Below are 115,343 nucleotides of genomic sequence, written 5' to 3'. Positions count from 1 at the left end.
TGGGCGGATTGGTGCTGGCCGTGCTCTCGGCACTTTTCAGTCTGGGAATGATTTATGGCGGCTGGGCGCTGGTCTCAGGGTGGTTGGGCTTTGGCCAGACCGTTGCCTGAGGCTAGTTTTGGCGGAATCCTCGTCCTTTGAGGCAACAAGACTTGACCTTGCCCCGCCCATTCCGCAAAAGGCTCGACTAACGGAATTCTTGAAAATAGAGACAGGTTCAAGCCATGGGCTTTAAATGCGGTATCGTCGGTCTGCCCAATGTCGGCAAGTCCACCCTTTTCAACGCGCTGACGAAAACGGCAGCGGCACAGGCGGCGAACTACCCGTTCTGCACCATCGAGCCGAATACGGGCGAAGTGGCCGTGCCGGACCCGCGCATGAAGGTGTTGGCCGATATTGCCGGCTCCAAGGAAATCATCCCCACCCGCATTTCCTTCGTGGATATTGCCGGTCTGGTGCGGGGCGCCTCCAAGGGTGAAGGTCTGGGCAACAAGTTCCTGGCCAACATCCGCGAAGTGGACGCTGTCGTCCACGTGCTGCGCTGCTTCGAAGACGATGACATCACCCACGTCGAAGGCCGCATCAACCCGGTCGGCGATGCCGATACGATTGAAACGGAATTGATGCTGGCCGACCTCGAAAGCCTCGAGCGCCGCGTCGAGCAGACACGCAAGCGCGCCTCTTCCAAGGACAAGGATTCGCTGGCGCAGCTTCCCGTCATGGAAGCCGTGATCAAGCTTCTGAACGACGGCAAGCCTGCCCGCCTGCTGTTGAAGACACTGGCAGCCGACGAAATCGAAGTGCTGAAGGGCCTGAATCTTCTGACCTCGCACCCGGTTCTCTACGTTTGCAACGTGGCGGAAGCAGACGCCGTCGACGGCAACGAGCACACCAAGGCCGTAGCGGAAATGGCAAAGGCGCAGGGCGCGGAATGCGTCATCATTTCCGCCGCCATCGAATCCGAAGTCGCGCAGTTGCCTGAGGAAGAATCCAAGGAATTTCTGTCCGCGCTCGGCCTGGAAGAAGCGGGGCTCGACCGCCTGATCCGCGCCGGTTACCACCTGCTCGACCTCATCACCTACTTCACTGTTGGTCCCAAGGAAACGCGCGCATGGACCATCGTGCGCGGCACCAAGGCTCCGGGCGCCGCCGGCGTGATCCACACCGATTTCGAACGCGGCTTCATCCGCGCCTTTACCATTGCATTCGACGACTACGTCGCCTTCAAGGGTGAAGTCGGTGCCAAGGAAGCAGGCAAGGGACGTGACGAAGGCAAGGAATATGTCGTCAATGACGGCGACGTCATTCACTTCCGTTTCAACACCTGATACCGGCACCGGAGATACCAGAGGCCCGCTCCAGCAGCGGGCCTTTTGTTTGAGAACACGACAATTCAGGCACCAGTCGAAAAATTGACCTTTACGTAAAAGGTAGAATTACGTTAGGTTGAGGATATGCATGTCGACGAAGGAGGAGTTCGCCGGTGAAATATGCTTTTGAGGATTTCACGCCCGGCCGGCGCTTTCCGCTCGGCCCAAAAACCGTGACCGCGCAGGAAATCATCGAATTCGCAGAGGAGTTCGACCCGCAACCGATGCACCTCTCCGAAGAGGCGGGCAAGGCAAGCATTCTGGGTGGTCTGGCCGCATCCGGCTGGCACACATGCGGCATGCTGATGCGGATGACAGTGGACAGCTACATCAGTCACTCGCCATCTCAGGCCGGTCTCGGCATCGATTATGTGGAATGGAAGCGACCCGTTCTGGCGGGCGACACGCTGAGCGGCACGTCGACGGTCATGGAGCAGCGCGTTTCGAGATCACGCCCCGAAATGGGTGTTGTCAAGCTTCGTCACGAATTGCAGAACCAGCGCGGCGAAACGGTCTGTGTCGTTGAACTCAACGCCATGCTGGCCACCGCAGCGGCGGAGGCAATCGCACCATGAAGTTCATCGATCTTTACCCCGTAGATGAGAGGCTGGAACTCGGAACGGTCCATTTTTCAGCCGAATCGATCATTCGCTATGCCGAGAAGTTCGATCCACAGCCATTTCATCTCGATCCCGACGCGGCGAAAAATTCCGTCTTTGACGGGCTTTGTGCGTCTGGCTGGCAGACCAGCGCCTCGTGGATGAAGTGCTTTCTGAATTACTGGTCGAAAGAAGTGAAGCGTCTGAGCACACAGGGCATCGAGCCGCCAAAACTTGGCCCCTCCCCCGGTTTCCGGAACCTGAAATGGCTGCGCCCCGTCTATGCTGGTGATGACGTGACCTATTTTGCGACGCTCACCGCATCACGCCCGCTCGCATCCCGGCCCGGCACATTCATGAACACGACCCTCAATGAGGGGATCAATCAGAACGGTGATATGGTCGTCACCTTCGAAAGCAGCGTTCTCGAATTCGAATAGAGCCGCCGACCTGCCTTGAAAAGACTCATCGGCGGCATCGCGGCATTCAGTGACCGGAGAATTCAACGAGGGTGCGGACTTCCACGCCGAGATCCTCAAGCTTCTTGCGACCACCCAGTTCCGGCAGGTCGATCACGAAGCAGGCGGAGACGATATCCGCTCCCATCTGGCGCAGGAGTTTCACTGCGCCTTCTGCGGTTCCGCCAGTTGCGATCAGGTCATCGACGAGGATGACTTTTTCGCCGGGCTGGACGGCATCCACATGCATTTCCATTTCGTCGACGCCATATTCGAGGCTGTAGGCGATGCGTACGGTGGTGTGTGGAAGCTTGCCCTTCTTGCGGATGGGAACGAAGCCGGCAGACAGCTGGTGCGCTACGGCCCCGCCGAGAATGAAGCCGCGCGCTTCCATACCGGCGATCTTGTCAATCTTGGTGCCGGCATAGGGTTGTACCAATTCGTCGACGGCACGCCGGAAGGCGCGTGGATTGCCGAGAAGTGTCGTAATATCCCGGAAAACAATCCCAGGCTTGGGATAATCGGGAATGGAGCGGATGGCGGCAGCGAGCTCCGAGGCGATAACGGTCATGATATTTCCGATGGCATGAATGCGTTGATGTCGTCGGACCTTATCAATTCAGCCACGGCATACCAACAGAAAATGGATTTGCGTCGCCGCTGAGATCACTCCATCCCCGGCAGTTTCGCCAAGCTCTCCCGTCCAGCACACCGCATCCTTTGGAAATTTCGCCCACACAAGGCTTGTCGCGCCCAAATGGCGGCGGCACATCCCGCAGGAACAGCTATGCGGCCTATCGGGCCGACCTTGAGCCTCGAAGCGGACCGAACCGCTCAGGCATCCACCCGGTCTTCATAGGGAAACCTCCCAACAAAAAAGCCCTCGCAAACCAGTTGCGAGGGCTCGATCTTCACTCGTGCAAGCGCCGGTCAGTGTTCCTTGCGGGCGTAAACCGACTTCTTCGTCAGATAAACCAGTGTCGTAAAGATCATCAGGAAGATAATGACCATGAAACCGGTGCGCTTACGCTCTTCCAGATGCGGCTCTGCAGCCCACATCAGGAACGCCGAGACATCCTGCGAATATTGATCAAGCGTCTGCGGTGTACCGTCATCGTAGGTCACCTGATCATTGCTGATCGGTGGTGCCATCTTCAACGCAATCGCACTGCCGAAATACGGATTGTAATGCGTTCCTTCGGCGACTTCGATACCGGCTGGTGCATCCTGATAACCGGTCAGAAGGGCGTGGATATAATCTGGGCCACCTTCCTGATAACCGCCGACAATCGGGATCATATCGATGAGGAACTGCGGGAAACCACGCTCCACACCGCGAGCCTTGGCCAGCAACGACATATCCGGTGGCGCAGCGCCGCCGTTGGAGGCCGCAGCGGCTTCCTTGTTCGGATAAGGCGACGGGAAGTGGTCGGAAGGAACAGCCTTGCGGGTGAACATTTCGCCATCCGCATTCGGGCCGTCCTGCACTTCATATTCGGCAGCGAAGGCTTTGACCTGATCTTCCGAATAGCCGAGACCTTCCAGCGTGCGGAAGGAAACGAGGCTCATGGAATGACAGGCGGAACAGACTTCCTTGTAGACCTTGAGGCCGCGCTGAAGCTGGCCCTTGTTATACTTGCCGAACGGTCCGGCGAAAGACCATTTTTCCTCATGCGGCTTCAGGATCGGGAAATGCCCGCCTGCAATCGCATGTTCAGTCTGCGCCTTGAGATCGTGGCCTTCTTCTGCGGCCGAAACCGCAGAGGAAAAACCACCCATGGCGGCAATAAGCGCGATGCTCGTTACAAGCTTTCTCATTGTAATCGTCCCTCTCGCGCTCATATCTTGACGGCAGCCGCAGGAGCGGCGGCAGACTTGCCATTCTTTTCAAGAACAGCCTCGGTGATCGAATTCGGAATACGTCTTGGCGTCTCAAACAGGCCGAGAAGCGGCATGATGATGAGGAAGAAGCCGAAGTAATAAACCGTTCCGATCTGCGACATCGTCACATACAGACCTTCCGCAGGGCGCGAACCGAGCCAGCCGAGCATGATGGAGTTCACCACGAAGACCCAGAAGAACATCTTGTACCAGGGACGGTAAACGGCTGAGCGAACCTTGGACGTATCCAGCCATGGCAGGAAGAACAGGACGACGATCGCACCGAACATCACCAGAACGCCGCCGAGCTTTGAATCGATCGGGCCGACATTGAAGGTGATGGCACGCAGCATGGCGTAGAATGGCAGGAAGTACCATTCGGGCACGATATGGGCCGGCGTCTTCAGCGGGTCAGCCATGATGTAGTTGTCGGGGTGACCGAGGAAGTTGGGCATGTAGAAGACAAAATATGCGTAGACGAGCAGGAAGACGGAAATGCCGAGGGCATCCTTCAACGTTGCGTAAGGCGTAAACGGAACCGTGTCCGTCTTGGTCTTGACTTCGACGCCTGTCGGGTTGGTCTGGCCGGTGACATGCAGAGCCCAGATGTGGAGGATAACGACACCCACGATCATGAACGGTAGCAGGTAGTGCAGCGCAAAGAAGCGGTTGAGCGTCGGTTGATCGACCGCAAAGCCACCGAGCAGGAACTGCTGGATCCACTCGCCAATGCCCGGAAAGGCGGTAAAGAAGCCGGTGATAACCGTTGCACCCCAGAACGACATCTGACCCCAGGGCAGAACATAACCCATGAAGCCGGTCGCCATCATCAGAAGGAAGATGACACAGCCGAGAATCCAGAGGATTTCACGGGGCGCCTTGTACGACCCGTAATAGAGACCGCGTGCAATGTGCAGATAAACGGCGATGAAGAAGAACGACGCGCCATTGGCGTGCATGTAGCGCAGCAGCCAACCGTGGTTGACGTCACGCATGATCTTCTCGACCGAGATGAACGCAACCGACGTTTCGGCAGCATAATGCATGGCAAGAACGACGCCGGTGAGAATCTGTACCACCAGCATGACGGCGAGCATTGCGCCGAAGGTGTAGGCGTAGTTCAGATTGCGCGGCACCGGATAGGCTATGAAACTGTCATAGACCATACGTGGCAATGGCAGGCGGGAATCGACCCATCTTTCGATACCGGTCGAGGGCTGGTAACTGGAATGACCACTCATTTCAAATGTCCCCTTATCCGATCTTGATCACGGTATCGGATGTGAATGCGAAGGTCGGAATATGCAGGTTTTCCGGCGCCGGACCTTTGCGAATGCGGCCCGCCGTATCGTAGTGCGAGCCATGGCAGGGACAGAACCACCCGCCGAAATCGCCGGCCTGACCCAGCGGAACACAGCCAAGGTGGGTACAGGACCCGATCATCACGATCCAGTTTTCCTTACCTTGACCGGCAGAACGATCGATGTCGGTGGCCTGCGCTGCGGCATCCAGATTGGCGTTGCGCGCAACAGGGTCCTTCAGATCGGCCAGCGGAACAGCGTTGGCTTCCTCAAGTTCTTTTGGCGTGCGGTTGCGGATGAAGATCGGCTTGCCGCGCCATTTGACCGTCAGAGACATGCCCGGCTCGACGCTTGCCACGTTGACCTCGATGGATGCGAGCGCCAGGGTGGACGCATCTGGACGCATCTGGTCGATGAACGGCCAAACAGCCGCACCGGCACCAACGGCGCCCGCCATACCGGTCACTAGATAGAGAAAATCGCGACGGGTGGGCTCACCCGCAGCGTCATGATCATTTACGTGCTCACTCACCGCTACACCATCCTCTGCGCTGATTTCGTTGAAAGTCGCATGAGTCCTCCAGCTCTGTTTTGATCCAGGACAAACTCGATCCCCCGTGTCCCGGGTCAGTGCGCGACGATAAATCGCGCCTATTCTGCTTGATCGCAAAATATGGCGGACCTTGGCAAGAGGAAAGCACACAAAGCTGCCGTAATTCTGCCTTCCCGGTTCATTTTTCTCCGCCTTTTCCGATAGTGCTGTCCATCCTGCAACATTGTGCGGGCAAATGCCGCGTGATAATCAGAATCAGGGAGCGCCGCTAAACGAGGTTTTGATTTGAAAGCTAGGCTCACCTGTGTTGCCGCCTCTGCGCTCTCGCTCGCACTGACTGTGATAAGTATCCGATATTTCGCTGATTTCTGGCTGTTGGCCTTCGTCAACAGTTTCCAGCTTCATATTGCGGTTCTGGCCGCGATTGCTTCTCTGTTGTGCCTCATCCCTCTACGCTCGCGCATCTTCATCGTGCTGCTGGCATGGGCTTTTGCCCTGAGCGCGCACGCGCTTTTCATGCATCAGGAATTCGTCACCTCGGCCTACGCACCACAAAGTGCGAAAGCCTTCCGGCTCCTGTCCTTCAACGTGCTGATGGAAAATAGCCGCAACGCCGAATCAATTGCCGATACAATCATCGCATTGAATGCCGACGTTGCTTACGTGATGGAAGCAGCAGCATTGACGAGCGTATTGCCCCGTCTCAGCAAAACCTATCCGTACCGGATCGGCTGCGGCGAAGGCACGCAATCCTGCGACCTTCTGATGCTGTCGAAACGACCGCTCGAGAACGCGCGAATCGGAACCTTGAGCTATGTCAGCCGCGAACGCTTTGGCATGGCTATGATCGACTTCGACGGGGTGCCGCTCACGCTTGCCGCTGCCCATCTCGCGAAACCCTATTTCGATGAGTATCACCGCAACGAGCTGAGCCGCATCCAATCGACGATCTCGTCCGTCCAAGGCCCGCTCATTCTCGGCGGTGACTTCAATTCCGCCAGCATCGCCCCCGATATGCGCGATTTTCTTCTGGCAACCGACCTGAAGAAAGCGCAGTGGGAACCGGCGACATGGCCCATAGACGCCGGGCCGTTCGGCATCGCCATCGACCACATCTTTGCCCGTAAACCGGCAACCCTGATGAAGCTGGAGCGCCTGCCGGACAATCACGGCTCCAACCATTACGGGCTGGTGGCGGATTTCGCGATCGCTGCGCCTTTAAATCGAAGCAACCGTCTCGTCGGCATCGAGAAAACCGCCCGATTGCCGCGCCCAGAGTTCGGAATAAAGCCCGCCACTGTTCACCAACTGCATGTGGGTGCCCTGCTCCACGATGCGCCCCGCATCCATGATGATCAGCCGATCTAGAGCGGCAATGGTGGACAGCCGATGCGCGATGGCCAGAACGGTCTTGCCGTGCATCAACTCATCGAGATTGCTCTGGATGGCCGCTTCGACTTCGGAATCGAGAGCCGAGGTCGCTTCATCCAGCACCAGTATCGGCGCATCTTTCAGCATGACGCGGGCGATGGCGATGCGCTGGCGCTGACCGCCGGAAAGTTTGACGCCACGCTCGCCCACATGGGCTTCCAGCCCTTTACGTCCACGCTGGTCTTCGAGACGCTCGATGAAATCATCAGCCTTGGCGCGGCGTATAGCGGCAAGTAGCTGCTCTTCGCTGGCATCCAGCCGACCGAACATGATGTTATCGCGAATGGAACGGTGCAGCAGCGAGGTATCCTGCGTCACCATGCCGATATGGGCGCGCAAGGTTTCCTGACTGACCTTGGCGATATCCTGTCCGTCGATGAGGATGCGGCCTTTTTCGACATCGTAAAAACGCAGCAGCAGGTTGACCAATGTAGACTTGCCCGCCCCCGACCGCCCCACGATGCCGACCTTTTCACCCTGCGCGATTTCAAGGCTGAGATTGTCAATGACACCCTTGCTGCGCCCGTAATGGAAGCTGACATTCTCGTAGCGAATGCTTGGTTTGGCCACGACCAGATCCGGCGCGTTCGGAACATCGACAAGGCCAACGGGTTGCGAAATCAATTCGGCTGCGTTCTGCACCGTACCGAAATTGCGCATGATACCGTTGAACTGCGTCATCAGGCGGCCCAGCAGAAAGTTCAGCCGCAGGACCAACGCCAACGTAAAGGCCACCGCGCCGGAGCTGATCTTGCCCGATAACCAGAGATCGATGCAGAGCGCCGCCATTGAGGTGATCATGATGCCGGACAGCAGCGCCATGGACGCGCGCACGCCGGTAATGAAGCGCGTGAACATCATGGTTGTGTTCTGGAAAATATCGAAGCCTTGGCGCATGTAACGGTCATTGGCATCGTCGCGCCCGAACAGTCTCAGCGTCTGAATGTTGCTGTAGGCATCCACCATGCGGCCCGACAGCATCGATGCAGCCTCTGCCGTTTCGCGCGAATGTTTGCGGATGCGCGGCACGAAATAACGCGCCAGCATCGAAAATATGCCGACCCAGATCAGCACCACCATAGCCAAACGCCAGTCCAGCCCACCGATCAGAAGCAGCATCGAGACGGAATAGATCCCGACGAACCAGACGCTTTCCATCAGTGAGGTTACCAGATCGCCCGCAGCCTGCCCGCCGGACCAGACCTTGGTGACGATGCGACCGGAAAAGTCGTTCTGGAAAAAGCTCAGCGATTGCCGCGCTACATGCATGTATGATTGCCAGCGCACGAGATTGTAAAAGCCGGGCGTGATGATCTGCTGGTCCACCAGTGCCGTGACCATGGTCACGACGAAGCGCACAACGGCGATGAGGAAGAGCATGCCGATCAGCTCATAACCGTGCCCGGCAATCAGCCCCGCCCAGCCCGCGCCCGGTGTGACGGTGGACAGAATATCCACCAACCGCCCGACAAACCAGAACAGCGCTGCCTCAATCGCCGCCGTCAGTCCGCCAAGAACCAGCATAGCGAAAAAGGGCGTCTTGGCCTGCCTGAGATAGAACCAGATGAAAGCAAACGTATCTTCCGGCGGACGCAGATCGTCCTTGCGGGCGAAGGGCTTGATCCAGTTCTCGAAAAAGCGAAAAATACGGGTGATGACCATGGTTTTGGTATAGGCGGAATCGGAGCATGGGCAAAGCGGGAGTGAGATTATATTTTGGTAATGAGGTGGAGTGGAAGAACGCTCTATCCGCTACGGCTTCACACGCTCCGTCACCCCGGCCTTGAGCCGGGGTCCAGCAGCGCCGCGTCTGCGGTGCAAAAGAGTCTTTTTTCGATCAAGGACTTGATCGAACTGGACCCCGGCTCAAGGCCGGGGTGACGGAGTGGGTAAAGCAGAAACCTATTCCCCCGCCGCCTTCATACCCTGCTCCTCATCCGCAATGAACCCACCGGACTGACGCAGCCACAGATCGGCGTAGATACCGCCCTGCTCCACCAACTCCTGATGCGTGCCTGCCTCGACGATCTTGCCCATGTCGAGAATGATGAGGCGGTCCATCTCCGTGAGTGTCGAGAGACGGTGGGCGATCGCGATGACGGTTTTGCCTTCCATCAGCGCAAACAGGTTTTCCTGAATGGCCGCTTCCACTTCGGAGTCGAGCGCCGAGGTCGCCTCGTCCAGAATGAGGATGGGGGCGTCCTTCAGGAACACGCGGGCAATCGCAATACGCTGGCGCTGGCCGCCGGAGAGCTTGACGCCACGTTCACCCACCTGCGCATCTAGGCCCTGGCGGCCGTGCATGTCCACAAGCGTTTCGATGAAGTCCCAGGCATTGGCACGTTTTGCCGCCGCAATGATCTCCTCGTCGGATGCGCCGGGATGGCCATAGGCGATGTTTTCGCGAATGGTACGGTGCAACAGTGATGTGTCCTGCGTGACGACGCCGATCAGCGAGCGCAAGCTATCCTGCGAGACGTTGGAAATGTCCTGCCCGTCGATGAGAATCTTGCCGGATTCCAGATCGTAAAACCGCAGCAAGAGGTTCATCAGCGTCGTCTTGCCAGCGCCTGAGCGACCGACGAGACCCACCTTTTCGCCCGGCTTGATATCCAGCGACAGGCCTTCGATGACACCCTTGTTCTTGCCATAGTGGAAGCGAATGTCGTCGAAACGGATTTCGCCTTTGTGCGCGGAAAGTGCGGGTGCATTGGCGGCATCCACGATGTCGTGTGGTTTGGACATCATGTTCATGCCGTCATAGACCGTGCCGATGTTTTCAAACAACGACGTGACTTCCCACATGATCCACTGCGACATGCCGTTGACGCGCATGGACAGGCCGATGGCAACCGCCACGGAACCAACCGAGACCGAGCCCATCATCCAGAAATAAAGACCGAGCGACGTGGTGGAGAACATCACCAGCGCATTGTTGATATCGATGGCGATGTTGAAGGCCGAGATACGGCGCATCTGACGGTGAACGGTGTTCAGAAACACATTCATGCCTTCGCGCGCATAGACTTCCTCGCGACCCGCATGGGAAAACAGCTTGATGGTTGCGATGTTGGTGTAACTATCAACGATACGGCCCGTCATCAGCGAGCGTGCATCCGCCTGCTCGCTGGCAAGACGACCAAGCTTGGGCACGAAATAGGTCAGGATCGCGATATAGGTGCAAAGCCAGAAAACAAGCGGCAGAGCTAGCCGCCAGTCCGCCGCAGCCACCATGAACAGCATGGAGCCGACAAAGCTGATGGCATAGACGAAGACGTCGATGACCTTCAGCGCCACTTCGCGAATGGAAAGCGCCGTCTGCATGACCTTGGTGGAGACGCGGCCTGCGAATTCGTTGGCGAAAAACGTCATGGAATGGCGCAGCAGGAAGCGGTGCATGTGCCAGCGGGCAATCATGCCAAAGTTTCCAGCCAGCGTCTGGTGCATGGTCATGGTGTGGATGGAGCCCATCAATGGCAGGGCAACCAGCACGATGGAGGCCATGACGACAAGACGCCAGCCCTCGTCCTGCAGGAAGGTTTCCCGATTGGCAGACGACAGCCAGTCCACGATATTGCCAAGGAACTGATAGAGCATCACTTCTGCGACCGCGATGCCCATGGACATCAGGCCCAGCAGCAGCAACCATGGCGCCGCAGGCCTGATATAATGCCACATGAACGGCAACAGCTTGGCTGGCGGCACGACGGGCGTGGATGCGGGAAATGGATCGAGACGTTTTTCAAACCAGCCGAACATGGCCTAGCTCCGGACAGACATATCCCGTGAAAAATGGCGTGGGGCAAAAAAAGCTCCCAAAGCCAGCACGGGAAGAAAATGGAATATGGCCGCAACAGCCACATGACGAATCTAAACAAGGAAAGTGCGGACGAACCGCGAGAAACACCTAGGCCTGTAAAGGCATTACAATGGCCGGGAGGCGATATAGAACGAGCTTATTCATCTGAACCTCCGTGGCTGGTGTTGAAAGATGCGCCCTTGTAGCTCAAAAAATATGCATTGACCAGCACCAAACCACCTCAAACCTCGCCAAACAGGCCGTAACACGCGAGTGTGTCTGCGTGACAACAGCGCCGGTTGTGCAGCTTGCTTGTTTCCACATTCGCCGTCGTGATAAGTCCCGGCGCAGTGCCACGCGAAAGACCATGCCATGCCCGATATCAGGATCGCTCTCTACCAACCGGATATTCCCGGCAATACCGGCACCATTCTGCGGCTTGCCGCCTGCCTCGGCATCGGCGTCGATATCATCGAACCGGCGGGTTTCGACATTTCCGACCGCAACCTGAAACGGGCCGGAATGGATTATCTCACCACAGCCTCGCTCACCCGCCACGTCAACTGGGAGCGCTTCGAGGAATGGCGCGCCTCCACCGGACGCAGGCTGCTTCTGGCCTCTACCAAGGCCGCCCTGCCCTATGTCGATGTGGCCTATCGTGCCGATGACATCCTGCTTTTCGGGCGCGAAAGCGCTGGCGTACCTGACCACGTGCATGAAAAGGCCGATGAGCGGCTGATCATTCCCATGGTCGGAGGACAGCGCTCCATCAATGTCGCCATGTCGGCAGCAATGATTGCTGGAGAAGCTCTGCGGCAGACCGCCTGGGCGTAAAGCCAGCCATCGCCATTTCACTTCAAAATGTCGTAATCAGCCCTGTACGACGGGGTACTTCAGGACTATATTGATTAGCCAACTAAAGAGTCCTACCTCCGAAAACTTTCCACGCAGCATGTCGTCCGAAAGCTAGAACGGTTTCGGGCAAGGCAAGGCGAGCACGATAAAAACACTGACGGAAGGAGGGCGACCAAGCATGCAATCCACCATCATTATCGTCAATCTGCTGGGCGCCGTGGCGCTGCTGCTGTTCGGTCTCGCGCAGGTCAAGGATGGCGTGACCCGCGCCTTCGGCGTGAAACTAAGGACCGTGCTGGCCACTGGCACCAAGAGCGGGCCGCGCTCGCTGCTATCAGGCTTTCTCGCCACCATCGCCCTGCAAAGTTCGACTGCCACGGCATTGACCGTCGCCTCCTTCGCAGAGCGTGATCTTATCCGCCCACGCATGGCGCAGGTCGTCCTGCTCGGCGCGAATATCGGCACTGCCGTCACCGCCTGGATTTTCGCGACCGGCGTCGCATGGCTGTCTCCCATGCTGATCCTCACCGGCCTGATCGTGCGCAAGGGCACGTCCAGCGCACGGCAGGGCGGCGGCACGGCATTGGTCGGCGTTGGATTGATGCTGCTGTCACTTCATCTGCTGAGCGCAGCAACCGAACCGATGCGTGATTCTCCCGCACTCGGCGCATTTATTGGACTACTGGATGGCGCATGGCCGGTCGCACTTCTCCTGTCGGCAGCGCTCGCCTTCGTCTCCTCCTCCAGCCTTGCCGTCGTCGTGTTGATATTGTCGCTGGCATCTGCCGACATCCTCTCCACCGGTCTGATCATCGTGCTCATTCTCGGCGCAAACCTCGGTGGTGCCATTCCACCCGTCGTAGCCACGTTGACCTCTCCCGCCTCGGCGCGCCGTATCACCATCGGCAACCTCGTCGTACGCACGGCCGGCTGCCTGATCGCCCTGCCCTTGGCAGGCTATGGCGCGACACTGCTTCAGGACCTTCCCCTGTCGCAAAACATGCTGCCGGTGGATGCGCATCTGATCTTCAATCTGGCGCTGACCGTCATCGCCTGGCCATTCTCGGGGCTCCTTTCCGATATGATGGCGAAGATCGTGCCGGACGATGCCAAGGCAGAGGAAGGGGCACGCTTTCTGGACGCAAGCGCGCTGGAAACGCCGGTCGTGGCTCTTGCCAACGCAACCCGCGAGGTGCTGGTCGTTGGCGATACGATCGAGCGGATGCTGATCCGTGCCGAAAATGCCTTCAAGCATAATGCTCTGGCGCCCCTCGCCGAAATCGCCGCCATGGAGATCAAGGTCGATACGCTGCAGCAGGACGTGAAGATTTATCTTTCGCAGCTAGGCCGCAAGGGACTGGACGAGAACGACGCACGTCGCTCCATCACCATCATCGATTACGCCATCAACCTCGAACATATCGGCGATATCGTTGAAAAGGGCCTGTGTGAGCAAATCCGTAAGAAAATCCTCAACGGCTTCAAATTTTCGGATGAAGGCTATGACGAACTGAAGACCCTGTTCGACATGACCATCCAGAACCTGCGCGCCGCCCAGAGCATCTTCGTCACCGGCGATTTCGATCTTGCTCGCCACCTGATGGAAGTGAAGGACGATATAAGACGGCTGGAAAAGCGATCCTCCGGCCGACATCTGGAACGCCTGCGCGATGGCCTGACCCAGAGCTTGCAGACCAGTTCTCTGCATCTCGACATTCTGCGCGACCTCAAGCGTATCAATGCCCACATCGTGTCGGTCGCGCATCCTATCCTGGATCAGGGTGGCGTACTGGGCGAGAGCCGCCTGCGCAGCGTCGATAGCCGTCCCTGACCGTCCGAAAGCTATTGATTGGCTAGTCGGCAGACGGCAGGCGACGCATGGTGAACTCTATGCGGTCGCCTTCGAGGGGGCGCCAGCTTTCCACTTCGGTCCAGTAGGCCGCCTTGGGAAACTCGTCGAACCATTCCTTGGCTTTGGCACGCGCTTCACCACGCTCCAAGCAAAAGGTCTGGCGCACGAACATGCCCTGCTTGTTGTTTTTGCGCCCTCCAGCAGCTTCGTCCTGCCGGTGTGCGTCGAGCCTGCGTTTGAGGCCAGCCAAGGGTGGCGGTCCGGTAAATTTCGTCATGACATTCACCTCTCTTTTCAAAAGATAGTGTGCAACCCGACGCTTGGCGAGTCGAATTTGTGTCTCCGCCGCGTGGCTGATAAACCGGGCGGGACGCAACGATTCGACTTGAAGGACATCGGATATGGAACGGCCAGATTTGCCGAAAGGCTTGCCCGACGACATCGAGGACAAGAAGGCGCTGGCCAAGGCATGGTTCGAGAGCCTGCGCGACACCATCGTTGCCTCATTCGAAACCATCGAGGACGAGTTGGAAGGCCCGCTTGCCGATCAGGAGCCCGGCCGTTTCGTTCAGAAAGAATGGCAGCGCGACGGCGGCGAAGGCGGTGGCGGCAAGATGTCGATGATGGAAGGCCGCGTCTTCGAGAAGGTCGGCGTCCACACATCCACTGTACACGGCGAATTTTCACCGGAATTCCGCGGCCAGATACCCGGCGCGGAAGAAGACCCGCGCTTCTGGGCATCCGGCATTTCGCTGATTGCCCACCCGGTCAACCCCAATGTTCCCGCCGTGCATATGAACACGCGCATGGTCGTCACCTCCAGCCACTGGTTTGGCGGTGGGGCGGACCTGACTCCGGTTCTCGACCGACGCCGCACGCAGGATGACAATGACAGCCTCATCTTCCACCGCGTCTTTGAAATTACCTGCAATCGTCACGCGGTGGCGGACTATCCGCGCTACAAGCAATGGTGCGACGAGTATTTCCATCTCAAGCACCGCAACGAACCGCGCGGCATCGGCGGCATCTTTTTCGACTGGCTGCACCCGGATGAGGAAAAGGGCGACTGGAACGCCAATTTCGCCTTAGTGCAGGATGTTGGGCGTGCCTTCAATCTGGTCTATCCGAAGATCGTGCGCAGCAACTTCAATCAGCCCTGGACGGAAGAGGATCGCGACGAACAGCTCATCCGCCGCGGACGCTACGTGGAGTTCAACCTGCTCTATGACCGCGGCACGATTTTTGGTCTGAAAACCGGCGGCAATGTGGACTCGATTCTATCTTCGCTTCCACCCGTGGTGCGCTGGCCCTAAGATTTGGGCGGCCGGGCCTCGCCTCAATTTCTCGAGTTGAAGCAACGGGCGCTAAAAAATCACGGAAAGTTTGATCTTTGTTAGTCTTTTCGGAGCAGATTTTAGAAAATTAGCTCTTATGAAAAGACATCTCTGGTGATAGGCTCCATTCCGTTGATGACTGGAGGAGCTATCGTCATGATTACTTCGAACAGCATGCCCAAATCCGCGATTGGTAATGATCCATCGCGTGCCATCCCCACACCCGAATTGATCGATCGTCTGGCAGCGGAAATGCGCGCGACGGGAGATCGCGAATTGCCCCATTCCTTTTACGTCGAACAGGTCAAGCGTAAGCTTGCCAATGAAGCTGCCGCCAATGACGACCGGGTGGAGCTGACCAATGTACCAGCCGCCGCCACATCTTCCGTTTTCCATTGCTGGGCAATGCCTGAAAAGGTCTGAAACGGAACCTTCTATCTCTCCTACCCGTTTGTTGGTGAGCAGGGGCAAAGCCTTTCGATCGAAAGGTTCTGCCCCGGCATTTCACAGAGGAGGCATATGATGAGATTGTTTGAATGTGGAACCCTGGTGCCGGGTTGTGAATGGCACACACGCGCTGACGAGGACGCAGAAGTCGTGCGCCGCACGGTGGACCATCTTCGTCAGGCACACGGCGAAACCGTCATCCGCGAAAACATGGTCGAGAACATCAAGACCCGCATTCGCGATGAAAGCACCATTCAGGCCTGATTGTTGAGGGCCTTTTCCAGCCGGGCGGTCAAAGCTGCCCGGTCCATTGAGAAGTTGAACTCGATCCACTTCTCCTCAAGCTCGCTCAAAATCACACCCACTCTCGGACCAGGTACAACACCGGCTGCCAGCACGTCGGCACCGGTCAGAGGAAAGATCGGGCGCTGGAATTTCTGAGCGCGCTCCAGCAAGGTCGAGAAGCGCGCAATCTTCTGCATCGCCGCCTCTCCTGCCGAAACATCGGCCCGCGCAGCCGCAAGCGCCAGCTTAAGCCGCAAGACAACGCCTTCCACACCCTGTCGGTACAGCAGACGATCAAAGGCCGCATCGGTCATGGCAGGATCGACGACCGGCGATGACGCCCATTGCTTCAGGCGCTTGCCCTCCGCGTTCGACATGCGCAGCCGGAACGTCATCGCCTCCACCCGCTCCACATCCGTCGGCACAATGGCGGCAAGCCGCACCAGCGCATCCGGCTTCCAGCCCAGTGCCTGCTCTGCCGCGACCAGCCCATGGATGGCATCGATACCCCACTTCTCCGTTTCCGGCAGAATCTGCGTGAGAACGCCAGACTGGCGCATCCACAACAGTGCGCGCGATGGATCGTCTGCGGCCAGCAGCTTCTTCATTTCGCTCCAGACGCGCTCTGCCGAGAGCGTCGAAATCTTGTCCTTGGCGCGTGCACTCGCCCGCAGCCCATCGGCATCGGGTCGGCCTGAACCGTAATGGGCGAAGAAGCGGAAGAACCGCAGAATGCGCAGATAATCTTCGGCAACGCGCTGGTCGGCATCGCCAATGAAGCGCACATTGCGCTTCTCGATATCCGGCAGACCGCCGATCAAGTCGATCACATCGCCAGAAGCATCGGCGTAGAGAGCATTGATCGTCAGGTCACGCCGCTGCGCATCTTCGGCCCAGTCGGTGCCGAAAGCCACTTGCGCATGGCGGCCATCGGTTTCCACGTCGCGACGCAGCGTGGTGACTTCGAAACCTTCGCCATCCAGAACCAGCGTTACCGTGCCGTGTTCGATGCCCGTCGGCACAGCCTTGATGCCCGCATCCTTGGCGCGCTCAACCACATCCTGCGGCGGCAGCGTGGTTGCCATGTCGATATCGCCCACGGGCATACCCATCAGCGCGTTGCGTACGGCACCGCCCACGATGCGGCCTTCACCGCCATCGGCATTCAAAAGCGCCAAAATCCGCTGAAGACTAGGTTTTGAAAACCAGTCCTGTCCGGCAATGTTGCTCATGAATAAAACCTTTCGTAAATGCTGCGCATGATGCCCGCCGTAATGCCCCAAATGTAACGCTCGCCATAGGGCATTTCGTAGAAAAACCGCTCCTTCCCCTGAAAGATGCGGCTACCGCGCTTGTGATTTTTCGGGTTCATCAGAAATGACAGCGGCACCTCGAAGACCTCGTCCACTTCAGTCGGGTTGAGGGTAAGATCGAAGCCGGGTTTGACCACTGACAGCACCGGTTTGATACGGAAACCCGTGCCAGAAATATAATCCGGCAAGCGCCCCACCGTCTCGACATAAGAACGGGACAGGCCAATTTCTTCTTCCGTCTCGCGAAGGGCAGCATCCTCCGGCGAGCGGTCTTCCTTATCGATACCGCCGCCGGGAAAAGAAATCTGGCCGGAATGCTTACGAAGCGTCGCCGTGCGCTGGGTAAATATGACGCGCGCCTCATCGCCATAATCCACAACAGGAACCAGCACGGCGGCATCTTTCAGGCGAATGCCTTCACCCGTCAGCCGCACACCGGGGTTGAGAACATGGTCGCCATGATCAGCGTCCTCCCGCTCGGCCACGCCCTCGCCATCCGAAAGCACGCGACGCCGGAAGTCGGCGGCGGAAAAAAATGAGAGATCATCCATGGCAGGTAAAACCGCCCAAACGTCCCTCATTCCTGTGCTCGTCACAGGAATCTAGCCAGCCCAGTCGTGGGCTGAAAGACTCCTCATGCCGTGCAGACGCACGGCGGCTGGATTCCTGTGACGAGCACAGGAATGAGGAGCGTTTGAGGGCCTGCAATGCATATAGTATCATTTTGACAATTCACTTAATTCAGCTGCGGGCATGATAGGAAAGATCTCTCCGCCAGAGCGTACGGCAAACATGTCTTCTCCATCGATTTCAATCACTTCACCCAGCTCCACCAGATCATACATCACAGCGCGCGAGACAAGCGCCTCCAGCCGCCCACGCACCAGAAGATAGGGCTTCAACTCCTTGTTTTCTCCACTGATTTCGAAACGCAGCGGATGCTCCGCACCGACTTCCACCACATCACCCACATTCGTGCGGAAGGTCAGAAGCGGTGCGTCATCTTTTTCGCCCACATTCATCTCGACAGCGATGAAAGGCGCGTCCACCACGCGGATGCCGACTTTTTCCACAGGTGTTACAAGGTAGGTCTTGCCGTCCTCATCCTTGCGCAAAACGGTGGAAAACAGCCGCACAAGCGGGGCCCGGCCAATGGGTGTGCCCATGTAGAACCATGTGCCATCGGCGCGGATTTCCATATCCAGATCGCCGCAAAAGGGCGGGTTCCAGCGCTCGACGGGGGCCGGCCCACGGCTTTTGTCGCCCGTCTGCTCGGCTGCGTGGGAAATCATCGCGGCAAGCCCTGCTGCATCTTTCGCCGAATTTATCGTCTCAACCGCCATATTCGAGCCCCGCTTTGTCACCTATTGAAGTCTCTGACATGGGTAACGAGATAGTCATTCAAAGGATGCTTGTCAGCGGGCCAGATGGCAATAAGCTATAGGCAGCGCCAAATGCGTCCTGTATGCGAGTGATACCGGTGACGAGACGATGCGCGTCTTTAGTTTGAGGAGAGCGATATGGGCATGATGAATACCAGCGAAACCCTCGACGAAAAGGCGATCATTGCCGCTGCCGAAAAGGCGCTGTCGGATATCGCGGCTGTCAGGGCGGAAGTTTCCAAGGTCATCTTCGGTCAGGAAAAAGTGGTGCAGAACACGCTTCTCGCCATTCTGTCCGGCGGCCATGCGCTGCTGATCGGTGTTCCCGGCCTCGCCAAGACAAAGCTCGTGACGACGCTGGGTACAGTCCTCGGGCTCGACGCAAACCGCATTCAGTTCACACCCGACCTGATGCCCTCAGATATTCTCGGCTCCGAAGTCATGGATCAGGATGAAAGCGGTCGCCGCTCGTTCCGCTTCATCAAGGGACCGATCTTCGGCCAGCTGCTGATGGCGGATGAAATCAACCGTGCTTCCCCACGTACCCAGTCCGCCCTTTTGCAGGCCATGCAGGAATATCACATTACCGTCGCTGGCCAGCGTTTCGACCTGCCCAAGCCTTTCCATGTTCTCGCCACCCAGAACCCGCTGGAGCAGGAAGGCACCTATCCGCTGCCGGAAGCCCAGCTCGACCGTTTCCTGCTTCAGGTCGATGTCGATTACCCCGATCTTGCCGCCGAACGCCAGATCCTGCTTGACACCACAGGCACGGCATCGGGCGAGGCCCGCCGCATGATCGAAGGCGACCGTCTCGTCGAAATCCAAACGCTCATTCGCCAGATGCCGGTCAGCGACAAGGTGGTGGATGCCATTCTTGCATTGGTGCGCTCCGCCCGCCCCGGCCATGGCAACAAATTGACCGACAAGAACGTTGCATGGGGACCAGGACCGCGTGCCGGCCAGTCGCTGATGCTCACGGCCCGTGCGCGCGCGCTTTACGAAGGCCGTCTCGCACCCTCGCTGGATGATATCTACGCGCTGGCAGAGCCTGTTCTGGAACACCGCATGGCGCTGACATTTGCAGCGCGGGCGGAAGGCATGTCGGTTCGCGACGTTATTGCGGGCCTCGTGGAGCAGGCCAGGAACTGACCGTTCAAGGGTCGGATTTTAAGGAGTGCATGTGGCATCCATCGGCCAGATCGTAGAGCAAACGCCCGGCAGTGACGTGCTTGCCCGTGCGCGCCAGCGTGCCGCTCTGGTGCCAGATTGCATGGTCGAGGCAAAACGCATTGCCAACACTGTGACAGCAGGCTGGCATGGCCGCCGCAAACGCGGCATCGGCGAAAATTTCTGGCAGTTCCGGCCCTACGCGGATGGCGAAAGCCTGTCGCGCATCGACTGGCGCCGCTCCGCCCGTGACGACCATACCTATGTCCGCGACCGGGAATGGGAAGCCGCCCACACCATCTGGCTCTGGGCCGATCTTTCGCCATCGATGATGTTCAAATCCACGCTCGGTTCCGTTTCCAAGGAAAGCCGCGCGCTGGTGCTGATGCTGGCGCTGGCGGAAATTCTCGCCCGCTCCGGCGAGCGCATCGGCTGCCCCGGCATCATGGAGCCGGTGTCAGCCCGCAATGCCGCCGAACGTTTAGCAACGGCCATCATGCACGCCCCCGCCACCACCGGCCTGCCGGACACGTCGATGATCCGTGGCTCCAGCGATATCGTGCTGATTGGAGACTTTCTGGATGACGCGACGACCGTCATGGAGCGCCTGTCGCCGCTGGCCCGCCGTGGCCTGCGCGGCCATGTCGTGGAAATTGCCGACCCCGCCGAAGAGGTCTTTCCCTATAGCGGGCGCACCGAGTTTTCCGACCCGGAGACCGGCGAAAAGCTGACCTCCGGCCGCGCCGAAACCATTCGCGATGACTACACCCGCGCCTATCTCGCGCGACGGGATGCCATGTCCTCGTCCCTGCGTCGTCTGGGCTGGAACTTCGTCTTCCACCGCACCGACCATCTGGCATCCGAAGCGCTGGTTACCATGCACATGTATCTCTCCGGCGCGCCGGTGGGTGGCAAGAACGGAGGCCGGACATGAGCACCCTGCCCTTCGTGTTCACCAGCCCCTTTATTCTGTTCGGCCTTCTGGCGCTGCCCGCCATCTGGTGGCTGCTGCGGCTGACACCGCCGCGCCCGAAGGCGGAAGTCTTTCCGCCGCTGCGCATTCTCGCAACGGTATTGAAGCGCGAAGAAACGCCCTCCAAAAGCCCTTGGTGGCTGACGCTGCTGCGCATGCTGTTGGCCGCCGCCGTCATTTTCGCGCTGGCCGATCCCGTCATCAACCCGCGCAACAACACGCTGGCAGGCAGCGGCCCGCTGGTGCTGATCGTGGACAACGGTTGGGCCGCAGCACCGGATTGGGACCGCCGCATGCGCACGGCGGAAGCGCTGATCGGCGATGCCGAGCGGGCCGAACGCCCCGTCGCCATCGCCTTTACCGCCGACCGCGATCACGATGCCGAACCCGGCACAACCGCAGCAGCGCTGGAAAAGCTCGCAGCCGCCAAACCGCAGCCTCTGGTGCCGGACCGCGTGCGCACCGCAGAAGCCGTCATCGAAGCCATGAACGGCACAGCACCCGGCACGCTTGCCTATATTACCGACGGCGTTGCCACGCCGGATGACCGCGCTGCGCTGAGCAACCTCTCTACCATGCAGGCCGCCGAGTTTCGTGTCGTGGAAGGCGATGGACAGGCCATTGCCGCCATTACCGGCGCTGAAAACGGTGCCGAGACCATGACGGTCAAACTGTCACGACTGGAAACAAGCGGCCCCGCCAATCTCACCATCAATGCGCAGGACAGCCAGGGACGCGTGCTGGCCAGCGATAGCGCCACATTCGCGCCGGGTGCTGCCGAAACCACCGCCGTTTTGAGCGCGCCTTTCGAGCTTCGCAACGATTTTGCCCGCCTGTCCATCGACCGGCTGTCTACCGCAGGCTCCGTGCATCTGCTGGATGACGGCTTCCGCCGCCGTCGCGTGGCGCTGCTGGCAGGTGAAACCGGCAATGATTTCCAGCCGTTGCTTCAGCCGCTGTTCTATATCAGCCGCGCGCTTCAGCCCTATGTCGATCTGGTGCCGCAGCGTCAGGCCGATCTCGCCGTCGCCATTCCCGAACTGCTGCAATCCAACCCGTCCGTCATCGTCATGGCCGATATCGGTCGTCTGCCGCAGGAGACTTATGCGCCCATCGAGCGTTGGCTGTCGCGTGGCGGCACGCTCATCCGTTTTGCAGGCCCGCGCCTTGCCGCCGCCCCTGCCGATGATCCTCTTGTGCCTGTGACCCTGCGTCAGGGCGAGCGTGCTCTTGGCGGTGCGCTGTCTTGGGCGGAGCCTCAACCGCTGGCCGATTTCCCGAATTTCGGCCCCTTCGCCGGCATGCCGAGAGCAGATGGCATTCACATCAAGCGCCAGGTTCTGGCCGAGCCGACCCCTGATCTGGCTGAGCGCACATGGGCAAGCCTTGCCGATGGCACGCCGCTGGTCACCACCCGCAATGTGGATGCGGGCCGCATCGTTCTCTTCCATGTGAGCGCCGAGGCCAGCTGGTCGGATTTGCCGATCTCCGGCCATTTCGTGGAAATGCTGCGCCGTATCGTTCAGCTGTCTCAGGTCGGTGGCTCCTCGGCTTCCGCCAACGCGCCTGCCGCAGCGCTACCGCCCTATCGCCTGCTGACCGCAACCGGTTCGCTATCGCCGGAAATCGGCACCGCCCGCCCCCTGGAGGTCAAGCCCGGCCAGCCGCCCCGCGCCAGCTTCGATAATCCGCCCGGCCTTTATGGTACGGAATCCGGTTTCGTTGCGCTCAACCTGCTGCCGCCGGACGCGACGCTGCGCCCAATCGACACCTCGCTTGCGGGAACCGCGACCACCCGTGAAGGTCTGGTTGGCGAAGCTGCCAAATCGCTGCGCCCTGCCCTCTTCATTGTGGCTCTTTTGATGCTTTTTGCCGACACGCTCATCGTTCTCTTCATGCACGGCGTCTTCTCGCGCCTGCCCCGCGCCCGCTCATCCGCCGCCGCCATCCTGCTGACCTTTGCTGCTGGCCTTACGGTGTTCTCGCCAAACACAGCGCGCGCCGACGACCCGAAACCGGGTGATGAGGCGATTTTCGAGCGGCTGGACACGACCCATCTCGCCTATGTCCGCACCGGAGAAGATGATGTCGACCGCATTTCCGAACAGGGCTTGCAGGGGCTGACCGAGTTCATGACATGGCGCACGACGCTGGAGCCGGGCCAACCGGTGGGGCTGGATATCTCCAAGGATGAGTTGTCCTTCTACCCCATCATCTACTGGCCGATTTCCGCCACAGCCCCTATGCCGTCGACAGCCGCCATTTCCCGCATCGATGCCTATATGCGCGCGGGCGGCACGGTACTGTTCGACACGCGCGACCAGTTTTCGTCGCTGGACAGTGGCGGCAATATCAGTGCCAACGGCCAGCGCCTTCAGGAAATCCTCGCCAATGTCGATATTCCGCCGCTGGAGCCTGTGCCGAAGGACCATGTGCTGACGCGCTCCTTCTACCTGCTGAACAACTTCCCCGGTCGGTATTCCGGCAGTCCGCTGTGGGTGGAATCGCGGCAGGATGCGGCAAAGACGACATCAGGCATTTCCTCTTCCGGTGACGGCGTGTCGCCCATCATCATCACCAGCAATGATTTTGCTGGCGCTTGGGCCATTGATTCCAACGGCGCGCCCGTTTTACCCACCGTGCCGCCGGATGAAGTGCAGCGCGAACATGCCTTCCGCACCGGCGTCAACATCATGATGTATATGCTCACCGGCAACTACAAGGCCGATCAGGTGCATGTGCCCGATATCCTCCAGCGGTTGGGGCAATGACATGACACTGACCTTTGCGCCCTTCCTGCCGTGGATCGTCATCGGCATTCTCGCCGCCGCAGCCTTCGTGCTGGCCATCATCGGCCTGTGGCGCGGCGTGCGCGGTGCGTGGCTGCGTGGCTTGGCGCTGGCAGCGCTTCTTCTGGCCATTTCCAACCCGCTTCTGACCAATGAGGAGCGCGATCCGCTTTCCACTATCGTCCCTGTCATCGTGGACCGTTCGCAGAGCCAGGATGTGCAGCAGCGGCCTGAACAGACGGATCAGGCGCTGGCCACCCTTCGTGAACGCCTCGCTCGTTTCCCCCGCATCGAACCGCGCATCGTGGAAGTCCAGAACGACCCCAACAGCGATGCCCCGGCCACCAATCTGTTTTCGTCGCTCGCCGCAGCCGTATCGGATGTCTCACCGTCACGCGTTGGCGGCGCGATTTTCCTCAGTGATGGCCAGATCCATGACATCCCTAATGTTACGCCGAACATCGAACAGACGCTTGGCTTCAAGGCCCCGATCCATGGCCTGATTACTGGGCGGGCGGAAGAGTTCGACCGACGCATCGAAGTGGTACGCGCGCCGCGCTTCGGCATCGTTAACGAGCAGCAGGAGCTGACGCTGCGTGTCTTCGATGACGGTCGCGCCCAAGGTGGCCAGGCGGAAGTCACGGTCAAGATGAATGGCGAAGAGATCGCCACGCTCGAAGCCACGCCCGGCCAGCCCCTGCCCTTCAGCTTCAAGGTTCCGCGCGGCGGCAACAACGTCATGGAATTTTCCGTGGCGGAGCTTCCGGGCGAAGTCACCACCAGCAACAACCGCGCCGTTCACGTCATCGAAGGCATCCGCCAGAACCTGCGTGTGCTTCTTGTCTCAGGCGAGCCCCATGCCGGTGAGCGCGCCTGGCGCAACCTGCTGAAATCCGACACCTCCGTCGATCTCGTCCATTTCACCATTCTGCGCCCGCCGGAAAAGCAGGATGGCACGCCGATCAACGAGTTATCGCTGATTGCTTTCCCGACGCGTGAACTGTTTGTCGAGAAGATCGAGGATTTCGACCTCATCATCTTCGACCGCTACCAGCATCGCGGCGTGTTGCCGATTCTCTATTATGACTACATCGCCCAGTATGTCGAAAAGGGTGGCGCGCTTCTGATTGCCGCTGGTCCCGAACATGCAGGGCAGGATTCCATCGCCATGACGCCGCTTGCCTCCGTGCTGCCCGCGCAGCCCACCGGCGAAATGCATCAGTCGGCCTTCTACCCTCGCCTGTCGGAAGCGGGCAAGAAGCACCCGGTCACACGCGGTCTGGAAGGCTCTGCCGAAGAGCCTCCGCAATGGGGCCGCTGGTTCCGCACCGTGGGCGTCGAGCCACCACAGGGCCAGACCGTGATGCTGGGCGATGGCCAAGACCCGCTGCTGGTGCTGAACCGTCAGGGCGAAGGCCGTGTCGCCATGCTGCTGTCTGATCAGGGTTGGCTCTGGGCGCGCGGCTTTGAAGGCGGCGGCCCGCATGTGGGCCTCTACCGTCGCATCGCCCATTGGCTGATGAAGGAGCCGGAGCTTGAGGAAGAAGCGCTGACCGCCCGCGCCAATGGTCGCACGCTGGAAATCACCCGCCAGACCATCGGCGACAATCCCGGTAATGCCACGGTCAAATTCCCCACCGGCAAGACCGAGACGATGGCCTTTACGCAAACCGAGCCCGGTCTCTACAAGATCGAACGCCGCATGGACGAAACCGGCCTCTACGAAATCACCAATGGCGATTTCACCACGCTGGTCCATGTCGGTGCCGTCGATGCACCCGAGTTCAAGGCGATGATTTCAACCACGGAAACGTTGAAGCCGATTGTCGATGCTACAAAAGGCAGCATCCACCGCGTCGTCAACGACAATGGCCGCGTCGTGCTGCCGGATATCCTGCCCGTGCGTGGCGATGTGCGCGTGGCCGACAATGACCGCATGCTCATTCGCCTCACCGATGAAACCGTACTGAAGGGCGTCAACACCCTGCCGCTGTTTGCCGGCTTCGCCGGTCTTGCCGCTTTGCTGATGGCATTTTCTGCGCTCTGGTGGCGTGAAGGTAGGTAATGGAACCACGCATCACCATCAGCCAGGAAGGCGACAAGGACAGCGAAGCGGCCATTCTGTCGGCTCTCAAAGACTACAACATCAACCGCTTCGGCCCCAGCGACTGGCAGGAACTCGTCATCTCCCTGCGTGATGACGCAGGCACCGTGACCGGCGGCCTCTGCGGCCACACCGCCCGCGGCTGGCTCTACACGCGGCTACTCTTCATCCCCGAAACCCTGCGCGGCCAAGGCCTTGGCTCCAGGCTGCTAGCTATGGCGGAAGACGAAGCCCGCAAACGCGGTTGCATCGGCGCTTACATCGATACGATTAACCCGGATGCGCTGGCGATCTACCAGAAATGTGGCTATGAAATCTTCGGCCAGATCGAGAATTTCAGCGATATTGGATCTCTTACCTATTTGAAGAAATCTTTTGTATCGTCACGGAAAAATCATGTCTGACACCAGTTCTTTTACGGCTTTCACAATCACGCTGGGCGAAGCCCGGATCACTGCATTTTGCGACGGCATTCTGACTGTCCCCGTCGCCAATCTTTATCGGCTGAACTCCGATCAGCCCACCCCTGAAAAATTTCCAGGCGCCCCCGGCGAACTTTCGGTCAACGCATTTCTGATCGAGACCGATGGCCGGAAGATCATGATCGACACCGGTTCCGGTGCACTTTTCGGGCCTGACCACGGCAAACTGCCAGCAGCGCTCAAAACCCTGGGCATCTCGCCCGATGCTATCGACGATATCATCCTGACCCACATTCATGCAGATCATTCCGGCGGTTTGATTGCCGATGGCAAACCGGTCTTCAAAAACGCGAAACTTCATATTGGGAAGACAGAAGCGGCCTTCTGGCTGTCAGAAGGTGCTGATAGAGCTCCCGGTGTCACGGAGAAAGTAAAAGGCCAGATTGGTCGCGCTCATGCGACCATCGATCCCTATAAAGCGGAAAATCGCGTTACGATTTTCGAAGACAACGGCGAGATTCTGCCCGGTTTCAGCGCCAGCCTGCGCCCCGGACATACACCCGGTCATCTTTGCGTCCGCTTTGATACCGGAGAGAATAGCATCGTTTTCGTCGGTGATATTGTCCATGGCGACAGCGTCCAGTTTGCTGATCCCACCGTCACCATAGACTTCGACTACGATCAACCGAACGCAGCCATTTCCCGCGCCGCAGCCTTTGCACAGGCCGCTGATGAGGGCTATCTCATCGCCGCGGCGCACCTGCCGTTCCCCGGCATTGGACGTATCAGGCGCGACGGAGAAAATTATCGGTTCGAGGCGTACTGCCCAAAGTAAAAGGCCGCCATGGCGGCGGCCTTACTTCTACTCATGTGAGTTCAAGCCGTCAGCCCACAGCGAGAAGACGCTCTGCGACCGTTTCTTCCACAACAACAGCTTCCTCACACTTCCGCCAGCCGATCTTGCCCTTCAGCCGCTCATGCGTATCAGCCGCCAGCGGCACGACAAGCACCCGGTTCATATCGACAGGACCGGGGAAATCCAGCGCTGCATAGGCCACCTTCTCGAAACCCAGCGGCATGTAATAAGGCGGATCGCCGATGAGAATGACGGCTTCCGAGCCCTTACGTTTGGCCGCGGCGATGGCGATGCGCACCAGTTCACGGCCTATGCCCATGTTCTTATGCGATGGCCGTACAGCCAGCGGCCCGAGCATATGACCCTTCACGCCGCCAGCCAGAACCGGTGTCATGCGAACGGATGCAATCGTCTCGCCGTCGTCGGCGCAGATATAGGAAATCGAACGGTCGTGCGGGCCCTGCTCGCGGATGCGAGCAGCGGCGCGGGTGTGCCGACCCGGGCCGAAAGCTTCTGCATTGATGAGTTCGATAACGGCGTCATGAGACGCGTCTTCGGTGAGGTAGACCAGTTCGTGCTTGGACATGGAGAGACCGGAACGTTGAATACGGATAGGGCGATGTGACGGCTGCGCCGGTTAAGGCGTTCGAAGCGTCAGCGTCGTCGGAGCATCCGTGTTGCGGTCATAAAACAGAATTCCCTCAGAATTGTGATAAACGCGGATATCAGGAAAATTCCGACCCGTCCAGAACAAATCCAGAGCTTGGCCATTCAATAATGTGAGTGTGATACGAACGCACTGGTCACTGCCTTTTGGGTTCACTTCCCGCAAAGCCATGGCTTACAGTGTTTGCAACAACATGAAGGAGAACGCGCGATGGGTATGCTGGTTGAGGGTGTCTGGAAAGACGTCTGGTACGACACCAAGGAAACCAAGGGCCATTTCAAGCGCAGCGCCTCACAGTTTCGCAACTGGATTACCGCAGATGGGCAAGCCAGCCCCTCCGGAAAAGCTGGTTTCAAAGCCGAGAAAGATCGCTACCATCTCTATGTTTCATTGGCCTGTCCCTGGGCGCATCGCACGCTGATCTTCCGCAAGCTGAAGAAGTTGGAAGACCTTATTTCCGTTTCGGTTGTCGATCCGCTGATGCTAGAAAATGGCTGGGAGTTCAAACCGGCGGATGAGCGCACCCCAGGCGCCACGGAAGATCATCTCTTCGGCTCCTCGGCAATGTGGCAGGTCTATACCAAGGCAGATCCAACCTATTCCGGCCGCGTAACCGTGCCTGTGCTCTGGGACAGGCAGAAAAACACCATCGTCTCGAATGAATCGGCAGAGATCATCCGCATGTTCAACAGCGCCTTTAATGCGCTGACGGGATCGCAGGATGATTATTACCCTGAGCCGTTGCAGGCCGAGATCGATAAGCTCAATGACGTCATCTACGACACTGTCAATAACGGCGTCTACAAGGCTGGCTTTGCCACCACGCAGGAAGCCTATGCGGAAGCTGCTACCAAGGTTTTCGAGACTTTGGACCTGCTGGAAGCGCGTCTTGAAGACAAACGCTTTCTGTTGGGTGCCCAGCAGACGGAAGCGGATTGGCGGCTGTTCACCACGCTTGTCAGGTTCGACCCTGTCTATGTCGGCCATTTCAAATGCAACATTCGCCGCATTCACGACTATCAGAACCTGACCGGATATCTGCGCGATCTCTACCAGACATCAGGCATTCCAGAGACGGTCGATATACGCCACATCAAGGACCATTATTACCGCAGCCACAAGACCATCAACCCCACCGGCATCGTGCCCATCGGCCCGGAGCTTGAGCTGGACAAGGCGCATGACCGCGAAAGGCTGGGCTAAGGCCTACCAGTAGTCATCCGGCGGCGTTTCGCCCGCCAGTTCTGCGAGGCGGCGGCGGGTGGCACCCGTCGTTCCCTCGGGCAGAGCATTCAGCGGAAAGAACCCGCTTTCGCTGATTTCCCGGTCTGGTACTTTCGGAGCCGTCTGCGTCACCTCGAGCCTGTAGAACAGAATATGGTCGCGGTCGCTGGTGCGATTGTTGAAATAGACATGAAAAAGCTGCGGGCTGGAGGCAGCGACAAGATTGCCTTCCTCTCGGATTTCTTTGTGAAGCGCCTGTAAGCCCGTCTCGCCACGCTCTACACCGCCGCCAGGCATATGCCAGCCGGAGATATAGGTGTGCCGCACCAGAAACACCCGCCCCTGTGCATCGAAACAGGCGGCACGCACGCCAAGCGTCATGCCCCGGCGGACAAAGAAAAAGACATGCAGGGCACGCTTTGCGACATTCCGAAACAAATCCCGGAACCCTTGCCCGCTGACATGGTTTTCACCCAACGCTCAACTCTCCTTTATCTCATTGAAAAACAGGGGTTTTGGGTTGGACGCTCAAGATTTCATACGTTATGGCTGGATGCATGTTCAAACTCGCCCACATCTCCGATATTCATCTCGGCCCGCTGCCGAAGCTCACTTTCCGCGAACTTGCCTCCAAGCGCATTCTCGGCTTTGTGAACTGGCGTCTCAACCGCCGCAAGCATCTTTTCAGCGATACGCTGGAAAAGGTGGTGGACGACATGGAAAGCAAAGCTCCCGACCATGTTGCCATCACCGGCGATCTCGTCAATCTTGCGACAGGCATTGAAATTCGTGCCGCCGCAGACTGGCTGGAAGAAGTGGGCGATCCGCTCAAGATTTCCGTCGTTCCCGGCAATCACGACGCCTATGTTCCCGGCGCGCATGACAAGGCCATGGCCGCCTGGTATTCCTATGTGCGCGGTGACGGCGATGCGGAAGACTGGGACGAAGACCGCAAGATTTTCCCCTATATGCGCGTGCGCGGCCCGGTGGCCATGATTGGCTGCTCGACGTCTATTGCGACGCCACCCTTCTCCGCCACCGGCTATTTTGGCCGCAGACAGGCCAGAGCCACCGCGGAACTGCTACGTAAAGCGGGAGAACAGGGGCTGTTCCGGGTGGTCATGATCCACCACCCGCCCATCCGCGGCGCTGCCTCCACCCACAAACGCATGATCGGCATACGCCGCTTTGCCGCAGCCATCGGCACCGGAGGCGCGGAACTCGTGCTGCACGGTCACACCCACCTCAACACGGTCTACTGGCTGAACACCCATCGCGGCCGCGACCACACCCCCGTCGTCGGCATCGCCTCCGCCTCCCAAGGCCCTGGCAGCCATAAACCCCGCGCCGGTTACAACCTCTTCCACATAGACGGCGGCCCCGGCACCTGGAACGTAACCTGCGAACGCTATGGCCTCAACGAAAAGGCCACCGGCATCGAACTGGAAGACGTGCGGGTGTTTTACAATAATGGCCGACCGCTGGGTTTCAGCAATCCGGTAGAACAAGGGGATGATGAGTGAGGGGTTCCCCTTAACTGCATTTTACACTTCGGAGAAAGCGTAGCACAGCGAACTTTACGTCATCCTCGGCCTTGTGCCGACGATCTAACGAACCACGACATCAAAGGTGGTTAGATGCTCGGGACAAGCCCGAGCATGACGTAAAATCGACTGGAACCTTGCATGTTGTCTCAGGCCTTAGCCGACCGCTCTTCCAACACCCGGTTAGCCGCCGAAACAATGGCCTCCAGCGAAGCAGCCACGATGTTGGTGTTGATGCCTGCACCAAACAGCTTGCCACCGGGATGCTCCATCTCGACATAAGCGATGGCCGAGGCGTTGGAGCCGTGTTGCAGCGAGTGTTCGGAGTAGTCATTCACCGAGAGATCGATGCCGAGGTAGGTGGACAGCGCGTTGATGAAGCCATCGATGGGGCCGGTTCCCTTGCCCTCGATGCGCTTGATCTCGCCCTTGTCGGTGATTTCGGCTGCCACCACGCGCACACCCTTGAAATCACCCGCCGGATAGGTGTGGTGATCCACGAACTTGATGCGGGCGTCGGGCTGCGTCACGTACTGTTCGATAAAGCGCTCGTGGATGCGTTTAGCTGGCAGTTCAACGCCCTCTTCATCGGTAATGCGCTGAATCTCCTCGCGGAATTCGACTTGCAAATTGCGTGGCAGGTTGATGCCGTAATCCTGCTGGAGAATATAGGCGATGCCGCCCTTGCCGGACTGCGAGTTGATACGAATGATCGCCTCGTAGGAGCGACCGACATCCTTCGGGTCGATGGGCAGATAAGGCACTTCCCAAACGGGATGGTTGGCAACCTTGATCGCCTTCATGCCCTTGTTGATCGCATCCTGATGCGAGCCGGAGAAGGCCGTGTAGACCAGTTCACCCACGTAAGGATGACGCTCGGGGATCGTCATCTCGTTGGAATATTCATAGACGGACTTGATGCGCTCGATATCGCGGCAATCCAGTTCCGGGTCGACACCCTGCGTGTACATGTTCAGCGCCAGCGTCACGACATCGACGTTGCCGGTGCGCTCGCCATTGCCGAACAGCGTGCCTTCCACGCGGTCGGCACCTGCCATCAGGCCCAGCTCGGTCGCGGCGATGCCGGTGCCGCGGTCATTGTGCGGATGCAGGGAAATGATGACGTTTTCACGTTTGTCGATGTTGCGGCACATCCACTCGATCTGGTCGGCGTAAATGTTGGGCGTCGCCATCTCAACGGTGGAAGGCAGATTCAGAATCAGCTTGTTGTCAGCCGTGGGCTTTACCACTTCCACAACCGCGTTGCAGATTTCCAGCGCTACTTCCAGCTCCGTGCCGGTAAAGCTTTCCGGCGAATATTCGAAGCGGTAACCGCCACCGGCCTTGGCCGCCATATCGGTGATCATCTTGGCGGCATCGACGGCGATCTGCTTGATGCCGTGCACATCCTTGCCGAACACCACGCGGCGCTGCAATTCGGAGGTGGAATTGTAGAAATGGATGATCGGGTTCTTGGCGCCTTCCAGCGATTCGAAGGTCCGCGTGATCAGTTCCGGGCGGCATTGAACCAGCACCTGCAACGACACATCTTCAGGCACACCGCCCTGCTCAACACACCAGCGGGCAAAGTCGAAATCCGTCTGCGAAGCGGATGGGAAACCAATTTCGATTTCCTTGAAGCCCATTTCCAGCAACAGCTTGAACATGCGCGCCTTGCGGTCATGCCCCATGGGGTTGACCAGCGACTGGTTGCCATCACGCAAATCGACCGAACACCAGATCGGTGCCTTATCGATGGTTTTCGAAGGCCACGTGCGGTCCTTGATATCGATGACAGGGTATGGGCGATACTTCACGTTCGCGTCCGGCATGCCCTTGAAAATCTGAGAGGTCTTGGCGTCCATAATCTTGCTCCTTCCACGCATCGCGGCTGAAAAAGCCTTGGCAGATGCGCGCCCAAACGGGCCTTAAATCCAGTATAAAGTGAGATTTCGAGTTGAGGAGCATTGGCACCAGCGGGCTTTCGGCCGCCGGGCGCTCCTCACTGGACCCGGCAACCGCGTGTAAGGTCGAGGCTAAGAAGCGAGAGTGCACCGCATGGCTGGCCGTTCGCAGAAAACTGCGCGCTCATGCCTGAAATGGTTGCGGTGCGAATGGTCATGTTGATTTGTATAAACAGCGGTTTTTGATCTGGCAAGTCAGCTTCTGTGCGATCATTGATCTATTTTGTATGGCGATGTGCTTCAAGCTTTTCGGCGATCCACAGCTTCACCAACGATTGCCGCGTGACACCAAGACGTTTCGCCTCGTCATCCAAACCTTGCACGACCCAACTTGGAAAATCGATGTTCACCCGCTTGGGCTCCAGATTAAGATGGCGCGCGGTCGCAAAGTCAAGATACTCACTTATATCCTCACCGTCATCGAACATCCTGTCGAATTCTTTGGCGCTTATAGTCTTCATAATACTGCCTTTCGTTCGGGCGGGCGCGGCGCACTGAAATGATTCGGATTTGTCCCTGCCGCAAAGTGTGCACGGCCAACCATAGCTTTCCTTCCAACTGCGCAATCAGGGCAATACGCTCCTCATCGACCTGTTTGGCCATGATCGTCAGACCAAAGTCGTCAAGCCATAACTGCTTGGCCTGCACGAAATCGATTCCGTGCTTGTCTTTGTTGCTTGCGCTCTTTGCAGGGTCAAATTCAAATTTCATAGCAATATAGTATAAAATTTATACAGTTTCTATACCTGGTCACGCTTCACCACACGCTGCAAAGCCATCATCAACCCACCGCCCAGCAGGCCCCAAAACGCCCCAGAAATACCACCAAAAGATAGACCCGATGCGGTGATGAGGAAGGTTATGGCGGCGGCTTCTCGGGTTTCGGGGTCTTTGAAGGCGGCGACGGCTGAGCCGGAGAAAGCTCCGACCAGAGCAAGCCCTGCCACCGCCTGAATGAGGATGGGCGGTGCCAAGGCAACGAAGGCGGTGACCGCGCCGGCCAGAAGGCCGAAGATCACATAGCCGACGCCGCTGACGACGACTGCCCAGTAACGGCGCTTGGGGTCTGGATGGGCATCTTCGCCTGCGCACATGGCAGCGGTGATGGCGGCGAGGTTGACGGCGTGGCCGCCGAAAGGCGCGGCGAGAAGCGAGAACAGGCCGGTCGTGGCAAACAACTGCCCCGGCTGCGGATCGTAATTGTTGACCTTCAGAACGGCGATGCCGGGAATATTCTGCGAGGCCATGGTGACGATGAACAGCGGCAGCGCAATGGAAATCAGTGCTTGCAGGTTGAACACCGGCAGTACGAATTCCATCGGCGGAACAAGCGATTGCGCGACGCTATCGAGAGCGCCCGCCGGAATATCGACGCCAAAGATCATCACCAGCACGAAGGCGGCAAGGGCTGCTGGCACGGCAAACAGGCGCTTGAAAGCGCCAACGACGATCCAAGCCAGAATGATCGGCAGGCCGAGCAACGGGTTGAAGCCGATGGCCTTGATGGGTGCAAAACACAGGCCGATAATGACGCCGGACAGCATGGCATTGGCTAGCGGTGTGGGAATAGAAGCCACAGCCCGCCCGAGCGGCCTGAACAGACCTGCGATGATGATCAGCACCGCGCAGATGATGAACGCGCCCACGGCCGCGGGAAAACCACCCTTGATCACCCCTGTCGCCGCCAGAAGCGCGCCACCCGGCGTAGACCATGCAATGCTGATGGGAAGTCGCGTTATTGCGGAAAGGAAGATGGCGCAGAGCCCAACGGAAACCGACAGTGCCATCAACCCGGATGCCGCCTCGAAATCCGTCGCGCCGACACCCTTCAACCCCTGCAGCACCACGGCAAAAGAGCTGGCAAAGCCGACGAAGGCCGTCAGCAGGCCCATGAACAGGCTTTGAAGGGAGAATTCTTTTAGCATGGCGGGGCTCTGGCACGGAGAAAAGGCGGTCATCATCCCAGATCAAAAAACGCACGCGCTGGCAAGGTTGCTTTCTGCCGCGAAGGTCCTCGCGCGTGACTTGTGCACGGTCTGCGCCCTGCCCTGTTGTTCTCGCCACCCAGCCCGTGTAAACCCGCGCCATCAAACAGCGAGATATCAGATGCTTCCTTGGATAGAACTGGACCGTGCAGCCATTCCCGGTGATGGCACCGAACTGCGCCTGAAGCAGCGCGGCCAGGAATTTTCCATCATGCTGGGTTCAAACGAATTGATGAACAGCCGCTTGAGCGGCTCGGAAGAGGCCTTGGCGACGCTCTCCTGCGAACGCATTGCGGGGCGTGCGAATCCGAGCATGCTGATCGGCGGGCTTGGCATGGGTTTTACCCTGCGCGCAGCTCTCGGCGCCCTGCCTTCAGATGCCCGCGTGACCGTGGCGGAACTGGTGCCAGCGGTGGTGAAGTGGGCACGCGGGCCGATGGCCGATCTGCATAAGGGTACGCTGGACGATGCCCGCGTCGATATTCATGTCGGCGATGTCGGTGCGCTCATCCGCTCGAAGAAGGCGGCCTATGACGCCATTCTGCTGGATGTCGATAACGGCCCGGATGGCCTGTCGCGGCCTTCCAATGACAGCCTTTACGATCCAGAGGGTCTCGAAGCCGCTAGAGCAGCATTGCGCCCGAAGGGCATCCTCGCGGTCTGGTCTTCAGGGCCGGATGCCGCCTTCACCCGCCGTTTGCGGCAGGCCGGTTTTGCGACAGACGAGATCAGTGTTCGCGCAAATGGCAAACGCGGCGGGGCGCGCCATACGCTGTGGCTGGCGGCCAAGGCTTAACGCCGCGACGTAGAGCGCTCACCGAGAGCATCCAGCGCATCGGCATTATCCCTGCCCCAGGCATAAAGCATCTCCACCGGTTCGATGAATCTCTCTCCAAGCGGCGTCAGCCTGTATTCCACAGCGGGCGGTCTGGTCGCGTGCACATGCCGTGTTATCAGGCCGGTGCGCTCCATTTCCTTCAAGGTCTGCGTCAGCATCTTCTTGGAAATGCCCGGCAGGCTACGTTCCAGCACACCGGTGCGGGCGGCGCCATCATGCAGCTTATGCAGCGCATGCAGGATCATGCTCGTCCATTTGGTCGAGAACAATTCCAGCACGCGTCTGGGCGCACAGTCCTCACGCCATTCAGCCTCATTGCTTCCCGGTTTCATCGTGGTCACCCTTTGGTATCCATGTCCCCAATCCGTGCCGTCTACACGATGGTGCGCGGGATGCCTAATTATAGCGTCTACAAAAATGGAGTTTGAGCATGGTTAAAACGGCATTGGTGGTGGGCGCAAGCGGGATCGTCGGCAGCGCCACGGCAAATCTTCTGTTGGAACAGGGCTGGCAGGTCTACGGCCTATCGCGCAAACCGGCACAACAGAAAGGCATCATTCCCGTCGCCGCTGATTTGCAAAATGCAGTCGAAACAGCAAAGGCCCTGACGGATGTTCGCCCAGACGCCGTCTTCATCACCACATGGGCGCGACAGGATAGCGAAGCGGAAAACATCCGCGTCAATTCCGCCATGGTCCGCAATCTCTTGGATGGCCTCAGCCTCGGCAAATCCACCCACCATGTAGCGCTGGTCACGGGCCTCAAGCACTATCTCGGCCCCTTCGAGGCCTATGGCAAAGGCAAACTGCCGCAGACGCCGTTCCGAGAAGAGCAAGGCCGCCTCGATGTCGAGAACTTCTACTACGCGCAGGAAGACGAAGTCTTTGCCGCCGCCAAACGCGATGGCTTCTCGTGGAGCGTCCACCGTCCCCACACCGTCATCGGTCAGGCGGTCGGCAATGCCATGAACATGGGCACAACGCTGGCGGTCTACGCCACCATCTGCCGCGAGACAGGCCGCCCCTTCCGCTTCCCCGGCTCTGCCGCGCAGTGGAGCGGTCTGACAGACATGACAGACGCCAAACTCTTGGCCAATCAACTGCTCTGGGCAGCGGAAACGCCAGAGGCAAAGAACGAAGCCTTCAACGTGGTCAATGGCGATATCTTTCGCTGGAGCTGGATGTGGGGCCGCATCGCAGACTGGTTCGGCATAGAAGCAGCACCCTTCGATGGCACCGTCATTCCGCTTGAACAGCAGATGAAAGATGATTCTGATATCTGGAGCAAGATCGCGGTGCGTGAAAATCTGGCCGAGCCAGACCTTACGCGCCTCGCCTCCCCATGGCACACCGATGCCGATCTGGGCCGCCCCATCGAGGTCGTCACCGACATGAGCAAAAGCCGCCGTCTGGGTTTCAAGGAATACCAGCCGACGGATGATGCGTTCTTTGCGTTGTTCGAGACGCTGCGAAAGAACCGTCTCATTCCCTGAGCCGGAACGCCTCTCATTTCAGACAACAGAAAACCCGCATCGACCTTGCCGATGCGGGTTCATTTTTGATCAGAAGCGACGTGCTTAGATTTCGGCCTGCGATGTGATGACGCGCGAAGCAAGGCCATAAGCCACAGCTTCTTCTGCACCCAGCCAGTAATCGCGATCGATGTCCTTGGCGATCTTTTCTTCAGACTGGCCCGTGGCCACCGAGAAGATTTTGATCAGGCGCTTGTTCATCTTGATGATTTCGCGTGCCTGAATTTCGATGTCGGACGCCATACCGCGTGTACCGCCGGATGGTTGATGCAACAGGAAGCGGGTGTTTGGCAGGCAGATACGACGTTCCTTCGGCACCGATACGTAGATCAGCGCGCCAGCGGAAGCGACCCAGCCCGTGCCGATGATCCAGACCTTTGGCTTGATGAACTTGATCATGTCGTGAATGCTGTCGCCGGATTCGACGTGGCCGCCGGGCGAATTGACGTAGACGCGGATGTCTTCATCGCTGGCAGCGGCAAGTGCCACGAGCTGCGTGCAAACCTTCTGCGCCAGTTCCTGCGTGATGCCGCCATAGATGAAGATCGAACGCGACTTGAAAAGATTCGCTTCCGTTTCCTTGCCGATCGGCAGTTCCTTGCTCTTGTCGTCTTCTTCTTCGTTCATGTGGCGGTCTCCAACGTAATTCATTACCTACCGGACATAGTGTGATTTGTTTCGTAAAACAATGAGTGAAAAAGGCAAGGCGCGGAACTGCTTAATAAACAGGGCACCGGCAAATGACGCATGGACAGGCTCTTCATGACTACGATATCGTTAACTGCGCGGCCCAGCGGGCGACCCAAGCGCTCCTGAGCCGCACATGTAAAAATTTCGAGAGGGAACGATGTTCAAAAGACTTTCACTCGCCGCAGCAACGCTTGGCCTCACCGCACTACCTGCCTTTGCCCACCTGAACCCGGAAGAACACGGCTCCTTCATGGCCGGTTTCTCGCATCCGCTGTTCGGCGCAGACCACATCCTCGTCATGGTCGCCGTCGGTATCTGGGCCGCACAGATTGCAGCGTCCAAGGACAATAGAAACGCGCTGTTCATCGTTCCCGCCGCTTTCGTCGGCACCATGGCCGTTGGCTTCCTGCTGGCGCTTGGCGGCATAGAGTTGCCCTTCGTGGAACCGGCCATTCTGGCATCCGTCATCGCACTTGGCCTGCTGGTGGCCATGGCAACGCGCGTTCCCGTCAGCATCGCTGCCGCCATCGTCGGCGTCTTCGCACTGTTCCACGGCCATGCCCATGGTGGTGAACTGGGCAGCGCGGGCGCGCTTCAGTTCGGCGTCGGCTTCGTGATTGCAACGGCGCTTCTGCATGTTGCCGGTATTGCGCTGGGGCTGGGCATTGCAAAGCTCGGAACCGTGGCGGCACGCATCGTCGGCGGCCTGACGGCGCTAGCCGGTCTTTCGCTGGTTTTCGGCGGTTGATGGCAGGCTTTAACCTTACAAAAATGTAAGAAAATTCCGGCTTTCAAAAGCCGGAATTGAACCCTAACTCCTTGGTGTGCGTTTCTCGACACGCCAAGGAGGCTACCGATGTCACCAGAAGAAACCCAACTGCTCAAATCCCTGTTCGACAGGGTCAGATCCGCATCCTCCACGCCGCGCGACGCGGAAGCGGAAACGCTCATCACCCAGGCCGTGCGTGATCAGCCTGCCTCTCCCTATTATCTGGCTCAGGCCGTAATCGTGCAGGAAAAGGGGTTGGAAGCGGCAGCGGCGCATATTCGGCAGCTGGAAGAACGCATTCACCAGCTGGAAAGCGGCAACACCGCCCCGCAACAGGCACAGCAAGGCGGCTTCCTCAGTTCGATTTTCGGCGGCAGCCAGCAGCAGGCACCGGCTCCAGCGCCTGCTCCGACTTTTCGCAATGATACATCGGGCCAAACTCAGGGGCCTTGGGGGCGAAGCAATGATGCGCCTCAACCCACTGGCCCATGGAGTGGCCAACAACCATCCGCATTCGGACGAACGGGTGGCGGCGGTGGTGGCTTTTTGCAGGGAGCACTGGGAGCCGCGGCGGGCGTGGCGGGCGTGGCGGGCGGCATGTTGCTGGCCAATTCGCTGAGCGGTATTTTCTCCAACCATGTCGCGTCAACAGGCTGGGGCTCCGGCCTGGGCGGTGCTGGAAGCGGTGCAGCACCGGTGGAGGAAACGGTCATAAACAACTACTATGGCGATGACGAAAAGCCTCAGCAGGATGCCGATAATGGCGGCAATGACGTGCAGCAGGCCAGTTACGACGACAGTAACGACGACGACACGGACTTCGATTCAGGCGATGGCGACAGCTTCGTCTGAATCAAAGAGCGTTTTGCTGGAATTGCTTGGAAGGGGTCAGCCGCGACCGCGATAGGTCGCGACACCCTGTCCCGGCAACCAGACACCTTCAGGCGGCGCACCCGTCTGCCAGAAGACATCGATGGGAATGCCGCCGCGCGGATACCAGTATGCACCGATGCGCAGCCATTTTGGCTGTAGCAAATCGACCAGACGCTTGGCTATATAGACCGAGCAGTCCTCATGAAACGCACCGTGGTTGCGGAAGGCATGCAGGAAAAGCTTCAGCGACTTGGATTCCACCAGAAACTCACCGGGAATATAATCGATGACGATATGGGCGAAATCCGGCTGGCCGGTCATGGGGCACAGCGAGGTGAATTCCGGCGCGGTGAAGCGCACGACATAATCCGTACCGGCATTGCCGTTCGGCACTTTTTCCAGAACAGCCTTTTCCGGGCTTTCCGGGGCAGCGACTTGCGCGCCCAGTTGCGACAGGCCGGAAACATCCGTGACTGACATGATTCAAACTCCTGTTTCTTGAAACTCGACCCGAACGCCATGCGCCTGTTCACTTTCAGGCTCCACATGAATGGCAAGCACGGCACCGGGTATGGCCTCTCTTATGGCATCTTCGATCCGGTCGCAAATATCATGTGCTGCCCCCACCGACATGGCAGCGGGAACGACGACGTGAAAATCGATGAAGGCGACCGCACCGGCCCTACGGGTCTTCAGATCATGCACACCCAACAGACCTGCCGAGTTCTCCGCAATCGCCTTCTTGATCGCCTCATCTTCTTCCGGCTCCACGGCACGGTCCATCAGCCCGCCCAGCGAGTGCATGATGACCTTGGAGCCCTGAAACAGGATGTTGATGGCAACGACGATAGCGAGAATGGGGTCGAGGATCGCGTAACCGGTCGCAATCGCCAGCAAGAGGCCAATCAAAACGCCGCCCGATGTGACGACATCCGACATGATGTGGTGACCATCCGCCAGAAGTGCCGGCGACAGATGCTTCTTTCCGACCCGGATCAACACCGTTGCCCAGATGCCGTTGAGGATGGCCGCAAAAGCATTGATGGCAAGGCCGAGCGCTGGCGCTTCTGGCAGATGCGGCGCCATAAGGCCGCCCCACGCTTCCTTGACGATCAGCAAGGCGGCAACGACGATCAGCACGCCCTCCACAACGGCAGACAGATATTCCGCCTTGTGGTGGCCGAACTGGTGATCGTCATCGGCAGGCTTTTGCGCATAACGAATGACGAAGTAGGCAATGAAGGCCGCGACAACGTTGACGGTGGATTCCAGACCATCGGACAGCAGCGCGACCGAGCCCGTGACCCACCAAGCCAAAAGCTTCAGCCCCAGCACCGTGATGGAAAAAGGGATGCCCCAGAAAGCGAGTTTTCTGACGAGCGTGTGTCCCTGTTCATTCATAATCCGACCCCGTGCAGATGCAAATGAATTGCAAAACCAGACCCCAAAACGCACGAACCGCCCGCACGAGTGTTCGTGCAGGCGGTTCGTATTTCGCGCACTCTATGATTTAAAGTGGTGGACGGGTCAAGCGCTTTCCGTTTCGCCCTGCTCGCAGAAGCGGATGCGGTTTCCGAATGGATCGGTGACCTCCATCTGAAGTCCCCAGGGGAGCTTTTCAACACCCGGCTTCATGAAGGTGTAATTCTTAGCCGCAAGTTCGCGCTGATAGACTTCCACGTTGACGGCGTTAACGAAAACATTCGAGCCCGGCGTCGCATCGCCATGATGCCCGCTGAGATGAATGACGAAACCGGCACGTGACACCTGCATGTAGAGCGGAAAGTTCTCGCCAAACCGATGCTCCCAATCCACCGAAAAACCGAGGAACTCGACATAAAACTCCCGCGCCTTGGCCTCATCGAAAATGCGTAGGATGGGACAGACACGGGTGAAGTGGGGCTGGTTCGACATGTTGAGCTCCCATGCAGCATGTGATGAGTCAGCGTGACCAGCCTTGTAGCAGGTCAGACGACCTTTCCGGCGGTTACTCCGTAGGTTTTGTAAGCGCTCAGCATTCTCTCATCTTCGGTTCTCTCAGGAAAATGTGTGTAGCTCGGCGCCCATATTCTCGAAACTTTCTCAATCTGGATCGAGATGAGATTTCGGATCGTAAAATCTCCATCGACCATCTTCAGCAAGTCTGCGCCAACCTCTGCAAAAGCAGATGAGTTTGGGTCCAAGATCGTAGCATGGCCGACGATTTTGAAACCTCGCTGACGAAAAACATCGATGAAGCTGACACACACCTTTGGATGAGACTGAATATTTCTAACAGTATTGGTCGAAGCGATATCCGCCACAATTATCCGATCATCACCATAAGCGGAAAAGATTTCCTTAGGCGTGACATTGGGCGTTCCGTCCGCATCGACCGTGGCCAGCCAGCAAAGGACCGAATTTTCAATATCGGTCCTCATTGCCTCATTGATCTTTGGATTTTGCTTACATCCCGACACGAAAACCTCTCACTAAACCCTGCTCAACAGCAGTTTAATACCCGCAAAGCCGAAGAACATCGCAAGCGTGACTTCGATAGACCGCTTGGCCTTTTGATAGATACGAATGGCGGGTGCCGTGGAAAACAGCAGCGCATAGCCGCAGAATATGACGAGACCAAGCATGGCGCAGCCGCCGATGATGGCTGCGAGAGTGGCAGGGCCCGCACCGGGCTTGAGCCCGAGCGACATGATCGCGAGCCAACCGAGAACGGCCTTGGGATTGGTGAGGTGAAGCAGCAGACCACGGCGATACAGCTTGAGATAATCCGGCCTGCTATTGGCGACGTTGCCGGCTTGCGCCTGCGGTGCATTGGCAAAGGCCGAGCGAGCGGATTTGTAGGCCAGATAGAGCAGGTAGAGACCACCGGCGATCTTGATAATGAAAAGGGCGTTGGCAAATGTCGCAAGCACGGCAGACAAGCCCGTCGCCGCAACAGCAGCCCAGCAGAGCGAGCCTGTCATGACACCGAGCGCGAGAATGATGGCGGGCGCCCTGCCCTGGCTCATGGCGATACCCATGATGGTCATGTTGCTGGGACCAGGGCTGGCCACGGCGATAATGTAGGCGACGTAAACCAGTAACAGCTGATGGAAATCGATCATCGGAGCGAAGCCCTAAAACACCATTGTTAAACCATTCAGATACTTGCAGCCGCTTGAATGGCTTTGTCAATTCCCGGACCACGCAAGCGGATCAGGGATTTGGCATATCGTTATGCAGCCGCAACGATGTGGTCAAAAGCGGTGGCAAGGGCGTCCACCATCCTGTCCGCAAACCCGCGTGCCGCAAGGCCGCCGCCGTCCATGTGTTGCAGCCAAGCAGAGCGTTGAAATATCCAACACCTTCGAAAAACGCATCATCCCGACCATAGGACTGGCCGAGCAGTGGGACCGGTTTGCCCTGTGGCTGGGCAAAGCTGCCGAGAATGAACGCCAGCAGTTTTTGATAGTCTGTTTCCGACAGGTTGAGCGTGGTAACACCCGCATCCACAAGCGGAATCTCCCCAGCAAGCGCGACATGCATGACGGACTGGTCAAGCGTGACGCCTTTGAACAACGGAAGCGGTTTCAGATCGGCCCATGTAGGCGTTTGCGTGTAGAACGCGCGTCCGCCCCAACCGAAAACGAGATACCGGACACCGGGAAAATCGATCTCCAGATTGCCATCGCGCAGAAAAGCAAAGCGAGAAAAAAGCTCGGCATCGACAGGCAGGGCGATATCGGTGTGGATGGGGTTGCTGAGGATGAGGACTTTGTGGGGAGCGTTGTCAGCGACATCGGATTTGTCGCCGAAGATCGGTCTTGGCAGCAAGGTGCCAGCAGCAACGCAGACCAAGACCAGCACCAGCAGAATGCATAGATGTCTGAAAAACTTCACTCTGCATCACCTGCGCGGCTGAAGGGAGACGGCGGCGTTTCATAACGCCGCCGGTCGTGCTTGTCCGCTCAGGCGGCCTTGACCTTGGCCTTGCGCACCAGATGCGTGACCACGTTTTCGATCATCCGCATACCGGCATCGCCGCCCAGCGTCATGATCGATTCCGGGTGGAACTGGACGGCAGCGACGGGCTCCTTGCTGTGCTCGATGCCCATGATCGTGCCGTCTTCGCTTTCTGCTGTGATGATGAAATCGCGGTGAAGCGTTGTCGGATCGGCGAAGATGGAGTGGTAGCGACCAACGGTGACTTCCTTGCCGAGGCCGGAGAAGACGAGGCCGGGTTCCAGCACGCGAATACGCGATGGCTTTCCATGCATGGGGATGGCAAGCTGGCGAAGTTCGCCACCATAGGCTTCCGCCAGCGCCTGGAGGCCGAGGCACACGCCAAAGATTGGCAGATCGCGCGAGCGCGCCAGCTTGATCGTCGCCTTGCAGTCGAAATCGCTCGGATTGCCCGGACCGGGTGACAGCACCACAAGATCGGGCTGGAAACGGTCCAGAACGTCTGCGGCAACAGGCGAACGTACGGTGGAAACCGTCGCACCCGTCTGGCGGAAATAATTGGCCAGTGTGTGCACGAAACTGTCTTCGTGGTCCACCAGCAGGATTTTGACGCCGGTACCGACCTTGGCCGAATCCCGCTGCGTTGCTGCGGAGTTCTGGCCCTTCGCATCGCGGATGGCTGCAATCATGGCGGATGCCTTCAGTTCGGTTTCGGCTTCTTCTTCCTGCGGGTTGGAATCGTTGAGCAAGGTGGCCCCCGCCCGCACTTCGGCAATACCATCCTTGATGCGGATGGTGCGCAGTGTCATGCCCGTGTTCATGTCACCGTTGAAACCGACCATGCCGATGGCACCGCCGTACCAGACGCGCGAGCTCTTCTCATGAGCCTCGATAAAGCGCATGGCCCAGAGTTTCGGCGCGCCGGTCACGGTTACGGCCCAGGCGTGGGACAGGAAGCCGTCAAACGCATCCATATCATCACGCAAACGACCTTCGATGTGGTCCACCGTATGAATGAGGCGCGAATACATCTCGATCTGGCGACGTCCGATGACCTTGACCGAGCCCGGCTCGCAGACGCGGCTCTTGTCGTTGCGGTCCACATCCGAACACATGGTCAGTTCGGACTCGTCCTTCTTGGAATTGAGCAGCTTGAGAATCTGCTCACTATCGGCGATCGGGTCTTCGCCACGCTTGATCGTACCGGAAATCGGGCATGTCTCGATTCGACGACCGGAGACGCGCACGAACATTTCCGGCGAGGCACCCACCAGATATTCCTGATGACCGAGATTGATAAAGAAGGAATAGGGCGACGGGTTGATGGCCTTGAGACGGCGCGAAATCGCCGATGGATTGCTGTCGCAGCGTTCCATGAACTTCTGGCCCGGCACGACTTCGAACAGGTCGCCACGGCGGAAGCTTTCCTTGGCTTTCGTCACCAACTGCGCATATTCGCCGGGATGATGATCACCACGCGGCGGAATGGTATCGGTCTTCACGAATGGCTCGGGCGCGATGTCCTGCGACTTGCCATGGGTGGTGATGCCGTCTTTTTCGAAATCATAACGATCGATCCAGGCCTTTGCGGAATGGTGATCGACCACGAGGATTTCATCCGGCAGGAACAATACCATATCGCGCTGGTCTTCCGGGCGCTCCAGCGAAAGCTTGATGGCATCGAACTGGAAGGCCAGATCGTAACCGAAGGCACCAAACAGGCCGATGGCCGAATCCGCGCTGGAATAGAACAGATCGACGATAGCGCGCAGCGCCGTAAACACCGTCGGGATTTTCGAGCGCTCTTCTTCGGTGAAGACCCGGTTTGGCTCGTTGACCACGAGGTCCAGACGGCGGGCTGTGGAGGCACCTAGCGTCAGGTCCGGTGTGGCCTTCAGCTTTTCCGTGATGAAGGACAGCAGAGCCTCGCCACGACCATTATAGGCTTCAATCCACATGGTGCGACCGAAACTGGAAATACCGAGCGGCGGATCGATGATGGCGGTATCCCAACGGGTATAGCGACCAGGATATTCATAGTTGGACGAAAACACCGCACCACGGCGCTCATCGAGGCCGCTCACATAGCTGTCGATGGCCGTGGCATAGTCGGCCGCGCGACGCTGGCGCGTGACTTTGACGCCGCCTTTGGTCTCGTAGGTTTCGGAGCCGTCATCCTGAATAATCGTTACCATTTATTCCGCTTCCCGTTTCTAAAGCCCGATGACAGGCGGCATAATAACAAAAAAGCCGCCTGAAAATTCGGGCGGCTTGGACTTAGTCAAAGGACATGGGTGCTCAAGGCCGCGTAAAGCTGCCCCACCACCAGATTGCAATGTTCTTCGACTGTGTGTTCATGGCAAAAATTGTTAGCGTCAAGCGGGCGCATTGGCAAGCGGATTTGAACCGAAAGCACGTTGAAACGTTGTGGGTGAGCCGCAACGGGGGAACGACCGGTCACATGCTTCATCGTCTTATGATAGTCGCAGCCAGCACGCTGCTGATCGCTGCCGCGCAACCGCCACAGGATGTGCCGGTTCCGCAGCCAAAACCGGAACAGGATGGCGCGCCCGTAGCGACGCCGCCAGAACCGAAGTCGCAAGAGCCGTCCACCCCTCCTCCACCAGCGGAAAACACCGTGCCGAAGCCGGAGGACAAGCCCGAACCCGCGGCCAAACCCGAAGAGCCGAAGGCCGACGAGCAAAAGGGCGAAGAGCAGATATCCGAAGAACCGAAAAAGAAAGAGGAGCCGCCGCGTGAGCCGGTGAAGGCAGAAGACCCCGAGGAGCTGAAAGCCTGCCTTTCGCAATTGACGGCACTGGGTGCCCAATTCAAGGAACTGCCGCCGATCAAAGGCGAAGAGGACGGTTGCGGCATCGCCTCACCCATCGAACTGTCGACCGTCATCCCGGGCATCAAGCTGGAGCCAGAGGGAACGATGCGGTGCGAGACGGCACTTGCCCTGTCGAAATGGGCCAAGGATGTCGTGATTCCCAACGCGAAGATCGCCATGCCTGACAGAAACGTCACTGCCTTCGGCAATGCTTCGACCTATGTCTGCCGCAACCGCAACAGCGCCGAAACCGGCAAGATTTCCGAACACGCCAAAGGCAGCGCCGTCGACATTGCCACCATGACCTTCGACAAGGGCGAACCTCTGGTCATGAAACCGCGTGGCGAGGATGGCACGATGGAAGGCGCCTTCCAGCGCACCATCACCACCGCCGCCTGCCTGTTCTTCCGCACAGTCCTCTCCCCCGGCAGCGACGCCACCCACCAGGATCATCTGCATATGGATGTGCTGGAGCGCAAAGGCGGGTATCTGTATTGCCGTTGAAATGAAAAGGCGGAGCTTGAGCTCCGCCTTTTTCGATGATTCAGCGATCAGAATTTCTGGGTCAGCGAGATTTTGAAGCTGCGCCCCGGTTCGGTGTAGAAGCTGGCTGGCTGTGAGCCGCCGTTTCTCGCAGTTGCATAATCGTAGTACGTTTTGTCGAAGACGTTATAGATACCAGCGTTGATCTTGAGGCCCTTAACCTGTTCGGGTTCCCACCAAGCGGTTAGATCGAAGATGCCGTAACCGGGCGTCTTGAGATAATTGATCGTTGTTGTAGGACCGGCAGCGGTCGTGGTCGTTTGGCCTCTAGCTTCGGCGACACCGATCCAGTCCAGTCCGACGCCCCAGCTTTCGGTATCGTAAGCGACGCCAGCAACGGCCTTCAAGGGAGCGACCGACTTCAGAAACGCACCGGTGTCCAGATCCTTGCCATTGGCATAAGCGACACCTGTACGAACGCTGAATCCATTGTCGAAACGCTTGTGGGCGGAAATTTCTGCGCCATAAATGCGCGCACGGTCGAGATTGATGTTTTGTGTAATACCGCCTTGCGGGTACGATCCAAGAACATAACCGAGCGCTGCTGCTTCCGCTGTGTTCAAGCTCCTGGTATCGATGAAGTTCTTGTAGCGGTTATAGAACAGGTTTACCCGACCGCCGAAGTCGTCGTCACCGATATTGGCGCCGATTTCAAAACCGTTGCTGGTCTCCGACTCCAGATTTGGATTTCCCAAGCGCAGATAGGTACCTGGGCCGCCGAAAGCTGCGTACAGCTCGCCGCTGGTCGGAGCTCGGAAGCCCATCGCCCACTGGCCGTAAAACTCAAGCTTGTCGTTAACTTCATAACCGGCGCGAAGCTTAGGCGAAATGGCGGTATCGCTGAAAGCTGCAGGTAGAGAAGGGTTGCTGGCGTTACGATCGAATTCTACCGTCATCTTCGGCGTATGTTCCAGCCAGTCGAACCGAATGCCAGGGTTCAAAGAGAAGCCGGTCGAACCGATTTCAATGAGGTCATCAACGTAAAAACCGATCCGGTTCGTATCAACCTTAGGGGTGTCGGCCTGATTTGTATGCAGATTTCCGCAAGCAGCCGGACGGGGCGTCGTGGTAGCGCAACTATCCACGCCCTGTGAATATTGCTCAGCAAACCCGGTGTAGAGATCATAGCCGAAAACCAGACGATGGTCGTAGTCACCGGTCGTGAAATTTTTCTCGACGGTGCCTACGAGGCCGAAGCCGTTCTGTTCATAGTCGTTTAGGCGACTAATAGGGCCGATGAGAGTATTCGTGGCGGTGCCGAAGCGATAAGCATCGTATCCGTTGAGTTTGACCTGCTTTTGCCAATAGAGCGAAGCGCTCGCTGCATCAATCAGACCATCCTTTTCGAACGCTTCGTACTTGTAGTCAATCGAGATACGGTCGCGTTCGGTTCCTTCATCACCACGATAATTGCCGGGCCTGTAGTTACCAGTCGCAGACAGGAGCGTGAGGGGATCGATGTCTTTATCCTGTGAAAATCGCTCGGCGGTCAAACCTATCGTGTGGCCGCCCTCCAATTCCTGCCGCAGCTTGAAGAGGAGATTATATTGATCGTAGTCGACCGGGTTGGGCTTTGTGCGGGTTGCCCCCAAGCTGTCGACCTGGCCCTTGTTATCACGCTCGTGGCCTTTACGGTACGAGCCCTGGAACAGGATCGAGGTGTTTGCAATTTTGGATGCGACAGCCGCAGAGGGGCTGAAACTCCTGTCTGAACTGTCATAGTTGAATTTTGCGATACCGCCCCACGTGCGCCCCTCGCCGATGAGGTCTTCAGGTTCAAGCGTTCTTATCGCCAAGACACCGCCTAGAGCGCCCGGACCTGCGCGGCTGGAATCGGCACCGCGAACCACGTCGACCGCAGAAAGCGATGAGAAGTCGAATGTATCCAGGCCACCGGTGGCGTTGCGCGTCGCGTCGGACAGAAATGTCAGCGGAATACCGTCCACAGTCGTTAAAACGCGCGAATCTTCCAGTCCGCGAATGTTGACGGAGCCTGTGGTACGATTGAATGAGACGCCCGGCTCCTGCGTCCGCCCGAGGTCCATGATCGTGGTGATCTGTTTCTTTTCAATCTGTGCTGCCGTTGTTTCGGTAGCCAGGGGCGTGTCAGCCACACTGCCAGGCACGACGCGCTTCCCCTTCACAACGATGCGCTCCAGCACCGTGCCGCCTTCAGACGTCGCAGCGTCCTGCGCGTAAACCTCTGAATTCGTTGCGAGAAGTACCATGGCCGTGCAGACCGCCAAAGCGGATTGAGAACCCCGGATCGTCATCTTAACCCCCTGAATGCAAGCGCACGAAAGCACGCGGCAACGCGAGGTGCCGTCGCAATGTGGCTTGATAAATACCCTTAATTTCTACGGCCCCGCCGTTGGCCGAGAACTATAAAACATGAGTATTGGAGTCAATAAATAAAACATGATTATTTACATCATATTTATGCCGCGATCAGAATGTTGCAGAAATGTGACGAACGACGCTCCAAGTCCCTAGAGGAAAGGCGTGGTTCGCTACTTGAAGGTCAAGGCACGACAGCCTAGATCAGCGCCCAACCTGATCACTCAACCAAGAAGATCGAAAGTCGCCGATGAAATCCCTGGAACTGCTCATAGAACGGATCATTCTTTCAAGCCGTTGGCTTCTGGTGGCATTTTATCTCGGCCTCGTCGCAGCGCTTGCGGTCTATGCCCTGTCCTTCGGTCTCAAATTTCTGAAAATTGCCGAAAATGTCTTCGTCTACACGGATGCGGAAATGATCCTGGCAATGCTGGCGCTCATCGACGCAGCCCTGGTGGCAAGCCTGATCGTGATGGTCATGATATCCGGTTACGAAAACTTCGTCAGCCGTTTCGACGAAGGAGAGGACAGCGTTTCCTTCCTGGGCAAGCTGGATGCCGGCAGTCTCAAGATCAAGGTGGCGTCCTCCATCGTCGCGATCTCCTCGATCCACCTGCTGCAAATCTTCCTGAATGCCAACCAATATTCCGATAGCAAGTTGATGTGGTTTACCATCATCCATCTCGCATTCGTGGTTTCCGCCGTCATGCTCGGCTTCCTCGAAAAGCTGATGGCAAAGCCGAAGGCGCCGCAGGATAGCTCCGATATTTGATTCGGAAAGACGATGTCCACCGCTTGAGGGCCGCGTTCAGCTACAGAAGGCCGCCATATTTTTAGTGTCCACTGTTTCAAATGATGCATTTGAATCAAAACACACGAAATAAGAATTCTTCACGGGAACCAAACTTGAAATAAAGAGTGGTATTTTTGGCTGGTTCGTATATTTGTCACCCGTAACATATTAATTTTTGCGAACGAAAACCTTGATGATCACGCTCGAACGGCAGTCGCTACTGAGTCAGGAGATATCGGCTGCAGAAAGCCGGCCTCGCTGGCTGCAGGTGCTACAGGGCGTAGCCAAGGAATTCGGCTACACACATGCCTCACTGATGCAGCTGCCACGTCCCGAAGAGGACATGCTGGGCAATACAATCATCGAGACAACGTTTCCCAGCCGCTTCATTCGCGAATTCGACGCGATGCGATTGTTGCGCTACTGCCCTGTGCTCCCTCGGGTCAAGCAATCCATGGTGCCGCATTCGTGGTCTCTGGACGATCTCGATACGCGTCAACCGGAAGTCGCGCCCATCGTTGATTTGCTCGTGCAATTCGGCATCTGCAACGGCCTCGTCATTCCCACAAGCTCGCTGAATGGCGAACGGCATCTGATGCGTTTCGACGGCAAATGCGAACTGCCTTCGCAGATCACTCTCAACGAAATCGGCATGATTACGATCCATGCCTTCGACGTGTACGAGCGTCTGCGCCGCGCCGAAATGGTGGCGCCCCGCAGCTTGACCAAGCGTGAGCTGGAGGTCATCCACTGGACATCGCAGGGCAAGACCTCGGCAGAAATCGGGCAGATTTTGACGCTGTCCGATCACACGATCAATGCCTACCTCAACAATGCGATCCGCAAGCTCGATTGCGTCAACCGTACGCAACTTGTTGCAAAGGCGATCCGCCTGAAGCTGATCAGCTGACGCTCCCTTGATGGCAGCGCCAGCCGGTATGTTTTACCGGTCCAGAACGGATCGCAGCTCAACCAAGTTCGAGCGCACTCTCAACACGTAAAAGCCCATGGTCGCCAGATGCGACGGCATGATCCATCCGCTTTCGTCACCGTTGGAAATGACGAAGGGCTGAATGCGCAGCGCGGCGCGTGTCTGAAGCAGAGTGTCATTCCAGAGGCTGGTCAGATTGCGTTCGCGAATGACCTGCGAGAAGTCCGCACCGGCAGCGGAGAGAATGCCGTAATAGCCATAGAGCTGACCGTAAGCGAACCAGAAGCGATCATCCGCACGGGTATCGAACCAGCCGCCATTGTAGTTCTCGGACCGTTCACGAAGAATGGCTGAGGTACCGCCAATGTCGTTTGCGATACGATCCACGAACTGGATGAGGTTGTCCGCACGTCCGTCGAAGACGGAGTTGCATTGCGACAGGCTTGCGTTGAATTTGCGCAGGCTTTCCGCCGCAGACCGATAATAGCTTGGGCTCGGTGTCTTGGGACCGAAAGGATTGAGACCGAAGTACCAGGAATACTCGTCGAACTGGAGGTTACCGCGAGCGCTCTGGAGGTTGTTGTCCACGCCGGACGTGCCGCGAACACGACCAAGCGAGTCTACCAGTTCCACCGACGTCCGGCGAACGGCCTGATTGACGCCGCGCTGGAAGGAAGCCTTGTTATCGAGGAAAGGCGTGCTGTCCCAATCGATGCCGAAAAGGCCGAGGCGATAGAGCAGCATCGAAGAAATCCACGCATTCTGATCGACATTGAAATCAATCAACCCGGCAGAGACATCCACGATAGCCGAGCTCTGGCAGCTCTTTGCCGCCGCAACGGCAGGAGCAGCATCGGCAGCAGGCGGTGTGGCTGTGGATGCCGCCGCCGTTGCTGGTGCAGCCGCGGGCAGTTCCTGCCCCGCACCCAGCGTGCGCTCCGAAAACTTGTAGCTGTTGACGTAGTCGGGGTTGAAGTTTGTCCAGACCTGCGTCTGCCAGACGAAATAGCCATAGAGACCGACGATGAAAACGAGCGCCGCAGCAATCGGCACCTTGATGAAGCCCTGTCGGTTTCCATACCAGCCATGGGCTGCGCGGAACGGCCAGAAAAGCCATGCGATCACAAGAGATGCGCCTCTTCCAAGCGCCGTAAAAATGCGCCTGAAAAACGCGAGGACCGGATCGAGCATCGTTAAACTCTCCTTAGCGCATCAGCCGGGGTATCCCCAAAAGACCAGATGCCCAGTTTCACCAAGCCGGAACCGCCCTTTGAACAGTGGACGATCCAGTGCGACAATCACGCGCGATCCGGCTGCGGATCGCTGTCACTCACATATGGTGCCCAAAGACACGATACAACGGAAGGCGCGTCGTTTTCTGAATGCAACCATCACGCTTCCGGCTGGGCCAAGGCATTGCGGCGATGCGCCAGCGCGTCATCGGCGCGGGTTTTGCGTTTTTCGATGTCCTGCATGGTCACAGTACCCTGAGCGTGCAACGACAACAACGTGCCGAACGCACCAAGAAGCGGCGGCTCCGTCTCGCCTGAAGTTTGTGAAGAATGAGGCTGAGCAAGGGCAATCAGTGGCTCTAGCGTGCCATAGACGGCATCATATAGCTGGAAGCATCGTTCGGCCTCCAGCGCAAGCGCGTGGGAAACCACGCTGTACAGCGAAACCATATCGTTCAGCACATCTATCAAATCTCCTAGCAAGATGGCCTGACGATCCAGGACGTGATGCTCCACGGCCAATTGCTTCCGGCTCTGAAGAATGATGTCGTGCTGCCCTGCCGTTTCGGTTTCCTCGGATTTGAACTGGGCAAGACGCGCTTCGTCTTGGCCGTCGGCGATCTTGCGCCGCAGAGTGCTGAGCGCAAGCGCGACCTCCCTGTCACGTTGCCGAGCCTCGTCCATGGAGGAAACGACGCCACGACGCTGCTCCATACTGCGCACGAGGGTTTGCTCACAGGTCGGAACCAGCCCTGCCGCATGGTCCTTCTCGGTTTGAACGAACCCGTAGATGTCAGCGGCGTCCGTCAGGATCGACCGCAGACTATCGGCGATGGCCAGTTTTCTGGAGCGCGAGACTTTGAACGCCGCGCCGCTACGCCGCCGGAACATCGCGAGAAAGGCATCGAAACGGCTGACCTCATCAACCCTGTCGAACGCGTCATAGGCGTGGTCGGTACGCTTCGAAACACTCATGCACGACGCCAGAAGATCGGCTTCGAGCAAGGTCTTCGTCTTCTGCACCTCAGCCAGTTTTGCCGTCTCTGCCGCAAACGCGGTTTCATCGCCATTCTGCGGAAGCTTTCCCAACCCTTCGGCAAGCGCTGCCGTCAGCGTCTGAAATCGCTGGGCAAGCTCTTTTGTCTTTACGATGTGACTATCGAACGAAGGCGATTTGGCCATGCAGGGTGGTCTCCCGAATCACTGGCCGAAAAAGAGGCCGCTCATATAAATATGCGCGACCTTTACTCAATGCGGGAGATGGAAATCCACGCGTTAAAGATTGAGCTTGGCCAGCTCGGCATCCAGTCTTTCGCGCGCCTTCTTGGGAAGCTTGCCTGTTTTGACGGCATCCAGATTGGGCGGAGCCTCGCCAACGACGATGAGCGCCACCATGCCCATGCCCAGATGCGGCGTGCATTTGAAGACATAGGCACCGTCCTTATCGACGGTGACCTTCAGCGCCTCGTTCATCTTGCCCCTGTATTCCTCTGCACCATCAGGAATGAGCCCCTTCACGGCGGAGGCGTCATGACCCTTGTCGACAGGAACGAACGTGATGACGTCGCCGATCTTGGCTTTGACAGCGGCAGGCTCAAACACCATGGCCTGACCATCCGCGCCCTTGTTCAGCATCCTGATCTCGATATCGGCAGCAAGGACCGGCAATGCGAAGAGCCCTGCCACGGCAACACCGGTCACGAGACGAAGAATATTCTTCATACGACTAACTCCCTGAGCGAGACCGCGAAGTCGCGGTCTTTCCACGACGGTCCTACGCCCGGAGCAAGCCTCCTTCCTTGACCAAAATCAAAATGCGCCAACCTGTCGCAGTCACAGGTATCTCACTCGCCCTTGACGGTCTCGATCCAATGCCGGCGGCAGAAGGAAACGTATTTCTCATTGCCGCCCACATCGATCTGCGCGCCCTCTTTCACGACGTTACCATCAGAATCGAACCGTGCGACCATGGAGGCCTTGCGCCCACAATGGCAGATCGTGCGGATTTCACGCAGCTCATCGGCTATGGCGAGCAATTCTCTGGACGCGGGAAACAGTTTGCCCTGAAAATCCGTGCGCAAACCATAGGCCATGACCGGTATGGACAGCCGATCGGCGATTGCCGCCAGTTGCCACACATGATGTTCCGACAGAAAATTCGCCTCGTCGATGAAAACGCAGGCCACCGGTTCTTCGGCATGAAGACGTTTCACATCAGCGAAGATATCCGTCGTATCGTCGAAAACGAGCGCATCGGACGACAGGCCAATACGAGACGCGACCTTGCCGACACCGGCGCGATTATCGAAGGCAGCCGTAAAGATCAGTGTGCGCATGCCGCGCTCCTGATAATTGTAGGATGCCTGCAGGAGCATGGTGGATTTTCCGGCGTTCATTGCCGCATAGTTGAAGTAGAGCTTGGCCATCATGCCCTCCGGGTCGTTCTTTGGAGGTCTTTTGCAGGGCAGAGACGACACAGGGCAAGAGCAGGACAGTAAAAAACACAGGTTTCAGCAGCCCGACACACGCATTGAGGGCGATATAAAATTTCTACCCCGTGTCGCAAATGCGCCTGAGTTGATTGTGCGGCGCATATATTGATAATGGCAGGGAACTTAAAAAACAGGGAGTAAGCAATGCTTGCAAAAAACCACCGCTGTCTGGCCCTCGCCGCAGCAGTTTCTGCCATGGCACTCTTCACCACCGCCGCATCGGCTGCGGAACCTGCCAGTTGCGGAACGGTCCGCTTTTCCGATGTCGGCTGGACAGACATCACCGCGACCACAGCCACTGCCTCCGTCATCCTCAAAAGCCTCGGCTACGAAACGGACGTCAAAATCCTGTCCGTTCCGGTGACCTACACCTCCCTGAAAAACAAGGATATCGACGTTTTCCTCGGCAACTGGATGCCGACCATGGAAGGCGACATCAAAGCCTATCGCGATGACAAATCCGTGGAAACTGTGCGCGAAAACCTGACCGGCGCGAAATACACGCTGGCGACAAACAGCAAGGGCGCCGAGCTCGGCATCAAGGATTTCAAGGACATCACCGCCCACAAGGATGAGCTGAGCGGCAAGATATACGGTATCGAGCCGGGCAATGACGGCAACCGCCTGATACTGGGCATGGTGGAAAAAGACACGTTCGGCCTGAAGAGCTTCGACGTGGTGGAATCGTCGGAACAAGGCATGCTGGCACAGGTGGCCCGCGCCGAGAAATCCGGTGACCCCATCGTCTTCCTCGGCTGGGAACCCCACCCGATGAACTCCAACTTCAAGCTCACCTATCTGACCGGCGGCGACGATGTTTTCGGCCCGAACCTCGGTGGCGCGACCATCTACACCAATGTCCGTGCTGGCTATCTGCAGGAATGCCCGAATGTCGGCACCTTCCTCAAGAACCTCCAGTTCACGCTTCCCATGGAAAACGAAATCATGGGCAAGATCCTGAATGATGGTGCAGAGGGCGAAGCCGCGGCGACCGAATGGCTGAAGGCTAATCCTTCCGTCATCGAGCCATGGCTGGCCGGCGTCAAGACCAAGGACGGCAGCGCAGACGCCCTGCCCGCAGCAAAGAAGAGCCTCGGTCTCTGACCGACGACATGACTGCATTGAACCCGTCTTCCGGCCATCAGGCGGGAAGACGACCATGACTCCGTTCACGAAAGGTCCGATCTTACCGTGGAATGGCTCAGCGCTTCTCAAAATCGTTTACCGATCGGTCGATATGCCAAAGAAGCAATCGACTGGTTGACCGGAAATCTCTCTTTTTTCTTTGATTGGTTATCCTTCATTTTCGAAAGCGTCATAAACGCTTTTCTCTTTCTGCTTCAGACACCCCATCCGCTTATCATCGTCGCCATATTGACGGCGCTTTCGGCGTGGATGCGCCGCTCCATCGGCATGCCGCTGTTCACAGCGCTCGGTCTGCTGCTCATCATCAACCTCGGATACTGGAAGGCCACCACCGAAACATTGGCTCTGGTGATTGCCGCCAGCGCCGTATGCATGGCCTTCGGCGTGCCGCTCGGCATCTTCGCAGCCCGGCGCAAATGGGCCTATGCCATCATGCGCCCGGTTCTCGACCTGATGCAGACGATCCCGACCTTCGTCTACCTCATTCCGGCGCTCGTCCTGTTTGGCCTTGGCATGGTACCCGGACTGATTGCCACGGTCATCTTCGCTTTGCCCGCACCCATCCGCCTGACGCGGCTTGGCATCATCTCCACGCCACCCGCTCTCGTGGAGGCGGCGGTCGCCTTCGGCGCGACCCCGTCGCAGGTTCTTCGCAAGGTCGAACTACCCTTCGCAACGCCGCAGATCATGGCGGGGCTGACGCAGACCATCATGCTGTCGCTGTCGATGGTGGTCATATCCGCGCTTGTCGGTGCCAACGGCCTTGGCGTGCCGGTGGTGCGTGCGCTCAACACCGTCAATATCGCCATGGGCTTCGAGGCCGGTCTCTGCATTGTGATTGTCGCGATCATACTCGACCGTCTGTTCCGCCTGCCCGGATCGGAGGATGAGGCATGAGTGACGCGATCATATTTGAAAACATCGATATCGTCTTCGGCAACAATCCTGCCCAAGCCCTGCCATTGCTGGATGCGGGCAAAACGCGCGCCGAAATCAAAGCCGAAACCGGCCTTGTGCTCGGGGTCGCAAATGCCTCGCTCACCGTCAAGGAAGGGGAAATCCTCGTTTTGATGGGACTTTCCGGTTCCGGCAAATCGACGCTCTTGCGTGCAGTCAACCGGCTGGCACCCGTGGCAAGGGGCAAGGTCAGCGTGAAAACGCCCACAGGCTACGTCGATCCCTATCAGACGTCTACGAAAGCGCTGCGGGACTTGCGCACTCACACGGTGTCCATGGTGTTTCAGCAGTTCGGGCTGCTTCCATGGCGCAACGTGGCGGACAATGTCGGCTTCGGGCTGGAACTCGCAGGCATGGGAGAAGCCGAGCGCAAGAAGCGGGTTGCCGAACAACTGGAGCTTGTCAATCTGTCCGAATGGGCCACCCGCAAGGTCGGGGAACTCTCGGGCGGGATGCAGCAGCGTGTAGGCCTTGCCAGAGCCTTCGCCACCGGCGCGCCTATCCTGCTGATGGATGAGCCTTTCTCGGCGCTGGACCCCCTCATCCGCAACCGACTTCAGGACGAACTTCTCGAATTTCAGAGCCGACTGAAGAAGACGATCCTCTTCGTCAGCCACGATCTGGACGAGGCATTCCGCATCGGCAACCGCATAGCGATGATGGATGGTGGCCACATCATCCAGTGCGGCACGCCACAGGAGATCGTGAAAAACCCGTCTAACCAATATGTCGCCGATTTCGTGCAGAACATGAACCCGATCACCATGCTGACTGCGGCAGACGTCATGCGTCGGGGTGTCACTGCCGAAAATGCCGGACTGGCGGTGACCGCAACCGCCCGGCCAAACTCCCCGCTCGTCGACATTCTGGATGCAATGGCCAGACAGCCGGGCGCGATCGGCATCGTGGACAACGGATCGATTATCGGCACCGTCTCTGCTGACGACGTAGTGCGCGGACTGACGCTCCATCGTCGCAAGTGACGAATCCTGCGGCGCGTCACGAGCGCGCCGCAGGCCCGCCGATGCGCTACCCTTTATCCTTGCAAGCTGACCTCACGAGACAATCCGACGCAATCCACGATTGCTAGCTGAAGAGATTCGTCGCCGGGACCTGTAAGACTGCCTTCCAACTTTCTTCAAAGCAGGTGCGAGATTTAGGGGCTCATCCGAAAGCCCATAAACCATATGCCGGCAATATGATTTAGCGAAATCGAAAATGAAATACCAACAGATCGGCATTTATAAAAAAATCAGCCCAATGAAATTCGTTAGAACGCGATAAAATAGAATTTTAGACTATTTTTTAAGAAGAAGACGAGCAAATATGATAATTTCACGTATTGCTAATAAAGAGTAGGCTGTACCTTAGATTTAGGTATATACAACGATCTTACCGAATTGATACACTTGCGCCATATAACGTTTCGTTTTGCCATTGAGGCAGTCCGGTTGGGCTTCACTCAGGAGAAGTGAGAATATGAACACAGAATCGCTTTCAGAACAGTCCACAGCAGCAGCGGGCCTTCTTTCCGCTATGGCAAATCCAAAGCGGCTGATGATTCTCTGCAGCCTCGTCGAAGGCGAAGTGCCGGTCGGCGTATTGGCGACGCAGGTAGGCTTGAGCCAGTCCGCTCTGTCTCAGCATCTTTCCAAACTGCGTGCCCAGCGCTTGGTAAAGACCCGCCGGGATGCACAGACCATCTACTATTCCAGCACATCGGAATCCGTGAAGAAAATTCTGGCGACGCTTGAAGGCATCTACTGCGCCCCGGCAAGCACGGAAAAAACAGCGGCCTGAATGTTAGCGCGAACATCACTGCGTAACCGGCTTCATTAAAGCTGGTTGCCGGTGTTGCGTTGTTAACGCCATGCACCCTTACGGTTGCATGGCGTTTTTCTTTTTTGTCAGATCATAGACTGCATTTGCGCCTTGAGATGACTTGCGGCTTTTGCATAACCTCCATCACCACCATCGACGAAATGCATGTGGTCTTTCGACAATGGCGAAGGCACGATGCAGGTCATAAGCGCAGTGTCCTGCTCGTGAAGGCCATAAAAGCAGATGCCCTCGCGCGCCGCCCCTTCCAGTCTCGCCTTGATCCTTTTGAGGGTATCGCCATCCACGTCGACGGTCATTTTCAGCCCGTCATCGAACTTGCGAAAATCCGTATTGCTGGCCACCGAGCGCTTGTACTGCACGGGATCAAATCGGCCGACCGTCTTTTTGAAGCGATAGAGGACCGCGATGAGGATGGTCTGGAAAAGGACCCAAGCCCCTTTGCGAAGCTGTGCAACACGGTCACGATAGGCGGACAGGGATTTGGCCTCGAGAACCAGACCTTCCCGTATGAAGCCGAGTGGAGGTCCGTCGACCGGCACCGGGTGCCCGCCTCGCCCGTCCTCATTGGCCAGCGCAACGATTTCGGAGACGATTTCGCGAAATGCCAGCGGATTGGTATTCGGCCCCGGAAGAGCTATGATGGAAACCACTTTGCCACGCGCCGCTTCAATGGGGTTCCAGCGGCAGGACAAGCCGGTCAGATCCGGCCTAGCCCCGGCTTCTGCAGGATCGACCAGAAAACGACCGGCTTTCATCTGTTCATCGGCCCAATGGTTTCCACCGCCGGAAAACATGGCATAGGACACATCGTCGCTCGCCTGAAAACGCGCAACGCGGACATCGAAGCCCTCATCGCGGATGGCGGACAGCGGCACGATGGCAGCTCTCAACATCAGGCCGATATCATCCGATACCCATGTCTGCACCTTTGCCAGAGCGTCGCGTGCCGCATCGATCTGCGAGGGGGCAATCGCAACTGCCGCTCCATCGCCACCGAAGATGAAAGGAAGATCATGGCGCTGGAGGGCATTCAGGAGGCCGGAAATGACACCCGCCCCTGCCATATTCACCGCCTTGTAGCGGCCGGTTTCGATTGCGCCGGTGGAATCGATGATATCCGCCAGCGCAAGCGCCCAGCCATCGGGAAGAGCGCGATAAAGCATGGGGTCCGCTACATCTTCGAAATGCAGAAAGACCGGCAGGCTTTTTAGAAACTCTTCGTCGGATGGCGTCATGACGTCACTATCTCCCCGTCTGCATCGAAAAGCCAGCAGTCAAAGTCGCGAACCCTGCAAAACAGGTACCCGGTCTGTGCTCACCAAGGATTTACGCAGACGCATGTGAAATAGATCAAACATGGCTTGCGAAATCGCCTCTGGCGAGTAAGACCAGAACAGGATGTCGGAAATCAAATATGAGACGGCACCGCGTGGTCCGGGACAAGGCTTGATCTGCGCTACGCAAGCGCACCTGCTTCCGGTGACATCGGGGACACGAAACAACCCAAGGAGAGACAGTAATGAAATTCAAGATTTTATCGGGCCTGACGCTTGCCGCATCGGTTGCCTTCGCACCGCTGGCGCATGCCGAGATCGTCATTGGCCTCATCGCGCCGCTGACAGGTCCGGTCGCTGCCTATGGTGATCAGGTCAAGAAGGGCGCACAGACTGCCGTTGATGTCATCAACAAGAATGGTGGCATTCTGGGCGAGCAGGTCGTCCTGAAGCTTGCAGACGATGGCGGCGAGCCCAAGCAGGGCGTTTCTGCGGCAAACCAGCTGGTGGCCGAAGGCATTCGTTTCGTCGTTGGCCCGGTGACCTCCGGTGTCGCCATTCCTGCATCCGACGTGTTTGCTGAAAACGGCATCCTGATGGTCACGCCCACGGCAACCGCACCCGATCTGACAAACCGCAGCCTGTGGAACGTGCTGCGGACGTGCGGTCGCGACGACCAGCAGGCCGAAGTGGCAGCAAAGCTCGTGCTGGCGCAGCTGAAGGATCGCCGCATCGCCGTTATCCACGACAAGGGCGCGTATGGCAAAGGCCTCGCTGACTCCTTCAAGAAGACGCTCAATGCCGGTGGCGTGACCGAGGTATTCTATGACGCCCTGACACCAGGCGAAAAGGATCTTAGCGCGCTCACCACCCGTCTGAAGTCTGAAAATGTCGATGTCGTCTACTTCGGCGGTTATCACCCAGAGGCTGGCCTTCTGGTTCGCCAGTTGAAGGACGCAGGCGCAAAGGCAACCGTGATTGGCGGCGACGGACTGTCCAACACCGAATTCTGGAGCATCGGCGGTGACGCAGCCGCTGGCACCATCTTCACCAATGCGGCCGATGCCACCAAGAGTGCCGACTCCAAGGCTGCTGCCGACGCACTGACTGCGGCCAACATTCCCGCAGAAGCCTTTACGCTCAACGCTTACGCAGCCGTCGAAGTCTTGAAGGCAGGCATTGAAAAGGCCGGAAGCGCAGAAGACTCCGAAGCCGTCGCAAAGGCCTTGAAGGCCGGCGAGCCTGTGGCGACTGCCATCGGCAAACTGACGTATGGCGAGACGGGTGACCTGACCTCGCAGGCCTTCTCTCTTTACAAGTGGGAAAACGGCAAGATCGTTTCCGCCGAGTAATATACGCTGAACGCCACTATTGAACCGGGCGCGCCAGTCGCGCCCGGTTTTGTTTTTATACCCGGATTTGCTGGACAAGCGCTTGGCGCATCTGCTTACTCTGGCCAGCAGCACGATAAAGATGAGGTAAATGATGGCATCCGCACTCGAACGCAGAATCGATCAGGGAACTGGACGCGAAAAAGCGGATATCGTGCTGAGAGGCGGCCGTTTCTTCGACCTCGTCACGGGTGAACTGGTCGCATCCGATATCGCGATCTGTGGCGATACCATCGTTGGTACGGGTCACAAATACGAAGGTGTAGAGGTCATCGACATCACCGGCAAAATCGTCGTGCCCGGCTTCATCGACACGCATCTTCACATCGAGTCCTCGCTGGTCACGCCTCATGAATTCGACCGTTGCGTACTTCCCTATGGTGTAACGACGGTCATTTGCGATCCGCACGAAATCGCCAATGTTTTGGGCAGCGAAGGCATCCAGTTCTTTCTGGATTCTTCGCTGGAGACCATTATGGACATTCGCGTCCAGCTTTCATCTTGCGTTCCCGCAACGCATCTGGAAACCTCCGGTGCCGATCTGCCGATCGAAAAACTGCTGCCGTTTCGGAACCACCCGAAAGTCATCGGCCTTGCCGAGTTCATGAACTTCCCGGGCGTGATTCACAAAGATCCGATCTGTATGGCCAAGCTCGAGGCATTTCAGGGCCAGCACATCGATGGTCACGCCCCGCTCCTATCCGGCACCGCTTTGAACGGTTATCTGTCTGCCGGTATCCGAACCGAGCATGAGTGCACCACCGCGACGGAAGCGCTGGAGAAAATCCGTAAAGGCATGCATATCCTTGTGCGTGAAGGCTCGGTTTCCAAGGATCTGCACGCGCTGATGCCCATCATCACCGAGCGGCTGTCTCCCTATCTTGCGCTTTGCACCGATGACCGCAACCCGCTCGACATCGCCGAGCAGGGCCACCTTGATTATATGATCAGAACCGCCATTCGAAGTGGCGTCGAACCGCTGGCGATCTATCGCGCCGCATCGATTTCCGCTGCAAAAGCCTTCGGCCTCCGCGACCGAGGCCTTGTCGCGCCCGGCTGGCGCGCTGATCTGGTGGTCATTGATACGCTGCAGAACTGCAAGGCCAGCATGGTGTTTTCCGCCGGACGCAGGGTCACCGACGATCTCTTCGCCGGCCGCAAGTCCGTAGCGCCCGTGGGCCTGGACAGCGTCAAGACACGACCGGTACACGCCTCCCATTTCGGCGTTCCCGCTACCGAAAGTGAGACACCGGTCATTGGCGTCATGCCCGGAAAGATCATCACCGAACATCGCCGCTACACACTGCCCACGGATGGAAATCAGACAAGTGTCGATCTCGACAATGACATCATCAAGGTTGCTGTCATCGAGCGCCATGGAAAGAACGGCAACCATGCCAACGGCTTCGTTCAGGGCTTCGGCCTCAAGAAAGGCGCCATTGCCTCCACCGTCGGGCATGACAGTCACAACATCTGCGTCGTCGGCGTCAATGAGGACGACATGGCCCAGGCGGCAAATCGTCTAGGGGACATCAAGGGCGGCTTCGTTGTGGTAGAGAACGGCAAGGTCACCGGGGAGATTGCACTTCCGGTGGCGGGGCTTATGAGCCTTGAGCCATATGAGACTGTGCGCGACACGCTGCACGAATTGAGAAAAGCCGCTTATGCACTGGGCACCACATTGGAGGAGCCCTTCCTGCAAGTCGCCTTTCTGCCTTTGCCCGTCATCCCGCATCTCAAGATTTCGGACATGGGAATGGTGGATGTCGACCGGTTTGCGCTCATTGATCCAAGAAATAACTAATTGAATGGACCCAAATATAAAAACATACTCACATTAAATTAAGACAGTTACGTTAAATAACGATCTACGGGAAGAGGTGCCACTGCCGGAGCATTCTGTGGTTGTAACAAGAATAGACAAGTCGCAGTTGAAAATTGGCATGTTCGTAGAAGCGATCGAAGGTGCCTGGCAGGATAGTCCGACATTGGGCAGGCGATTTACTGTCCGCTCCGGCAATGAAATAGACATTATCCAGAGAAGCAACATCAGTGCAGTTTTCATCAACACTGCATTGGGGCGTCCTATTGAACACTCCCACGGTTCGGGCGCGCGCAACATTGCGAGTGCAACCAAGCAGGACAGGATAGAAACCTCTCTGAAGATCAAGGGCCAGACTGCCGAAGCACGCTCGCTGATCGAGGACGTCTGTCTGGGTCGAACGATCACGGTGGAAGCTTTCACGCCTTTGGTGACCGATGTGGCCCGGACGATGGAAGAGAACCCTTCGCTCTACATTGGCATGTCGCGTCTGCGCTTCCGAGACAGCGCGACCTTCGTTCACTCGCTTGCAGTCGCCGCCCTGTTGCTGCATTTCGGAAGATCGATGCACATGGACGACGAAACCGTCGAACATCTGTGCATGGCCGGCATTCTGCACGACATCGGTAAGCTGACCATCCCTTTGACTATTCTACAAAAGCAGGGACCGTTGAACACTGCAGAGCGCTACACGGTCGAGGAACATCCCGAACGCGGCTATCAGCTGCTCTCCACACACGGCAGGATGCCTGCGCTGGTTCTCGATATCTGCCGGTCCCACCACGAACGTCTGGATGGCAAGGGCTACCCCAACAGGCTGAGCGCCGACGAGATCAGCACCGAAGTTCGCATGAGCACGATCTGCGATGTCTTCGACGCACTCACGTCCACACGCCCCTATAAGAAAGGCTGGTCATCCCAGCAGGCCCTTAGCTGGATGATGTGCCGGGAGGAGCAGTTCGACAAAGCGCTGCTATGGCAATTCATCCTCAGTCTCGATCCGGAGATGACGAAGGGTATTCTGTAAGCTTGCGGCGAACGCTGCCTCCTCACGTCAAAATCCCGCAAAAGGCATCCAGCCCATCCAGCTTGACGACCCCGGCGTCGAAATGCGGTGCAAAACCCGGCATTTGCAATACCTCACCGAACTTCAACTCGCTCGGGACGAGATAATCGACAGGCTCGCGGGTAAGATTGAAAACGAAGAGCATCGTCTCATCATTCTTCGTGCGCGTGAACGCCAAAAGGTCCTGCTGCGTGTCCAGAAAATGCATGTCGCCATCGCGCAGCACGGCGTGTCGCTTGCGGAATTCCAGAACGGCTTTGTAATGATTCAGGACCGAATCCGGCTTGCGCTGTTGCCCATCCGCCGCCAGCATGGCGTGGGCGTAGGGAACAGGCAGCCATGGCTTTTCCGCCGTCGTGAACCCGGCATTCGGACTTCCCGTTTCCCATACCATTGGCGTGCGGCATCCATCGCGGCCTTTGAAGGCGGGCCAGAAGCGAATTCCATAGGGATCACGCAAATCTTCGAAGGCGAGCTCGGCTTCCGTCAGCGCCAGTTCCTCACCCTGATAGAGGCAGATAGAGCCACGCAGGCTCGCAAGAACATTGAAGGCGAGCTTGGCGACACATGTCTGCTCTTCGACACCCTCTGAAAAGCGGCTCAGATGGCGCACGACGTCATGGTTGGAGAACGCCCAGCACACCCAGCCATCGGTTACGGCCTTGTCGAAACCATCCACGGCGTCACGAATGTGCTTTGCGGTAAAATCCGGCCCCAAAAGGTCGAAGGTGTAGCACATGTTGAGCTTGTCATTATTGGACGTATAAGCCGCAACAGTTTCGAGCGAGCGAGCGCCGTCCCCCACCTCGCCTACCGTCATGCGCCCCTGATACTCATCAAGCAGCGAACGAAAACGTTGGAGAAACGCAATGTTTTCAAACTGCGTCTTGTCGTGAACGTGGCTCTGCATGCCGTAGGGGTTTACATCCGGCGCGTCCAGACCCGCGTCGTCACTGTCGGGTGCATGTGGAGGATTATCGCGCAACAGCTTATCGTGGAAGTAGTAATTGACCGTATCGAGCCGGAAACCGTCGACACCCCGCTCCAGCCAGAACCGCACCGTTTCCAGGAGCGCATCCTGAACCTCGACATTGTGGAAGTTCAAGTCCGGCTGGGAGGTGAGAAAATTGTGCATGTAATATTGCTTGCGCACGCCGTCCCATTCCCAGGCCGGACCGCCGAATACGGAAAGCCAGTTGGTGGGAGCGGTGCCATCCGGTTTGGGATTGGCCCAGACATACCAGTCCGCTTTGGAATTTGTACGGCTTGCGCGGCTGTCCTTGAACCAGGGGTGCTGGTCAGACGTATGGGAGATGACCTGATCGATGATCACCTTAAGACCCAGTCGATGTGCCTCGGCTATCAGTTGGTCGAAATCCGCAAGCGTTCCAAACATCGGATCGACATTGCAATAGTCGGAAACATCGTAACCCATATCCGCCATGGGTGATGTGAAAAACGGCGACAGCCAGATGCCGTCGACGCCAAGCGACGCGATATAGGATAGACGCTTGGTCACGCCGGCAAGGTCGCCATAGCCGTCGCCTGTCGTATCCTGAAACGAGCGGGGATAGACCTGATAGATCACCGCTCCCCTCCACCAGTCTCCGTCTTGTGTGGCAGTCGTGGTGGAGGTGTTCAGGTCCGGCATGGGCAATCTCCAGTGAATCTCGCCAAAGCATATAAAGCCCTTCCCCATTCGTAAACGGCAATCGTGCTGCATTTGCGAAGAGGTGACACTCATAAGATGACTTGCCCTTGCCAGCCTGCGACAGGCATTGTAATGCGAAGCGTCAATTTTCGGGAGGTAATTGCAGTGGCTGGACGGTTTCTTTCTATCGGCGAATGCATGGTGGAGCTTTCGCAGGCAGGAGACGGCCTGCTGCGCAAGGGCTATGCCGGAGACACGCTCAACACCGCATGGTACGCACGCGCCTGCCTGCCCGCCGACTGGACAGTGGATTACTTCACGGCATTGGGCGATGATTCTCTTTCCGAAGAGATGCTGGCTTTTATTCAGGCAGCAGGCATCGAGACCGGCAACGTGTCTCGCATCAAAGGGGGAACGCCGGGCCTCTACCTCATCAACCTGATGAACGGGGAGCGCACATTCAGCTACTGGCGCAGCACAGCCGCAGCACGCCAACTGGCAGCCGATGCCGATCACCTGCGGGGTACGATTGAAGCGGCGGACCTCATCTATTTCTCCGGCATAACGCTTGCCATTCTTGCCAACCCCAACGCCGTCGACACGTTTCTCGCGGAGATGCGTCGCGCCAGGGCATCGGGAAAGCGCGTGGTATTCGATCCCAACATTCGCCCTCGCCTGTGGTCCGACAAGCAAACGATGCTGGACACCATCACCGACGGCGCGCGCGCGGCAACACTGGTCATGCCCAGTTTCGATGACGAAGCCGGCAATTTTGGCGACGCCGATGTTGAGGCGACCATATCCCGGTATAGAGCACTCGGCGTTCAGGACATCCTTGTAAAGGACGGGGCAAAGGGCGCGACCCTGGACTTTGGAGGAGTGCGCAGCCACGCGCCTGCGGTTCAATCCGCTTCCGTGGTGGACACCACGAGCGCCGGTGACAGTTTCAACGGTGCCTTCCTCTCCAGGCTGGTGGCCGGCGCTGCACCGTACGACGCCGCAGCTTTCGCCGCCAGGGTGGCAGCCACAGTCATCGGTCATCATGGCGCACTGATCGATCCCGCACGATTGCCCAAGAGCTGACATGAAGCTGTAACACGCCTGTCGCATACACGCAGAAGCCCGGCATGGTCGGGATTCGCAAGCGCGGGGGTCGGCAAGGCATGACCAGAATTACCATCGTGACCGATGCCTGGCATCCACAGGTCAACGGCGTCGTCCGCTCCATAGAGAACACCAATGCCGAGCTGGAGCGCATGGGTGTCGAAGTCTGCATGGTCACACCACAGAGTTTTCATTCGGTACCCTGCCCGACCTACCCTGAAATCCGCCTTTCCGTCGCTGGCTATCGTCGCGTGTCGAGAGAGATCGAAAAAAGCCAGCCTTCCTACGTCCACATCGCCACGGAAGGTCCGCTCGGCTTTATGGCGCGACGCTGGTGCATCAAGCACGGCATGCGCTTCTCCACCAGTTACCATACGCGTTTTCCCGAATATGTCGCAGCGCGCTTTCCCGTACCGGAAAGCTGGCTCTATGCGTTCGTACGCTGGTTTCACAACGGCGGCAGTGCATGCATGGTGGCAACGCCGAGCCTCGAGAGCGAACTGAACGCGCGCGGCGTCAAGAACCTCAAACGCTGGAGCCGTGGCATCGATTCAGCGCAGTTCTTCCCGCGCGAAAAAATCGCTCGTCCCTTTGGCCTGCCTCGACCGATCTATATGACGGTCGGTCGCGTCTCGGTGGAAAAGAACCTGCCAGAATTTCTCGATCTCGACCTGCCCGGATCGAAAGTAGTGATCGGCGATGGCCCGGCCCGCGCCGACCTTGAAGGCAGATATCCCAACGTCCTCTTCACCGGCGTAAAAACTGGCAGAGAACTGGCGGATGCCTATGCGCAGGCCGACGTCTTCGTCTTTCCGTCAAAGACAGACACGTTCGGCAACACCATTCTGGAAGCATTGGCAAGCGGTGTGCCGGTCGCCGCCTTCCCCGTGACCGGACCGATTGATATTCTCGGCGGATTTCCGAAGGCTGGAGCGCTCAACGACGATCTGCGCACCGCCTGCCTCGCAGCACTGGGATGCGCCCCGGATGCAGCACTGTCTCTGTCGAAGTCCTATTCCTGGGAAACGGCCTCGCGGCAATTTTTGAACAACGTAACCTCTGCCGCCAGCAGCGGCATGCCGGAATTTTACGCAGCATCAACGGCATGATTGCCGAACTGCGCATGAAACGGTCGACAGCGACGAGGAAAATGCCCGACGGGTGTTCGATTTTTTGTGAAGGCGGCTGGACGAAGTCTGCTCGTCCTGTCACAAGGCGAGCGGGATGCGACTGCCGCTATCTATAGAGCGGGGTCGGGCTGCTGATTGACGTCAGGCGGTTGCCGCGAGATTACGCTGGCCGTCCTCTTTACCCGCCATCACCACGCCCCTGTCAAAGCATTACCCGTCAAGAGAATAGTCCGGTCTGCTCCTCTGCTGTCGCTGACCGATATGGACGTCTGCATCTGCTTCGGCGACTTGCTAAACCAGCCTGCGGCAATCGATGCCAGATCACCGATCATGGCGTGCTTGCGCCAATCGGCAAAGCGCTTGGCTGTCGCATCAGGTTCGGACTTGTAGAAGAAATCACCCGACCGCACCAACTCGTTGATGGAAGGCGCCATGGAGGCCAAGGGTCGCTGAAACATCTTTGCGGGAACGGCTAGCTCACGCGCAGTCTGCGAAAACGCTGGTGCCATGAAGTCGATTGCCCAGCCATCCGCCTCCACCCAACAATGAAAATTCTCACCCGCACCCGTCACATGTCCATCTTCGCGATGGTCCGCAAAGAGGATGAGTGTGCCATCGAGGTTATAGGCGGCAAGCCCACCTTTTGGCTTCGCCTTCACCTTGTAATGGTGCTCCAGAATGAAGGCCCCAAACGTGCTGAAATACATCGACGCGGTCGCGGGATCGGCATTCTCGTTGATCAGCAGGCTGTTGATGACGCGGTAGATGCGATGATAATCGGTCTGCTTGATCAGCATGATCGTTCCTAAAAAGTATTGTCGATGCGTGCACGGAGCGATGCTGCGAGCCGCTTTAAGCGATACGGGCTACGGTGTTTGAATGCGCAGATATTTCGATGGACTGCGTTGAACGAACTCTGCCTCAATGTGCCGGATCACTTTGCGCTGGCCCGCGAAAGGCAACATGGTCAACGCCTCGTTGAAGGACACCCAACGGAATTCACTATGCTCTTCATTGATCGTGACTTCCGCATAGGCATCGACAACTCCGACGAAAACCGGCAGCAGGCTGATTGCGTTGCGATCTGCCTCGTAGAACTGCTCGCAGATGTCGCCGGAATACAGGTGCTGGCACACCAGTCCCGTCTCTTCCTTCACCTCTCGCAACGCCGTCTGCCACGCAGTTTCGCCATCTTCAATACCGCCGACAATCTGGCACCATTCTCCAACCAAAGTTTGGTTCCGGCGGAGCAACAACACCTGATGGCCGGTGGATGCATGGCGGATAATGACAACCGATACCGCGAAACAACGGATTGGAATGTCCGCCATGAGTTTCACTCCGTCGATGAAGCCTACCGCTTCTTCTTCGCCTTGTGCTCAAACGGATTGTCCGAACCACGATAATGCACGCGGATCGGGACGCCCGGCATGTCGAAGTCCTTGCGCAGATTGTTGACAAGATAGCGCGTGTAGGATTCCGGAATGGCCTCCGGACGCGTGCAGGAAATCATGAAGGCAGGCGGGCGGGCCTTGACCTGTGTCATGTATTTCAAGCGCAAACGACGACCGGACACAGCCGGTGGCGGATGCTGCGTGACCTGCGCATCCAGCCATTTGTTGAGCTTGGCGGTGGAGATGCGGCGGTTCCAGATCTTGTCGGTGTCGATGATATTCTGCATCAACCGGTCAAGACCATAGCCCGTGTGGCCCGACATGGGCACGGCACGAATGCCGCGCGCCTGCGGCAATAGTCGCTCGGTCTTCTCACGCAGATCGGCGAGAAATGCCTGCGGGTCTTCAACCAGATCCCACTTGTTGAAGGCAAGCACGGCGGCGCGACCTTCACGGATGACAAGATCAACCAGCTGCAAATCCTGCTTTTCGAACGGAATGGTCGAATCGAACACGATGACGACGGTTTCCGCAAAGCGGATGGAGCGCAGCGAATCCGCAACCGAGAGCTTTTCCAGCTTCTCCGTCACGCGGGCCTTGCGCCGCATGCCAGCCGTATCGAACATCTTGATGGTGCGGCCACGCCAGTCCCATTCAACCGAAATACTGTCGCGAGTAATGCCCGCTTCCGGGCCGGTCAGCAGGCGCTCTTCGCCGAGATAGCGGTTGATGAGCGTGGATTTGCCAGCATTCGGGCGACCGATGATCGCCACGCGCAGCGGCTTGGTCTCATCGTAGACAGGCTCTTCTTCGTCCTCGTCTTCCTCGCCATCAAGGTCGCCGTGGCGCAGAACGACATCGGTTTCGGCCTCGTCGAAATCGTCCTCCGGCGGAAACGCCACGTCTTCGCCAATGGCGGCAACGATGGCATCACGAAGATCGATCATGCCCTGGCCGTGTTCGGCAGAAATCGGGCAAGGTTCACCGAGGCCCAGCGTATAGGCATCGTAGAAGCCGCCATCGGAGCCGCGCGCTTCGGACTTGTTGGCCACCAGCACCACGGGCTTGCCACGACGGCGCAGCATTTCGCCCAGCGTCTGGTCAGCAGGTGTCAGGCCGAATTTGGCATCCACCACGAACAAAGTGAGATCAGCCTCTTCGATGGCCTCTTCGGTCTGTGCCCACATACGGCCCTGAAGCGTGTCCGGCCCGGATTGCTCCAGACCGGCTGTATCGATGATGGTAAAGCGCAAATCCACCAGCTTCGCGTCGCCGGGGCGGCGGTCGCGGGTCACGCCCGGCGTATCGTCAACAAGCGCCAGCTTCTTGCCAACCAGACGGTTGAACAGCGTGGACTTGCCGACATTGGGACGTCCTACGATGGCGACGGTGAAGCTCATGGGAGAACCCTTACTTGAAGAACCAAGGCGCGAATTTACGCGGCCTTGCCGGAAGCGGCAATATTGTCGAGCATGATCTGCGCGCGGCTTGTCACGTTGCGCGGTGCCTGAACGTCTGCGGTGATCTGCTCGAACCACTGCTTCGCCTTGACGAAATCGCCTGCCTTATAGGCCGAAAGACCAAGCGCCTCGCGCGCGGAATTGCGCATGGCCTGCCCCTCGCCCGTCAACACTTCGGCCTGAGCGGAAACCTGCTCGTACGTGCCCGTATCGACCAGCAACCAGGCGGCACGAACCTTTGCGGTATCGCGGAAGACCTGCGGCGCGCTGTTGTCATCGCCAATGGCGGTGAAAGCGGCAACTGCGCCTGCTGTGTCACCCTTCTGTGCCAGAAGCGTTGCCGAACGGAACTTGGCCAGAACCGGATAGGAACCGTGACCGGCAGTTTCCAGATCGGAAAACGCCTTGAGCGCCTCATCGTTCTTGCCTTCCTGCGCGAGCTTCAGGGCGCTTGCGAACTGATCCCCGGAGGAGGAGGCGCGGCTGGTATTCCAGTATTCATAGACACCGGCACCCACCGCACCGAGCACGATCAGCACCGCAGCGCCGATGACGACAACTCCGTAGCGTCCCCAGAAATTGCTCAGTTGCTCAGAGCGGATCTGCTCGTTCACTTCGCGGATGAAGCTGTCATTCTCGTTCGCCATTGAATTCTCCGTTACCCGCACCGGAACACTTGCCGTTCATCCGGTCTGCGGACATGCCAATGCCCTTGTCGCGATCAGCAAAAAGGCCAACCACGATCATTGGTCGGCCTTCTAGCCTATTTTCCCTTATATGTAAGGGGAAAAGTCACTTTCTCACATTGCGAGCGGCTGCACGCCAATCAACCATTCGTGCAGCTTCCAGATGAAGGCCGCCCAAAGGACGATGCCAAGCGCAATGGCAGCGACATCATATCGTGCCGAAACGAAGGAGCGGCTGACGACTTCGCCGGCACGCGCACGTCGTTTCAAGAGAATGCGCATCACAACGCCCCAGGCAAGAAAGGACGCGAAGAGAATGACCGACGACGTCTCGCCATTGGCAAGAAGATGCGCCGTGGCCCAGATCTTCACAGAAAGAACAAGCGGATGTTTGGTCTTAGCAACGATATGACCGGCGGGCAGACAGCTGGCCGCAAGACAGATCATCGCAAACAGCATCAGAGTGAGCGCTATATGGCTCATCCAGATCGGCGGATTGTAAAGCATTCCCGTCACCTGCCGTGCTTCGCCGAAGGAATAGGCAACCAGCGCGATGGCGAGAATACTGACCAGTGAGTAGACGATTTTCCATGTACCGGTGCCAAGACGCGCGATCATGCTCTCACGCCAACCGGGCGCGATGAACCGCAGGGAATGCGTGGCAAAAAAGAAGACAAGACAGACGATCAGCAGCAACATTGGCAATGCTCCCAGCAGGATGTGGAAAAAGGCGCGTTAGTGAATTATGGCCAAAAGCCTGAAATTGCCAGACAAATCAAAGCTTCGCCTTAATGCCGCGTCAAAAGACCCCTGCCTTTCAAAAAAGTGGTCAATGATGTTTCGTAGCCTTGCCGTTTTGAGTTTGTCCATTTCCGTTGCCTTGCCAGCCTTCGCGCAGCCTGCGGAGAAGCCGAAACAGCTTGTGATGGTCTCCTTTGACGGCGCTGGCGATAATTCGCTTTGGGAGCGCAGCCGCGCGACGGCCAAGGACGTGGGCGCACACTTCACCTATTTTCTAGCCTGTACGCTGGTGATGGATCGTAGGACCAGCGCCAAGAGCTATCAGGGTCCGGGCCAGAAGACCGGTCGTTCCAATGTCGGCTTTGGCCAGTCCATCGAGGAGGTGGAAACCCGCCTCCACCACATCTGGGAAGCTAAGCAGGAAGGCCACGAAATCGCCAATCACACCTGCGGACATTTCGATGGCGGCAACTGGACAGCGGAACAATGGGACGCGGAGTTCACGACCTTTACCAGTACGCTGGAAAATGCCTGGCAGATGATCGGCAAGAAGGGCGAGGAACCGCAAGGCTGGCGGGATTTCGTCAAGAGCATCAACGGCTTTCGCGCGCCCTATCTATCGCAGAGCGACGCCCTGACGACAGCCCAGAAGAAACACGGTTTCGTCTACGACGCGACGAGCATTACCAAAGGTCCCGCCTGGCCTGCGAAGAAAGATGGCATCGAACACTTTGGCCTTCCCCTCATCCCGGAGGGGCCGAACGACCGGCAGATCATCGCCATGGACTACAATCTTTTCGTGCGCCACTCGATGGCCATCGAGAACCGGGAAAAATCAGCCGAATTCGAAGAGCGCGCTTATAAAGCTTTCCGCGCGGCGTTCGACAAGCAATATGACGGCGAGCGCATTCCCCTCCAGCTTGGCTTCCACTTCGTCAGGATGAACGGCGGCGCCTATTGGAACGCCTTTGAACGGTTGCTGCGTGAAGTGTGCCACAAGGAAGACGTGGCCTGCGTCAGCTACGCCGAGGCGATGCCGATGATCGAGGCCCGGCGGGCGCAGAAATCCGAGGGATAAACGCCGCGCTCCATCCTTCAAGAAAAAAGGGTGGCGCATGGCCACCCTTTTTTATGTCACGTCGGCTTGTTGGCAGCCATTTCTCCGCCTTCGGCCTCGCGCTTCAGGTAGCGCTGGTCGATTTCAGGCAATGGTTTGTCGTCGATAGCTGCCTCGAAGGCTTTCAGACGCTTGTGGATGGACAGAAGCTCGATGATCGTCGTCCAAGAATTGACCAAGTACTGGAATGAATTACTGACCTGACCGAACGCCGTGGCGATCTGCTGGTAAATACCATAGGTGATCTTGCCTGCCACGATCGTTGGAACGAGCATCAAAAGCAGGAAAACGGCATCAGCCTGAATGTAGAAATAGCGGGCGACGTTGAAGTAGAGATAGTGCCAATACATACGGAAATAGTTTTTTCGAACATTTCCGAAAAGTTCTTTCACGGTCACGGGATCGGCGCGCTCGGCATGATCCTCACCATAGACCAACTCTTTTCGGTAGGCAGCTTCCACACGTTGATTCCGGAAGTTGAGGCCCGGCAATTTAATACCGACCGTTGCCAGCAGAATCGTTCCGAACGCTGACCACAGGATTGCTAGCCAGAAGAGAGCGTGAGGAACTTCACCAATGATAGGAAGCTCCGAGACATAGCTTGAAAGGGCGAACAGAATTGGAAGAAAGACGACGAGCGTCATCACTGAGTTGATGAGCGTGATGCCAAGTCCTTCAACGGTGGCCGAAAATCGCATTGTATCTTCTTGAACACGCTGCGATGCGCCTTCGATATGGCGCAGCTTGTCCCACTTCGACATGTAGAAGTTGTTCATCGCCGTGCGCCAACGAAAAACGTAGTGGCTGGTAAAGAAGTCCGTCAGGATCGAAACCGCCATGCTGAAGAACACCAGCTTCGCAAAAATAATCTGCAAGCTGTAGAAATCCCATGCAGTTATTCCAGGCTGCTTGGAAAGCGCGTTCTGAAGAAGATCACCAAAGGGTCGTCTGAAGTTGTTGATGACCACCGTCACCTGAACGCCAAAATATGTAACTGCGATAATCAGCAACGAACCCCATATGGACCAGTATTTCCAGGGATGATCTCGTGCGATCACCGTCCAAACCGCGCCGAACAAGCCAAGGCAAACAGCCAGATAAGCATAGAAATACAAGTTGGCCGGCACAACGAAATAGCTGAGATCGTATGGCTCCTGCTCCGGCATCACATACCCAAGAGAGTCCCCGAGGGCTTGAAATACGAAGTACCAGCCAAAAATAGCGACGAAGGCCCAGATGACAGCAGACGTGAAAAACAGTTTGGGTTTTGGGAAGAAGGAATGAAACACGGTACAAACTCTCGCGAGTTGGGGTCAGCCATTATTGGCGAAGCAGTTTGGTGGGAAACTAGGCCAGAAATTTGTGCACAGCAATGCGGCAAGCGCTAACTTACGAAGATGTAAGATAGATTGGTGTTCGCACGGCTGTACATTACAAAACCTTTACTTACGGAAGGCCTACAAAGGGCAAAAATTACTCGGCAAGCGTGAGAATAAGCGGGCCGTTTTTGGTTGCCACCACCGTATGCTCGAACTGCACGGTCGGCGCGCTGGGGTCGCTGAACAGCGTCCAGGGGTCGTCGTCGCCATCTTCGGCCCAGTAAGCGCCCATGGACAGGAACGGCTCGACCGTAAACACCAGGCCTTCGGTCATGATGCGGGTTTCGTCCTTGTCTGGCCATGTGGCAAGCTCGGTCGGCTCCTCGTGCAGCGAGCGACCGATGCCGTGGCTGGCAAGGTTGGTGATCAGCGTGTAACGGTTCTTCTTGGCAAACGCGCCGATGGCATTGCCGATATCGGCCAGCGGGCGACCCGACTTGATCTGCTGAAGACCCGTCCACATGGCGCGCTTGCCGTCCCGGCACAGCCGGTCGATCTCTTTCTTCACCGGCGGAACGGCAAAGGACGAGCCGGTATCGCCGAAAAATCCGTCCTTGACCGCGGACACATCGATGTTGACGAGATCACCCGCCTTGATGATCCGTGGGCCTGGAATGCCGTGGGCCACTTCCTCGTTGACGCTGATGCAGGTCGCACCGGGAAATTGATAGCAGAACTCCGGTGCTGACTGCGCGTCGTTGCCTTCCAGCACCCTGCGTCCAATCGCGTCCAGCTCCAGCGTGGTGATGCCAGGCTCCAGAGCGTCGGCCATGGTCTGCATCGCCAAAGCGCAGATACGCCCAACATCCTTGAGCTTCGTAAGTTCTTCTTCGGTGGAAATAACCATGGTCGTTCCGTGCTTCGGTCAGCCGCCCCGGCAACTGACCTTTCTCCATTCAGGCCGTGGCTTTCACCCTATCGGCACTGCCAGTCAATTCTTTTCTGACGATCGGCGCGACTTTGGTGCCGTAAAGTTCGATACCGCGCATGATCTGGTCATGCGGCATGAGGCCGATGGCCATCTGCAACAGGAAGCGGTCATTCTTGAACGCGCCGTGCGCCTTGATAATCTTTTCCGCCACCAGTTCCGGCTCTCCAAGGAAAAGATTGCCCTCGGCACTCCGTGCCACATCGTACTGGGCTCGGTTGGTCGGCCCCCAGCCGCGCTCACGACCCAGCCGGTTCATGACTTCGGCCTGCGGGCCGTAGAACTGATCGGCTGCCTTGTCGGTGGTATCTGCAATGAAGCCGTGCACGTTGATGCTCGTCTTCTGCTTTGCCGCATCCTGACCGGCGCGACGCGCCGCTTCCCGGTAAAGATCAAACAGCGGCGCATAACGGCGATATTCACCGCCGATGATGGCAAGAGCGACCGGCAGACCCATGGCACCCGCGCGGGCGACGGATTGCGGCGCTCCACCCACGGCAATCCAGATCGGCAGATGTTCCTGCAAGGGGCGTGGATAGACCCCTCGCCCGTTGATCGGCGGATGCTTGCTGCCGGACCATGTCACGATTTCCTTTTCCCGAAGCGCCAGTAACAGGTCCAGCTTTTCGCTGAACAGCTCGTCATAGTCTTCCAGATTATACCCGAACAGCGGATAGGACTCGATAAACGAGCCGCGTCCGGCCATGATTTCCGCCCGCCCGTTGGACAGAAGATCGACGGTCGAAAACTGCTGGAAGACGCGAATGGGATCATCCGAACTCAAGACGGAAACCGCGCTGGTCAATCGTATGTTCTTCGTCTTGACGGCAGCTGCGGCCAGCACGGTGGAAGGCGAGGAAATGGCATAGTCCGGGCGGTGATGCTCACCTAGGCCGAAGACGTCCAGCCCCACCTGATCGGCAAGCTCGATCTCCTCGATCAGGTTCTTCAGACGCCGCGCACCTTCCGGCCCCTTTCCCGTCGATGCATTCGGATCGACATCCGCGAATGTGTAAAGACCAAGTTCCATGCCAAATCCTCGATAACGCTCATTGAGAGATAGGCATAGAAACCGGCCGAGGCAAATCGAAAATCCGGAACTGCCTCTTCGAAGGCATCGCTGGAAAGAGAATCGAAAATCAACGGCTTGCAGACGCCGTTGCGATCTCTTCATCAACCCTTTCAAGTGGCATCACAGGCGCTGCAACAGTGCTTCCATCTGCTCGGCGGCGGCATTCCAACCTTCTTCGAAACCCATTTCGCGATGGGTCTGCATGTCTTCAGCCGTCCAGTGCAGAGCGCGCGCCACATATTTCGTCGCGCCGTTTCCGGCGTCCTCAAACGTCACATAACCCGTCATGAAAGGACGATCCCCTGGCACCCAGCCCTCGCGGAAGGCATCAGTGAAGACCAGCCGCTGATTGGCGACCACATCGAGGAAGATACCGAGATTTTCGTATATTTCGCCCGTGGGGGCATGCATGGTGGTGTTGAAGGCGCCACCGGGGCGCATGTCTATGACGGCATGCGATGTCCGGTAAGGCAGTGGCGCCCACCATTCAATGAGCAAATCCGGGTCTGCCCACGCCCGGAAAACCTTTTCCGGCGGCGCATTGATGATCCGGCTCAGTGACAATTCATGCTCTGCGATCTTCGGCATCCGCTGTCCCTCCCCCTGTGGCAGCAAACACCATATCGCATTTTAGCAATAACTATAACTCAGCATTTTTAGCTATGGCTGAGCGTTCTGCGCACGGCATTCTTCCAGCCTTTCGTTTTGCGTTCGCGCGTCTCATCATCCATCTTCGGCTCGAAACGACGATCCCTCGACCAGCTTTTGGCGAACGCCTTCATGTCAGGCCAGACACCCGCCTTGCTGCCCGCAAGCCAGGCGGCACCCAGTGCCGTCGTTTCCAGAATGACCGGGCGGTCCACCGGCGCGTCGATGAGGTCGGACAGGCGCTGCATGGTCCAGTCGGAGGCCACCATGCCGCCATCCACGCGCAGAACCGTATCGCCATTGGCGTTCTTCCAGTCCTTGTGCATGGCATCCAGCAGATCACCGGTCTGGTAGCAAACGGCTTCCAGTGCCGCGCGCGCAAATTCCGCCGGACCTGTGCCACGCGTCAGCCCGAACATCGCCCCGCGTGCATCAGCGTCCCACCACGGCGCACCGAGGCCAACGAAGGCCGGCACCAGATAAACATCCTGCGCAGGGTCTGCCTTGTCCGCCAACGCACCAGTCTCCGAAGCGGAACCGATGACCTTCAGCCCGTCCCGAAGCCACTGCACGGCGGCACCTGCGACAAAGATGGAGCCCTCGAGCGCATAGATCGTCTTGCCATCTAGCCGGTAGGCAATAGTCGTCAACAGCCGGTTCTTGGAGCGAACCATGTCTTCGCCGGTGTTGAGAAGCGCAAAGCAGCCGGTGCCATAGGTGGATTTCAGCATGCCGGGTTCGAAACAGGCCTGCCCGATAACGGCAGCGTGCTGATCGCCCGCCACACCAAGAATCGGGATCGGCGCGCCGAACAGTTCCTCATCCGCCACGCCGAATTCGGCGGCGCAATCCAGCACTTCAGGCAAAACCGATGGCGGCACGTCGAGGATTTCCAGAAGCTGCTTGTCCCACACATTCTTTTCAATGTTGAACATCAGCGTGCGCGAGGCATTGGTGGCATCGGTAACGAAAGACTTCCCGCCCGTCAGCCGCCAGATGAGAAACGTATCGACCGTGCCGAAGCAAAGCTCGCCCTTTTCGGCCCGCTTGCGCGCACCCTTGATCTTGGAGAGAAGCCAGGACAGCTTGGTGCCGGAAAAATACGGGTCGAGCAGCAGACCGGTTTTCTTGACGAAGGCCTTTTCGTGACCTTCCTTCTTCAGCTTTTCACACAGCTTGGCGGTGCGCCGGTCTTGCCAGACAATGGCATTGTGCAGCGGCTTGCCGGTGTCGCGTTCCCACAACAGCGTAGTTTCGCGCTGGTTGGTGATGCCGATGGCAGCGATGTCGGAGGCTTTCAGCTTGGCTTTTTCAAGTGCCTGCTTGATGGACCAGACGACACTTTCCCAGATTTCCTCCGGGTCATGCTCCACCCAGCCCGAATTTGGAAAAATCTGGCGGAACTCCTTTTGTCCCGTTCCTGCCACCTGCATGGAACCATCGAAAACAATGGCACGCGTCGATGTCGTGCCTTGGTCGATGGCGAGAATATAGCCGCCCATTCATGCCTCCCGGAAATCAATGTCGCGCAACACAATATGAGCAGCCCGTAAAGTCAAGCCACGGCAAGTGCGCGCTGTTGTGAAATCCGATTGCCAGTTCCCCCGGTTTAAGCATAACCTGATGTAAAGCGTTGCAACGTTGGGTAAAAAGGGGAACGCATGCATCGAACTGTTATAGTAACCGGCTCTACCAGCGGTATTGGTCTGGCCATCGCGCAGGCCTTCGCGAATGATGGCTGCAACGTCATGCTCAACGGCTTCGGCGATGAGCATGAAATCGAGGACACACGCCTTTTGATGGAGGCCGAGAGCGGCACCCGCGTTCTTTACCACCCCGCCGACATGACCAAGCCCGACGAAATCGCCGACCTGATCAAAACCACACACGAGAAAATGGGTGCGGTGGACATCTTGGTCAACAATGCCGGTGTGCAGCATGTGGCCCCGGTGGAGGAGTTTCCGCCGGAAAAGTGGGACCAGATCATCGCCATCAATCTAACCAGTTCCTTCCACACCATGCGGGCTGTTATTCCACTGATGAAAGAGGCGGGAAAAGGCCGCATCATCAACATCGCCTCTGCCCACGGTCTCGTCGCCTCGCCGTTTAAATCTGCCTATGTGGCGGCAAAACATGGTATCATCGGCCTGACGAAATCCGCAGCGCTGGAGCTGGCAGAAACCGGAATTACCGTCAATGCCATCTGCCCCGGCTATGTGCTGACCTCTCTGGTGGAAAAGCAGATACCCGATACGGCCAAGGCACGCGGCATCAGCGAGGACGAGGTGAAGAACGACGTTCTCCTGCGGCTGCAAGCAACGAAGGAATTTGTGACGGTCGAGGATATCGCAGCAACCGCGGTTTTCTTGGCCAGCGATGCGGCCAAGCAGATCACCGGCACGCATATTTCCATCGATGGCGGCTGGACCGCCCAATAACGACAAGCATACGAAGGCATGGCATGAAAGACGCAATCAGCTTCATCCTCAATAACGAGACCGTTTCTCTCAGGGATTTCGGCCCGACGGAAACGCTGCTCGATTATCTGAGGCTGCGAAAGAGACTGACCGGCACCAAGGAAGGCTGCGCCGAAGGCGATTGCGGCGCCTGCACCGTGCTGGTCGGACGGCTGATGGATGGTTCGTTGCGTTATGAAACCGTCAATGCCTGTATTCGCTTCATGGGCTCGCTACACGGCACCCATATCGTCACCATTGAGCATCTAGCCGGCAAGGACGGCGTTTTGCACCCGGTGCAGCAGGCGATGGTGGATTATCACGGCTCGCAATGCGGCTTCTGCACGCCCGGCTTCGTCATGTCGCTTTATGGCCTCTGGCTGACCAGCAACAAGCCATCGCGCGCCGATATCGAAAAAGCCTTGCAGGGCAATCTCTGTCGTTGCACCGGCTATGAGCCGATCATCCGCGCCGCCGAAAGCGTGACAGCTGCCAAGCCAAGCACATTGTTCGACCCGATAGAACGCGACCGCGCCAGCATCATGTCCCGCCTCTGGGCCATTCCGCTCAACGAGACGATCACCGTCACCAAGGATGACTGTCGCACGATCATTCCCGGCAACCTGTCGGAATTTGCCACCGCCTATGCTGCCGAGCCAAAGGCCACCATCGTTGCAGGCTCCACCGATGTCGGCCTGTGGGTCACGAAGCAGATGCGGGCGCTGAACCCGGTCATCTTCATCAATCACCTCAGCGAGCTGCAATCCATATCCGTCAAGAATAACGGAATTTCGATAGGCGCTGGCGTGACTTACAGCCATGCCTTCACAGTTCTCGCAAAGCACATTCCGCCCTTTGCCCGCCTGATCGACCGCATCGGCGGCCAGCAGGTGCGCAATATGGGGACCATCGGCGGCAACATCGCCAACGGCTCACCCATCGGCGATACGCCACCGGCATTGATCGCGCTTGGCGCAACGCTGACGCTGCGCTCCTCATCCGGCAGCCGGACCATGCCGCTCGAAAAATACTTCATCGACTATGGCAAGCAGGATCGTTTCTCTGGCGAGTTCGTGGAAAAGATTGTCGTGCCGATCCCGTCTGACGATGTGCACTACGCTGTTTACAAGATTTCCAAACGCCGCGATGAGGACATCTCCGCACTTTGCGCCGCCTATTATCTGAAGCTAGATGACGCAGGCAGTGTCGAAGACATCCGCATCGCCTTCGGCGGCATGGCTGCAACGCCGAAACGTGCTGCGAAGCTGGAAGAAGCGTTGATGGGCCAGCCTTGGACCATGGAGACCATCGAAGCTGCCCGCGATGCAATCGACGAGGATTTCCAGCCGCTGACGGACTGGCGCGCGACGGCAGAGTACCGGATGTTGACGGCGAAGAACCTGCTGACACGGTTCTTCCTTGAGACATCCGGCGAGCGCCAGGAATTGCAGCGCTTCGAGGAGATGGCGTGATGATGAAAAACGGTCAATCCGCTCTCCCCCTCATTCCTTTGCTTGTCACAGGAATCCAGTGCGCCCAAGTCTTTGGGCGCGAAAGACTCATTCACGGCGCAGACGCGCCGTGGCTGGATTCCTGTGACAAGCACAGGAATGAGGGAGAGGTTTGTTCTACCTTTCAAACAGAAAGGGAGGCCTGAGCCATGGACACCAACACCTTCGAGCGCACCAAAACCGTTGTCGATGGCAAGATGCATGGCTCCCTGCGGCATGATTCAGCGCACAAGCATGTCACCGGAAGTGCCGAATATATCGATGATATTCCCGAACCGGCGGGCATGATCCATGGTGCCATCGGCATGGCGGATCGCGCCCATGCCGAAATTATCGCGATGGACTTGTCCGAGGTGGAAGCCACGCCCGGCGTTCTCTGGGTGATGACGGGCAAGGATGTGCCCGGCGAAAACGATGTTTCCTCCGGCGGTTGTCACGACGAGCCGCTGCTGGCGGAAAAGCTGGTGCAATTTCACGGCCAGCCGATCTTTGCCGTGTTTGCCGAAACCCGCGATATTGCCCGTAAAGCAGCGCGCAAGGCGAAGATCACCTACAACCATCTACCGCACTGGAGCGATATCGACGGCGCCACGGAAAATGGCGAACCGCTCGTCACCCCCGGCATGACGCTCCAACGTGGCGAGGCAGAGCTGGAAATGGATGTCGCACCGCGCCGCCTGACCGGCACGATGCGCATTGGCGGGCAGGAACATTTCTATCTCGAAGGCCACATCGCCATGGCGGTGCCGGGCGAAGACAATGAAGTGACTGTTTGGAGTTCCACCCAGCACCCCAGCGAAATCCAGCACATCGTCAGCCACATTCTGCAGGTGCCATCCAACGCCGTCACCGTGCAGGTGCGGCGCATGGGTGGTGGCTTTGGCGGCAAGGAAACGCAGGGCAACCAGTTTGCCGCACTCTGCGCCATCGCCGCCAAGAAGCTGAACCGTGCCGTCAAAATGCGCCCTGACCGCGATGAAGACATGACCGCAACCGGCAAGCGCCACGACTTCCGCGTCGATTACGAGGTGGGTTTCGATGACGAAGGCCGCATCCACGCGGTGGACGCCACATATGCCGCCCGCTGCGGTTTTTCCTCCGACCTTTCCGGTCCGGTCACCGACCGCGCACTGTTCCACGCGGATTCAAGCTATTTCTATCCGCATGTAAAACTGCAATCGAAGCCCTTGAAAACGCACACGGTTTCCAACACGGCCTTCCGTGGTTTCGGCGGCCCGCAGGGCATGCTGGGGGCGGAACGCTTCATAGAGGAAATCGCCTATGCGGTGGGCAAAGACCCGCTGGAAATCCGCAAGCTGAATTTCTATGGCCAGCAGGGTTCGGGCCGCACGACCACCCCTTACCATCAGGAGGTCGAAGACAACATCATCGCCCGCATCGTCGAAGAACTGGAGACGTCCAGCGAGTATCAGGCGCGGCGACAGGCGATCATCGCGTTCAACAAGACCAGCCCTATTATCCGCAAGGGCATTGCGCTGACGCCGGTGAAATTCGGCATTTCCTTCACTATGACCGCCTTCAACCAGGCAGGCGCGCTGGTACACGTCTATAATGATGGCTCCATCCACCTCAACCATGGTGGCACAGAGATGGGCCAGGGCCTCTACACCAAGGTCGCGCAGGTCATTGCCGATGCGTTTCAGGTGGATATCGACCGCGTCAAGATCACTGCGACCACAACAGGCAAGGTGCCGAACACATCCGCGACTGCCGCCTCTTCCGGCACGGACTTGAACGGCATGGCCGCCTATGATGCGGCCCGCCAGATCAAGGAGCGGCTGGTCAAATTCGCGATGGAAAAATGGAACGTAGGCGAAGACGAAGTCACGTTCCTGCCGAACCGCGTTCGCGTAGGGACGGAAGAAATCGGCTTTAACGACTTCATTAAACAGGCCTATTTCGCCCGCGTCCAGCTTTCCGCTGCAGGCTTTTACAAGACGCCGAAAATCCACTGGGACCGGGCCGCAGGCAAAGGTACGCCCTTCTATTACTTCGCCTATGGCGCATCGGTCTCGGAGGTCTCCATCGATACGCTGACCGGCGAATATATGATGGAGCGCACCGACATTCTCCACGATGTCGGCAAATCGCTGAACCCAGCCATCGATATCGGCCAGGTCGAAGGCGGCTTCATTCAGGGCATGGGCTGGCTCACGACTGAAGAATTGTGGTGGGATGCCAAGGGCCGCCTGCGCACCCACGCCCCCTCCACTTACAAAATCCCCCTCGCCTCCGACCGTCCGAAAATCTTCGACGTGAAGCTGGCAGAATGGGCCGAAAACGCCGAGCCCACCATTGGCCGCTCGAAGGCCGTAGGCGAGCCGCCGTTCATGCTGGCGATTTCGGTGCTGGAAGCGCTGTCGATGGCGGTGGCCAGCGTTGCGGATTACAAGGTCTGCCCGAGGCTGGACGCGCCCGCAACGCCTGAGAGGGTGCTGATGGCGGTGGAGCGGTTGAGGAAGGTGTGAGGTGATGAGGCAAGCCTTGAGTTTGCGGCAAAGCCCCCTCTGGCCTGCCGGCCATCTCCCCCACAAAGGGGGAGAAGATATGCCGCGCTCCCTCCGTCCCTCATTCACCCGCCTACTATTGAAGCAAAGCCGTCACCTCACGGTTTCTCCCCCCTTGTGGGGGAGATGGCCGGCAGGCCAGAGGGGGCTCGCGGGCACCAAGGCCAACGCCCATGCCTGACACCCCCATCTCCACTTTTCTCGACGAATCAATCTCCACCATCCTCATCGAAATCAGCTCCGTCAAAGGCTCCGCCCCAAGAGAAGCCGGAACCTTCATGCTCGTTTCGAAAACCGAGATATGGGAGACCATTGGCGGTGGGCAGTTCGAATATATGGCCATCGACCACGCCCGCGCCATGCTGGCAGGCAAGACTTCCATTGACACCATAGACATCCCGCTCGGCCCGGAAATCGGTCAATGCTGCGGCGGGCGCACCTTGTTGACGTTCACCAAGGTCACGCCCGCAATTGCCGAAGGCCTCAAGCAGCGGCTCATGCAAGAGCATCAGGCCCAACCCGCTGTCTTCATTTTCGGCGCTGGTCATGTCGGCAAGGCTCTGGCGCAGGCATTGGCCCTCCTCCCCCTCTCTATCACCGTCATCGAGACACGGCGTGAGGAATTGGCGGGGCTGCCTGAAACCGTGTCATCCCACCTCACCGCCATGCCCGAGGCAATAGTGCAAACCATTCCGGCAGGCGGCACGATCATCATCGTCACCCATGACCACGCGCTGGATTTTCTGATCGCCAAGGAAGCGCTCGCCCGCGACGACTTGGCCTATGTCGGTATGATCGGCTCCAAAACCAAACGCGCCACCTTTGCGCATTGGCTGGAGCGTGAAGGCGTCTCGACATCGGCGCTGGAGCGACTGGTTCTGCCCATCGGCGGCAATGTCGTCAAAGACAAACGCCCCGCCGTCATAGCGACCTTGGTAGCATCCGAAGTGCTTCACGCAATTCATCGCTTTGCCGCGCCCGCCCCGGCCCGATCTGATCGCGACCATCCAGCAGGCCAAGATCGCGCTTGATGTGGTCTTGCATTTCATCTTCCTGAGACGGACTCACTTGGACCGATGTCTTGGAAAACCAGTCCAAAATCCAGGCACGCGCAAATAGCCGTGGCCAGACGCTGAAAGCGGCTGTACGCATATCATTTCTCCAAAGTTCTTTTGATGCTATGGAGAAGGAATGCACCTGTTTTCATGGAAAAACCAATGAAACTTCCGACGATACGGATAAAGAGAACTTATCCATGAAACTGTCCCGCAACGTTCCCTTGAATGCCATGCGTGTGCTGGAAAGTGCCGCCCGTCACCTCAGTTTCACCAAGGCTGGCGAAGAGCTTGGCATGACGCAGACGGCAGTCAGCTACCAGATCAAATTGCTGGAAGACTTCGTCGGCGCGCCGCTGTTTCTGCGCAAGCCACGGCAGGTGGCTCTGACCCAGACGGGCGAATTGCTGGCAGGCCGCGCGACGCAAGCCTTTGGCATTCTGGCGACGGCATTGGAAGAGGCTCGCGCCAGAACGGAGGATGTCCTCGTCATCTCATGCACCACGACATTTGCGCATCAATGGCTGGCCAAGCGCCTGGGCGTGTTTCAGGCACGCTACCCCAAAATCTCGTTGCAACTGTGCCTGTCCAACGAAATCGTGGATTTCGCCCACACCAATGTCGATATAGGCATTCGCTGGGGCAAAGGCGACTGGCCGGGCGTCATCGGTCGTCGCATCATGCGGCTGGATTTCGCCCCGGTCGTCAGCCCGAAGCTGGCGGCCACTATCGGCGGTTTGAAGCATCCGGGCGATATTCTGAAACTGCCAATTGTCAGCCCGAATGACCGCTGGTGGAAACACTGGTTTGCGGAAGCGGGCGTGACGGAAACCGATCTCGACACTCGAACTGGCAGCGATTTCGGCATCCAGAATCTTGAAGCGCAAGCGGCCATCGCGGGTCATGGCGTCGCCATCGTCAATCCCGTGCACTTTGCCGAAGACATAGCCTCCGGTCGCCTGCTTCAACCTTTCGACCTCGTCTGCAATGATGGGCATGATTACTGGATCGTCTATCAGGAAGGCCGCCGCAAGGTTGCCAAGATCAAAGCGTTCAGCGAGTGGATAGAGGAAGAGTTTCCGACAGAGACGTGAGGGCCACTGTTTACCCTCAACAAATCTGTCGGTTTCGCAGGTTCCCTCTTTTCTGACGGTCGAATTTCTCGCACAGTGCAGTGCAACGTCAGGGGAACATAATGTACGAATATGCCATTGCGTGGGAATGGATGGCCTTTGCCGTCCGCTGGGTGCACGTCATCACCGCCATTGCCTGGATTGGCTCGTCCTTCTATTTCATCGCGCTGGATCTGGGTCTGGTGAAGCGCCCGAATATGCCGCCGGGTGTTTATGGCGAAGAGTGGCAGGTGCATGGCGGCGGTTTCTACCATGTGCAGAAATATCTGGTCGCGCCAGCCTCGATGCCGCAACATCTGACATGGTTCAAATGGGAAAGCTACGCCACATGGCTCTCCGGTTTCGCCATGCTCTGTGTCGTCTATTATGGCGGCGCGGATTTGTTTCTCATCGATCACTCCGTGCTGGAACTAACGCAGTTTCAGGCCATCTGTCTGTCGCTGGCGTCGCTGGCCATCGGCTGGGTGTTTTACGATCTGCTGTGCAAATCCTCCATCGGCAATAACACCTGGGGCCTGATGGCGGTGCTCTACATCGCACTGGTAGCGATGGCCTGGGGTTATACGCAAATCTTCACCGGTCGCGCCGCCTTCCTGCACCTGGGCGCGTTTACCGCCACCATCATGTCGGCCAATGTCTTCATGATCATCATTCCCAACCAGAAGATCGTCGTCGCCGACCTCATCGCCGGTCGCACGCCGGACCCGAAATATGGCCGCATCGCCAAGCAGCGCTCACTGCACAACAACTACCTGACCCTGCCCGTCATCTTCTTCATGCTGTCGAACCATTATCCGCTGGCCTTTGCGACGCAGTTCAACTGGATCATTGCGGCGCTGGTGTTCCTGATGGGCGTCACCATCCGCCACTGGTTCAACACCACCCACGCCCGCAAGGGCAGACCCACATGGACATGGCTGGTCACAGCGCTGATCTTCATCGTCATCATGTGGCTTTCCACCGTGCCGAAGGTGTTGACCGGCGAGCAGGAAGAAAAAGCAGCCAAGCTTTCCTCCACGCAGCAGCTTTTCGCAGCCGATGTGCATTTCGCCTCGGCGCGCGATGTGGTGCAGAGCCGCTGTTCCATGTGCCATGCGGCAGAACCGGTGTGGGAGGGCGTGCCCTTCACCCCGAAGTCGGTCAAACTGGAAACCGATGCGCAAATTGCTTCGCATGCGCGGGAAATCTATTTACAGGCAGGCCGCAGCCATGCGATGCCCCCCGGCAACATCACGGCGATCACGCCGCAAGAACGCAAGGTGCTGACCGCTTGGTATGAGAGCGCCATGTCCCAAGGAAAAACAGAATGAGCATGCTTCTGCTGCGCGGACGACTTCTAAGCTTCAACCGCGCGCCGCTCTCAATCGACGATACGGCCAGTTACCTCTACATCGAAGACGGCGGTCTGCTGTTGGAAAACGGCAAGATCAGCGCCATTGGCGACTATACGGATATCCGCAAGTCAGCGCCTGAAGACATCGAGGAAAAGGACCACCGCCCTCACCTCATCGTGCCCGGCCTCATCGATTTGCACATGCATTTTCCACAGATGCAGGTCATCGGCTCCTATGCCGCCAATCTTCTGGAATGGCTCAATACATACACCTTCCCGGAGGAATGCCGTTTCGTGGAAAGCGCGCATGCGCAGCGCATAGCCACCCATTTCTATGATGAGCTGATCCGCCACGGCACCACCACGGCAGCGGCCTATTGCTCTGTCCACAAGACCTCCGCAGATGCCTTTTTTGCCGAAGCCATGAAGCGCAATATGCTGATGGTGGGCGGCAAGGTCATGATGGACCGCAACGCGCCACAAAGGCTGCTGGATACGCCGGAGCTTGGTTACGATGAAACCCGGCAGGTCATTGCCGACTGGCACGGCAAAGGCCGCAACCACGTTGCCATCACGCCGCGCTTTGCCATCACCTCGACACCAAAGCAGATGGAAGCAGCACAGGCTCTGGCGCTGGAGTTTCCCGCTCTCTTCATCCAGACGCACCTCTCCGAAAATCTGGACGAGATCAAATACACCTGCGAGCTTTATCCAGAGGCCATCGACTACACGGATATCTATGTCCGTTACGGCCTGATGGGCAAAAAGACCCTGCTGGGCCACGCCATCCACCTGTCGGATCGTGAAGCCGATGTGCTCTCGGAAACCGGCGCGGTGGCCGTGCATTGCCCCACCTCCAACCTGTTCATCGGCTCCGGCCTGTTCCCGATGAAGAAGCTGCAACGGCGTGAAAAGCCTGTTCGTATCGCTGTCGCCACCGATATCGGCGGCGGGTCGAGCTATTCCATGCTGCGCACCATGGACGAAGCCTACAAAATTCAGCAACTGCTGGGAGAACGTTTGAACCCGCTGGAAAGCTGGTACCTGATGACCCGCGGCAATGCCGAAGCTCTATCCATGGTTGATCGCATCGGCACTCTGGAAGCTGGCACGGATGCGGATATTACCGTGCTAAATGCAGCATCCACGCCCGCAATGGCACTTAAGATGGAAGTCGTCACCAGTCTGACGGAAGAGCTTTTCCTGATGCTGACGATGGGAGATGACCGCACAGTGGTTGAAACTTATATTGCGGGTTCGGCAATCAAAAGTATTATTTAGTTTATTAGAATAAGCTTTCTTATCTATACTAAAACAACATAAGTAAATTTAATTATATTTAAACTATAAAGCTCTAATTCTTCTTTGGACAGAAGTCTTCTTTTTGGTTGCCATGACGGCACCTCCGTCTGTCATGCACCTTTCATTTTCTCCGAACTATACGCTGTCTCAAAAAAAGGCTGCTCAATCGCCCCTCCCGCTGTTGCGCCTTTGGACGCCTTGTGTTCGCAGCAAATTCACCGCGAGGAAAAATGTCATTTCTTAAAAATGCGAGTATTCGCACGAAAATCCTGTCGCTGATCGTTCCCCTTTGCGTCGTCGGCGTTGGTGCGACTGCGTTCATCTCGAACAGCTACAAAGCCACCAATGACAGCTACGCAGACTTCATAGCGAAAGATAACGTCGCAACTGTCGAAATGGCCCGAGCCAACCGAAATCTCGTTGCCTCAGCTTACGGCGCATACCAAATCGTTGCATATCCAAAGCAGGACCCTCGTCTTCAAGCCGCGTCGGCGTTTTATGAGGACAGCAAGACAAAGCTTTTTGAGCGATTTCAACGGGTGAAAACGCTTCTGCCCAGCGAAAGCGGTGACATTGACGCGCTCGTGGCGAGAGCGAAAGACATTATCGCCTTGACCGATCAGGCAGTTCAGTTTGGTAAAGTCGATCAGGACGTCGAAGCCGCGGCGGCCCTGGCCAAGGCGGATGCTTTGATCCTGCCTTTAACGAAGGATACGGCCGCCGAACTTGACGACATTGCAAAGTCCGTCGTGAACAAAAGCAATGCGCTCACCGATCAGACAAGCTCAACGATTTTGACGTCTCTGACCGTCGTCGGCATCGCATTCGCGCTGGGCATCATTGCCGCACTCATCGTGGCCGCCAAGGGCATCACTACACCGATCGCCAACTTGCGCGAACGCATGATTTCACTGGCCCAAGGTCAGACATCCGCACCTGTAGAGGGACAGGAGCGCAAGGATGAAGTCGGAGAAATGGCAAAGGCCGTTTCCGTGTTCCGCGACAATGCGCTGGAAGCCAGCCGTCTCGAAGCCGAGGCAAATGCCACCCGCAGCATGTCCGAAAAAGACCGTCTGGAACGCGAAACGCAAAAGGCCAGAGACGCGGAAGACATTCAATTTGCTGTCGATCACCTTGCAAAGGGCCTCGGGCGCCTTGCAGAAGGCGATGTTGCCTACCGCATCGACACACCCTTTGTTGCCCATCTCGACACATTGCGTTCGAACTTCAACGGCTCGGTGAGCAACCTCAATGACGCTCTGCGCGCCGTTGGTCAGAACGCCCGGGGCATCGATGCCGGCGCCAACGAAATCCGCTCTGCCGCCGATGATCTCTCCAAGCGCACGGAGCAGCAGGCAGCCTCGGTCGAAGAAACAGCCGCCGCTCTGGAAGAGATCACCACCACGGTAAAGGACAGCAGCAACCGCGCTGAAGAAGTCGGCCATCTGGTTGCCAAGGCCCGTGATGGCGCAGAAAAGTCAGGCGCAGTCGTGCGTCAGGCCGTGACCGCCATGAACGAGATCGAACGCTCGTCCGGCGAAATCACCAACATCATCTCCGTCATCGATGAAATCGCCTTCCAGACCAACCTTCTGGCCCTCAACGCAGGTGTGGAAGCGGCGCGTGCGGGTGAAGCGGGCAAGGGCTTTGCGGTCGTTGCACAGGAAGTGCGCGAACTGGCACAGCGTTCGGCAAAGGCTGCCAAGGAAATCAAGGCCCTCATCACCACCTCCGGCGAACATGTTCGCTCGGGCGTGACACTGGTTGGCGAAACCGGCAAGGCGCTCGAAGTCATCGTTTCGGAAGTGCAGGAAATCAACCGTCATATTACCGCGATCGTGGAATCGTCGCGGGAGCAGTCGGTTGGCCTTCAGGAAATCAACACCGCCGTCAACACGATGGATCAGGGCACGCAGCAGAACGCAGCCATGGTCGAGCAATCGACAGCCGCCAGCCATAGCCTTGCCAAGGAAGCGGCTTCGCTCAACCAGCTGCTGTCGCGCTTCAATCTCGGTCAAGGCGAAGGCGCAAGCCGGGCAACGCCGACAGCGGCACCGGTCAGAGCTGCGTCCAACACATCCAGACCAGCACCGTCTCCGGCCCGCGCATTGGGTCGCAAGATCGCAGGCGCATTTGGTGGCGGTTCTGCAGCGGCGGTTGCGCAGGATACGTGGGAAGAGTTCTGATAAACCGAACTCCACAAAGAATGCGATGGGCGGCTTTTGCCGCCCATTTTATTGGCGCTGGTGGATGATCAGCTGGCGAAAAGGCCGGAAGGGCTGTTCGTAGCCCTGTCGAACCGCGTCTGCCGTACATCGCTGTGACTGCTCTTCAGCCGGCTGGCATATTCAAATACGGTCCTCGGTGTCCAAACGCCCATGGCAACCCGCGAATTCAGATAATCCGCCGTGATCGATGCCATATCCAACCCCGTTCCCGCATTGAGCACCACTTTGACTGTCCATGCGCAATTCCTGCGCAACAGATAATAGCGCGTTTTCTTTGCCAGCAAGGCTTGCCAGGTTCGTTTCATTCGCGCTTCATCAAGACCGGATATCGAGACCCGGCCAGAAGGAGGCCCACTTTCAGCGACCACATCCTGATCATAGGTGTATGGCTGGACGGGTACCCCCAGTTCTTTGCTCCCGTCATTTTTTCCAGGCCACCAACTGACATAGGTTTGCTGGGCCTCACTTTGTCCTGCAACAATCAGAAGCGAAACATGGCCAACACGGTCAAGAAGGTGGGCAGGCCAGAAATTCAACAGTATTATGTGCAACTCCGATCACGGTGATTTTGAATATATCCATCTGCGGTAGTGCAATTTCCGATTTTCATATTCATAGCACGTAAAAGGCGATTTCGTGACGAAGCCGTGTTGTGGAGCCTATCTTTGCCTCGGCCACGCATAGCCGTTTTGATGGAGTGCCGTTCCGATCCCGAGTGATTGAGCTTTTTCCATAAATTCAGATGTCACAATGGACAGGCTCATGGTAGGTGAAGATGTTATTCAAATCTGAAGGTTTCATCCATGAGCAAAGCACTGACCATTGCTGACTTGAAGAAACAGGCGAAATCCCGTGTGCCCAAAATGTTCTTCGATTACGCAGACAGTGGCGCATGGACAGAGAGCACCTACCGCGCCAACGAAGACGACTTTGCCAAGATAAAACTGCGGCAGCGTGTGCTGGTAGACATGACGAACAGGTCGCTGGAAACCCAGATGATTGGCGAGAAGGTTTCGATGCCTGTCGCGCTCTCCCCCACTGGTCTTACCGGCATGCAGCATGCGGATGGCGAGATGCTGGCGGCCAAGGCGGCGGAAGAATTCGGCGTTCCCTTTACGCTGTCGACCATGAGCATCTGTTCCATCGAAGATGTCGCCTCCGTCACCTCCCGCCCCTTCTGGTTCCAGCTCTACGTGATGAAGGACCGTGACTTCGTCAACAATCTGATCGACCGCGCCAAGGCGGCGAAATGCTCGGCGCTGGTTTTGACGCTGGACCTTCAGATTCTCGGTCAGCGACACAAGGATCTGCGCAACGGGCTTTCGGCCCCGCCGAAATTCACACCCAAGCATATTTGGCAGATGGCGACGCGCCCGCAATGGTGCCTCGACATGTTGCGCACCAAGCGCCGCAGCTTTGGCAACATCGTAGGCCACGCCAAGAACGTCTCCGACCTGTCGTCGCTCTCCTCATGGACGGCGGAACAGTTCGATCCGCGCCTCTCATGGAAAGATGTTGAGTGGATCAAGGAACGCTGGGGCGGCAAGCTGATCCTCAAGGGTATTCTGGATGAGGAAGATGCCATCGCTGCCGCGGGAACCGGTGCGGACGCCATCATCGTTTCCAACCATGGTGGACGCCAACTCGACGGTGCTCTGTCTTCCATCGAAATCCTGCCGAAGATTGTCGACGCCGTTGGCGACAAGATCGAAGTCCATCTGGATGGTGGCATTCGCTCAGGGCAGGATGTTCTGAAAGCCATCGCGCTCGGCGCAAAAGGCACATATATCGGCCGCCCATTCCTTTATGGTCTCGGCGCGGGCGGCAAGCAGGGTGTGACCACCGCGCTGGAAATCATCCGCAAGGAAATGGACATCACCATGGCCTTGTGCGGCAAGCGTTTGCTAACAGAGGTGGATCACAGCATTCTGGTGCGCTGAGGGCCAAGTGGCTCTTTAGTGCCCCACGGTCTTCGAAAACAGATTTACGACCACGACACCCGCGATAATCAGCCCAAGGCCGATCATCGCGGCGAGGTCCAGCGTCTGGCGGAAGAAGACGTAACCCACCGCTGAAATCAGCACGATGCCAAGCCCGCTCCAGATGGCATAGGCTACGCCGACAGGAATTGTCCGCAGGGTAATCGACAGCAGATAAAAGGCTGCACCGTAAAAGACCGCCATCAGAAGCGTCGGCACCCACCGGGTGAACTGTTGGGATTGCTGCAAGAATGACGTGCCGATGACTTCGCAGACAATGGCTGCGACAAGTGCCGCATAGGTCAGGGTAACGCCGTTCATGTGTCATGTTCCTTTTGCGCGGCTTTGAGAAGCTGCTTGTGAAGTGCCGATCTGTTGCCGCCGGCATGGCCCTTTTCGCTGACCAGATCCGCAAGCCAGAGACCGTCAATGGCGAGCCGGACAAGTTCGAGATTAAGGTGATCGTCCGTCTTTTTGTGGCGTGTCAGGCGACCGCTGAACCAGCTTTCCCACAGCTGCCGCAGCGATGGTTCGCTGATGAGCGCAACCGATATGGCCGACCACTGCGCGTAGGATTCACGGCCCCGATCGGCAAAAAAGGCGTTTATATAGGCCCGCGTGAAGCAGCCATAGTCCTCACAATCCTGTGAGATCAGGGCATCGATATCCTCATCCAGCTTGGCCAAAAGGTCGCCAAGCACGGCTTCCAGCAGCGCCTGCTTGGACGCGAAATGATGGAACAGCCCGCCTTTCGTCACGCCGGCAGCGGAAGCAACGGCCTGAACGGAGACAGCCGAGAACCCCTGCTCAGCCGCCAGTCTGGCAGCGCAGTCCATCAAATTCCGGCGCACGACATCCGGCTGCTTTTTACGTTCCGTCAACATATCCATAACTGAATACATACCGGACGGTCGGTTTCTTTTCAAGAAAATAACCCGCCACCAATGAGGGTCGATTTTCATACTTAATTAAGGATGAAAGCGGTCTTTAAAGTTTGACTGGTTTTGTTGCCGGAAAGTTTCAGTCATTTTGGCAGCGGCGAATGGACGGATAAGGGGTAAAACATGTTGGGAACGATCAGACGGGGTATGGCCGGAGCGTGGTTTTTTGCTTTGGCCTTCCTCTGCGCGGTCCTTTCCCTGCACGCGTCTCCGGCGCAGGCGGGCTATGCGCATTTCGTGATGGATGCCAACACGGGGAAAGTGCTGGATTCCGAGAATGCCGACACAAAAAACTATCCGGCCTCACTGACGAAAATGATGACGCTTTACCTCGTTTTTGAGGCGCTGCATGATGGCCGCCTGACCTGGAACCAGCGCATTACCATGTCCAAGCGTGGCGCAGCGGTCATTCCTTCCAAGCTCTGGGTCAAGGCGGGCACCACCTTCACGGTTCGCGAAGCCGTCTATGGCATGATCGTCAAATCCGCCAACGACATGGCCGAGGGCATGGGCGATCACTTGGGTGGCTCACAGGCCGGGTTTGCGCAGATGATGACCCGCAAGGCCCGCCAGTTGGGCATGACGAGCACCGTTTTCCGCAACGCTTCCGGCCTGCCCAACAAGGCACAGCTCACCACAGCCCGAGACATGGCCAAGCTCGGCCTAGCCCTTCAGCGGGATTATCCCAAGGAATACAAACTCTTTGCCACCCGGTCCTTCAAGTTCCGTGGAAAGACGATCAGCGGCCACAACAGGCTTCTCAGCCGCTATCAGGGTGTTGACGGCATCAAGACCGGTTATACCAACGCCTCCGGCTTCAACCTCGTCAGCGCCGTCAACCACAATGGCCGCAGCGTCGTCGGCGTCGTGCTGGGCGGCAAGACCTCCCGCAGTCGCGACAATCAGATGGTCGCTCTGCTGGATAGAACCCTGCCCAAGGCATCCAGAGGACGCAGCAGCCAGCAGCTGATTGCCAGCGCCAGCACCAGCCGCACATTCGATGTCGCCCCAGCCAGCGTGCCTCTGCCCATGTTTGCCGAGCGCAAAGACCCTGTCGCCATGCAGATCGCCTCCGCCCACAATGTCATGCCGGATATGATCAAGACCTCGGCTGTTCCCGCCACCAATTCCGAACGCAGCGCGTGGGAAGTGCAGATCGCCGCAGCAGACAGCCAGGCAGCAGCACTTTCGCTTTTGAAGAACGCGCGCCCAGCCATCTCATCCAGCTATGCCAGCATCGCGCCCTATACCGAAGCGGTTCGAAGCGGCGCCGCCACGCTCTACCGCGCGCGCTTCACCGGCTTCGACAGCCAGGCAGCCGCCCTCTCCGCCTGCAAGGATTTGAAGGCGCAGTCCTATTCCTGCGTGGTCATGTCGAGCGAAGGATAGTCGGGATCAGCCCAGCCAGCCGGTAGCGATGGCCTTGCCGAGACCCGGCATGCCATTGGCACGGGCGAGTTCTCCCATCGCGCCGCTGTCGTAGCGCACCTGCCGGAAATAGACCTGCCAGCCCTGTGGCGTTTCTTCCAACACCGCGTAGCTTGCCAATGGATGACCGGCTTCGACCTGATGGTAGAAAGGCTCGTCATCCTTCCACCCCGGGCAACCGACACTGCCGGGATTGACGATCAATCGACCGTCAGACAGTTGGACCGTGCGGGCAATATGTGTGTGGCCGCACAGCATGAGTGGCTGCTGGATACCATCCGCAAGCGCCTCGATTTCCGCCAACGGACGCTGATGCAGAACGCCTTCCGGTAAAAGCGTCTCCAGCCAATATTCCAGATCATCCTTGGGCGATCCGTGGCAGCAATAGGCCACATCCTTGAACACCAGATCGAAGGGTAGAGCCTGCAACCAGTCAAAATGGTCGGACGAGAGCTGGATATGGGCTGGCTTTTCCCAATCGCCCATGATCTCGAAGGGGCGGTCGATCAAGGCGCGGTCATGATTGCCGCGAACGGTGGGGATGTTGCGCCCCACCAGAGCATCAGCCGTGCGACCGGCCTCCAGTGGACCGCTGAAACAATCACCGAGATTGACGATATCAGGAATACCAAGCCTCTCGATATCCCTAAGTACCGCGTCCAGTGCCGCGTAGTTTCCATGGATATCGGCAATGGCAGCAAAGATCATCGGGGGTCAGCTTCCGCGGTAAGTAGAATAGCTATAGGGCGAGAGGAGCAAGGGAACGTGGTAGTGTCCGCTCTCGTCGGCTATGCCGAAACGAATGGGTATGATGTCGAGAAAGGCAGGTTCCGGCAGAACCAGACCTTTGGTTCTCAGATAATCGCCCGCATGGAACACAAGCTCATACTGCCCCGCCCGAAAATCCTCGCCGATCAGCAGCGGCCCGCCATCGACACGGCCATCGCTGTTGGTCTCCACCGTCTTCAGCTTCTCACGGCTGTCGCCTTCGAGCCGGTAAAGGTCGATCTTCAATCCCTGCGCTGGCGTACCGTGGGCCGCATCGAGAACATGGGTGGTAAGACCGGTCATGGCGTGGGCTCCGAAATGAAATAGGGCTGATCGAAGAAAAACTCTTCCAGATTGTTGCCCGGCCCATCGCGATCCACAACCAGAAAATCACTGGTGGAGCCGATGGCCATCAGCGGATGGTGCCAGACATTGCGATGGTAATTCACACCCTGATCGGCGCGGGACAGAAATACCTTCGGCTTCCCCGGCCTGCCCTGCTCATCGGCTGATACAACGACGAGAAACGGCTTGCCGGACAGCGGCGTAAAGCTCTGGCTGCCCAGCGGGTGGCGCTCCATCATGTCGACGGTATAGGGAAACTGGCGCGCCTTGCCCCGAAACAGGTTCATCACGACACGCGCGCCCTCGCCCGTCACATCCGGTGCGCCGAGCGCATGATACCGCTCGGTATTGCCACCATTGATGATCCGCATGCTGGCAGGATCTGCCTCGAGAACATCGCCAAAGGGCGCAAATGCCTGTTGGGTCAGAGGCAGGATTTCAAGAAATTCAGTCAAAATTCATTCACCTTGGGCACGCCAGTTTCTGATGAGTGCCATGCGCGCCTGCAAATCGGGAATGCTTTCCGTTACCGTCTTCCAGACCACTGACAATTCAGTCCGGAAATAATCGTGGATAATGAGATTGCGCATGCCCTTGATTTTCATCCAAGGGATTTCAGTATGTTCGCGTAAGAACTCAGGACTGTACTTGTCGATCTTCGCGACCGCCTCTCCAATGAGCGCAAGTCCCATCATGACCGCCATCTGGGTACGCTGATCGGAAGAAAACGCTGTTTCATCCATACCTTGAATGAAGCTTTGCACGCGGGATGCCGCTAAATCTATTTCGTCAAGATAAAGGAGAAGCCGGTCGGAACTCATACAGCTTTGGCTTCCAGCAAGATACGATCCTTCATGGCGGGGTGGAGGCCGCCGGAGGTCAGAACATCAACCTCTACTCCAAGGATTTCCTTTAGTTCTTCCAGCAATCCACCCAAATCGAACAAGGTCGTGCCCGGCAGCGCATCCACCAGAATATCAAGATCGCTATCGGGCCGATCCTCGCCTCGCGCCACGGAGCCGAACACGCGGGGGTTGGCCGCGTTGAAGCGTTTTGTCGCTTCGCGGATCGCTTCCCGGTTCTTTTCCAGCACCTCTGACGGTCTCATGGCTTGTCTCCTGCGCCACAATATAGAGTGCGGCCCGTGATGTGGAAAGCAGATTGCTGGCGCATGCGTTTCATCAGCTTTCCGGCAGCAATGCGGATAGTCGTAGCCCGGCAATCTTTTCCACCTGCGCCGTTGCAGTAGTGAATTCGTCTTCTGCGTTATTGTCTATGCGCGTCTCGAAGGCGCGCAGAATATCGTCCTTGGTCAGGCCTTTGACGGCTATGATGAAGGGAAAGCCGTTCTTCTCGACATAGGCGGCGTTGAGCTGCGTAAACCGCGCATGCTCTTCAGGAGAGAGGCGGTCGAGCCCTGCTCCTGCCTGCTCCTTGCGGCTGTCTTCGGTCAGGCCTCCGGCAATGGCCAGCTTGCCCGCAAGATCGGGGTGAGCGCGCAGCACGCCCAGCCTTTCCTCATGCGAGGCGGCGCGAAACTGGGTGCAGAGCGCCGCATGGACATTGCCTGCCGTCAGCGGTTCAGCCACGTCGCCAGCATCGTAAGCGCGTTCCGCAATAAAAGGGGAATGCTCGAACACCCCGCCAAAACGGCTGATGAAATCCGACCTGTCCACCATCACAGCGTCTCCGGCTTGTGATGCGCATGCCAGTGACGGGCGATCTCGATACGTTGCGGTATCCAGACCTTCTCATGGCCAAGCACATATTCGATGAAACGGCGAAGTGCCGCCGCACGACCGGGGCGCCCGACGAGGCGGCAGTGAAGGCCGACGCTCATCATCTTGGCAGAACCTTCGGCACCTTCCTGATACAGTACGTCGAAGGCGTCTTTCAGATAGGTGAAGAACTGATCGCCGGAATTGAAGCCCTGCGGCGTGGCAAAGCGCATGTCGTTAGTTTCAAGCGTATAAGGAATGATCAGGAAAGGATCGTCCTTCAAGCCTCTCACCCAATACGGCAGATCATCGGCATAAGAATCCGAAGAATAGAGGAAACCACCCTCCTCCATGATGAGCCGCAATGTATTGTCTGAAGGCTTGCCCTGATACATGCCGTAGGGGCGCTCGCCGGTCAGTTCCGTGTGCAGCCGCACGGCTTCAATCACATGCTTGCGCTCTTCTTCTTCGGAAAAATCCTTATATTCCAGCCAGCGATAGCCATGGCTGGCGATTTCCCATCCGGCTTCCTTCATCGCCACTACTGCTTCCGGGTTGCGGGCCATGGCGGCGGTCACGCCATAGACGGTCGTTGTCACACCAAGGTCTGTGAACATGCGCCATAGCCGCCAGAAACCGGCGCGCGAGCCATATTCATAGATCGATTCCATATTGAGATTGCGCTGCCCCGGCCAGGGCTGTGCACCGACGATTTCCGACAGCAGCGACTCGGACGCCTTGTCGCTGTCAAGAATGCTGCTTTCGCCGCCCTCTTCGTAATTGATGACGAATTGCACCGCAATTCTGGCATCGCCAGGCCATTTCGGATCAGGGGTATTGCGACCGTAACCGATGAGGTTGCGGGGATAGTCAGCGGAAATCATCAAATCACCTTCACGCAAATTTCGTGAACGGTAGCATCGCAGACCGGAAAGTCGAGAGCATTTTCTCGGCGGAACTTATGCAATCTTGCGGGCGGAGACACGCCCCATCGGGTGCAGCGAATGGACGCGGAACGGAGCGCCCGGCTCATCTTCCACGAAAAGCGCGAGGTTGGAGAAATCGACCTGCCGCTCCAGCAAAGGCTCGAACACGCCGCGCACCGCCCGCTCGACGCGGGGACAATCTGCTGGCATCACACCGCCGGTCAGCATCATCTGAAAGCGGAACTCGTCCATAACATATGGGTGGCCCCAGCGGTGCAGATTGGTCAGTTGCGTGGCCGAAAGACGATCCGGGTCGGCACGGTCGATATCCGCATCGGACAGGGGTGCGCGATAACGGTCGAACTCCTGCACCACACTGGCGGCCAGAAAATTCAGCGTTTCCGATTGCCAGGAGGGCACCAGACCATAGACATTGCCGAGTTTGGCGATTTCCAGCGGTGGCAGCGTGAAGGGTTGATGCGTACCTGCGAAATGCATCAGGGCGCGCAGCAGCGCCGCTTCACTGACATCATCCATCAAGCGGAATGGCGCTTTGATCGCGCCGTGGAAACCATACCGGCGTGGCAGCGCGGTGTGATAGGAAATCTCCTGCATGCCGAGGCTGGTTACCGCAGGCGGCTCCACGCTCTGGCCGGAATAGACGTCACGACCCAGCCACGCCGCAGCGACATGCGTCAGCGGATCATTTGGGGAAGGCGTAAAATGAATGGCATACCGCATGCGTCGTCACCTCGCCGTCCTCAACGGAGTTTCATCAGTTATAGTTCATAAGCCAAGCTGTTAGGTGATTTGCGTGACAGATTAACGACGCGTAAACGCTGTCGAATCAAATCTTTTGGTTGAAAACACGAATGTGATCTTCAAACGTAAAACTGGTGGGCACCTGCATGGGCTTGCCCAGCACCGCATCCAATGCGGCATCGGCCAGGCGATGCGCCAAGCCGAAACTGACCTTGAAACCACCCGTATGCGCAACAACGCGCGGGTGGTTAGGATGCGGCCCGACCATCGGGTCGCGACCGATTGCCTTGGGACGCAGCCCGGCCCAACGCTCGATCACCTCGGCATCTTCAAGCGATGGAACGATCTGCCGCGCCTGCGCAATCAAGGTTTCCAGCCTCTCATCCGTTGTGAAGGGATCGTCGAATTCCTCCTCACTTGTGCTGCCAATGGCAACGGTGCCGTCTTCATGCGGCACGACGTAGAGACCATTCAGGAACACTACCGGCATCGACGGATCGATATGGGCCTGCAGCAATGCAGCCTGCCCTTTGACCGGCTGACCTAGCTTTGCACCAGAAGACAACTTAAACGCGTCTCCAAGCAGCGGGAAGGAACCATGTCCCGCAGAGACCATGGCATGGCCGAAGTGGATGCTCTCGCCATTCGCCAAAGTGGCCGTGCCATTGGGGTCCAAAGCCGTAACGCCGCAGTTCTCGATCAGGCGCACATGTCTGGATTGCCGCAAATAAACTTCTAGCGTCGCCACGAAAGCCCGCGGAGAGACCTTGGCTGCAAAGGTGTCATACACGAAACCCGCCTCGCCCGATGCGGCATCCACCCAACCATTGACGGGTGGCGTATCCAGCACATGCCAGTGGAATTGGTGGCCGTCCGTACTCCAGTTGGACAGCGCGTCGTTTTGGTGCCGCTCGGCAATGGTCCGCAGATGCGGTTTCGGCAGCGGAATGATGCGTCCACAGCGCCTGTAGCCTGCAGAAAGACCCGTTTCGGCTTCCACGGCTGCAATTTCAGCTTCGAGGTTCAGCAGGGCATCGAACTGAAACTGCTTTTTATCCGACCAGCGATCCGGCATATGCGACATCAGCGCACCCAGAAGCCCACCGCTGGCACCGCTACCGATTTTGCCTGCATCCACCAGCAGCGTGTCAATGCCCAAGCGCTCTGCCTTCACTGCAGCCCAAAGGCCCATGATACCGCCGCCGATGATCAACAACGACACGCTGGATGGCAAAGGTGATTGACCTGTCTGATCGGGAAGACTATCGGCTTTGACCATGACACACCTCGATAACAGTGGGCCGCAACGAGCCGGTTCAAACATGCTGGATTGGCGAAAGGGCGATATGCCCTATTCGTTGGCCTTTGGCGACCATTTTTATTGCCAGACCGATGGCAGGCAGGAATGCAGCCACGTTTCGCTTGCTGGCAACGGCTTGCCGGAACGCTGGGAAACAGCACAGGGAACGTTCCGCATCGGCGAGCTTGGTTTCGGCACGGCGCTGAACCTGTGCGAGACATGGCGTCAGTGGAAGCTCTCAAGACCTGCCGATGCACAGCTGCATTTCGTATCCTTCGAGCTTTACCCGATGACCGCCCACGAGCTGGATCGGGCACTGTCCCACTGGCCGCAACTCGATGAAGAGCGCAAGGCCTTCGTCGCGCAATGGCCGTCAGACCCGGAAGGCTGGATCGACATCACTCTGGACGGGCAGACCCGTTTGACCGTCTTTTGCGGCGATGCCATGCAGGGGATCAGCCAAAGCACTGACACATTCGACGCCTGGTATCTCGATGGTTTTGCGCCATCCAAGAATCCGGAGATGTGGTCGCTGGAGATCATGTCGGCAGTGTTCGAAAAGACGGCTCCTGGTGGAACCTTCGGCACATTTGCGGCAGCCGGTTTCGTTCGCCGCAATCTGGGCGCGGCAGGCTTTAAAGTCGAGCGCAGACCGGGTTTTGCCGGCAAGCGCGAAATGCTCTGCGGTCAGAAACCCGCCGTTTAGGCCGAAACGAAAAACGCCCGGATTTTCATCCGGGCGTTCATTGTTAAGTCGGGCTAGGATCAGCCGCGCTTGCGGCCACCACCGGCCTTGCCAGCAGGACGACCCTGACCGGCGGGAGCGAAAGAGCCTGCCTTGCGGGCCGGACGACCCTGACCACCGCGATGATTGCGGTTGCCAGCTGGCTTGCCCGGTGCAGCGTCTGCCTTCGGACGCTTGAAGTCGGACGTGACTTCGAGATCGTTGTCACGCTCAACCGGTGCGAATTCGCCAGCGCGCTGGCCACGGAAATCGCCATTGCGGCGTCCACCATCACGATGACCACCTTCGCGATGCCCACCTTCACGGGGGCCACGTGCCGGACGGTCGCCATGGGCGCGCTCGCCACCCTGACGACGAGGGCCGTTCGCGCTGCCGCGATTGCCACCATTGCCGCCACGGTTGTTGTTACCACGCGATGGGCTTGCCAGACCTGCCGGACGTTCGCCGGAAAGGACCGGAATTTCGATCTTCATCAGCTTTTCGACGTCATGCAGCAGGCGGGTTTCGTCCGGTGCGCAGAAAGCAATCGCGATACCATCAAGACCGGCACGGGCCGTACGGCCGATGCGGTGCACATAGGCGTCAGCCACCTCTGGCAGATCATAGTTGAAGACATGCGTCACAGCCGGAATATCGATACCGCGTGCAGCAACGTCAGTCGCAACCAGAACCTTGAATTCGCCGTCCTTGAAGCCCTTCAACGCACGTTCACGCTGACCCTGGCTCTTGTTGCCATGGATGGAGGCAACCTTGAAGCCGATATGCTCCAGATACTTGGACAGCTTTTCAGCGCCATGCTTGGTGCGCAGGAATACGATAGAGCGGCTGTCCGGATTTTCGTTGAGCGTCTTCTTGAGAAGCTCGGTCTTGTCGTTCTTGCCTGCAACGAAGTGAACATACTGTTCCACCTTGTCGGCGGCCTTGCCCGGAGGTGTGACCTGAACGGTGACCGGGTTGGTCAGGTAGCTGCTGGCCAGATCAGCGATCGAGTTCGGCATGGTGGCCGAAAACAGCAGCGTCTGACGGTTGGCAGGCACCATCTTGGAAATCTTGCGCAGGTCGTGAATGAAGCCGAGGTCCAGCATCTGGTCGGCTTCGTCGAGCACAAGGAAAGTCACCTTCGACAGCGAAATCGCGTTGCGCGAGATAAGGTCGAGCAGACGGCCGGGCGTGGCAACGAGAATGTCCGTGCCTTTTTCCAGCTGAAGCTGCTGCTTGTTGATGGACGCGCCGCCCACGACCTGATTGATCTTCAAATGCGTCTTGCGCACGAAACCGCGAAGGCTCTCGCCGATCTGGTTCACCAGTTCGCGTGTCGGAGCCAGAATAAGGGTGCGGGTGGTGCGGTTGGCAGGGCGATCCGGCTGCTTCAGCAGCATTTCGATGATCGGCAGGCCGAAAGCGGCCGTCTTGCCTGTGCCGGTCTGTGCAAGACCGATCATGTCGCGACCTTCCAGAAGAAGCGGGATAGCTTTTGCCTGGATAGGGGTCGGCGTGGTGTAACCGAGCTGGGTGACGCCGGCCACGATTTTTTCGGAGAGGCCGAGTTCGCTAAAACTGGTCAATAGTATACCTTTCGGGGCGCCAAAACGCTTGAACCCGGATCAGCCCTGCTGTCCGGTTGTCTTGGCGTCAAGAACCCCGCGTGAATTGGGAACTTGTGGGTTGGAATGACTTTCTGCGCTTCAGTGCGGCGAATTCGCCGTCTCCTGTATCAATGCGCTTTTCCTTCATGCGCCCTGTCGTTTTCGTCGACGCTGCAGCTCACGCGGCTGCCAAAGGGGAAAGCTTGAGGGGGATGTGGTCTTTTTGACCGTGAAAGTCAAGCGAATGTTTTCGCGCGCTGCCGGATCGGATCTTAGATCATAGGCAGCAGATACAATGTAGAGGCGTAGGATCATGGTTAAAAAACCATGAATATCTTCGCCGAAGCATAGCCAACATCATCATTCTACAATAGTTTTCAGCTTGAAGGAAAAAGCTTGGCTACACGCTGATTCTATTGAGTTGCAAAGCAACGACGGAGACGAATTTGACCGGTGAAGGCGGATTGCTTGAAAAAGCGCGTCAAGGCGTTCTGGCGCTGAATCTGCCCGCCTGCATCAAAGACGGCCAGCTCCGCTACATCTGCGTCAACGAGGCATATGCACGTTTTGCGGGATATCCCGTATCGGATCTGATCGACAGAACGAGCCATGGGATATCCGGCTCAGACAGCACTCAGGCCCGCGAGGACAAGGAACGACGCTGTCTGGTTTTTGCGACCGAAGAACTGGCCACCTGTATAAATCGCGGCAGGGATGAAACCGGCACCATCAAATGCGAGCGCTTCGAAACCGAAGACGGCGCGCTGTTTCTTTTCGAGGTCTTCGAGGAGATGCCTGTTCGAGATAGCACCGCTTCAATGGATCGTACAAAGCTCATAGACAGCAGCATTCTTGATCTACTCGACGTGGCAATCGGCGTCTACGACGCCGATAACAAGCTGATTTATTCCAACGCTCTGCTGGAAGCCCTTCATCAGGATTTGAACCTTGTTTGGAAACCCGGTCTTGCGCTCGAAGCCATCGCTGCCGCGTTTTATGACCGGAATGTGGTGGCACCGGGTGCTGGCGACAGCCGCGCCGAAGAGCGCCAGGCATGGGTCAAGGCAAAGATCGAAGACACACGTCAACCCTATTGCGAGTTCACCGAAGAAATCTCCGGTGGCCGTTTCATCCGCTTCATCAACAAGCGGCTGGAAAACGGTATGCTCGTTGCGCTACGCATCGACATCACCGATGCCAGGACGCAAGAAATTCTGATGCAGCAGCACACCCGCGAAAACTGGCTTTTCCGGGAAGCATTGGAGCGGTTGCCGGTATCTGCCTTCATTCTGGACGGCAAACGTCGCCTCACCTACGCAAACGCATCCTATGAAGCGTTTTGGGGCGCACCCAGAGAGCGGTTCTATGGCCTGACCGAAATGGAACTCTTCCTGCATGAGGGAGAGCGTTTTCGGGACGAGAACGAGCATGTTCTCCAGACCGGTGAAGCGTTGCAAAGAGCTGAGGAAATCACCCTCAACGATGGCAATATCGTGCCGACCATCGTCAGGGTGGGCCGTATCGTCAGTCCCGACAATGAACCCTATCTGATCGGATCCGTCACCGACACGACACCCTTGATGGAGCAGAAACAGGCGCTGCTCGATGCTCGCAACGACGCGGAACGACTTCATGCCGAAGTCGAAGCCATTCTCCAGTCTCTGCCGGTTGGCGTCATGTTGCTGGGACCGGACCTGACAATCGAATATGCCAACAAATGCTTCTATGACCTTTGGGAAGTTAGTGAACAAATTAATCTCACCGGCCAGCCCTATCGCCGGTATCTGGAAATGGGCTATGAAAGCGGCAAGTATGATTTTGGCGAGACGAGCTTCGAAGACGTCTATCAAGACCGCATTCGTAAACTGAGTATGATCGACGGCTATACGTCGCGCGAAATCGAGAGCAAGGCGGGTCGTTTCACGATCCTTTCCAAGCAACGCATTGCAGGAAACAAGATCCTCATTACCTTTTCGGACAGCACGGCCGTGCGCGCCCGCGACCGTGAGATCAATGCGACGCGGCAGGAATTGCAACGGGTCGGCGAATATATGCAGGATGCGACACGGGTTATGGCGCAGGGTCTGGCGCTGATCCAGAAGGGCACGTTCATCATGTCGAACGATGCTCTTGCGCGGATGTTCGACGTCCCTCCGAAGCTTTTAGCGGCGGGCCAGAGCTGGATGCCGTTCTTTGCCCACTGTGCGGCACGCGGTGATTTCGGCGATGAAGAGGAGACCGCGTCCACACGAAAGCAGTGGCTGCACTACATCGCCGAAGCACTGCCGTTTTCGTGGCTTGTCCATGTCGACAAGAAGCGATGGCTGAAGGTGGAATCCACCATTGGCGCAGGCCAGTACTGGCTTGTGATCGTCACCGACATCACGGAAATGAAGAAACGTGAGGTCGAACTCGAAGGACTATTGGCGCGGGCCGAAGCAGCAGATCGCGCAAAGTCGGAATTTTTGGCCAATATGAGCCACGAAATCCGCACGCCCATGAACGGCGTGCTAGGCATGGCCGAACTGCTGGCCAAGTCATCGCTGGACACCCGTCAGCGGACCTTCACGGATGTGATCGTAAAGTCAGGCAATGCACTGTTGACGATCATCAACGACATACTCGACTTCTCGAAGATAGATGCCGGGCAGATGACGCTGCGCAACAACCCCTTCGACGCCAGTGAAGCGGTGGAAGATGTTGCGTCGCTTCTGTCTTCACAGGCGTTGGAAAAGAACATCGAGCTGATCGTCCGGGTCGATCCGTCGCTGAAGCAGATGGTCAGCGGCGATGCGGGCCGCTTCCGGCAAATCGCGACGAACCTCATCGGCAACGCCATCAAGTTTACCGAGACCGGCCACGTACTGATCGAACTTTCCAGCGAACCATCCGATGACAGCGAACTTATCCTGACCCTGCGCGTCAAGGACACAGGTATCGGCATTGCCCAGGACCAGTTGAATCGTATTTTTGAGAAGTTCAGTCAGGTCGACGCCTCATCCACCCGCAGGCACGAAGGCACAGGTCTCGGCCTTGCGATTACGGTCGGGCTTGCCGGACTTTTCGGCGGCAAGGTGGACGTCGACAGCACGGTTGGACAGGGATCGACCTTCACGGTCACCCTGCCCCTGCCAGTGGTTGGACAGCGCTCCGATCAGACTGCAAGGATCGCCGATGCCATGGATGTCAGCGTACTGGTGATCGACGACAATGCCGTCAACAGGCAGATTCTCAGCGAGCAATTGACCCGCTGGGGTATCGATAGCCATGCCGCGGAGAGCGGCCCCGCGGGGCTGGCGATCCTTAAAGAAGCCGCCAGTATCGGCTTCACCATCGACGCCATCATCCTCGATTATCATATGCCCGACATGGACGGCATGCAGGTTGCGCGCGAGATAAGACGTGATCCACGCCTGAACGACACCGCAATCGTCTTTCTGACCTCTATGGAGGCCGCCAACACCGGCAGCCAGGCCCAGGACGTGGAGTTTGACGCGCATCTGATGAAACCGGTTCGCGCACGACTTTTGCGCAAGACGCTGACGGACGTCGTGCAGACCGCCCGCGCCAGACGCGTCCCGGCTTTTGATAAGCCTGTTTCAGAAGCGAAAAAACAGTCGCCCGAGATCGCGGTTCCGACGCCTGAAAAGCCCTCGACGAAGAAAACGTTTAAAAGCGGATCGCTCGATGTGCTGATTGCGGAAGACAACGACGTCAATCAGATCGTATTCACGCAGATTCTCCAGCAAACCGATCTACGCTTTCGTATCGTCGATAACGGAAAACAGGCCGTCGACGTATGGAGAAACGAAGACCCCGCCATTATCTTGATGGATGTCTCCATGCCTGTCATGAACGGACATCAGGCAACACAGGCTATTCGGGCGGAAGAAGATCGCATGAATCAAGGACTTCACGTTCCCATCATCGGTGTCACGGCCCATGCTCAGGAAAGCGACCGTGACCTTTGTCTGGCCGTGGGCATGGACGACTATTTGTCGAAACCGATCAGTCCAGAGTTGCTTCGGGCCAAAATCGACAAGTGGTTGTTGAGGCGACCAAATATGAGTGAATTGAAATCCAATTAAAAACGCCGCCTGAGAATGGTTCAGGCGGCGTCGAAAAAGGTTCATTTCAGCTTTGTATTACCGACGATTTCCATCGACGGAAAAAGCCCCCGGCCCGGCAAAGACCAGATAAAGGAAAATGAAGCAGAACAGGATGGCGCCATCGCCACCGTTGAGAACCGGGAAAAAGCTCTTCGGCGCGTGCGCCATGAAATAGGCGAACGCCATCAGGCCCGATGCAAGGAAGGCCGCTGGACGCGTGAAGAGACCGATGAGGATGAGAACACCGCCCACAGCTTCAATAATGGCGGCAACCAGCAGCATCGGAGGAAGAGAACCTTCCATTTGCGATGCGGGAAAGCCAAAAAGCTTCTGGGTGCCATGTTCGATGAACAGCAGCGCGGCGATGATGCGCAAAGCAGCCAAGGCGTAAGGCTGGTATCGCGACAGTTTTTCAAAAAAAGCCATATGTTTGTCCTTTGACGCAGGCCCGATCAATGATCGCTAAAACCTAACTAAGAAATACAACTAATCGAGATACACGGTTTCAGCCTAAAGACAACATGTTACGTGATCACTTCAAAGTGCGTGGGAACGGCAATTCCAATCGCAACTCCAGCAGAGGCCGTGTCTACGTGAAAGCCTAACGAAAACGGGGCGTTATGGCAGAAGAAGCAGTCGGCTGAGCCAACGGGTTGCAGCGCGGCGCCCCGCACGATCAGGCGATCATTCTTGCCTGCGGCTGCTTGACCGGGTTGAAAGGCTGGAAGGTGATGTCGGTGCCGATAATCGTCGCGACAGTGTTGACGGGTATCGTGTCCCATCTTTCGGAACCGGTACCAAAAGGTTCCGAGGCGACGGCAATTCCCGCGCCCATATTGCGCCAATAGAGCGTTGGAGGCCGGTCGTCGCTGGACCAGCGAAACGCATGCAATTTCTCGCCATCCGCGTGAATGGCGCTGAATCGGATCGGCTGGTCGACGCCGGACCGCACGACCACATCGAGGCACGCTTGAAGGGTATCACGCAACGCTCCCACCGGATCGCGGTCCAGACCGAATCCCGCAGCGATTAGAAAAATCGCTTCGCTGTCGCCGTTCCCGGCCCGCGAACAATAGACCTCGTCGGGAATATGCGCCTCGATGGCGCGCTTGACCTTTTCATAACCGCCGATCTGGCCGTTATGCATGAAGAGATGGCGTCCGAAACCGAAAGGATGGCAATTTGCCATGGATACACCGCCCGTGGTGGCAGAGCGCACATGTGCAAGAAACATCCCTGACCGGAGTTGATGGCAGAGCGACGTCAGGTTTCGATCCGACCAGGCGGGCAGGATACCGCGATAAATTCCCGGCTCCTCCCTGTCGCCGTACCATCCAATCCCACATCCATCGCCGTTCACCACCGTTTTGGCCTCCCGCGCCGCCAGCGACTGACTGATGAGCGAGCTTTCCGGCTCGATCAAGAGACTGTCGAGCCAGACCGGAGAGCCTGTATAGGCGAGAAAACGACACATGCTGGTACCGCCACGGACAGAGGAATGATCCGACCCTCCAAAGCGCCGGATCAAGGCGTTTATAAGATCGTCAGGCCTGCAAAACGACGACGCGGGCGCCAACGGGCACGCGCTGATAGAGATCGATGATGTCGTGATTCAGCATGCGAATGCAACCGCTGGACATCGCATGTCCAATGGACTGCGGCTGGTTCGTACCATGCAGACGGAACATCGTATCGTTGCCGCCGCGATAGAGATACATCGCACGCGCACCCAACGGGTTGTTAGGACCACCGGGCATTCCACCGGCATATTTCAGGTTCCGCTCGGGCTCTCGGCGAATCATGTTGGGTGTCGGCGTCCAGCTCGGCCATTCGGCCTTGCGACCGACATAGGCATCGCCCCTCAGCGCCAGACCCTGACGCCCTACGCCAACGCCGTAGCGCATCGCGCGACCGTTGCCCATGACGTAATAAAGACGACGGGCGGGGGTATCGACGACAACGGTTCCGGCAGGATGCGACGTCACGTAATCGACTTCCTGACGGCGCAGTTCGGGCTTGACCTTGTCGAGCGGCATGGCCTTGAGCGGGAATTTTTCATCCGGAACGGCAGCGTAATTGTTTCTCTGCTGGACAAAATTGGTGCTGGCACAACCTGCAAGAAGAAGCGGCAGTCCAAAAAGGACACCACGGCGCGATATAGACATATTACCCCCGGTCAATGAAACTCTCTATTAACGAGGAGTATAATTTTATGGTTAACAAACCTCTAATCAGTCGCAGCTACAATTAAGGAAAGCCGGACAAAGCAACGGCTTTTCCAAATTCATCTGCGATGCGTCATTGGCGAAACCTTGGGCATCCGCGTGGGTGCAACCGCGTGGCTCGGTCCTGCAAGTCGCGCAATATAAGAAAAGCTTTTCACACGTTGCTGCTTTTTCATGCAACGAAAAGAAAAAACTGCTTATTTTATGTGTATTTAGCTTGAGAAGGTCGATCTAAAAAATCTGGTTCGACAGCCTTGATGGTTCTTGCATTGCGGGCGTCCTTGTATTCAAATGGGCAAAAATGGGGAACCTAAAGTTGGCATTTGACGAAATGATAAATGCGGACTCATCGCCGCGAAGCCCATATGAAAAGTATAATGATTGGTACAGCCGGCAGGACAGATCGCACCTGATCCAGAAATCCCGGGATGCTGAAAACATCTTTCGAAAAACCGGCATTACATTTGCTGTTTACGGCCATGCAGACAGTGCCGAAAAGCTCATCCCCTTCGACATCATTCCCCGTATCATTTCCGGTCGTGAGTGGCGCAAGCTCGCCCAAGGCATCGAACAGCGCGTGCTGGCACTCAATGCATTTCTGGATGACATCTATCACAAGCAGGAGATCATTCGCGCCGGACGCATCCCACGCGAACTGATCGAGCGTAACGAAGCGTTTCTGCCGGAAATGATCGGCTTCAAGCCACCGGGCGGCGTTTATACGCACATTGTCGGCACGGATATCGTGCGCACCGGCGAAGACCAGTTCTACGTTCTGGAAGACAATGCCCGCACGCCATCCGGTGTCAGCTATATGCTGGAAAACCGCGAAACCATGATGCAGATGTTCCCGGAACTCTTTCATGAGAACAAGGTGCAGCGCGTCGAAGATTACCCTTATCAGCTACGCCAATCACTGGCGTCTCTGGCACCTCCGGGCTGCAAAGGCAAACCGCGGGTCGCAGTCCTCACACCTGGCATTTTCAATTCGGCCTATTACGAGCATTCCTATCTGGCCGACATGATGGGCGTGGAACTCGTCGAAGGCTCGGATCTGCGCGTCATGGATGGCAAGGTCAAGATGCGCACGACGCGCGGCTATGAAGCCATCGACGTTCTTTATCGGCGTGTCGATGACGATTTCCTCGATCCCCTCACCTTCCGCCCGGATTCGGCGCTCGGCGTGCCAGGCATCATGGATGTGTACCGCGCTGGCAACATCACAATCGCCAACGCGCCGGGCACGGGCATTTCCGACGACAAGGCCATCTATTCCTACATGCCTGAAATCGTTGAGTTCTACACAGGCCGCAAACCGCTTTTGGAAAACGTGCCGACATGGCGCTGCTCCGAGCCGGACAGTCTGAAATATGTTCTGGACAATCTCGCCGATCTGGTCGTGAAAGAGGTCCACGGCTCTGGCGGTTACGGCATGCTGGTTGGCCCGACGGCCTCCAAGAAGGAGCGCGCTTTGTTTGCGGACAAGCTTCGCTCGCGCCCCTCGAACTACATTGCACAGCCTACGCTTTCGCTTTCCACAGTGCCGATCATGGTGAAAAACGGCATCGCTCCGCGTCACGTCGATCTTCGCCCCTATGTTCTGGTCTCGGACAAGGTCAAGATCATACCGGGCGGACTGACGCGTGTCGCACTCAAGCAGGGATCCCTCGTGGTGAATTCCAGCCAGGGCGGCGGCACCAAGGACACCTGGGTACTGGAGGACTAAGCCATGTTGGGAAGAACGGCGAACGGACTCTACTGGATGTTCCGCTACATCGAGCGTGCGGAAAACATCGCCCGGCTGGTGGATGCGGGCATGCGCGTATCACTGACCCGCAGCGGCAATGCCGATGAAGACTGGGATGGAGTGCTGCAAAGCGCTGGTGCGCGTGAGGAATTCCTGCAGACTCATGAAAAAGTGACCTCAGTCGACGCCATCGATTACATGCTGCGCGATAAGGCTAACCCCTCCAGCGTTATGTCCTGCATTGAATTTGGCAGAAACAACGCCCGCATGGTGCGCACGGCGCTGACGCGGGAAACCTGGGAAGCCACGAACGAATTCTGGATCGAACTCAAAAGCCTCCTCGGCCGCAAGGTCAAAGCAGCGGAACTGCCACAGGTTATCGACGTCATCAAACACAGAGCCGGGCTGGTGCGTGGCGCATTCCACGGCTCAATGCTGCGGAACGACCTTTACAATTTCTCGCGCATCGGCACTTTCATTGAACGTGCCGACAATACGGCGCGTATTCTCGACGTGAAATATTATGTTCTGCTACCCGCCGCGGCACAGGTCGGATCTTCGCTGGACAACGCACAGTGGGAGTCCATTTTGCGCTCTGTGTCGGCGCACCGTTCCTATGGGTGGGTCTATGATGCCGAGTATAAACCGGCCAATATTGCCGACTTCCTGATCCTGAATGGAAGAATGCCGCGTTCTCTTGCCTATTGCTATGAAAAGATCGTCAGTAATCTTGGTTATCTTGCCGAAGACTATAGTGAGCGGCATCAGGCCCATGACACGGCAGCAGCCATTCTGGCAACCTTGCAGAAAACGACGATAAACCGCGTCATGGACCAGGGCTTGCACGAATTTCTCGAGCTTTTCGTCAACAGGAACGCCCAGCTTGGGCAGGAAATTACGGACGGCTACCGCTTTTACCAGTAAGCGGACCTGAGACGGGGATATCACATGCGCCTGAAGATCAATCACACGACCGAGTACCTTTATGACGAGCCAGTCCCCTATTCGCTGCAGCGCCTGCGGTTGACCCCGTCGAGCGGGCCGACGCAATCTGTGAGCGACTGGGAAGTGACGGTGAATGGCGCCACCGTGGAGGTTCGCTACGATGACCACTTCGGCAATCGGGTGGAGCTGGTCGAAACCGAAGGTCCGCGCAGTGCCGTCAAGGTCATTGCGCGCGGTGAAGTCGACACGATCGACAAGGCTGGCGTTTTCGGGCCCCATATCGGCAATGCACCGCTTTGGCTCTTTATGCGTGAGACCCCTCTCACCAAGCCAGGAAAACTCATTCGCGAGCTCGTGCGCCAATCAACCGGAGATACTCCGCTGGAAAGGCTCCACGAACTGATGGCGCTCATACACCTGGAAGTGGAATATGAGACTGGCTCGACCGGAACCGAAACGACCGCAGAACAGGCGCTCGAAGCTGGCAAAGGTGTTTGCCAGGACCACAGTCACATCTTCATAGCCGCGTCCCGGCACATGGGCCTGCCATCCCGATATGTATCGGGGTATCTCATGATGGAAGATGTCGCCGAACAGATCGCAACCCATGCATGGGCCGAAACCCATGTTCCCGGCCTTGGCTGGGTCGGCTTCGATGCCGCCAACAAACTATGCCCGGATGAACGCTACGTCCGCATCGCCAGTGGCCTGAGCTATCGTGATTGCGCGCCCGTCTCGGGAATGCGCGTGGGTCTTTCGGGCGAGAGCCTGACCGTATCGGTGACTGTGCAGCACTCTCAAAGCCAGTCGCAGAGCTGAGACTGATCAGCAACCAGTCCTTTCAAAACTCTCCTCGTCATCGGCATGTCCTCGCAGCGGCGTTATCACGTCCGCTTCGCGCTACATGGCCGACACTTGGACATGGTGGTCGCTTTATTACCTAAATCGCCAGAATGATCCTTACCGTGCGGAGATTTACTTAAAGAAAATTCAGAAATATATCGTCCTGAATCTTGCTTTTCTTGAAATCCACAACCTAAAATATTTTTTATCTACAGGAATCCCGTCGAAACACCCATAAGCCAAAAAAAGTCACCATCTGGACGATAGGGTTGATTTTTTATTTTACGCTCAAATACAATAGGTAATTACTATTGCATTGCCCCTCTGAGGATTGGAAAATCCGCCATTATGGCGCAGCTTATTTCATGTGTTAAGAATATGACGGCGATTTAGACTCTGCGTTAACTTCGACAACACATGATACCGGACACGCCGTTAACCAATTATTCACACTTGCTGTACGATAGTGATGCCGTTCATGTGAGGTGTCCGTGATCGCACGATAACGATTGCGATGCGCGCACCGAAAGCTTCTGTCAAATGGAGCTCTAGTGAACGATGGCGTAGGGACCAGACCTCGAAGAGAGCTCTGCACGCATGATGCCCCCCGATGCGCCGGCTCAACACGAGCCATGTTCTGCTTAACATGCTGTTGTCCAACAGGACGCTCACTCGATCGACGTTACCGTCGAGCGCTTGAGACACTTTGTTAATTCCCGCTTTGCGCATCCGGGGGACCGGATCAGCCTTCGTGGTTGCGCAGCAGGGAATTGATAGAGCGAATGGCGCTTTGGTCAGTTATCAACGGGGGCACGTGTCCATGACTTCGATTATTCCTTCTCTTTCTATCAAGCAGATTTCCTCTCTATCAACGGCCACAGTCGCTACCCTGAAGGGCGACGACATCGCTGCATTGAGCAGCAAGCAGATCGCTGCATTGTCATCCGAGCAGGTTGCCTCAATCAGCAACGACGCCATCAAGTCTTTCGCTAGCGACAAAATCGGCGCCATAAGCACAAAGGCGATCATCGGACTGACCGTAGCGCAGCTTGCAGCTATCGACGGCACTCAAGTAACGGGTCTCACAAGCGGCCAGATCACGGCGCTTGAAAGCGGCCAGATCGACGCCCTGTCAGATGAAGGCATCGCAGCACTTACCACTGCACAAACCCGCGCATTGACGTCTGCGCAAATCGCCGCGCTTTCCACCGGTGACCTTGCTCAGTTCGATCCAGTTGAAATCGCTGCCATCAGCGTCAAGGCGCTGGCAGGTCTCACCTCTGCAAAGATCGGCACTCTGGATGACACCACACTCAAGGCCTTCAGCACCGCACAGATTGCTGCCCTGACCACGACCCAGGTCTCCGGCCTGACGAGCACACAGATTGGTTCTTGTAAACAAAGACACCNATCAGGTTGCCGACACGATAATAAAGATGAGTAATCGCTGCCATCAGCGTCAAGGCGCTGGCAGGTCTCACCTCTGCAAAGATCGGCACTCTGGATGACACCACACTCAAGGCCTTCAGCACCGCACAGATTGCTGCCCTGACCACGACCCAGGTCTCCGGCCTGACGAGCACACAGATTGGTGCCCTCGAAACCAACCAGATCGCAGCCCTCAGCGACAAGCAGCTGGCCGCCATCNTGCCCTGACCACGACCCAGGTCTCCGGCCTGACGAGCACACAGATTGGTGCCCTCGAAACCAACCAGATCGCAGCCCTCAGCGACAAGCAGCTGGCCGCCATCACCTCTGGTAACCTCGCTGGTATCACCGAAACGCAGATCGTTGTTCTGTCGAACAAGCAGCTGGCCTCTCTCAACACCGACCAGTTTGCAGCCCTCAGCCAGGCCAACCTCAATGCCCTGACGACAGCTCAGGCCAGCGCGCTGACCGCAGCACAGATCAAGACMCTCGATGCCACCGAACTCAACGGCTTCGAAGGTGCAGAGCTTGCCAAGCTGASCGTAGCAGCTCTCGCGGCCATCACGACAACGGCACTGGCTGGCCTCGACGCCGCAAAGGTTGCAGCCTTTACGCCAGACCAGATCACCAAGCTCAGCTCTGATCAGCTCGGTGCTCTCAAGACCGAACAGGTCGCGGCCCTGACAACAGGACAGATTGCCAAGCTCAACGCCACCCAGATCAAGGCATTTACACCTGACGCTTTGGTTCAGTTGACGGACGAACAGGTTGGCGCATTCACCAGCGCACAGATCAGCGCGTTCACCACGACACAGCTCGACAAGTTCTCCGATGG

107 protein-coding genes and 1 pseudogene (1 of these 108 running past the window's edge) are annotated in these 115,343 nt (G+C 57.5%); 50 read left to right on the top strand and 58 right to left on the bottom strand.

Features of this window, described 5'->3' with window-relative positions:
- The 4 genes from ASF29_RS04155 to ASF29_RS04140 form a co-directional block, all read left to right on the top strand.
- Positions 1-110, top strand: the end of a protein-coding gene (locus tag ASF29_RS04155; RefSeq protein ID WP_082453373.1) for an exopolysaccharide biosynthesis protein. It extends 517 nt beyond the left edge of the window; 110 of the gene's 627 nt are visible here — the last part of the coding sequence; the start codon falls outside the window, past its left edge; it ends in the stop codon at positions 108-110.
- 114 nt (positions 111-224) lie between these two features.
- On the top strand, positions 225-1,328 hold the full coding sequence (gene ychF, locus ASF29_RS04150) for a redox-regulated ATPase YchF (RefSeq protein WP_062448877.1): 1,104 nt from the start codon (positions 225-227) through the stop codon (positions 1,326-1,328).
- A 155-nt stretch (positions 1,329-1,483) separates the two neighbouring features.
- On the top strand, positions 1,484-1,945 hold the full coding sequence (locus ASF29_RS04145; protein WP_062448876.1) for a MaoC family dehydratase: 462 nt from the start codon (positions 1,484-1,486) through the stop codon (positions 1,943-1,945).
- Complete coding sequence (locus ASF29_RS04140) at positions 1,942-2,409, top strand: MaoC family dehydratase (RefSeq protein WP_062448874.1); 468 nt, start codon at positions 1,942-1,944, stop codon at positions 2,407-2,409. Before ASF29_RS04145 ends, ASF29_RS04140 begins: the two co-directional genes overlap by 4 nt.
- A 46-nt stretch (positions 2,410-2,455) precedes the next feature.
- Here ASF29_RS04140 and ASF29_RS04135 read toward each other — a convergent pair whose 3' ends face one another.
- The 4 genes from ASF29_RS04135 to petA form a co-directional block, all read right to left on the bottom strand.
- On the bottom strand, positions 2,456-2,998 hold the full coding sequence (locus ASF29_RS04135) for an adenine phosphoribosyltransferase (protein ID WP_062448872.1): 543 nt from the start codon (positions 2,996-2,998) through the stop codon (positions 2,456-2,458).
- Positions 2,999-3,357: 359 nt separating this feature from the next.
- On the bottom strand, positions 3,358-4,245 hold the full coding sequence (locus ASF29_RS04130; protein ID WP_062448870.1) for a cytochrome c1: 888 nt from the start codon (positions 4,243-4,245) through the stop codon (positions 3,358-3,360).
- Positions 4,246-4,265: 20 nt separating this feature from the next.
- Positions 4,266-5,549, bottom strand: coding sequence for a cytochrome b N-terminal domain-containing protein (locus ASF29_RS04125; protein WP_062448869.1), 1,284 nt, complete (start codon positions 5,547-5,549; stop codon positions 4,266-4,268).
- A 13-nt stretch (positions 5,550-5,562) separates the two neighbouring features.
- On the bottom strand, positions 5,563-6,141 hold the full coding sequence (gene petA, locus ASF29_RS04120; RefSeq protein WP_062448867.1) for a ubiquinol-cytochrome c reductase iron-sulfur subunit: 579 nt from the start codon (positions 6,139-6,141) through the stop codon (positions 5,563-5,565).
- A 537-nt stretch (positions 6,142-6,678) separates the two neighbouring features.
- Between petA and ASF29_RS24835 the strand changes: the two are divergent.
- Positions 6,679-7,332, top strand: a pseudogene (locus ASF29_RS24835) (endonuclease/exonuclease/phosphatase family protein); the annotation flags it as partial.
- 48 nt (positions 7,333-7,380) lie between these two features.
- Here ASF29_RS24835 and ASF29_RS04110 read toward each other — a convergent pair.
- The gene (locus ASF29_RS04110; RefSeq protein ID WP_062448863.1) at positions 7,381-9,255 is read right to left on the bottom strand and encodes an ABC transporter ATP-binding protein; all 1,875 of its coding nucleotides are present in this window, start codon (positions 9,253-9,255) and stop codon (positions 7,381-7,383) included.
- Positions 9,256-9,495: 240 nt separating this feature from the next.
- A complete protein-coding gene (locus tag ASF29_RS04105; protein ID WP_062448860.1) occupies positions 9,496-11,352 on the bottom strand; it encodes an ABC transporter ATP-binding protein in 1,857 nt (618 codons plus the stop codon).
- A gap of 412 nt (positions 11,353-11,764) precedes the next feature.
- Between ASF29_RS04105 and ASF29_RS04100 the strand changes: the two genes are divergently transcribed.
- Together ASF29_RS04100 and ASF29_RS04095 are read left to right on the top strand one after the other, a co-directional pair.
- Positions 11,765-12,226 carry a tRNA (cytidine(34)-2'-O)-methyltransferase gene (locus ASF29_RS04100; protein WP_062448859.1) on the top strand — a complete coding sequence of 154 codons (462 nt, stop codon included), beginning with the start codon at positions 11,765-11,767 and terminating at the stop codon, positions 12,224-12,226.
- A gap of 199 nt (positions 12,227-12,425) precedes the next feature.
- The gene (locus tag ASF29_RS04095) at positions 12,426-14,078 is read left to right on the top strand and encodes a Na/Pi cotransporter family protein (protein WP_062448857.1); all 1,653 of its coding nucleotides are present in this window, start codon (positions 12,426-12,428) and stop codon (positions 14,076-14,078) included.
- 22 nt (positions 14,079-14,100) lie between these two features.
- On the opposite strand, the gene ASF29_RS04090 is transcribed toward ASF29_RS04095, so the two are convergent.
- Positions 14,101-14,376 carry a hypothetical protein gene (locus tag ASF29_RS04090; RefSeq protein ID WP_062449029.1) on the bottom strand — a complete coding sequence of 92 codons (276 nt, stop codon included), beginning with the start codon at positions 14,374-14,376 and terminating at the stop codon, positions 14,101-14,103.
- Positions 14,377-14,500: 124 nt separating this feature from the next.
- Here ASF29_RS04090 and hemF point away from each other — a divergent pair, with 124 nt between their 5' ends.
- From hemF to ASF29_RS04075, 3 genes are all read left to right on the top strand, one after another.
- A complete protein-coding gene (hemF, locus tag ASF29_RS04085; protein ID WP_062448855.1) occupies positions 14,501-15,412 on the top strand; it encodes an oxygen-dependent coproporphyrinogen oxidase in 912 nt (303 codons plus the stop codon).
- Between the two features lie 177 nt (positions 15,413-15,589).
- Complete coding sequence (locus ASF29_RS04080) at positions 15,590-15,856, top strand: hypothetical protein (RefSeq protein ID WP_062448853.1); 267 nt, start codon at positions 15,590-15,592, stop codon at positions 15,854-15,856.
- 99 nt (positions 15,857-15,955) lie between these two features.
- Positions 15,956-16,144, top strand: coding sequence for a DUF1059 domain-containing protein (locus ASF29_RS04075; RefSeq protein WP_062448851.1), 189 nt, complete (start codon positions 15,956-15,958; stop codon positions 16,142-16,144).
- Here the strand turns inward: ASF29_RS04075 and ASF29_RS04070 are convergent.
- From ASF29_RS04070 to ASF29_RS04060, 3 genes are all read right to left on the bottom strand, one after another.
- Positions 16,135-17,397 carry a CCA tRNA nucleotidyltransferase gene (locus tag ASF29_RS04070; protein ID WP_062448849.1) on the bottom strand — a complete coding sequence of 421 codons (1,263 nt, stop codon included), beginning with the start codon at positions 17,395-17,397 and terminating at the stop codon, positions 16,135-16,137. The genes ASF29_RS04075 and ASF29_RS04070 overlap by 10 nt on opposite strands.
- Entirely contained in the window at positions 17,394-18,029 is a 636-nt protein-coding gene (locus tag ASF29_RS04065) for a CoA pyrophosphatase (protein WP_062448847.1), read from the bottom strand. The genes ASF29_RS04070 and ASF29_RS04065 overlap by 4 nt, the downstream gene beginning before the upstream one ends.
- Positions 18,030-18,197: 168 nt before the next feature.
- Positions 18,198-18,821, bottom strand: coding sequence for a DUF1285 domain-containing protein (locus ASF29_RS04060; RefSeq protein ID WP_062448845.1), 624 nt, complete (start codon positions 18,819-18,821; stop codon positions 18,198-18,200).
- Positions 18,822-18,998: 177 nt separating this feature from the next.
- On the opposite strand from ASF29_RS04060, the gene ASF29_RS04055 reads away from it, so the two are divergent.
- The 6 genes from ASF29_RS04055 to ASF29_RS04030 are packed head-to-tail and all read left to right on the top strand — an operon-like array spanning position 18,999 to position 27,150.
- On the top strand, positions 18,999-20,009 hold the full coding sequence (locus ASF29_RS04055; protein ID WP_062448843.1) for a MoxR family ATPase: 1,011 nt from the start codon (positions 18,999-19,001) through the stop codon (positions 20,007-20,009).
- A gap of 31 nt (positions 20,010-20,040) precedes the next feature.
- On the top strand, positions 20,041-20,961 hold the full coding sequence (locus tag ASF29_RS04050) for a DUF58 domain-containing protein (RefSeq protein ID WP_062448842.1): 921 nt from the start codon (positions 20,041-20,043) through the stop codon (positions 20,959-20,961).
- Positions 20,958-23,771, top strand: a complete 2,814-nt coding sequence (locus tag ASF29_RS04045; protein ID WP_062448840.1) for a DUF4159 domain-containing protein — start codon at positions 20,958-20,960, stop codon at positions 23,769-23,771. The genes ASF29_RS04050 and ASF29_RS04045 overlap by 4 nt, the downstream gene beginning before the upstream one ends.
- A gap of 1 nt (position 23,772) precedes the next feature.
- Positions 23,773-25,854, top strand: coding sequence for a hypothetical protein (locus ASF29_RS04040; RefSeq protein ID WP_062448839.1), 2,082 nt, complete (start codon positions 23,773-23,775; stop codon positions 25,852-25,854).
- On the top strand, positions 25,854-26,297 hold the full coding sequence (locus ASF29_RS04035; protein ID WP_062448837.1) for a GNAT family N-acetyltransferase: 444 nt from the start codon (positions 25,854-25,856) through the stop codon (positions 26,295-26,297). Before ASF29_RS04040 ends, ASF29_RS04035 begins: the two co-directional genes overlap by 1 nt.
- Positions 26,290-27,150 carry an MBL fold metallo-hydrolase gene (locus ASF29_RS04030; protein WP_062448836.1) on the top strand — a complete coding sequence of 287 codons (861 nt, stop codon included), beginning with the start codon at positions 26,290-26,292 and terminating at the stop codon, positions 27,148-27,150. The genes ASF29_RS04035 and ASF29_RS04030 overlap by 8 nt, the downstream gene beginning before the upstream one ends.
- A 49-nt stretch (positions 27,151-27,199) precedes the next feature.
- Here the strand turns inward: ASF29_RS04030 and ASF29_RS04025 are convergent, their stop codons facing one another.
- Positions 27,200-27,757 (bottom strand): N-acetyltransferase, encoded by a 558-nt coding sequence (locus ASF29_RS04025; RefSeq protein ID WP_062448834.1) that lies wholly within the window; start codon positions 27,755-27,757, stop codon positions 27,200-27,202.
- A gap of 291 nt (positions 27,758-28,048) precedes the next feature.
- Here ASF29_RS04025 and ASF29_RS04015 point away from each other — a divergent pair, with 291 nt between their 5' ends.
- Positions 28,049-29,041 (top strand): glutathione S-transferase family protein, encoded by a 993-nt coding sequence (locus ASF29_RS04015; protein WP_062448830.1) that lies wholly within the window; start codon positions 28,049-28,051, stop codon positions 29,039-29,041.
- Positions 29,042-29,044: 3 nt separating this feature from the next.
- Here ASF29_RS04015 and ASF29_RS04010 read toward each other — a convergent pair whose 3' ends face one another.
- Positions 29,045-29,443, bottom strand: a complete 399-nt coding sequence (locus ASF29_RS04010) for an NUDIX domain-containing protein (protein ID WP_082453380.1) — start codon at positions 29,441-29,443, stop codon at positions 29,045-29,047.
- A 176-nt stretch (positions 29,444-29,619) separates the two neighbouring features.
- Between ASF29_RS04010 and ASF29_RS04005 the strand changes: the two genes are divergently transcribed.
- A complete protein-coding gene (locus ASF29_RS04005; RefSeq protein WP_062449025.1) occupies positions 29,620-30,585 on the top strand; it encodes a metallophosphoesterase in 966 nt (321 codons plus the stop codon).
- A 170-nt stretch (positions 30,586-30,755) separates the two neighbouring features.
- On the opposite strand, the gene leuA is transcribed toward ASF29_RS04005, so the two are convergent.
- From leuA to ASF29_RS03985, 4 genes are all read right to left on the bottom strand, one after another.
- A complete protein-coding gene (leuA, locus tag ASF29_RS04000) occupies positions 30,756-32,471 on the bottom strand; it encodes a 2-isopropylmalate synthase (RefSeq protein ID WP_062448829.1) in 1,716 nt (571 codons plus the stop codon).
- Between the two features lie 317 nt (positions 32,472-32,788).
- Entirely contained in the window at positions 32,789-33,022 is a 234-nt protein-coding gene (locus tag ASF29_RS03995; protein ID WP_062449023.1) for a CopG family antitoxin, read from the bottom strand.
- Positions 32,988-33,281, bottom strand: coding sequence for a BrnT family toxin (locus ASF29_RS03990; protein WP_062448827.1), 294 nt, complete (start codon positions 33,279-33,281; stop codon positions 32,988-32,990). The genes ASF29_RS03995 and ASF29_RS03990 overlap by 35 nt, the downstream gene beginning before the upstream one ends.
- 29 nt (positions 33,282-33,310) lie before the next feature.
- The gene (locus ASF29_RS03985) at positions 33,311-34,495 is read right to left on the bottom strand and encodes a benzoate/H(+) symporter BenE family transporter (RefSeq protein WP_062448825.1); all 1,185 of its coding nucleotides are present in this window, start codon (positions 34,493-34,495) and stop codon (positions 33,311-33,313) included.
- Between the two features lie 181 nt (positions 34,496-34,676).
- On the opposite strand from ASF29_RS03985, the gene ASF29_RS03980 reads away from it, so the two are divergent.
- Positions 34,677-35,351 (top strand): MnmC family methyltransferase, encoded by a 675-nt coding sequence (locus ASF29_RS03980; protein ID WP_062448823.1) that lies wholly within the window; start codon positions 34,677-34,679, stop codon positions 35,349-35,351.
- Here ASF29_RS03980 and ASF29_RS03975 read toward each other — a convergent pair.
- A complete protein-coding gene (locus ASF29_RS03975; RefSeq protein ID WP_062448821.1) occupies positions 35,348-35,725 on the bottom strand; it encodes a helix-turn-helix domain-containing protein in 378 nt (125 codons plus the stop codon). The two genes, ASF29_RS03980 and ASF29_RS03975, sit on opposite strands and share 4 nt — an antisense overlap.
- Positions 35,726-35,823: 98 nt before the next feature.
- Between ASF29_RS03975 and ASF29_RS03970 the strand changes: the two genes are divergently transcribed.
- On the top strand, positions 35,824-36,885 hold the full coding sequence (locus tag ASF29_RS03970) for an SDR family oxidoreductase (protein ID WP_062448820.1): 1,062 nt from the start codon (positions 35,824-35,826) through the stop codon (positions 36,883-36,885).
- Between the two features lie 84 nt (positions 36,886-36,969).
- On the opposite strand, the gene ASF29_RS03965 is transcribed toward ASF29_RS03970, so the two are convergent.
- On the bottom strand, positions 36,970-37,551 hold the full coding sequence (locus ASF29_RS03965; RefSeq protein WP_062448816.1) for an ATP-dependent Clp protease proteolytic subunit: 582 nt from the start codon (positions 37,549-37,551) through the stop codon (positions 36,970-36,972).
- Between the two features lie 220 nt (positions 37,552-37,771).
- On the opposite strand from ASF29_RS03965, the gene ASF29_RS03960 reads away from it, so the two are divergent.
- Both ASF29_RS03960 and ASF29_RS03955 read left to right on the top strand, forming a co-directional pair.
- Positions 37,772-38,362, top strand: coding sequence for a HupE/UreJ family protein (locus tag ASF29_RS03960; RefSeq protein ID WP_062448814.1), 591 nt, complete (start codon positions 37,772-37,774; stop codon positions 38,360-38,362).
- Positions 38,363-38,470: 108 nt separating this feature from the next.
- Positions 38,471-39,235 carry a DUF2076 family protein gene (locus ASF29_RS03955; protein ID WP_062448812.1) on the top strand — a complete coding sequence of 255 codons (765 nt, stop codon included), beginning with the start codon at positions 38,471-38,473 and terminating at the stop codon, positions 39,233-39,235.
- A 36-nt stretch (positions 39,236-39,271) separates the two neighbouring features.
- Here the strand turns inward: ASF29_RS03955 and queF are convergent, their stop codons facing one another.
- From queF to ASF29_RS03920, 7 genes are all read right to left on the bottom strand, one after another.
- The gene (gene queF / locus ASF29_RS03950) at positions 39,272-39,736 is read right to left on the bottom strand and encodes a preQ(1) synthase (protein ID WP_062448810.1); all 465 of its coding nucleotides are present in this window, start codon (positions 39,734-39,736) and stop codon (positions 39,272-39,274) included.
- A gap of 3 nt (positions 39,737-39,739) precedes the next feature.
- Positions 39,740-40,657: a cation diffusion facilitator family transporter gene (locus tag ASF29_RS03945; RefSeq protein WP_062448809.1), complete on the bottom strand. Its 918-nt coding sequence runs from the start codon at positions 40,655-40,657 to the stop codon at positions 39,740-39,742.
- Positions 40,658-40,783: 126 nt separating this feature from the next.
- A complete protein-coding gene (locus ASF29_RS03940) occupies positions 40,784-41,170 on the bottom strand; it encodes a glyoxalase superfamily protein (protein WP_062448807.1) in 387 nt (128 codons plus the stop codon).
- Between the two features lie 53 nt (positions 41,171-41,223).
- Entirely contained in the window at positions 41,224-41,676 is a 453-nt protein-coding gene (locus ASF29_RS03935; RefSeq protein WP_062448805.1) for a pyridoxamine 5'-phosphate oxidase family protein, read from the bottom strand.
- A 51-nt stretch (positions 41,677-41,727) separates the two neighbouring features.
- Complete coding sequence (locus ASF29_RS03930; RefSeq protein ID WP_062448803.1) at positions 41,728-42,360, bottom strand: LysE family translocator; 633 nt, start codon at positions 42,358-42,360, stop codon at positions 41,728-41,730.
- A gap of 91 nt (positions 42,361-42,451) precedes the next feature.
- Positions 42,452-43,135, bottom strand: coding sequence for a TIGR02117 family protein (locus tag ASF29_RS03925; RefSeq protein ID WP_062448801.1), 684 nt, complete (start codon positions 43,133-43,135; stop codon positions 42,452-42,454).
- A gap of 68 nt (positions 43,136-43,203) precedes the next feature.
- Positions 43,204-45,393 (bottom strand): anthranilate synthase, encoded by a 2,190-nt coding sequence (locus tag ASF29_RS03920; protein WP_062448798.1) that lies wholly within the window; start codon positions 45,391-45,393, stop codon positions 43,204-43,206.
- A 266-nt stretch (positions 45,394-45,659) separates the two neighbouring features.
- On the opposite strand from ASF29_RS03920, the gene ASF29_RS03915 reads away from it, so the two are divergent.
- Positions 45,660-46,535: an extensin family protein gene (locus ASF29_RS03915; RefSeq protein ID WP_062449022.1), complete on the top strand. Its 876-nt coding sequence runs from the start codon at positions 45,660-45,662 to the stop codon at positions 46,533-46,535.
- A 47-nt stretch (positions 46,536-46,582) separates the two neighbouring features.
- Here ASF29_RS03915 and ASF29_RS03910 read toward each other — a convergent pair whose 3' ends face one another.
- Positions 46,583-48,847: a TonB-dependent hemoglobin/transferrin/lactoferrin family receptor gene (locus tag ASF29_RS03910; protein ID WP_062448796.1), complete on the bottom strand. Its 2,265-nt coding sequence runs from the start codon at positions 48,845-48,847 to the stop codon at positions 46,583-46,585.
- A 314-nt stretch (positions 48,848-49,161) separates the two neighbouring features.
- On the opposite strand from ASF29_RS03910, the gene ASF29_RS03905 reads away from it, so the two are divergent.
- Both ASF29_RS03905 and ASF29_RS03900 read left to right on the top strand, forming a co-directional pair.
- Positions 49,162-49,683 carry a TIGR00645 family protein gene (locus tag ASF29_RS03905; protein WP_082453372.1) on the top strand — a complete coding sequence of 174 codons (522 nt, stop codon included), beginning with the start codon at positions 49,162-49,164 and terminating at the stop codon, positions 49,681-49,683.
- 214 nt (positions 49,684-49,897) lie between these two features.
- A complete protein-coding gene (locus ASF29_RS03900; protein ID WP_062448795.1) occupies positions 49,898-50,614 on the top strand; it encodes a LuxR family transcriptional regulator in 717 nt (238 codons plus the stop codon).
- Positions 50,615-50,647: 33 nt separating this feature from the next.
- Here the strand turns inward: ASF29_RS03900 and ASF29_RS03895 are convergent, their stop codons facing one another.
- From ASF29_RS03895 to ASF29_RS03880, 4 genes are all read right to left on the bottom strand, one after another.
- Positions 50,648-51,826: a DUF2333 family protein gene (locus tag ASF29_RS03895; protein ID WP_062448793.1), complete on the bottom strand. Its 1,179-nt coding sequence runs from the start codon at positions 51,824-51,826 to the stop codon at positions 50,648-50,650.
- A gap of 200 nt (positions 51,827-52,026) precedes the next feature.
- The gene (locus tag ASF29_RS03890) at positions 52,027-53,049 is read right to left on the bottom strand and encodes a hypothetical protein (protein WP_062448792.1); all 1,023 of its coding nucleotides are present in this window, start codon (positions 53,047-53,049) and stop codon (positions 52,027-52,029) included.
- Between the two features lie 93 nt (positions 53,050-53,142).
- Positions 53,143-53,589 (bottom strand): pseudoazurin, encoded by a 447-nt coding sequence (locus ASF29_RS03885; RefSeq protein ID WP_062448790.1) that lies wholly within the window; start codon positions 53,587-53,589, stop codon positions 53,143-53,145.
- A gap of 122 nt (positions 53,590-53,711) precedes the next feature.
- Positions 53,712-54,293, bottom strand: a complete 582-nt coding sequence (locus ASF29_RS03880) for a thymidine kinase (protein ID WP_062448788.1) — start codon at positions 54,291-54,293, stop codon at positions 53,712-53,714.
- Between the two features lie 261 nt (positions 54,294-54,554).
- Between ASF29_RS03880 and ASF29_RS03875 the strand changes: the two genes are divergently transcribed.
- The 4 genes from ASF29_RS03875 (at position 54,555) to ASF29_RS03860 (ending at position 58,262) form a co-directional block, all read left to right on the top strand.
- Complete coding sequence (locus tag ASF29_RS03875) at positions 54,555-55,463, top strand: choline ABC transporter substrate-binding protein (RefSeq protein ID WP_244473487.1); 909 nt, start codon at positions 54,555-54,557, stop codon at positions 55,461-55,463.
- A 36-nt stretch (positions 55,464-55,499) separates the two neighbouring features.
- Complete coding sequence (choW, locus tag ASF29_RS03870; RefSeq protein WP_244473486.1) at positions 55,500-56,402, top strand: choline ABC transporter permease subunit; 903 nt, start codon at positions 55,500-55,502, stop codon at positions 56,400-56,402.
- A complete protein-coding gene (gene choV / locus ASF29_RS03865) occupies positions 56,399-57,445 on the top strand; it encodes a choline ABC transporter ATP-binding protein (RefSeq protein WP_062448782.1) in 1,047 nt (348 codons plus the stop codon). Before choW ends, choV begins: the two co-directional genes overlap by 4 nt.
- A 496-nt stretch (positions 57,446-57,941) precedes the next feature.
- Positions 57,942-58,262, top strand: a complete 321-nt coding sequence (locus tag ASF29_RS03860) for a metalloregulator ArsR/SmtB family transcription factor (protein WP_062448780.1) — start codon at positions 57,942-57,944, stop codon at positions 58,260-58,262.
- A 107-nt stretch (positions 58,263-58,369) separates the two neighbouring features.
- Here the strand turns inward: ASF29_RS03860 and ASF29_RS03855 are convergent, their stop codons facing one another.
- Complete coding sequence (locus ASF29_RS03855; protein WP_062448777.1) at positions 58,370-59,539, bottom strand: DUF3095 domain-containing protein; 1,170 nt, start codon at positions 59,537-59,539, stop codon at positions 58,370-58,372.
- Between the two features lie 284 nt (positions 59,540-59,823).
- Here ASF29_RS03855 and ASF29_RS03850 point away from each other — a divergent pair, with 284 nt between their 5' ends.
- The 3 genes from ASF29_RS03850 (at position 59,824) to ASF29_RS03840 (ending at position 63,818) form a co-directional block, all read left to right on the top strand.
- Positions 59,824-60,930: a branched-chain amino acid ABC transporter substrate-binding protein gene (locus ASF29_RS03850; RefSeq protein WP_062448775.1), complete on the top strand. Its 1,107-nt coding sequence runs from the start codon at positions 59,824-59,826 to the stop codon at positions 60,928-60,930.
- 133 nt (positions 60,931-61,063) lie between these two features.
- Positions 61,064-62,773, top strand: a complete 1,710-nt coding sequence (ade, locus tag ASF29_RS03845) for an adenine deaminase (RefSeq protein ID WP_062448773.1) — start codon at positions 61,064-61,066, stop codon at positions 62,771-62,773.
- A gap of 76 nt (positions 62,774-62,849) precedes the next feature.
- Positions 62,850-63,818: an HD domain-containing phosphohydrolase gene (locus ASF29_RS03840; protein ID WP_348271299.1), complete on the top strand. Its 969-nt coding sequence runs from the start codon at positions 62,850-62,852 to the stop codon at positions 63,816-63,818.
- A 22-nt stretch (positions 63,819-63,840) separates the two neighbouring features.
- Here the strand turns inward: ASF29_RS03840 and ASF29_RS03835 are convergent, their stop codons facing one another.
- Positions 63,841-65,508: an alpha-glucosidase gene (locus ASF29_RS03835; protein WP_062448769.1), complete on the bottom strand. Its 1,668-nt coding sequence runs from the start codon at positions 65,506-65,508 to the stop codon at positions 63,841-63,843.
- Between the two features lie 165 nt (positions 65,509-65,673).
- Between ASF29_RS03835 and ASF29_RS03830 the strand changes: the two genes are divergently transcribed.
- Entirely contained in the window at positions 65,674-66,591 is a 918-nt protein-coding gene (locus ASF29_RS03830) for a sugar kinase (protein ID WP_062448766.1), read from the top strand.
- A gap of 80 nt (positions 66,592-66,671) precedes the next feature.
- Complete coding sequence (locus tag ASF29_RS03825) at positions 66,672-67,721, top strand: bifunctional monoglucosyl/glucuronosyl diacylglycerol synthase (protein WP_062449018.1); 1,050 nt, start codon at positions 66,672-66,674, stop codon at positions 67,719-67,721.
- 209 nt (positions 67,722-67,930) lie between these two features.
- Here ASF29_RS03825 and ASF29_RS03820 read toward each other — a convergent pair whose 3' ends face one another.
- From ASF29_RS03820 to ASF29_RS03800, 5 genes are all read right to left on the bottom strand, one after another.
- Positions 67,931-68,539: a DUF2026 family protein gene (locus ASF29_RS03820; RefSeq protein ID WP_062448764.1), complete on the bottom strand. Its 609-nt coding sequence runs from the start codon at positions 68,537-68,539 to the stop codon at positions 67,931-67,933.
- Positions 68,540-68,608: 69 nt separating this feature from the next.
- The gene (locus tag ASF29_RS03815) at positions 68,609-69,073 is read right to left on the bottom strand and encodes an NUDIX domain-containing protein (RefSeq protein WP_062448762.1); all 465 of its coding nucleotides are present in this window, start codon (positions 69,071-69,073) and stop codon (positions 68,609-68,611) included.
- 23 nt (positions 69,074-69,096) lie between these two features.
- Positions 69,097-70,536: a ribosome biogenesis GTPase Der gene (der, locus tag ASF29_RS03810; RefSeq protein WP_062448760.1), complete on the bottom strand. Its 1,440-nt coding sequence runs from the start codon at positions 70,534-70,536 to the stop codon at positions 69,097-69,099.
- 35 nt (positions 70,537-70,571) lie between these two features.
- Positions 70,572-71,243 carry a tetratricopeptide repeat protein gene (locus ASF29_RS03805; RefSeq protein WP_062448758.1) on the bottom strand — a complete coding sequence of 224 codons (672 nt, stop codon included), beginning with the start codon at positions 71,241-71,243 and terminating at the stop codon, positions 70,572-70,574.
- Between the two features lie 153 nt (positions 71,244-71,396).
- On the bottom strand, positions 71,397-71,981 hold the full coding sequence (locus tag ASF29_RS03800; protein ID WP_062448756.1) for an NnrU family protein: 585 nt from the start codon (positions 71,979-71,981) through the stop codon (positions 71,397-71,399).
- Between the two features lie 136 nt (positions 71,982-72,117).
- Between ASF29_RS03800 and ASF29_RS03795 the strand changes: the two genes are divergently transcribed.
- On the top strand, positions 72,118-73,101 hold the full coding sequence (locus ASF29_RS03795; protein ID WP_062449017.1) for a polysaccharide deacetylase family protein: 984 nt from the start codon (positions 72,118-72,120) through the stop codon (positions 73,099-73,101).
- A 56-nt stretch (positions 73,102-73,157) separates the two neighbouring features.
- On the opposite strand, the gene sbmA is transcribed toward ASF29_RS03795, so the two are convergent.
- The 5 genes from sbmA to glpK all read right to left on the bottom strand — a co-directional run bounded on the left by sbmA (position 73,158) and on the right by glpK (position 78,669).
- Entirely contained in the window at positions 73,158-74,429 is a 1,272-nt protein-coding gene (gene sbmA, locus ASF29_RS03790; protein WP_062448754.1) for a peptide antibiotic transporter SbmA, read from the bottom strand.
- 184 nt (positions 74,430-74,613) lie between these two features.
- The gene (map, locus tag ASF29_RS03785; protein WP_062448753.1) at positions 74,614-75,366 is read right to left on the bottom strand and encodes a type I methionyl aminopeptidase; all 753 of its coding nucleotides are present in this window, start codon (positions 75,364-75,366) and stop codon (positions 74,614-74,616) included.
- A gap of 49 nt (positions 75,367-75,415) precedes the next feature.
- On the bottom strand, positions 75,416-76,477 hold the full coding sequence (locus ASF29_RS03780) for an LLM class flavin-dependent oxidoreductase (protein ID WP_062448751.1): 1,062 nt from the start codon (positions 76,475-76,477) through the stop codon (positions 75,416-75,418).
- A gap of 162 nt (positions 76,478-76,639) precedes the next feature.
- On the bottom strand, positions 76,640-77,107 hold the full coding sequence (locus tag ASF29_RS03775; RefSeq protein WP_062448750.1) for an SRPBCC family protein: 468 nt from the start codon (positions 77,105-77,107) through the stop codon (positions 76,640-76,642).
- Positions 77,108-77,175: 68 nt separating this feature from the next.
- Entirely contained in the window at positions 77,176-78,669 is a 1,494-nt protein-coding gene (gene glpK, locus ASF29_RS03770) for a glycerol kinase GlpK (RefSeq protein WP_062448748.1), read from the bottom strand.
- A 159-nt stretch (positions 78,670-78,828) separates the two neighbouring features.
- Here glpK and ASF29_RS03765 point away from each other — a divergent pair, with 159 nt between their 5' ends.
- The 8 genes from ASF29_RS03765 (at position 78,829) to ASF29_RS03725 (ending at position 90,671) form a co-directional block, all read left to right on the top strand.
- Positions 78,829-79,605 (top strand): 3-hydroxybutyrate dehydrogenase, encoded by a 777-nt coding sequence (locus ASF29_RS03765; RefSeq protein ID WP_062448746.1) that lies wholly within the window; start codon positions 78,829-78,831, stop codon positions 79,603-79,605.
- A 23-nt stretch (positions 79,606-79,628) separates the two neighbouring features.
- Positions 79,629-81,095: a xanthine dehydrogenase small subunit gene (gene xdhA, locus ASF29_RS03760; RefSeq protein ID WP_062448745.1), complete on the top strand. Its 1,467-nt coding sequence runs from the start codon at positions 79,629-79,631 to the stop codon at positions 81,093-81,095.
- 188 nt (positions 81,096-81,283) lie between these two features.
- Positions 81,284-83,623: a xanthine dehydrogenase molybdopterin binding subunit gene (gene xdhB, locus ASF29_RS03750; RefSeq protein ID WP_062448741.1), complete on the top strand. Its 2,340-nt coding sequence runs from the start codon at positions 81,284-81,286 to the stop codon at positions 83,621-83,623.
- A gap of 212 nt (positions 83,624-83,835) precedes the next feature.
- The gene (gene xdhC, locus ASF29_RS03745; protein WP_062448739.1) at positions 83,836-84,693 is read left to right on the top strand and encodes a xanthine dehydrogenase accessory protein XdhC; all 858 of its coding nucleotides are present in this window, start codon (positions 83,836-83,838) and stop codon (positions 84,691-84,693) included.
- Between the two features lie 224 nt (positions 84,694-84,917).
- Complete coding sequence (locus ASF29_RS03740; protein WP_062449015.1) at positions 84,918-85,811, top strand: LysR substrate-binding domain-containing protein; 894 nt, start codon at positions 84,918-84,920, stop codon at positions 85,809-85,811.
- A gap of 101 nt (positions 85,812-85,912) precedes the next feature.
- Positions 85,913-87,160, top strand: coding sequence for a urate hydroxylase PuuD (puuD, locus tag ASF29_RS03735; protein ID WP_062448738.1), 1,248 nt, complete (start codon positions 85,913-85,915; stop codon positions 87,158-87,160).
- Positions 87,157-88,464 (top strand): guanine deaminase, encoded by a 1,308-nt coding sequence (guaD, locus tag ASF29_RS03730; RefSeq protein ID WP_062448736.1) that lies wholly within the window; start codon positions 87,157-87,159, stop codon positions 88,462-88,464. The genes puuD and guaD overlap by 4 nt, the downstream gene beginning before the upstream one ends.
- Positions 88,465-88,715: 251 nt before the next feature.
- Positions 88,716-90,671: a HAMP domain-containing methyl-accepting chemotaxis protein gene (locus ASF29_RS03725; RefSeq protein ID WP_062448735.1), complete on the top strand. Its 1,956-nt coding sequence runs from the start codon at positions 88,716-88,718 to the stop codon at positions 90,669-90,671.
- Between the two features lie 68 nt (positions 90,672-90,739).
- Here ASF29_RS03725 and ASF29_RS03720 read toward each other — a convergent pair whose 3' ends face one another.
- Complete coding sequence (locus tag ASF29_RS03720; RefSeq protein ID WP_062448733.1) at positions 90,740-91,249, bottom strand: hypothetical protein; 510 nt, start codon at positions 91,247-91,249, stop codon at positions 90,740-90,742.
- Positions 91,250-91,516: 267 nt separating this feature from the next.
- Between ASF29_RS03720 and ASF29_RS03715 the strand changes: the two genes are divergently transcribed.
- Positions 91,517-92,653 carry an alpha-hydroxy acid oxidase gene (locus ASF29_RS03715; RefSeq protein ID WP_062448731.1) on the top strand — a complete coding sequence of 379 codons (1,137 nt, stop codon included), beginning with the start codon at positions 91,517-91,519 and terminating at the stop codon, positions 92,651-92,653.
- 15 nt (positions 92,654-92,668) lie between these two features.
- Here ASF29_RS03715 and ASF29_RS03710 read toward each other — a convergent pair whose 3' ends face one another.
- Both ASF29_RS03710 and ASF29_RS03705 read right to left on the bottom strand, forming a co-directional pair.
- A complete protein-coding gene (locus ASF29_RS03710) occupies positions 92,669-93,013 on the bottom strand; it encodes a multidrug efflux SMR transporter (RefSeq protein ID WP_062448729.1) in 345 nt (114 codons plus the stop codon).
- Positions 93,010-93,582: a TetR/AcrR family transcriptional regulator gene (locus tag ASF29_RS03705; RefSeq protein WP_244473480.1), complete on the bottom strand. Its 573-nt coding sequence runs from the start codon at positions 93,580-93,582 to the stop codon at positions 93,010-93,012. The genes ASF29_RS03710 and ASF29_RS03705 overlap by 4 nt, the downstream gene beginning before the upstream one ends.
- A gap of 198 nt (positions 93,583-93,780) precedes the next feature.
- Here ASF29_RS03705 and ASF29_RS03700 point away from each other — a divergent pair, with 198 nt between their 5' ends.
- Positions 93,781-95,022 carry a D-alanyl-D-alanine carboxypeptidase gene (locus ASF29_RS03700; protein ID WP_062448726.1) on the top strand — a complete coding sequence of 414 codons (1,242 nt, stop codon included), beginning with the start codon at positions 93,781-93,783 and terminating at the stop codon, positions 95,020-95,022.
- Positions 95,023-95,028: 6 nt separating this feature from the next.
- Here the strand turns inward: ASF29_RS03700 and ASF29_RS03695 are convergent, their stop codons facing one another.
- The 9 genes from ASF29_RS03695 to ASF29_RS03655 all read right to left on the bottom strand — a co-directional run bounded on the left by ASF29_RS03695 (position 95,029) and on the right by ASF29_RS03655 (position 100,859).
- Complete coding sequence (locus ASF29_RS03695; RefSeq protein ID WP_062448725.1) at positions 95,029-95,769, bottom strand: metallophosphoesterase family protein; 741 nt, start codon at positions 95,767-95,769, stop codon at positions 95,029-95,031.
- A gap of 6 nt (positions 95,770-95,775) precedes the next feature.
- Positions 95,776-96,132 (bottom strand): hydroxyisourate hydrolase, encoded by a 357-nt coding sequence (gene uraH / locus ASF29_RS03690; RefSeq protein WP_062448723.1) that lies wholly within the window; start codon positions 96,130-96,132, stop codon positions 95,776-95,778.
- Complete coding sequence (locus tag ASF29_RS03685) at positions 96,129-96,629, bottom strand: ureidoglycolate lyase (protein ID WP_062448722.1); 501 nt, start codon at positions 96,627-96,629, stop codon at positions 96,129-96,131. Before ASF29_RS03685 ends, uraH begins: the two co-directional genes overlap by 4 nt.
- A 3-nt stretch (positions 96,630-96,632) precedes the next feature.
- Entirely contained in the window at positions 96,633-96,995 is a 363-nt protein-coding gene (locus ASF29_RS03680; protein ID WP_062448720.1) for a DUF86 domain-containing protein, read from the bottom strand.
- Entirely contained in the window at positions 96,992-97,282 is a 291-nt protein-coding gene (locus ASF29_RS03675; protein ID WP_062448718.1) for a nucleotidyltransferase family protein, read from the bottom strand. The genes ASF29_RS03680 and ASF29_RS03675 overlap by 4 nt, the downstream gene beginning before the upstream one ends.
- A 73-nt stretch (positions 97,283-97,355) precedes the next feature.
- Positions 97,356-97,853, bottom strand: a complete 498-nt coding sequence (gene uraD / locus ASF29_RS03670; RefSeq protein ID WP_062448717.1) for a 2-oxo-4-hydroxy-4-carboxy-5-ureidoimidazoline decarboxylase — start codon at positions 97,851-97,853, stop codon at positions 97,356-97,358.
- Positions 97,853-98,776: an allantoinase PuuE gene (gene puuE / locus ASF29_RS03665; RefSeq protein ID WP_062448716.1), complete on the bottom strand. Its 924-nt coding sequence runs from the start codon at positions 98,774-98,776 to the stop codon at positions 97,853-97,855. Before puuE ends, uraD begins: the two co-directional genes overlap by 1 nt.
- Before the next feature lie 75 nt (positions 98,777-98,851).
- Entirely contained in the window at positions 98,852-99,559 is a 708-nt protein-coding gene (locus tag ASF29_RS03660) for a DUF1045 domain-containing protein (RefSeq protein WP_062448714.1), read from the bottom strand.
- A gap of 106 nt (positions 99,560-99,665) precedes the next feature.
- Positions 99,666-100,859, bottom strand: coding sequence for an FAD-binding oxidoreductase (locus ASF29_RS03655; protein WP_062448712.1), 1,194 nt, complete (start codon positions 100,857-100,859; stop codon positions 99,666-99,668).
- Between ASF29_RS03655 and mnmD the strand changes: the two genes are divergently transcribed.
- The gene (gene mnmD / locus ASF29_RS03650) at positions 100,858-101,586 is read left to right on the top strand and encodes a tRNA (5-methylaminomethyl-2-thiouridine)(34)-methyltransferase MnmD (RefSeq protein ID WP_062448710.1); all 729 of its coding nucleotides are present in this window, start codon (positions 100,858-100,860) and stop codon (positions 101,584-101,586) included. The genes ASF29_RS03655 and mnmD overlap by 2 nt on opposite strands.
- Positions 101,587-101,645: 59 nt before the next feature.
- Here mnmD and ASF29_RS03645 read toward each other — a convergent pair whose 3' ends face one another.
- The gene (locus tag ASF29_RS03645) at positions 101,646-103,190 is read right to left on the bottom strand and encodes a DEAD/DEAH box helicase (protein WP_062448709.1); all 1,545 of its coding nucleotides are present in this window, start codon (positions 103,188-103,190) and stop codon (positions 101,646-101,648) included.
- Between the two features lie 467 nt (positions 103,191-103,657).
- Here ASF29_RS03645 and ASF29_RS03640 point away from each other — a divergent pair, with 467 nt between their 5' ends.
- Positions 103,658-107,299 carry a response regulator gene (locus ASF29_RS03640; protein WP_062449014.1) on the top strand — a complete coding sequence of 1,214 codons (3,642 nt, stop codon included), beginning with the start codon at positions 103,658-103,660 and terminating at the stop codon, positions 107,297-107,299.
- 57 nt (positions 107,300-107,356) lie between these two features.
- On the opposite strand, the gene ASF29_RS03635 is transcribed toward ASF29_RS03640, so the two are convergent.
- The 3 genes from ASF29_RS03635 to ASF29_RS03625 form a co-directional block, all read right to left on the bottom strand.
- Positions 107,357-107,746, bottom strand: a complete 390-nt coding sequence (locus ASF29_RS03635) for a DoxX family protein (protein ID WP_062448707.1) — start codon at positions 107,744-107,746, stop codon at positions 107,357-107,359.
- 250 nt (positions 107,747-107,996) lie between these two features.
- Positions 107,997-108,794: a class II glutamine amidotransferase gene (locus ASF29_RS03630; protein ID WP_062448705.1), complete on the bottom strand. Its 798-nt coding sequence runs from the start codon at positions 108,792-108,794 to the stop codon at positions 107,997-107,999.
- A 70-nt stretch (positions 108,795-108,864) separates the two neighbouring features.
- Positions 108,865-109,485 (bottom strand): L,D-transpeptidase, encoded by a 621-nt coding sequence (locus ASF29_RS03625; RefSeq protein WP_062448703.1) that lies wholly within the window; start codon positions 109,483-109,485, stop codon positions 108,865-108,867.
- Between the two features lie 376 nt (positions 109,486-109,861).
- On the opposite strand from ASF29_RS03625, the gene ASF29_RS03620 reads away from it, so the two are divergent.
- Genes ASF29_RS03620 through ASF29_RS03610 form a run of 3 tightly spaced genes read left to right on the top strand, consistent with a single transcriptional unit; the run spans position 109,862 to position 113,056 of the window.
- Entirely contained in the window at positions 109,862-111,271 is a 1,410-nt protein-coding gene (locus ASF29_RS03620) for a circularly permuted type 2 ATP-grasp protein (protein ID WP_062448702.1), read from the top strand.
- A gap of 3 nt (positions 111,272-111,274) precedes the next feature.
- Positions 111,275-112,216, top strand: coding sequence for an alpha-E domain-containing protein (locus ASF29_RS03615; protein ID WP_062448700.1), 942 nt, complete (start codon positions 111,275-111,277; stop codon positions 112,214-112,216).
- Positions 112,217-112,240: 24 nt separating this feature from the next.
- Positions 112,241-113,056, top strand: coding sequence for a transglutaminase family protein (locus tag ASF29_RS03610; protein WP_062448698.1), 816 nt, complete (start codon positions 112,241-112,243; stop codon positions 113,054-113,056).
- The last annotated feature ends 2,287 nt before the right edge of the window (positions 113,057-115,343 follow it).

This window comes from Rhizobium sp. Leaf262, assembly GCF_001422245.1.
Lineage (GTDB): Bacteria > Pseudomonadota > Alphaproteobacteria > Rhizobiales > Rhizobiaceae > Agrobacterium.
This window is presented reverse-complemented; position numbering and strand designations above follow the sequence as displayed.

Bases quoted from the DNA above. Each gene is read 5' to 3' on its own strand.
- ASF29_RS03800 (WP_062448756.1), bottom strand. From the start codon at position 71,981: ATGTTGCTGCTGATCGTCTGTCTTGTCTTCTTTTTTGCCACGCATTCC.
- ASF29_RS04110 (WP_062448863.1), bottom strand. From the start codon at position 9,255: ATGGTCATCACCCGTATTTTTCGCTTTTTCGAGAACTGGATCAAGCCC.
- ASF29_RS03910 (WP_062448796.1), bottom strand. From the start codon at position 48,847: ATGACGATCCGGGGTTCTCAATCCGCTTTGGCGGTCTGCACGGCCATG.
- ASF29_RS03885 (WP_062448790.1), bottom strand. From the start codon at position 53,589: ATGAAGAATATTCTTCGTCTCGTGACCGGTGTTGCCGTGGCAGGGCTC.
- puuD (WP_062448738.1), top strand. From the start codon at position 85,913: ATGTACGAATATGCCATTGCGTGGGAATGGATGGCCTTTGCCGTCCGC.
- mnmD (WP_062448710.1), top strand. From the start codon at position 100,858: ATGACACACCTCGATAACAGTGGGCCGCAACGAGCCGGTTCAAACATG.
- hemF (WP_062448855.1), top strand. From the start codon at position 14,501: ATGGAACGGCCAGATTTGCCGAAAGGCTTGCCCGACGACATCGAGGAC.
- puuE (WP_062448716.1), bottom strand. From the start codon at position 98,776: ATGATTTCCGCTGACTATCCCCGCAACCTCATCGGTTACGGTCGCAAT.
- ASF29_RS03905 (WP_082453372.1), top strand. From the start codon at position 49,162: ATGAAATCCCTGGAACTGCTCATAGAACGGATCATTCTTTCAAGCCGT.
- ASF29_RS03740 (WP_062449015.1), top strand. From the start codon at position 84,918: ATGAAACTGTCCCGCAACGTTCCCTTGAATGCCATGCGTGTGCTGGAA.
- ASF29_RS03775 (WP_062448750.1), bottom strand. From the start codon at position 77,107: ATGCCGAAGATCGCAGAGCATGAATTGTCACTGAGCCGGATCATCAAT.
- ASF29_RS03660 (WP_062448714.1), bottom strand. From the start codon at position 99,559: ATGCGGTATGCCATTCATTTTACGCCTTCCCCAAATGATCCGCTGACG.
- ASF29_RS04065 (WP_062448847.1), bottom strand. From the start codon at position 18,029: ATGGATGATCTCTCATTTTTTTCCGCCGCCGACTTCCGGCGTCGCGTG.
- ASF29_RS03850 (WP_062448775.1), top strand. From the start codon at position 59,824: ATGAAATTCAAGATTTTATCGGGCCTGACGCTTGCCGCATCGGTTGCC.
- ASF29_RS03695 (WP_062448725.1), bottom strand. From the start codon at position 95,769: ATGATCTTTGCTGCCATTGCCGATATCCATGGAAACTACGCGGCACTG.
- ASF29_RS04030 (WP_062448836.1), top strand. From the start codon at position 26,290: ATGTCTGACACCAGTTCTTTTACGGCTTTCACAATCACGCTGGGCGAA.
- ASF29_RS04075 (WP_062448851.1), top strand. From the start codon at position 15,956: ATGAGATTGTTTGAATGTGGAACCCTGGTGCCGGGTTGTGAATGGCAC.
- ASF29_RS03805 (WP_062448758.1), bottom strand. From the start codon at position 71,243: ATGGCGAACGAGAATGACAGCTTCATCCGCGAAGTGAACGAGCAGATC.
- ASF29_RS03945 (WP_062448809.1), bottom strand. From the start codon at position 40,657: ATGAATGAACAGGGACACACGCTCGTCAGAAAACTCGCTTTCTGGGGC.
- ASF29_RS03935 (WP_062448805.1), bottom strand. From the start codon at position 41,676: ATGAGGACCGATATTGAAAATTCGGTCCTTTGCTGGCTGGCCACGGTC.
- ASF29_RS03820 (WP_062448764.1), bottom strand. From the start codon at position 68,539: ATGCTGATCAAGCAGACCGATTATCATCGCATCTACCGCGTCATCAAC.
- ASF29_RS03675 (WP_062448718.1), bottom strand. From the start codon at position 97,282: ATGAGACCGTCAGAGGTGCTGGAAAAGAACCGGGAAGCGATCCGCGAA.
- ASF29_RS04055 (WP_062448843.1), top strand. From the start codon at position 18,999: ATGGGCATGATGAATACCAGCGAAACCCTCGACGAAAAGGCGATCATT.
- ASF29_RS04090 (WP_062449029.1), bottom strand. From the start codon at position 14,376: ATGACGAAATTTACCGGACCGCCACCCTTGGCTGGCCTCAAACGCAGG.
- ASF29_RS04080 (WP_062448853.1), top strand. From the start codon at position 15,590: ATGATTACTTCGAACAGCATGCCCAAATCCGCGATTGGTAATGATCCA.
- uraD (WP_062448717.1), bottom strand. From the start codon at position 97,853: ATGGTGGACAGGTCGGATTTCATCAGCCGTTTTGGCGGGGTGTTCGAG.
- ASF29_RS03990 (WP_062448827.1), bottom strand. From the start codon at position 33,281: ATGAAATTTGAATTTGACCCTGCAAAGAGCGCAAGCAACAAAGACAAG.
- ASF29_RS03825 (WP_062449018.1), top strand. From the start codon at position 66,672: ATGACCAGAATTACCATCGTGACCGATGCCTGGCATCCACAGGTCAAC.
- ASF29_RS04105 (WP_062448860.1), bottom strand. From the start codon at position 11,352: ATGTTCGGCTGGTTTGAAAAACGTCTCGATCCATTTCCCGCATCCACG.
- ASF29_RS03860 (WP_062448780.1), top strand. From the start codon at position 57,942: ATGAACACAGAATCGCTTTCAGAACAGTCCACAGCAGCAGCGGGCCTT.
- ASF29_RS03815 (WP_062448762.1), bottom strand. From the start codon at position 69,073: ATGGCGGACATTCCAATCCGTTGTTTCGCGGTATCGGTTGTCATTATC.
- ASF29_RS04095 (WP_062448857.1), top strand. From the start codon at position 12,426: ATGCAATCCACCATCATTATCGTCAATCTGCTGGGCGCCGTGGCGCTG.
- ASF29_RS04035 (WP_062448837.1), top strand. From the start codon at position 25,854: ATGGAACCACGCATCACCATCAGCCAGGAAGGCGACAAGGACAGCGAA.
- uraH (WP_062448723.1), bottom strand. From the start codon at position 96,132: ATGACCGGTCTTACCACCCATGTTCTCGATGCGGCCCACGGTACGCCA.
- ASF29_RS04015 (WP_062448830.1), top strand. From the start codon at position 28,049: ATGGGTATGCTGGTTGAGGGTGTCTGGAAAGACGTCTGGTACGACACC.
- ASF29_RS03970 (WP_062448820.1), top strand. From the start codon at position 35,824: ATGGTTAAAACGGCATTGGTGGTGGGCGCAAGCGGGATCGTCGGCAGC.
- ASF29_RS03630 (WP_062448705.1), bottom strand. From the start codon at position 108,794: ATGTGTCGTTTTCTCGCCTATACAGGCTCTCCGGTCTGGCTCGACAGT.
- ASF29_RS03980 (WP_062448823.1), top strand. From the start codon at position 34,677: ATGCTTCCTTGGATAGAACTGGACCGTGCAGCCATTCCCGGTGATGGC.
- ASF29_RS03625 (WP_062448703.1), bottom strand. From the start codon at position 109,485: ATGTCTATATCGCGCCGTGGTGTCCTTTTTGGACTGCCGCTTCTTCTT.
- ASF29_RS03955 (WP_062448812.1), top strand. From the start codon at position 38,471: ATGTCACCAGAAGAAACCCAACTGCTCAAATCCCTGTTCGACAGGGTC.
- ASF29_RS03610 (WP_062448698.1), top strand. From the start codon at position 112,241: ATGCGCCTGAAGATCAATCACACGACCGAGTACCTTTATGACGAGCCA.
- ASF29_RS03635 (WP_062448707.1), bottom strand. From the start codon at position 107,746: ATGGCTTTTTTTGAAAAACTGTCGCGATACCAGCCTTACGCCTTGGCT.
- ASF29_RS04100 (WP_062448859.1), top strand. From the start codon at position 11,765: ATGCCCGATATCAGGATCGCTCTCTACCAACCGGATATTCCCGGCAAT.
- ASF29_RS03715 (WP_062448731.1), top strand. From the start codon at position 91,517: ATGAGCAAAGCACTGACCATTGCTGACTTGAAGAAACAGGCGAAATCC.
- ade (WP_062448773.1), top strand. From the start codon at position 61,064: ATGGCATCCGCACTCGAACGCAGAATCGATCAGGGAACTGGACGCGAA.
- ASF29_RS03975 (WP_062448821.1), bottom strand. From the start codon at position 35,725: ATGAAACCGGGAAGCAATGAGGCTGAATGGCGTGAGGACTGTGCGCCC.
- ASF29_RS03920 (WP_062448798.1), bottom strand. From the start codon at position 45,393: ATGGTAACGATTATTCAGGATGACGGCTCCGAAACCTACGAGACCAAA.
- ASF29_RS04135 (WP_062448872.1), bottom strand. From the start codon at position 2,998: ATGACCGTTATCGCCTCGGAGCTCGCTGCCGCCATCCGCTCCATTCCC.
- ASF29_RS03940 (WP_062448807.1), bottom strand. From the start codon at position 41,170: ATGTCGAACCAGCCCCACTTCACCCGTGTCTGTCCCATCCTACGCATT.
- guaD (WP_062448736.1), top strand. From the start codon at position 87,157: ATGAGCATGCTTCTGCTGCGCGGACGACTTCTAAGCTTCAACCGCGCG.
- ychF (WP_062448877.1), top strand. From the start codon at position 225: ATGGGCTTTAAATGCGGTATCGTCGGTCTGCCCAATGTCGGCAAGTCC.
- ASF29_RS03700 (WP_062448726.1), top strand. From the start codon at position 93,781: ATGGCCGGAGCGTGGTTTTTTGCTTTGGCCTTCCTCTGCGCGGTCCTT.
- ASF29_RS03835 (WP_062448769.1), bottom strand. From the start codon at position 65,508: ATGCCGGACCTGAACACCTCCACCACGACTGCCACACAAGACGGAGAC.
- ASF29_RS03960 (WP_062448814.1), top strand. From the start codon at position 37,772: ATGTTCAAAAGACTTTCACTCGCCGCAGCAACGCTTGGCCTCACCGCA.
- ASF29_RS03900 (WP_062448795.1), top strand. From the start codon at position 49,898: ATGATCACGCTCGAACGGCAGTCGCTACTGAGTCAGGAGATATCGGCT.
- queF (WP_062448810.1), bottom strand. From the start codon at position 39,736: ATGTCAGTCACGGATGTTTCCGGCCTGTCGCAACTGGGCGCGCAAGTC.
- ASF29_RS03705 (WP_244473480.1), bottom strand. From the start codon at position 93,582: ATGGATATGTTGACGGAACGTAAAAAGCAGCCGGATGTCGTGCGCCGG.
- ASF29_RS04040 (WP_062448839.1), top strand. From the start codon at position 23,773: ATGACACTGACCTTTGCGCCCTTCCTGCCGTGGATCGTCATCGGCATT.
- ASF29_RS04010 (WP_082453380.1), bottom strand. From the start codon at position 29,443: ATGACGCTTGGCGTGCGTGCCGCCTGTTTCGATGCACAGGGGCGGGTG.
- ASF29_RS04140 (WP_062448874.1), top strand. From the start codon at position 1,942: ATGAAGTTCATCGATCTTTACCCCGTAGATGAGAGGCTGGAACTCGGA.
- ASF29_RS03855 (WP_062448777.1), bottom strand. From the start codon at position 59,539: ATGACGCCATCCGACGAAGAGTTTCTAAAAAGCCTGCCGGTCTTTCTG.
- ASF29_RS03615 (WP_062448700.1), top strand. From the start codon at position 111,275: ATGTTGGGAAGAACGGCGAACGGACTCTACTGGATGTTCCGCTACATC.
- ASF29_RS03880 (WP_062448788.1), bottom strand. From the start codon at position 54,293: ATGGCCAAGCTCTACTTCAACTATGCGGCAATGAACGCCGGAAAATCC.
- ASF29_RS04045 (WP_062448840.1), top strand. From the start codon at position 20,958: ATGAGCACCCTGCCCTTCGTGTTCACCAGCCCCTTTATTCTGTTCGGC.
- ASF29_RS03985 (WP_062448825.1), bottom strand. From the start codon at position 34,495: ATGCTAAAAGAATTCTCCCTTCAAAGCCTGTTCATGGGCCTGCTGACG.
- ASF29_RS04005 (WP_062449025.1), top strand. From the start codon at position 29,620: ATGTTCAAACTCGCCCACATCTCCGATATTCATCTCGGCCCGCTGCCG.
- ASF29_RS03680 (WP_062448720.1), bottom strand. From the start codon at position 96,995: ATGAGTTCCGACCGGCTTCTCCTTTATCTTGACGAAATAGATTTAGCG.
- ASF29_RS03655 (WP_062448712.1), bottom strand. From the start codon at position 100,859: ATGGTCAAAGCCGATAGTCTTCCCGATCAGACAGGTCAATCACCTTTG.
- ASF29_RS03930 (WP_062448803.1), bottom strand. From the start codon at position 42,360: ATGATCGATTTCCATCAGCTGTTACTGGTTTACGTCGCCTACATTATC.
- ASF29_RS04025 (WP_062448834.1), bottom strand. From the start codon at position 27,757: ATGTCCAAGCACGAACTGGTCTACCTCACCGAAGACGCGTCTCATGAC.
- ASF29_RS03965 (WP_062448816.1), bottom strand. From the start codon at position 37,551: ATGAACGAAGAAGAAGACGACAAGAGCAAGGAACTGCCGATCGGCAAG.
- map (WP_062448753.1), bottom strand. From the start codon at position 75,366: ATGGTTATTTCCACCGAAGAAGAACTTACGAAGCTCAAGGATGTTGGG.
- ASF29_RS03710 (WP_062448729.1), bottom strand. From the start codon at position 93,013: ATGAACGGCGTTACCCTGACCTATGCGGCACTTGTCGCAGCCATTGTC.
- ASF29_RS03725 (WP_062448735.1), top strand. From the start codon at position 88,716: ATGTCATTTCTTAAAAATGCGAGTATTCGCACGAAAATCCTGTCGCTG.
- ASF29_RS03875 (WP_244473487.1), top strand. From the start codon at position 54,555: ATGGCACTCTTCACCACCGCCGCATCGGCTGCGGAACCTGCCAGTTGC.
- ASF29_RS03765 (WP_062448746.1), top strand. From the start codon at position 78,829: ATGCATCGAACTGTTATAGTAACCGGCTCTACCAGCGGTATTGGTCTG.
- glpK (WP_062448748.1), bottom strand. From the start codon at position 78,669: ATGGGCGGCTATATTCTCGCCATCGACCAAGGCACGACATCGACGCGT.
- choV (WP_062448782.1), top strand. From the start codon at position 56,399: ATGAGTGACGCGATCATATTTGAAAACATCGATATCGTCTTCGGCAAC.
- xdhC (WP_062448739.1), top strand. From the start codon at position 83,836: ATGCCTGACACCCCCATCTCCACTTTTCTCGACGAATCAATCTCCACC.
- ASF29_RS03915 (WP_062449022.1), top strand. From the start codon at position 45,660: ATGCTTCATCGTCTTATGATAGTCGCAGCCAGCACGCTGCTGATCGCT.
- ASF29_RS04060 (WP_062448845.1), bottom strand. From the start codon at position 18,821: ATGGCGGTTGAGACGATAAATTCGGCGAAAGATGCAGCAGGGCTTGCC.
- ASF29_RS04125 (WP_062448869.1), bottom strand. From the start codon at position 5,549: ATGAGTGGTCATTCCAGTTACCAGCCCTCGACCGGTATCGAAAGATGG.
- ASF29_RS03780 (WP_062448751.1), bottom strand. From the start codon at position 76,477: ATGGAACTTGGTCTTTACACATTCGCGGATGTCGATCCGAATGCATCG.
- der (WP_062448760.1), bottom strand. From the start codon at position 70,536: ATGAGCTTCACCGTCGCCATCGTAGGACGTCCCAATGTCGGCAAGTCC.
- ASF29_RS04130 (WP_062448870.1), bottom strand. From the start codon at position 4,245: ATGAGAAAGCTTGTAACGAGCATCGCGCTTATTGCCGCCATGGGTGGT.
- ASF29_RS03895 (WP_062448793.1), bottom strand. From the start codon at position 51,826: ATGCTCGATCCGGTCCTCGCGTTTTTCAGGCGCATTTTTACGGCGCTT.
- leuA (WP_062448829.1), bottom strand. From the start codon at position 32,471: ATGGACGCCAAGACCTCTCAGATTTTCAAGGGCATGCCGGACGCGAAC.
- ASF29_RS04070 (WP_062448849.1), bottom strand. From the start codon at position 17,397: ATGAGCAACATTGCCGGACAGGACTGGTTTTCAAAACCTAGTCTTCAG.
- xdhA (WP_062448745.1), top strand. From the start codon at position 79,629: ATGAAAGACGCAATCAGCTTCATCCTCAATAACGAGACCGTTTCTCTC.
- ASF29_RS03795 (WP_062449017.1), top strand. From the start codon at position 72,118: ATGTTTCGTAGCCTTGCCGTTTTGAGTTTGTCCATTTCCGTTGCCTTG.
- ASF29_RS03890 (WP_062448792.1), bottom strand. From the start codon at position 53,049: ATGGCCAAATCGCCTTCGTTCGATAGTCACATCGTAAAGACAAAAGAG.
- xdhB (WP_062448741.1), top strand. From the start codon at position 81,284: ATGGACACCAACACCTTCGAGCGCACCAAAACCGTTGTCGATGGCAAG.